The organism is Teredinibacter haidensis, from assembly GCF_014211975.1.
GTDB lineage: Bacteria > Pseudomonadota > Gammaproteobacteria > Pseudomonadales > Cellvibrionaceae > Teredinibacter > Teredinibacter haidensis.
In genome coordinates, this window is the sequence record NZ_CP060084.1 from 4,748,838 (window position 1) to 4,864,180 (window position 115,343).

General features: G+C 46.9%; 95 protein-coding genes, 1 tRNA gene and 1 riboswitch (2 of these 97 cut by a window edge). Of the genes, 67 read left to right on the plus strand and 29 right to left on the minus strand.

Translation table 11 applies throughout. From position 1 onward, the window contains the following. The 3 genes in view from cap2-3 to H5715_RS19305 are tightly spaced (at most 18 nt apart) and all read left to right on the plus strand, a layout consistent with a single transcriptional unit that may run on beyond the window. A protein-coding gene (gene cap2-3 / locus H5715_RS19295) for an anti-phage 6A-MBL system cap2_3 protein (protein WP_075186527.1) crosses the window boundary here: on the plus strand, positions 1-847 show its 3' end. The gene continues 1,349 nt to the left of window position 1, outside the view; the window shows 847 of its 2,196 coding nt (coding positions 1,350-2,196); the start codon falls outside the window, past its left edge; the stop codon is at positions 845-847. Between the two features lie 3 nt (positions 848-850). Then, positions 851-1,582, plus strand: coding sequence for a cellulose-binding protein (locus H5715_RS19300; protein ID WP_075186528.1), 732 nt, complete (start codon positions 851-853; stop codon positions 1,580-1,582). Between the two features lie 18 nt (positions 1,583-1,600). Then, positions 1,601-2,632, plus strand: a complete 1,032-nt coding sequence (locus H5715_RS19305) for a DUF4145 domain-containing protein (protein ID WP_075186529.1) — start codon at positions 1,601-1,603, stop codon at positions 2,630-2,632. Between the two features lie 286 nt (positions 2,633-2,918). Here the strand turns inward: H5715_RS19305 and H5715_RS19310 are convergent, their stop codons facing one another. Both H5715_RS19310 and H5715_RS19315 read right to left on the minus strand, forming a co-directional pair. Further along, on the minus strand, positions 2,919-3,443 hold the full coding sequence (locus H5715_RS19310) for a mobile mystery protein A (protein WP_083608102.1): 525 nt from the start codon (positions 3,441-3,443) through the stop codon (positions 2,919-2,921). A gap of 492 nt (positions 3,444-3,935) precedes the next feature. After that, on the minus strand, positions 3,936-4,835 hold the full coding sequence (locus H5715_RS19315; RefSeq protein ID WP_139309826.1) for a hypothetical protein: 900 nt from the start codon (positions 4,833-4,835) through the stop codon (positions 3,936-3,938). Between the two features lie 314 nt (positions 4,836-5,149). Between H5715_RS19315 and H5715_RS19320 the strand changes: the two genes are divergently transcribed. The 6 genes from H5715_RS19320 to H5715_RS19345 all read left to right on the plus strand — a co-directional run bounded on the left by H5715_RS19320 (position 5,150) and on the right by H5715_RS19345 (position 11,644). Then, positions 5,150-5,404, plus strand: coding sequence for a hypothetical protein (locus tag H5715_RS19320; protein ID WP_075186531.1), 255 nt, complete (start codon positions 5,150-5,152; stop codon positions 5,402-5,404). Between the two features lie 142 nt (positions 5,405-5,546). After that, a complete protein-coding gene (istA, locus tag H5715_RS19325; protein ID WP_083608103.1) occupies positions 5,547-7,262 on the plus strand; it encodes an IS21 family transposase in 1,716 nt (571 codons plus the stop codon). Then, positions 7,259-8,014, plus strand: coding sequence for an IS21-like element helper ATPase IstB (gene istB, locus H5715_RS19330; RefSeq protein ID WP_075186532.1), 756 nt, complete (start codon positions 7,259-7,261; stop codon positions 8,012-8,014). Before istA ends, istB begins: the two co-directional genes overlap by 4 nt. Next, positions 8,007-8,885, plus strand: coding sequence for a toprim domain-containing protein (locus tag H5715_RS19335; protein WP_075186533.1), 879 nt, complete (start codon positions 8,007-8,009; stop codon positions 8,883-8,885). The genes istB and H5715_RS19335 overlap by 8 nt, the downstream gene beginning before the upstream one ends. Positions 8,886-8,888: 3 nt before the next feature. Next, complete coding sequence (locus tag H5715_RS19340; protein WP_075186534.1) at positions 8,889-9,830, plus strand: tyrosine-type recombinase/integrase; 942 nt, start codon at positions 8,889-8,891, stop codon at positions 9,828-9,830. 62 nt (positions 9,831-9,892) lie between these two features. Then, positions 9,893-11,644 (plus strand): hypothetical protein, encoded by a 1,752-nt coding sequence (locus H5715_RS19345; RefSeq protein ID WP_075186535.1) that lies wholly within the window; start codon positions 9,893-9,895, stop codon positions 11,642-11,644. Between the two features lie 115 nt (positions 11,645-11,759). Here the strand turns inward: H5715_RS19345 and H5715_RS19350 are convergent, their stop codons facing one another. Next, positions 11,760-12,230: a hypothetical protein gene (locus H5715_RS19350; protein ID WP_075186536.1), complete on the minus strand. Its 471-nt coding sequence runs from the start codon at positions 12,228-12,230 to the stop codon at positions 11,760-11,762. A 194-nt stretch (positions 12,231-12,424) separates the two neighbouring features. Between H5715_RS19350 and H5715_RS19355 the strand changes: the two genes are divergently transcribed. The 6 genes from H5715_RS19355 (at position 12,425) to H5715_RS19380 (ending at position 16,335) form a co-directional block, all read left to right on the plus strand. Continuing rightward, a complete protein-coding gene (locus H5715_RS19355) occupies positions 12,425-12,838 on the plus strand; it encodes a DUF6088 family protein (RefSeq protein ID WP_075186537.1) in 414 nt (137 codons plus the stop codon). Beyond that, a complete protein-coding gene (locus tag H5715_RS19360) occupies positions 12,828-13,739 on the plus strand; it encodes a nucleotidyl transferase AbiEii/AbiGii toxin family protein (RefSeq protein WP_075186538.1) in 912 nt (303 codons plus the stop codon). The genes H5715_RS19355 and H5715_RS19360 overlap by 11 nt, the downstream gene beginning before the upstream one ends. A 97-nt stretch (positions 13,740-13,836) precedes the next feature. After that, positions 13,837-14,568, plus strand: coding sequence for an RHS repeat-associated core domain-containing protein (locus tag H5715_RS19365; protein WP_075186539.1), 732 nt, complete (start codon positions 13,837-13,839; stop codon positions 14,566-14,568). Next, positions 14,568-15,185, plus strand: a complete 618-nt coding sequence (locus H5715_RS19370; protein ID WP_075186540.1) for an SMI1/KNR4 family protein — start codon at positions 14,568-14,570, stop codon at positions 15,183-15,185. Before H5715_RS19365 ends, H5715_RS19370 begins: the two co-directional genes overlap by 1 nt. Before the next feature lie 21 nt (positions 15,186-15,206). Then, positions 15,207-15,881, plus strand: coding sequence for a hypothetical protein (locus H5715_RS19375; protein WP_075186541.1), 675 nt, complete (start codon positions 15,207-15,209; stop codon positions 15,879-15,881). A gap of 4 nt (positions 15,882-15,885) precedes the next feature. Further along, positions 15,886-16,335 carry a hypothetical protein gene (locus H5715_RS19380; RefSeq protein ID WP_075186542.1) on the plus strand — a complete coding sequence of 150 codons (450 nt, stop codon included), beginning with the start codon at positions 15,886-15,888 and terminating at the stop codon, positions 16,333-16,335. Between the two features lie 340 nt (positions 16,336-16,675). On the opposite strand, the gene H5715_RS20455 is transcribed toward H5715_RS19380, so the two are convergent. From H5715_RS20455 to H5715_RS19415, 8 genes are all read right to left on the minus strand, one after another. Continuing rightward, the gene (locus H5715_RS20455) at positions 16,676-16,801 is read right to left on the minus strand and encodes a hypothetical protein (protein ID WP_281388172.1); all 126 of its coding nucleotides are present in this window, start codon (positions 16,799-16,801) and stop codon (positions 16,676-16,678) included. Positions 16,802-17,139: 338 nt separating this feature from the next. Next, entirely contained in the window at positions 17,140-18,975 is a 1,836-nt protein-coding gene (gene atzF, locus H5715_RS19385; RefSeq protein ID WP_075186543.1) for an allophanate hydrolase, read from the minus strand. Then, positions 18,968-22,579 carry an urea carboxylase gene (gene uca / locus H5715_RS19390; RefSeq protein WP_075186544.1) on the minus strand — a complete coding sequence of 1,204 codons (3,612 nt, stop codon included), beginning with the start codon at positions 22,577-22,579 and terminating at the stop codon, positions 18,968-18,970. The genes atzF and uca overlap by 8 nt, the downstream gene beginning before the upstream one ends. Before the next feature lie 124 nt (positions 22,580-22,703). Then, positions 22,704-23,342, minus strand: a complete 639-nt coding sequence (locus H5715_RS19395) for an urea amidolyase associated protein UAAP2 (protein WP_075186545.1) — start codon at positions 23,340-23,342, stop codon at positions 22,704-22,706. Continuing rightward, the gene (locus H5715_RS19400; RefSeq protein WP_075186546.1) at positions 23,339-24,070 is read right to left on the minus strand and encodes an urea amidolyase associated protein UAAP1; all 732 of its coding nucleotides are present in this window, start codon (positions 24,068-24,070) and stop codon (positions 23,339-23,341) included. The genes H5715_RS19395 and H5715_RS19400 overlap by 4 nt, the downstream gene beginning before the upstream one ends. Further along, positions 24,071-24,874, minus strand: coding sequence for an ABC transporter ATP-binding protein (locus tag H5715_RS19405; protein ID WP_075186547.1), 804 nt, complete (start codon positions 24,872-24,874; stop codon positions 24,071-24,073). It lies immediately after the preceding gene. 5 nt (positions 24,875-24,879) lie between these two features. Beyond that, positions 24,880-25,710 carry an ABC transporter permease gene (locus tag H5715_RS19410; protein ID WP_075186548.1) on the minus strand — a complete coding sequence of 277 codons (831 nt, stop codon included), beginning with the start codon at positions 25,708-25,710 and terminating at the stop codon, positions 24,880-24,882. Between the two features lie 61 nt (positions 25,711-25,771). Then, positions 25,772-26,875, minus strand: a complete 1,104-nt coding sequence (locus tag H5715_RS19415; RefSeq protein ID WP_075186549.1) for a putative urea ABC transporter substrate-binding protein — start codon at positions 26,873-26,875, stop codon at positions 25,772-25,774. 58 nt (positions 26,876-26,933) lie between these two features. Further along, a riboswitch (guanidine-I (ykkC/yxkD leader) is annotated at positions 26,934-27,078 on the minus strand. A 426-nt stretch (positions 27,079-27,504) separates the two neighbouring features. Here H5715_RS19415 and H5715_RS19420 point away from each other — a divergent pair. From H5715_RS19420 to H5715_RS19430, 3 genes are all read left to right on the plus strand, one after another. Next, the gene (locus H5715_RS19420; RefSeq protein ID WP_083608104.1) at positions 27,505-28,437 is read left to right on the plus strand and encodes an SMP-30/gluconolactonase/LRE family protein; all 933 of its coding nucleotides are present in this window, start codon (positions 27,505-27,507) and stop codon (positions 28,435-28,437) included. A gap of 564 nt (positions 28,438-29,001) precedes the next feature. After that, entirely contained in the window at positions 29,002-32,163 is a 3,162-nt protein-coding gene (locus H5715_RS19425; protein WP_075186550.1) for a TonB-dependent receptor, read from the plus strand. Between the two features lie 67 nt (positions 32,164-32,230). Continuing rightward, positions 32,231-34,861 carry a cellulase family glycosylhydrolase gene (locus H5715_RS19430; protein ID WP_075186551.1) on the plus strand — a complete coding sequence of 877 codons (2,631 nt, stop codon included), beginning with the start codon at positions 32,231-32,233 and terminating at the stop codon, positions 34,859-34,861. A gap of 1,100 nt (positions 34,862-35,961) precedes the next feature. Here H5715_RS19430 and H5715_RS19435 read toward each other — a convergent pair. Then, positions 35,962-36,753: a hypothetical protein gene (locus tag H5715_RS19435; protein ID WP_139309827.1), complete on the minus strand. Its 792-nt coding sequence runs from the start codon at positions 36,751-36,753 to the stop codon at positions 35,962-35,964. 117 nt (positions 36,754-36,870) lie between these two features. Further along, a complete protein-coding gene (locus tag H5715_RS19440) occupies positions 36,871-37,188 on the minus strand; it encodes a DUF2939 domain-containing protein (RefSeq protein ID WP_075186555.1) in 318 nt (105 codons plus the stop codon). A 789-nt stretch (positions 37,189-37,977) separates the two neighbouring features. Here H5715_RS19440 and hflK point away from each other — a divergent pair. From hflK to H5715_RS19475, 8 genes are all read left to right on the plus strand, one after another. Further along, positions 37,978-39,042 (plus strand): FtsH protease activity modulator HflK, encoded by a 1,065-nt coding sequence (hflK, locus tag H5715_RS19445; protein WP_075186556.1) that lies wholly within the window; start codon positions 37,978-37,980, stop codon positions 39,040-39,042. After that, positions 39,039-40,019, plus strand: a complete 981-nt coding sequence (gene hflC / locus H5715_RS19450) for a protease modulator HflC (protein ID WP_075186557.1) — start codon at positions 39,039-39,041, stop codon at positions 40,017-40,019. The genes hflK and hflC overlap by 4 nt, the downstream gene beginning before the upstream one ends. Before the next feature lie 31 nt (positions 40,020-40,050). Then, positions 40,051-40,173 (plus strand): hypothetical protein, encoded by a 123-nt coding sequence (locus tag H5715_RS20460; RefSeq protein WP_281388174.1) that lies wholly within the window; start codon positions 40,051-40,053, stop codon positions 40,171-40,173. A gap of 209 nt (positions 40,174-40,382) precedes the next feature. Beyond that, entirely contained in the window at positions 40,383-41,567 is a 1,185-nt protein-coding gene (locus H5715_RS19455) for an N-acetyltransferase DgcN family protein (protein WP_139309828.1), read from the plus strand. Then, positions 41,567-42,694 carry an alanine/ornithine racemase family PLP-dependent enzyme gene (locus H5715_RS19460; RefSeq protein WP_075186558.1) on the plus strand — a complete coding sequence of 376 codons (1,128 nt, stop codon included), beginning with the start codon at positions 41,567-41,569 and terminating at the stop codon, positions 42,692-42,694. The genes H5715_RS19455 and H5715_RS19460 overlap by 1 nt, the downstream gene beginning before the upstream one ends. 34 nt (positions 42,695-42,728) lie before the next feature. Further along, positions 42,729-43,622, plus strand: coding sequence for a hypothetical protein (locus tag H5715_RS19465; protein ID WP_075186559.1), 894 nt, complete (start codon positions 42,729-42,731; stop codon positions 43,620-43,622). A gap of 15 nt (positions 43,623-43,637) precedes the next feature. After that, positions 43,638-44,501, plus strand: coding sequence for a transglutaminase family protein (locus tag H5715_RS19470; RefSeq protein WP_075186560.1), 864 nt, complete (start codon positions 43,638-43,640; stop codon positions 44,499-44,501). Positions 44,502-44,528: 27 nt separating this feature from the next. After that, positions 44,529-45,311 carry a transglutaminase-like domain-containing protein gene (locus H5715_RS19475; protein WP_075186561.1) on the plus strand — a complete coding sequence of 261 codons (783 nt, stop codon included), beginning with the start codon at positions 44,529-44,531 and terminating at the stop codon, positions 45,309-45,311. Between the two features lie 342 nt (positions 45,312-45,653). On the opposite strand, the gene H5715_RS19480 is transcribed toward H5715_RS19475, so the two are convergent. The 3 genes from H5715_RS19480 to H5715_RS19490 form a co-directional block, all read right to left on the minus strand. Beyond that, the gene (locus H5715_RS19480; protein WP_139309829.1) at positions 45,654-46,532 is read right to left on the minus strand and encodes a hypothetical protein; all 879 of its coding nucleotides are present in this window, start codon (positions 46,530-46,532) and stop codon (positions 45,654-45,656) included. 10 nt (positions 46,533-46,542) lie between these two features. Further along, positions 46,543-47,067: a porin family protein gene (locus H5715_RS19485; protein ID WP_075186563.1), complete on the minus strand. Its 525-nt coding sequence runs from the start codon at positions 47,065-47,067 to the stop codon at positions 46,543-46,545. A 374-nt stretch (positions 47,068-47,441) separates the two neighbouring features. Beyond that, a tRNA-Leu gene (locus H5715_RS19490) sits at positions 47,442-47,528 on the minus strand. A 162-nt stretch (positions 47,529-47,690) separates the two neighbouring features. Here H5715_RS19490 and rnr point away from each other — a divergent pair. The 14 genes from rnr to H5715_RS19560 all read left to right on the plus strand — a co-directional run bounded on the left by rnr (position 47,691) and on the right by H5715_RS19560 (position 61,560). Further along, positions 47,691-50,264, plus strand: a complete 2,574-nt coding sequence (gene rnr / locus H5715_RS19495) for a ribonuclease R (protein ID WP_075186626.1) — start codon at positions 47,691-47,693, stop codon at positions 50,262-50,264. Positions 50,265-50,279: 15 nt separating this feature from the next. Further along, complete coding sequence (rlmB, locus tag H5715_RS19500) at positions 50,280-51,017, plus strand: 23S rRNA (guanosine(2251)-2'-O)-methyltransferase RlmB (protein WP_075186564.1); 738 nt, start codon at positions 50,280-50,282, stop codon at positions 51,015-51,017. 240 nt (positions 51,018-51,257) lie between these two features. Then, positions 51,258-51,716 (plus strand): 30S ribosomal protein S6, encoded by a 459-nt coding sequence (gene rpsF / locus H5715_RS19505; protein WP_075186565.1) that lies wholly within the window; start codon positions 51,258-51,260, stop codon positions 51,714-51,716. Positions 51,717-51,718: 2 nt separating this feature from the next. After that, complete coding sequence (rpsR, locus tag H5715_RS19510; RefSeq protein ID WP_075186566.1) at positions 51,719-51,946, plus strand: 30S ribosomal protein S18; 228 nt, start codon at positions 51,719-51,721, stop codon at positions 51,944-51,946. A 25-nt stretch (positions 51,947-51,971) separates the two neighbouring features. Then, a complete protein-coding gene (locus H5715_RS19515; RefSeq protein ID WP_083608105.1) occupies positions 51,972-52,847 on the plus strand; it encodes a YybS family protein in 876 nt (291 codons plus the stop codon). A gap of 31 nt (positions 52,848-52,878) precedes the next feature. Next, entirely contained in the window at positions 52,879-53,328 is a 450-nt protein-coding gene (rplI, locus tag H5715_RS19520) for a 50S ribosomal protein L9 (protein WP_075186567.1), read from the plus strand. Positions 53,329-53,462: 134 nt separating this feature from the next. Beyond that, on the plus strand, positions 53,463-54,875 hold the full coding sequence (gene dnaB / locus H5715_RS19525) for a replicative DNA helicase (protein WP_075186568.1): 1,413 nt from the start codon (positions 53,463-53,465) through the stop codon (positions 54,873-54,875). A gap of 124 nt (positions 54,876-54,999) precedes the next feature. Further along, a complete protein-coding gene (panC, locus tag H5715_RS19530) occupies positions 55,000-55,842 on the plus strand; it encodes a pantoate--beta-alanine ligase (protein WP_075186628.1) in 843 nt (280 codons plus the stop codon). Between the two features lie 42 nt (positions 55,843-55,884). Further along, positions 55,885-56,265: an aspartate 1-decarboxylase gene (gene panD, locus H5715_RS19535; protein WP_075186569.1), complete on the plus strand. Its 381-nt coding sequence runs from the start codon at positions 55,885-55,887 to the stop codon at positions 56,263-56,265. A gap of 302 nt (positions 56,266-56,567) precedes the next feature. Continuing rightward, positions 56,568-58,508 carry an acetate--CoA ligase gene (gene acs / locus H5715_RS19540; RefSeq protein WP_075186570.1) on the plus strand — a complete coding sequence of 647 codons (1,941 nt, stop codon included), beginning with the start codon at positions 56,568-56,570 and terminating at the stop codon, positions 58,506-58,508. 182 nt (positions 58,509-58,690) lie between these two features. After that, positions 58,691-59,155: an FKBP-type peptidyl-prolyl cis-trans isomerase gene (locus tag H5715_RS19545; protein WP_075186571.1), complete on the plus strand. Its 465-nt coding sequence runs from the start codon at positions 58,691-58,693 to the stop codon at positions 59,153-59,155. Between the two features lie 17 nt (positions 59,156-59,172). Then, positions 59,173-60,552, plus strand: a complete 1,380-nt coding sequence (ppnN, locus tag H5715_RS19550; protein WP_281388175.1) for a nucleotide 5'-monophosphate nucleosidase PpnN — start codon at positions 59,173-59,175, stop codon at positions 60,550-60,552. Between the two features lie 12 nt (positions 60,553-60,564). After that, complete coding sequence (gene smrA, locus H5715_RS19555) at positions 60,565-61,137, plus strand: DNA endonuclease SmrA (protein ID WP_075186630.1); 573 nt, start codon at positions 60,565-60,567, stop codon at positions 61,135-61,137. An 18-nt stretch (positions 61,138-61,155) separates the two neighbouring features. Continuing rightward, positions 61,156-61,560: an MAPEG family protein gene (locus H5715_RS19560; protein WP_075186572.1), complete on the plus strand. Its 405-nt coding sequence runs from the start codon at positions 61,156-61,158 to the stop codon at positions 61,558-61,560. A gap of 36 nt (positions 61,561-61,596) precedes the next feature. Here the strand turns inward: H5715_RS19560 and olsF are convergent, their stop codons facing one another. Both olsF and H5715_RS19570 read right to left on the minus strand, forming a co-directional pair. Continuing rightward, positions 61,597-63,309, minus strand: coding sequence for a bifunctional ornithine lipid synthase OlsF (gene olsF / locus H5715_RS19565; protein WP_075186573.1), 1,713 nt, complete (start codon positions 63,307-63,309; stop codon positions 61,597-61,599). A 253-nt stretch (positions 63,310-63,562) separates the two neighbouring features. Beyond that, positions 63,563-64,642 carry a hypothetical protein gene (locus tag H5715_RS19570; RefSeq protein WP_246434624.1) on the minus strand — a complete coding sequence of 360 codons (1,080 nt, stop codon included), beginning with the start codon at positions 64,640-64,642 and terminating at the stop codon, positions 63,563-63,565. A gap of 152 nt (positions 64,643-64,794) precedes the next feature. On the opposite strand from H5715_RS19570, the gene serB reads away from it, so the two are divergent. Continuing rightward, the gene (serB, locus tag H5715_RS19575) at positions 64,795-66,006 is read left to right on the plus strand and encodes a phosphoserine phosphatase SerB (protein WP_075186575.1); all 1,212 of its coding nucleotides are present in this window, start codon (positions 64,795-64,797) and stop codon (positions 66,004-66,006) included. A gap of 41 nt (positions 66,007-66,047) precedes the next feature. Here serB and H5715_RS19580 read toward each other — a convergent pair whose 3' ends face one another. From H5715_RS19580 to epmB, 3 genes are all read right to left on the minus strand, one after another. Continuing rightward, positions 66,048-68,138, minus strand: coding sequence for an EAL domain-containing response regulator (locus H5715_RS19580; RefSeq protein ID WP_075186576.1), 2,091 nt, complete (start codon positions 68,136-68,138; stop codon positions 66,048-66,050). Between the two features lie 208 nt (positions 68,139-68,346). Beyond that, a complete protein-coding gene (locus H5715_RS19585) occupies positions 68,347-70,074 on the minus strand; it encodes a PilZ domain-containing protein (RefSeq protein WP_075186631.1) in 1,728 nt (575 codons plus the stop codon). Between the two features lie 113 nt (positions 70,075-70,187). Continuing rightward, positions 70,188-71,228, minus strand: a complete 1,041-nt coding sequence (gene epmB / locus H5715_RS19590; RefSeq protein ID WP_083608106.1) for an EF-P beta-lysylation protein EpmB — start codon at positions 71,226-71,228, stop codon at positions 70,188-70,190. Between the two features lie 325 nt (positions 71,229-71,553). Between epmB and H5715_RS19595 the strand changes: the two genes are divergently transcribed. From H5715_RS19595 to H5715_RS19610, 4 genes are all read left to right on the plus strand, one after another. Beyond that, complete coding sequence (locus H5715_RS19595; protein WP_075186577.1) at positions 71,554-72,366, plus strand: DUF2884 family protein; 813 nt, start codon at positions 71,554-71,556, stop codon at positions 72,364-72,366. A 337-nt stretch (positions 72,367-72,703) separates the two neighbouring features. Next, positions 72,704-73,273 (plus strand): elongation factor P, encoded by a 570-nt coding sequence (gene efp / locus H5715_RS19600; protein WP_075186578.1) that lies wholly within the window; start codon positions 72,704-72,706, stop codon positions 73,271-73,273. A gap of 65 nt (positions 73,274-73,338) precedes the next feature. Next, complete coding sequence (epmA, locus tag H5715_RS19605; RefSeq protein WP_075186579.1) at positions 73,339-74,277, plus strand: EF-P lysine aminoacylase EpmA; 939 nt, start codon at positions 73,339-73,341, stop codon at positions 74,275-74,277. 107 nt (positions 74,278-74,384) lie between these two features. After that, a complete protein-coding gene (locus H5715_RS19610) occupies positions 74,385-75,545 on the plus strand; it encodes a hypothetical protein (RefSeq protein WP_075186580.1) in 1,161 nt (386 codons plus the stop codon). A gap of 71 nt (positions 75,546-75,616) precedes the next feature. On the opposite strand, the gene cysE is transcribed toward H5715_RS19610, so the two are convergent. Next, positions 75,617-76,417 carry a serine O-acetyltransferase gene (gene cysE / locus H5715_RS19615; protein WP_075186581.1) on the minus strand — a complete coding sequence of 267 codons (801 nt, stop codon included), beginning with the start codon at positions 76,415-76,417 and terminating at the stop codon, positions 75,617-75,619. A gap of 938 nt (positions 76,418-77,355) precedes the next feature. Between cysE and H5715_RS19620 the strand changes: the two genes are divergently transcribed. After that, positions 77,356-80,163, plus strand: coding sequence for a TonB-dependent receptor (locus tag H5715_RS19620; RefSeq protein WP_083608108.1), 2,808 nt, complete (start codon positions 77,356-77,358; stop codon positions 80,161-80,163). A 220-nt stretch (positions 80,164-80,383) separates the two neighbouring features. After that, the gene (locus tag H5715_RS19625; RefSeq protein ID WP_075186583.1) at positions 80,384-82,045 is read left to right on the plus strand and encodes a GH35 family beta-galactosidase; all 1,662 of its coding nucleotides are present in this window, start codon (positions 80,384-80,386) and stop codon (positions 82,043-82,045) included. A 68-nt stretch (positions 82,046-82,113) separates the two neighbouring features. Here the strand turns inward: H5715_RS19625 and H5715_RS19630 are convergent, their stop codons facing one another. Then, positions 82,114-82,824, minus strand: a complete 711-nt coding sequence (locus tag H5715_RS19630; RefSeq protein ID WP_075186584.1) for a GntR family transcriptional regulator — start codon at positions 82,822-82,824, stop codon at positions 82,114-82,116. 212 nt (positions 82,825-83,036) lie between these two features. On the opposite strand from H5715_RS19630, the gene H5715_RS19635 reads away from it, so the two are divergent. Together H5715_RS19635 and H5715_RS19640 are read left to right on the plus strand one after the other, a co-directional pair. Beyond that, positions 83,037-85,223: a YgiQ family radical SAM protein gene (locus H5715_RS19635; protein ID WP_075186585.1), complete on the plus strand. Its 2,187-nt coding sequence runs from the start codon at positions 83,037-83,039 to the stop codon at positions 85,221-85,223. 225 nt (positions 85,224-85,448) lie between these two features. Continuing rightward, entirely contained in the window at positions 85,449-85,838 is a 390-nt protein-coding gene (locus H5715_RS19640) for a VOC family protein (RefSeq protein WP_075186586.1), read from the plus strand. 169 nt (positions 85,839-86,007) lie between these two features. On the opposite strand, the gene H5715_RS19645 is transcribed toward H5715_RS19640, so the two are convergent. Continuing rightward, entirely contained in the window at positions 86,008-87,936 is a 1,929-nt protein-coding gene (locus H5715_RS19645) for a sialate O-acetylesterase (RefSeq protein WP_083608109.1), read from the minus strand. Between the two features lie 33 nt (positions 87,937-87,969). Next, positions 87,970-89,235, minus strand: coding sequence for an endo-1,4-beta-xylanase (locus H5715_RS19650; protein WP_083608110.1), 1,266 nt, complete (start codon positions 89,233-89,235; stop codon positions 87,970-87,972). Positions 89,236-89,753: 518 nt separating this feature from the next. On the opposite strand from H5715_RS19650, the gene H5715_RS19655 reads away from it, so the two are divergent. From H5715_RS19655 to H5715_RS19680, 6 genes are all read left to right on the plus strand, one after another. Next, a complete protein-coding gene (locus tag H5715_RS19655) occupies positions 89,754-90,044 on the plus strand; it encodes a hypothetical protein (protein ID WP_175574289.1) in 291 nt (96 codons plus the stop codon). Positions 90,045-90,646: 602 nt separating this feature from the next. Beyond that, positions 90,647-91,315 carry a DUF4956 domain-containing protein gene (locus tag H5715_RS19660; RefSeq protein WP_075186590.1) on the plus strand — a complete coding sequence of 223 codons (669 nt, stop codon included), beginning with the start codon at positions 90,647-90,649 and terminating at the stop codon, positions 91,313-91,315. A gap of 13 nt (positions 91,316-91,328) precedes the next feature. After that, entirely contained in the window at positions 91,329-95,225 is a 3,897-nt protein-coding gene (locus H5715_RS19665; protein ID WP_075186591.1) for an interleukin-like EMT inducer domain-containing protein, read from the plus strand. Positions 95,226-95,245: 20 nt separating this feature from the next. Further along, positions 95,246-95,929 (plus strand): polyphosphate polymerase domain-containing protein, encoded by a 684-nt coding sequence (locus H5715_RS19670; protein ID WP_075186592.1) that lies wholly within the window; start codon positions 95,246-95,248, stop codon positions 95,927-95,929. Between the two features lie 82 nt (positions 95,930-96,011). Further along, the gene (locus H5715_RS19675; protein ID WP_075186593.1) at positions 96,012-96,833 is read left to right on the plus strand and encodes a metallophosphoesterase family protein; all 822 of its coding nucleotides are present in this window, start codon (positions 96,012-96,014) and stop codon (positions 96,831-96,833) included. Positions 96,834-96,842: 9 nt separating this feature from the next. Further along, positions 96,843-97,244 (plus strand): hypothetical protein, encoded by a 402-nt coding sequence (locus H5715_RS19680; RefSeq protein WP_075186594.1) that lies wholly within the window; start codon positions 96,843-96,845, stop codon positions 97,242-97,244. Positions 97,245-97,329: 85 nt separating this feature from the next. Here the strand turns inward: H5715_RS19680 and H5715_RS19685 are convergent, their stop codons facing one another. Together H5715_RS19685 and H5715_RS19690 are read right to left on the minus strand one after the other, a co-directional pair. Beyond that, the gene (locus tag H5715_RS19685; RefSeq protein ID WP_075186595.1) at positions 97,330-98,454 is read right to left on the minus strand and encodes an anhydro-N-acetylmuramic acid kinase; all 1,125 of its coding nucleotides are present in this window, start codon (positions 98,452-98,454) and stop codon (positions 97,330-97,332) included. 81 nt (positions 98,455-98,535) lie between these two features. Then, positions 98,536-99,927 (minus strand): OapA family protein, encoded by a 1,392-nt coding sequence (locus H5715_RS19690; protein WP_246434626.1) that lies wholly within the window; start codon positions 99,925-99,927, stop codon positions 98,536-98,538. Between the two features lie 263 nt (positions 99,928-100,190). Between H5715_RS19690 and tyrS the strand changes: the two genes are divergently transcribed. Next, on the plus strand, positions 100,191-101,495 hold the full coding sequence (gene tyrS, locus H5715_RS19695; RefSeq protein ID WP_075186596.1) for a tyrosine--tRNA ligase: 1,305 nt from the start codon (positions 100,191-100,193) through the stop codon (positions 101,493-101,495). 6 nt (positions 101,496-101,501) lie between these two features. On the opposite strand, the gene H5715_RS19700 is transcribed toward tyrS, so the two are convergent. Next, positions 101,502-102,875, minus strand: a complete 1,374-nt coding sequence (locus H5715_RS19700) for a GGDEF domain-containing protein (RefSeq protein WP_083608111.1) — start codon at positions 102,873-102,875, stop codon at positions 101,502-101,504. 141 nt (positions 102,876-103,016) lie between these two features. Further along, entirely contained in the window at positions 103,017-103,190 is a 174-nt protein-coding gene (locus H5715_RS19705) for a hypothetical protein (protein WP_175574290.1), read from the minus strand. Between the two features lie 77 nt (positions 103,191-103,267). Here H5715_RS19705 and H5715_RS19710 point away from each other — a divergent pair, with 77 nt between their 5' ends. From H5715_RS19710 to H5715_RS19760, 11 genes are all read left to right on the plus strand, one after another. Beyond that, positions 103,268-103,732, plus strand: a complete 465-nt coding sequence (locus tag H5715_RS19710) for a hypothetical protein (protein ID WP_075186597.1) — start codon at positions 103,268-103,270, stop codon at positions 103,730-103,732. Positions 103,733-103,801: 69 nt separating this feature from the next. Further along, positions 103,802-105,802, plus strand: coding sequence for a TonB-dependent receptor plug domain-containing protein (locus H5715_RS19715; RefSeq protein ID WP_083608112.1), 2,001 nt, complete (start codon positions 103,802-103,804; stop codon positions 105,800-105,802). Between the two features lie 9 nt (positions 105,803-105,811). After that, entirely contained in the window at positions 105,812-106,921 is a 1,110-nt protein-coding gene (locus tag H5715_RS19720) for an HmuY family protein (protein WP_075186598.1), read from the plus strand. 60 nt (positions 106,922-106,981) lie between these two features. After that, positions 106,982-107,581 (plus strand): MotA/TolQ/ExbB proton channel family protein, encoded by a 600-nt coding sequence (locus H5715_RS19725; RefSeq protein WP_221892321.1) that lies wholly within the window; start codon positions 106,982-106,984, stop codon positions 107,579-107,581. After that, on the plus strand, positions 107,568-107,891 hold the full coding sequence (locus tag H5715_RS19730; protein ID WP_083608113.1) for a DUF2149 domain-containing protein: 324 nt from the start codon (positions 107,568-107,570) through the stop codon (positions 107,889-107,891). Before H5715_RS19725 ends, H5715_RS19730 begins: the two co-directional genes overlap by 14 nt. A gap of 11 nt (positions 107,892-107,902) precedes the next feature. Next, a complete protein-coding gene (cobN, locus tag H5715_RS19735; protein ID WP_075186599.1) occupies positions 107,903-111,904 on the plus strand; it encodes a cobaltochelatase subunit CobN in 4,002 nt (1,333 codons plus the stop codon). Between the two features lie 267 nt (positions 111,905-112,171). After that, positions 112,172-112,819 carry a GspH/FimT family pseudopilin gene (locus H5715_RS19740; RefSeq protein WP_139309830.1) on the plus strand — a complete coding sequence of 216 codons (648 nt, stop codon included), beginning with the start codon at positions 112,172-112,174 and terminating at the stop codon, positions 112,817-112,819. Next, entirely contained in the window at positions 112,816-113,274 is a 459-nt protein-coding gene (gene pilV / locus H5715_RS19745; protein WP_075186601.1) for a type IV pilus modification protein PilV, read from the plus strand. Before H5715_RS19740 ends, pilV begins: the two co-directional genes overlap by 4 nt. 3 nt (positions 113,275-113,277) lie before the next feature. Then, the gene (locus tag H5715_RS19750) at positions 113,278-114,384 is read left to right on the plus strand and encodes a PilW family protein (RefSeq protein ID WP_075186602.1); all 1,107 of its coding nucleotides are present in this window, start codon (positions 113,278-113,280) and stop codon (positions 114,382-114,384) included. Between the two features lie 2 nt (positions 114,385-114,386). Beyond that, on the plus strand, positions 114,387-115,040 hold the full coding sequence (locus tag H5715_RS19755) for a pilus assembly PilX family protein (protein WP_075186603.1): 654 nt from the start codon (positions 114,387-114,389) through the stop codon (positions 115,038-115,040). A gap of 47 nt (positions 115,041-115,087) precedes the next feature. Beyond that, positions 115,088-115,343 carry the beginning of a pilus assembly protein gene (locus H5715_RS19760; RefSeq protein ID WP_175574292.1) on the plus strand. 4,787 nt of this gene lie beyond the right edge of the window, so only the first 256 of its 5,043 coding nucleotides appear in the window; its start codon is at positions 115,088-115,090; the stop codon falls past the right edge of the window.

Sequence of the window (115,343 nt, forward strand, 5' to 3'; positions counted from 1 at the left end):
TTATATTCTCGATACCAGTGCGTCTTTGCCGGTACGCTACTTCCTTGCTCACCACGCAAAGCTCTCTGCGTGTTTGATGCATAGCATTCTTTACGGAAAGGCAACTATGGGAGTGTTGGCTATCGAAGGTAAGGAAAGGTGCGTCCGAGTTGATGACTTGATGGCATATACCAATACACTTTGTGTAAAAGACGACCGTGTTCAAAAAGCAATGTATGGCGGAGCCGTTACACGAAAAAGTTTTGGTGACGGTTGCAGCTCGGCGACAACGATTATGGATGATATTGGGCTTTCCGTGCTATCAGCGGCCTTAGCAGGGAAAGTAAATCAGTATATTGGTAAGAACACAGGTCAAGATGAAGGTCGGATCAACATCGGTCACTTAGACAAGGATTATCAGTTTGACTGGAAACGCTACGCAATACCAGCCACCCACGTCATTCCAAGAGACACGTATTTTGGTTGGGAGATCCGAGTGCTGGGAAACATAAAAAACCAGATAGAGCGTGAGTCGAAAGGTTCATCAGTTGAACAAGGCGGTGTGCTAGCGGGCATGGTGTGCCACCTGTCAAAAACTATTCATGTAACTCTGGTTGTTCCGGCTCCTGATGGAACCATTCGTACACCTGTGCGACTTGATATTGCTACTGATGGTCTTGAAGAAATATTTGAAAATTTTCACTCCGCCACAAACGGACAAATCACCTTCTTGGGTACCTGGCATAGCCATCCCACTCCGTCACCTCCGAGCCCTAAAGACAGAGACACATATGCAAAACTAACAAATAATTATGATTTACCCGTGGTCATGCTTGTATATACCGGAGGGCGCATCGAGCGCGTTTAGTTAATGCTCAAAGAACTTTCAAGACACTTCGAACACTATGCCATACATGCCCGGTTTATGCCTGTATTCGTGGTTCTTTTCCCTCTAGTGCTAACTATTTTTGCTTGGTACCCACAGGCAAAAACGGTCTTGGGTGGGACAATGACTCTACTTATCAGCTTTGGGGTTATGTCGTTTTTATCGATCTATATTTCGAACCTCGGTAATGATCTACAGGATAAATATTTTATGAGGTGGGGTGGAGCGCCGTCCACATTGTTACTTTTACCCAATAATCAAGAGTTGGATAGATACACTAAGCAGCGATATTTTATATGGCTCAATAGAAAATGCGGTGGATTAGATTTGCCAGAAACGCTAGATGATCAGGTTGATAGCGAAGGGCTTTATGAAAAAATTAGGAGCGTGGGTAATTTCATGCGTGAGTACACAAGAGATAGAAAAAAATACATTCAAGTGTACAACGACAATGTGGCTTATGGTTTTGCTCGTAACATCGTAGCGATAAAAATAGCGGGCTTGGTAATTGCGTCGATCTCACTAATATCAAATGGATTGTTTTTGTATGTGCTCACAAATAATGAATCAGAGGTTGTTGTCAATGTATTAGGTGTTATTGCTCTGATAGCATCTACTGTTTGTTTGTCAATACATGGAATTGTCTTGAATGAAAAATTTGTTAAGCGTAGAGGGGTTCGATATGCACGAACATTATTTGAAGTATGTGAAAAATGAAACAGGGAAAGAGATCTAATGTTTATTCAGTATGTAGACGTAGTAAAGGAAGTTATCGGTTCTCAATCTATTGAAGTCCTGCGGGAAATGTTCGAACGTCGCAAAGGTGAGCCTCCATCGATTCCAGTTCAACGTTTTCGCGCTGATCATGCTGAATGGCTCAATACTTTAGACGAATTAGAGAACAAGTATTCACTAATTGAGCGCACGAGAGAATGTAATGAATATTTGATTCGTCCATATGCTTTGCCTCTGATCGATACCCAAGAATCTCGGGAATTACTGAGTTTAATGGATCAAATCTATAAGCTATTTCCCGAGCTATATCGAAAACATCTTACGCAACCGCTTAGTATTGATGTTCTCTCCAGTACTGTGTTGGGAAATAAACAACATCTGATTAATGAATCTCTTTATTATTTATCTGAATCCCATGGAGTCTACTCTGGGATGACGACCGGATTTCCATATACGTTGAATGGTACGCTTTGTATATCTGAGTCTGTACTTACTAAGCAAACAATTAGTGAAATTTTAAGTGAATATTACGCATGGCATTTCGTTAATCCTAAAAGCCAAGTGATGTCGTTAGAGAGTTTTGATCTCGATGTAGAGCAGAGCAACTCCCTTTTCTTTAAAAGTAATACATCTACGGGAAAGCCTGGTTGGTATGATCTTCTTGGTGACACGCAAAAAGCATTAATATTGGAAATTGATATAGCAATGACCAATAAGCTTGATGCACTGCCTACTATTGGTTTAAGGACGTTATTAGAAACCGTAATGGTTGAAAAGATTGGTGATGCAAGGAGTTTTGGTGAGAAAGTAAAGTGTTTTACCAAGGAAGGGTATGTGACCCCCAAAATGGCGGATGCACTAAGGCACGTATTAGATGCAGGAAATGCATCCGCGCATCGAGCCTATTTCCCTAGCAAGGAAGATCTCACTACATGTGTAGAGTTAGTTAAACATTTAATGCACGGCATCTACATTCTAAGTCCTAAAGTAGCAAAGGTCGCAGAAAATACACCTAAGCGGGATAGAACATAAGCTTTTTAGTCTGTAAAATCTGATTTGATTGCCTTTCGCCTCCAGAGGGTTAAGTCGCTTCATTAATATGTAGTATACTGAGGAAGCTTTAACAACACCCCTCACGCTTTCCGTCAGATCAGCGCACCCCGAGGGGTTACTCTATTTTGGTGACGCGTGAAAGCTTCCCCTGTCAAAATATCCCTCTGCAAGCCGCCAGTAGGTTTTTCTGATCAAGTTAAGATGGTTTACAATCCTGGACTTCTAACTGTGTTGTACATGGTCGTAACCTGTTATTTATCATTAACTAATCGTCCCAAAAGTCTCTTCGCCAAGTCCTCAAATAGACCTCAGCAATTTTTGCTGTAGTAGCCTCTCGAAAAGTCTTATCAGTTGCTTGACCTTCTAGCTCCATATGTCGTTCGACATGCTCATTGAGAATGTTCGCTTTTTTTGTGGCTTGGTGTTCACGAATTTTCTGCAAAGAACCGTCTTCAGGGACTAATGCGTATACCAGCCTACATCCCAAACCTTGTGCTGCTTTTTCTAAGGTTTTAATAGATATGGAGCCGTCTACCTCTCCTTTTTCTATCAATGCGACTCGTGGTTGACTAAGTCCTATACGCTCCCCAAGACTTCTTGCGCTCATACCTAGCGATGTGCGTATAGTGTTGATCCAGCCAGTGGACGGGCGCTGTGTCGCAGGCACACCCATAATGCCATTAAGAGTTGCGTCTAATTGCTGTAAATTCAGCTCTTTTCCCAATTCATAGTAAATACCAAATAGATAAATTGTATCGTTATGACAGATACAGAATGTATCTAAGCTCATAATTATTTGTTATTTGAAATAATTATGAGCGCTTTTCATTTCAATAAGCAAATAAAAACAAGATTAATTGGCCACTATAATTGGTTTGGGTAAATTGAAGGATCTACTTTAAGGTCGTTGTCACTAGCGAAGAGTGTTGGGTCTGGATAGTTGAATGGTGAATGCGTTCGTCAAATTAGGATTGAATGGCTCCATCACCGCCATTTGCGCTCTTTGAAAAATCACTTTGTGCCCTCCAACAATCACCATATCAATGATTTTGCACGCTAACAAGACAAGGGTTATTGTGCAGTTTTAATGTTAGAGATGCGCACTTGAAAGTATGGTGCGCTTGACATTATTTAGAGTTGGCGCAGTGATATCAGCCTTTTATGGATAGGTTCTTCAAATTAGCTTGTCCTTTTTACCTCTAAGGCGTCATTTTATACTGTTTTTGGTTTACCACTGTGCAGAAACGCCGTTTTGGTGTTTAGGTCAATCCGGCATGCCTGATCAGTCAATCCCGGCACGTCGCGCAAAAATGGCCAGCGCATCCAAGTGCATATTCCGCCCAAATTGATCGGCCTCGCTGATTCCTACTGCTCGATTGTTCCGGAAATCTCTGACCACTCTGCTGGCCTCACTGATCAGTTCCTTGGGAAATAGATCAGATTGAGGCTCTGAGGCGGTATCAATAATGAGGCTTTGCTTGGCGAACTGGTGCCCTTTGTATAGGTAATGGAGTTGCGCTTCCTCATCTTCGAAAGGTAAAAAACCTAGAATTAAGCTATGTAGGATGGATTGGCCGTTTAATTCGGCCTCTCGAAGAATATCTAGTTTGGGGAGGAGCTGATCGATAAACTTTTGTTGGTGAGGTGGTATTCCAGGAGGGGCTTTTCTAATAAAGCGTTCATCAATTAGGTCGTTCAAGTCGGCCGCTATTTCTCTAACAGGGGAAAACGTGGCCAATCTGCACAAAAGGTCCTGGGCTTCCCATTTCGAATCCACACAGGTGACGAAATCTTCATTGATCTCAGCTTCACGCATAAGAAGTAATAGTGCTGCAAGTGCATCAAGATTATTTTCTTTTGAGATATTGCTGATGTATTTCGAGCCTCTAATTGTTCGCCGGTCTCTTTTTCCTGATCGCTTACTGGATCTAAATATTCGTCGGTAAGCATTTGGTTCGAGTTCGGTCAGCCAGCAATCAATTTCTTGTTGGGTGGCATTCGGAGCGTCGAGGATTTTCCAAAGTGGGTGTTGAAATATAAGTTTTGTTTTTGGAAGTAGTTTGTTTATGAGATCAATATATTCATCTGAAGGTGTTTTTAGTTGTTTAAGATATTGCTTAAATCGCCGCGAGTAATCTTGCCAAAAGTCGTCTGGCCATGAGAGTTCTTCCGCATACTCCAAAACCCATTTCTCAATTGCACCCAGCCTAATGCCTCCAAGTCTTTTCTGGATGTTCCTGACCCAAATAACCGTTGCAAGATATCGAGTTTCTGGTCGGCGCATTCTGAATTAAACGGCTATAAAAATTTTCTTAATTTTGAATAATTAGATGGGTTGAGGTAGGTGACCAAAGGTTATCTCCTTGATTTGTATGGATTAATGGGGCTTTTGACCGCGCTACGTTAGTCCTATGTAGTACCCGCTGATTACGCTTAGTCCTTAGTGTAAGCTCGAAGTCGTTAATAGTCACATTTAGAGTGGGACGAGGGGCTGTCATGTCAGAACAAGCATTAAGTGGTGAAGAAAAATTAAAACGGGAACTTGAAGATGATCTTCTACGGCTTTACGGCCCTCTCATTTCAAATGAGGATTTGTGGAAAGTTTTAGGGTACCAATCAAAGGGCGCATTTCGTCAGGCTGTAACGAGAAAGCGTGTGCCCGTGCCGATATTTAATATTGAGTATCGACGCGGGAAGTTCGCTTTATCAAAAGATGTAGCTGCATTTCTGGCTGCAAAACGGTACGAGTAAACGAAAAGAATATATAGGAGGTGATGTTTATGCGATGAGGGGATTAAAACGGACAAGGTTTAAAGCTAAAGGAAGGAAATTGTAAAAATTACGAGGCTAGAAATGAAAACGCCCAGAGATTGCAGCTCCAGGCGAGTTCGAGATGTCTTTTGGTAATATTAGACAATCTCAGTATTCATTTCAAAACAGCGTATGTCAAGCGTTTATCGATTTTAATCGACTAATGCCGATAACGCTCGCCTCTTCAAATGACATTAACGCCGACTCCAAAATGTTTTTGGAGCTAGGTGAGTTTGGAGATATGCGAATGAGCATTCCACTAAATAAGTTACGAAGTATTAGGAGATTAACCGGAACTACCGGTTTTTCGAATCGTCGTATCGCAGAGATACTGTCTGTCGCACCGAATACTATCAGGTATTACCGAGATAGATTCGAACGTGAAAAGTTATCATGGGTTGATGTTCAAGAAATGGGAGATCTTGAACTCATTTCTAGGCTTTGCTTAAAAAGGAAAAGGGATATATCTAAGGTCATGCCAAATTGGTCTGATTATTATGAAAGGCTTTCTAAAAATAAGCACTTAACTCTCGAAGTGTTGCACGAAGAATATCGCGCAATACACAAAGAGCATGCTTATAGCTACACGCAGTTCACTCATTACTATCGAAAGTATATTAAGAAAATCGACCCAACTTTACGGATACCAAAATTTCCAGCGGAAATTATGCAGGTGGATTTTGCGGGAACATTGATTCCTTGGAAAGATGTCGATACTGGGGAGGAAAATCAGGCTCAGATTTTTGTTTCGCTATTGGGGTACAGTAGCTACACATTTGTATGTGCAGTAAATTCTCAGAAGGTCAGAGATTTTATTGATGCGCATACCCAAGCGTTTAAGTTTTATGGTGGTATCCCTGAATCGGTACTAATTGATAACCTAAAAGCAGGTGTAATAAAGCCCGGGGTTGACCCAGTCATAAATACAGATTTCGAAAAATACAGCGAATATATGGGATTCGTTGTATTGAGTACAAGACCAAGAAAACCGAAAGATAAGGCAGCGGTAGAAAATGCTGTACGTTTTATTTCTCGGTGGATCACAGCGAAATTGCTTGAGCGAACCTTTTTTAGTATCGAGGAAATTAACAAGGCAATTCAAGAGTTATTGCCAGAATTAAATAATCGAAAGATGCGAGGTATTGATAAGTCTAGATTTATGCTCTTCGAAGAGGCTGAAAAAGAAAAACTCAAGCCTGCTCCGAGTAGACCTTATCAGCATTTTGAGTATATGCCCTCGCAACAAGTACCTAAAGACTATCATATAAAAGTCTTCGGTCATTGGTATTCAGTTCCGTATCAACTGGTTTCTGAGCGTGTGGATGCTCGCGCATCTAAAGAATGTATCGAGATATCGCATATGAACAAGCTTAGGGCTGTTCATCCTCGTTGTGATGATATGGGCGGAATGACGACAGATAAAGCTCACATGGCTCCTAATCACCGAGCTTATCTAGATCAAGGGTTATCTTCTTTTTCACGTTGGGCTGAGGACATCGGACCTGCGGCATTGAGGGTCGTTCAAGCGCAGTATGAGGGGAAACGAGAGCATTCAGCAATTGCAAATAAAGCCTGCAGTGGTTTGAAAAGTCTTGCTAAAAGTTATGATAAGCGTGAGTTCGAAGCTGCGTGCGCGAGGGCGGTGTCAATTTCTTCTCCTACCTTGAAGTCAGTCAAATCAATATTGCGTACAGGTTTGTTTAAGTTTGAGTCGGGTGATTCCACAGTTCAAATTCCGTTGCCACTTCATGAAAATGTACGCGGTTCCAGCTATTACCAAGCGGGAGGTGCTCTATGAGCTTCCAACAAAATTGTGAAATGTTACGTGATCTAGGATATACCGGTTTTTTGCAAAGTTATATTAAGTCTTCCGATGATCCTGCATACCAAAAACAATCCATTGATGAGGCGCTTTCAAGTCATTTGTGCGCACAAAAATATTATAAGGAGCTACTAAAGTACAACCGCTTAATGCGTGCTGCCAAACTTAAATACCCCCAGGCTTGCCCAGAAGATATAGATTACATTGAAGGGCGAGGGCTTATTCCCTCAGTGATAGCATCAATAAACCAACTAAATTGGGTCGATAAACATCAGAATGTATTTTTAATTGGGGCTACGGGGACAGGAAAGACCTACTTGTCTAGCGCTATTGCACATCAGTGTATTCGACAAGGTATTTCAGTTCGACAATTTCGACTGCCTCAATTTCTTGAGCAGATTGAGCTATGTCGTGCTGATGGTTCGTTACCGAAGTTTCGTGTAGTCGTTAACAAGGCGCAAGTTCTATCACTTGATGATATTGGTGGTGTTCCCATTACCTCACAGGGCGCGCAAGATCTCCTCGAATTTATCGAAGCTAGGTCAACATCCGGTTCAGTCATCGTAACCTCTCAGCTTCCGGTGGAAAAATGGCATCAGTGGTTGGGTGAGCCGACAATTGCTGATGCGATTCTTGATCGATTAATTCATCGTGCACACATTGTGAAAATTCAGGGTGAGTCAATGCGTAAATTAAAAGAAAGTGTATCGGAGGTTTCTCATGTTTAATTCTGTTTACCCACAAAATATTACTCAATCTGGTTACGCCCCTCATTTTCCTATGAATGATGGTGAAGATTGGATTGATAGTCTTCCTCGCGATAGTCTTGATGTGTATGTTGATTACGCGTTTGCCCACTACAACGACGTAATTATTCATTCCCCGGAGGTGTGGCGGTGGTTTGGCGATAGGAAAATGCATCTAAGCCATGAGTTGATAGAACGTTTTAAGTTGGGTTTCGCCGATAGGACGTTATGCAAAGATCATCGCCGTGAAAAAGGAAGGTCGGCTGAAATTACGCGTGGTGCGTTGCAAATGTTGGGGTTGCTTAAAGATACCGGTCATCAGTACTTCCACGGATGCGCCGTTTTCCCTATTTTTGATATTGATGGTCGGATTGTAGGTGCTTATGGTCGCAGGATCACTCCGGAATGTCGGCCAGGCCATATTTACCATCTTCATTGGTATCACGGCAGCCCAACGTTTTTTAACATTCAAGCTTTAAGGGACTACAACAGCGTAACTTTATACAAAAGTCCGGTTGAGGCAATGGTTGCAATTGCGGCTGGGTTTCAAAACTCCATCGCTACTACGGGTTTATATTCTTTTGGACAACACCACTTAGAAACCCTGGACAAATTTAAGCCTAAAGAAGTGGTGCTAGCACTTGATGCAACAGACTCCGGAAATCTAGTTTCTGGAATGATTGCGCAGGCACTTGACGCACAGGGAATCAATACTCGTCGGATGGCTTTGCCAAGGAATATGGATGTGGTGGATTTTGTACAGTCCCGAGATAACCATGAAGTTGAACTAAAGCAGTTGGTCAACTCTTCTGAGCCTTACCAGCAAACCTATGAGAATATCTTAAGAGGGTAGTGTATGTGGTCGACACCGGTTTTCGAAACGCTTCCTGAAGCTATTTCGTTTTATTTGGATGATTGTTTGGCGAGAGGAATGTCCCCAAATACGATTACTATAAAACGGCAATCATTAACGCGTTTTGTTAATTGGTGTGCGACCAACGGAATTACAAAACCGCAAGATGTGAATTTGGAAGTGATGGAGGGTTTTAGGCAGTACCTTCATCACTACAAGAAAATTTTGGATGGGAAGCCACTCTCGATTAACAGCCAGCATAAATTCTTAACAGATCTGAAACTATTCTTACGCAGATTACACCGTCGGCGAATTATTCAAAATGCAGACTTTGAAGAATTTGAAATGCCACGATATAAAAGGCGATTACCAAAAGCGGTTCTTTCTCATGAAGAGGTGGAGCGCATATTTTTCATCGCATCACTACGCGGTGATCGAGTTGCAATACGCGATCGAGCCATCCTAGAGCTCTACTACGCGTCCGCGATTCGCCGCTCTGAATTGGTTAGGCTACGGTTGGGTGATATTGAACTCGACAAGCAAATCCTCACAGTGGAAGGTAAAGGCGAGAAAGATAGGCGTTTGCCTATTGCAACGAGAGCCTGCGAATGGGTCAAGGCTTACCTAGACTCCGTCAGGCCTCATTTCAAAGGCGTGGATTCTGGCGATGTACTGTTCCTTTCAACCAACGGAGAGCCAATGGACCCCGATCAGGCGGGACGTATGGTGGGTAAATACGTTCGTAGGGCTGGGATAGATAAACCAGGAGCGTGTCACCTTTTTCGTCATGCAGCGGCGACCGCGATGTTGGATGCTGGTGCTGATATCCGGCATGTCCAAGAGATGTTGGGCCATGCAGATATCTCAACTACTCAAATATACACATTCGTGGCTATCAAGCAGTTAGAGAAGGTTTATAATCGGACTCATCCCTCGGCGCAGTAACTGTATGTTTCTTCGCTTTTTTTAGGGAATGCTTAACGATGCATAAGACAAGGATTGGAGAAATGAACTACGAAAGATCGCAAGACGAAATGCTGGGGTTTGTTGAAAACCCTCGCAAACTGTCCGAGTACCTTTTAGATTTGTCCATAGCTCAAAGTTGGAAAGAAAGAGTTTTTTCCAGTATTAGGCTCTTGCAGGGTAACCTTTCTCCTGACGAATCAAAAAGGCTTTTTTATAAGGTGGTGGCAAATTATTTAATGCATAACTGTATCGATGACGCTCCTAGTCTTTCCAAAGCTGATCGAGTCACATCATTAGAAGAGCTGGATAAGGCAATTGAAAACTTCAGGAAACACTTTTCCATAGATACTGCTATTTCGACGAACGACAAAGATATTTCAAAATACTTGTTGGAAATGATTCGACTGCAAATGGCAACCAAGATGGAGTATCACCAAAATCGAGTATGTGAATCATTGGGCATACCGTTTAGTTCAGGTGAGTCAATTTTATCGATGCCTCATGTTTGGTTGTCATTTTACTATAGCGAATTGTGTTTGTTGGTGAACAGCGATGTTCTTCACGTCAAGTTTTATAAAAATAGAATCTATTTGATGCCTTCACATAGATTTGAAAAAGAGATGCTCCAGTATTGGTTTTCGGAAACAATTGAAGGGTTGAGTACACAATCGGACGATAAAAATATAAAAGCTATTTTGGCGAGTACTGCTCTGTATTCTAGGAAAATCCCATTCAGAAGAATGGAAGTAGTGGTGGATTTTATTCTAGATAAAGTTTTTTCCATTCATGTTAAATATCTAGACGAATACCTTAAAGAAAACGAAAGTTACCAGATGCTGAGAAAACTAATTGCTTTCGCTTCTATTGTTGAGCGAAATTTTATGAGTGGCATCTATGAAACACGCTCATCTGATATATCTGGCGCGGCGGGAATCGAATCTGAGTTCTTATCTGAGATAGATAAAGTTGTCTCTGGATCAAATTCGGAATGTAATGCTTATGTGACCAAAAGGGGTGATACGTATAGGCATGGTACGTTAGGCTTTAAATTTGGTCTAAAAAAACTTGCTGGGGATATGGTCAAGTTTCGAGAAGGAGAGCGAGCGCAGGGAACGTTTGGTGGTGTTTTGGGTAAAAAATTTGAAGTTGAATATTTAAAAAAATATATTGAAAGGTGTAGTTACAGAAAGTACAAGGTTCTTCCGGGATTTAAGTCCAAAAAAGTCAAGGATAACATCGACGGGTATGACGTGGATTTGATTTTGCGTGATGTTGAAAGGGACTTTTATTATTTCGTCCAAGTGAAATACAGTTTGCATAAGCTACCCAAGTATTTTTCTGAACAATATAAATTTTTTAACGATAAAGATTTTATGGGTAAAGGGTTCAAACAAATTAGAACTCTTAAGAATCATTGCTTTACAGATGATGTCATTCGTAAGAAGCTTATAAGCTCTGGAGCTAGGGGAGCTTCGGCTGAAAATTCTGCTTTCTTGGTTGTCCACAACATTCCTTACTTAAATTTCTACGAGTGTGACAATATAGTATTTTACGAGTGGAACACTTTTCGAGCCATATTAAATGGCGGTCTTCAGTTTATCGATATTGACGGAAAGCATGAAGAAGTTAGAGTGGGCTTTAAAGGGGAGTTTGAAGATCCAATTGGATTGATTGACGGCTACTTTAACGAACCTAAATTCGGGCCTCATTTTCAGCGAGGGTATCATGCGTTTTGCTCCTTTATGAGTCGCTCCTCGGTTGGCAATTACACTTTGCTTTGTAAGATGCTGTAGTCGATTGTCTGGGATTACGATGGAGGCAACTTCTCAAAAGTCTAAATAATTGAGAAGTTGAGGTTGGACCTGCTCAATTCTGGCGTTTATTGAGCAGGTTGTTACTGCATTTGAATCAGGTCTTCGACCAAGGGGATAGTTCGATATCATTCTTCTTTGCTGTTTTGTATGCACCAGCCCTGTAAAAGCCACCTCCAAAAAATAGTAAAAGCGCAAATCCGAGTCCCATCATAAGCTTGAGCCCGCTAGGCGGGTTTAGCAGTAGTAGAGCTGTTACGCATATCGCGTATATCAACATCCAAGCTGAGAGCAGGCTTTCGATCGTGATCAGAATCCAAGATGAGGCCAGTTTTGAGGTGTTGGAAGGGGAAGGAATGTCCTCAAAATGCTCTTCTAGTTCTCTTTGCAGTCTCGCGTACGTGCACCGAACCCCGTTAAAAGCATGATCAATCGCTTTTTTGAGCGGCGCATAAAGCCTGTTTTTTCTTAAATAGCTCTCTATCAGCATGAACAGCAGGATGTATGCTAAAGCCGGCTTGAGCTCATCGAATGAAATTAGGTGAACGATCAGTTCTTGTGTTGTCATATTTGGCCTCGGCTTCTAGGTTAAATCGTAGTGGTGTGTTCTTATATTTTTTTTCGAGGTATATAGTATTATAATCTGGATGGAATTTTAATAAATATTGTAAGTATCTGTTTTATATGGCTATATGTGATTTGTTGTATCGCTCTATGTGTCGTATAATTGTTATATCTGATGTCGTATATTTGTAGGCTGTTATGGCTCTTAAGACTTTGAAAAGTAAGATAAAATACCGAATCAACAGGAGTAAGGCTGCAGTCTTTACTCCTGGGGATTTTTTCGACCTATCGGATCGTGATCAGATAGGTCGAGTGCTACGTCAGCTGGTTACTGAAGGGGTTTTGGTGAAATTTGGTCGCGGTTTGTATGCCAAGGCGAAGCGTTCGAAATTGACCGGTAAGCTGATGCCTGTGAAGCCATTGCCTGACCTGGCCAAAGAAGCTTTGAGCGATAAGCTGAAAGTGGAAGTTATCGCATCAGTGGATGCCATAAGCTACAACCAAGGTGGTACCACTCAAGTCCCAACAGGGCGTGTCATTGCAGTGAAGGGGCGTGTATCCCGAAAAATGGCCTTCGATGGTAAGTCAATAAAGTATCAATATGTCTCTTGATCCAGACATCGTTCTTGAGATCGCGACAGAGCTTGGTGTGGATCCAGCCTTTGTCGAAAAAGATTGGTATTCCGTTCAGGCGCTTTCGTTGATCGCCGATTTTTCTCCCCAAAGTATTACCACTATCTTCTCCGGTGGTACAAGTCTCTCAAAAGGCTACGGTATTCTACAACGATTCTCAGAAGATTTAGATTTTCGTTGTCGATATGAAATTGAAACTTCGAGCAATCAGCTTCGAAAAATTAGATCTGAATACCGAACCGAGCTAATTAAAAAGATAAGTAGCTGTGACTTTGTTTCACTCGATGAATCAGATATTGCCAAAGCCAGTAACTACATAAAGTTTCCTTTATCGTATGAAGAGAAGCAGTTTGAACATGCTTCGCTTCGGGCAGGTTTACAGGTTGAATTTAGCTTTACGCAACCTCGGCTTGAACCGGAGATTCGAGAGATCCAATCATTTTTATCGCAATTTACAAATGGCCCGGCTGAAACAAAAATACTTTGCCTATCTCCAGTTGAGACCGCGTCCGATAAGTTGAGTGCATTAACATGGCGAGTATTAAAACGTGATCGAAGCGATAAAAATGATGATCCTGCGATGATACGGCACCTTCATGATTTGTGCGCATTGAAAACAACAGTAGATAAAAATAAAGGTCTTTTTATTGATACAGCAGAGTCTGCTTTTGAAACAGACCAAAAAACAGGAAAGCGTTATACCGAAGACGGTTTTGTCGAATCAATAAAATCAGCGATTGTGTTACTGGGTCAAGATGATGAATACCGGAGAGAATATGCTCATTTTGTTGAGGCAATGTCTTACGCGGATGACGAAGACAATATTGGTTTTGATGAAGCGAAAGCAAACGTTGAAGAGTTGGTAAGCTATTTCAGTTGAAAATTGAGAGGGGAATAGAAAAAGCGGTAAGCATCGACACGAGAATTGGCTGGACTGTATCTGATACTACCTAAGAGCGCGGTATTACGATCAGAATGTGGGTCGTTTTACGCAAATGGATACTTACGCGGGTAACTCTCAAGACCCAGTTACTCTCAATAAGTATGTTTATGGCAATTCTGATGGAGTTAACTGGAGTGATCCAAGTGGTCATTTTGGGCTGGCGAGTTTTAGCACTAGTTTTAGTATGCAGGGAATTCTGGCTGCATCAGCAATTACAGCTGTTGGCTTGAGTTCTGTTGATTTTTCTACGAGTTCTAATTCTACAGATTCAATAGTCAATACAACTTATGGAATTCTCTGGAATGTTATTGCAGTGAGTCATTTTAACTCTGAATTGGCTACTGGCGCTACATCGGCTAGTGGGGCCAAAACAAAGAGGAGGGAGAGAAGCCCTAATGATGGACACCATACCATCCCCATTTATCTTTGTGGTGCTAGAGCACAAAAATTATCATCAATAGACCGGAAGCAGCATGGTGCCCTGCATGCTGGTTTGGCGCTTATAGCGGTAGCTAAAGATTCTGCAGAAGCAGCTGCTGATAAAATGATCCCATTTACTCGAAGGCGTAGTGGTGCAGTTCTAGATTTGGCTGGGTCTAAAGTGGGGCGCCGTGTGATTTCAGGGGCTATTCAAGGTTTCTATCAATATGCAGGTTGGTGGAGTCAAGGAACTCCAACTATAGGTTCAGTTTTCCCTGAAGAAAGAACCAAATATATCAGTGGACATACATCTTTACCTGAGTGTACAAGAGCGAGGCCTCAATAATGTTTACGGAATTATCTGTATTGTTGGAAAGAAAAAATCAACGCTTTATCTGTTCATCTTTAAGTGAGGTGGCTGGGGGGGAGGATAAATTTATTGCGAATATAGAGCATGAAGTTTCTCCTCCAGTTGATGAGTGCCTACTAGAAAATGCTATTAACATTGTAGGAGGGCAATGTGAGTTTATTGATTTTTTTAAAAAATTTGGCAGTATCCGTTTATTTTGTGATTCTAAATCTGACTCTTCGGCCTTTTATATTGCACACCCTAATGAGTGGAGTGAGTTGAAGGGTGAGTTGATGAGTTGGTTTGATGGTTTAAGTGTCAGTGAATATGAAGGCTTGATTCCTGATTGGGCTAAAAACGCAATAGTATTTGGTGAAATCCCCAATTCCAGTAATTACTATTTATATCGAGTAGATAGCTTAGAGTGTGGAGCTATCTATGAGTTTGTACATGATGGATTTGAGTTTGTAAAAATAGAGAATACTTTTAATGAATTTATTGTGTACCTGTCAACTATTACAGAAGAGTTGATAAATAGCATTCAGACTTATACTAGGTGCTCTGATGGGGAAACTGATACTCAGTGGCTCCCCGTAGGCTATGAATATGGTTGAATTACGCAAATGGATACGTGGATGGGTAATAACTCTGATCCAGTTACGCTTCACAAGTATTTGTATGGGGGGGCAAACCCAGTGATTAATATTGACCCTAGCGGTAATTCTTTTTTAAGTATGGCTGGAGGCGGGTCTGTTCGAAGTATTCTAGGGAATCTCGCGCGACCAAATCTCAAGACGATAGTCGGAGGAGCTGCTGCGAATGATGCTATTTATGCTGCTGGTGCTACATTAAGCTCAAAGCAAATAGGTTTGTTTGCACTTGCGGCGATGGGGGCCTCCGGTTTGGCTCTTTTCGAAATGGCGGTTGAAACTGAAGGGGAGGACCCTGAAGATCCAGAGATTTTATATCATGGTACGAGTTCAAATATAGCCTCGAAAATTGTTATACATGGATTTAGGTCTGCTCCAGTATTTTTTGCGGAAGATTTCGTATCAGCTCGTGTATTTGGGGCTACTCGAGCGGGGTTGAATAGTTCAAGTAATGTGACGGTTATTGAGTTTACTATTCCTCAAGCAATTGCTGATGCGGCTATCACTTACCGAGGGTTGATTGGAAGTTATTGGGGTGTTCCTTTCGTGGATATTCCCGGAGGATCAGGGAATGAGAGAGTAATTCCTACTGATGGTCAGATGCAGATATTTAATGGTGCGCTGAAGGCCGGGGTGATTTCTCAGCGTAGATTAAGGTGAACCCATGAAAGATGAACTGTCACATTTAGTACATCAACTTAAAGGAAAGTCTCATCCGAGAGATTTAAATGTTGAGTTTATACGATATGGAGAGAAAGGTTTCTGTGCGCTGCTAGATCTATTCGAATCTTCATGTGAAAGCGAGAATCAAATGTCGAATGCGCTTATGGTGATGTTTGATATGGTATGTAAAGGTATGCCGGATAGAAGCTCTGATTTGTTTCGCTTGGCTGTTTCATTGCTCTGTGACAGTCGAGTCGGTGTTAGGACGGCCGCTGCAAAAGTCACAGTGGGAATGTTGAGCCTATTAGATGGTAATCCTAATTTTTTCGATTTGGGGGATGTAAGTAAAAATATTCTTGCTTTGAAACTAAAGCAAGCGTTAGATTTAAAAGTTAGTAAACAATCTGAACCTTATATAGCAGGCTATTTAAAAAAATTAGGACACGACTAAACAAGACATATATGGACCTCCCTGAACTGTCAAACAAAATAATCCCGTGACTTCAATTTAAGTTGAAGTCATAGAAATAATCGAGACACCCACCGTAAGCCCTAGCATCAGCGGGGGCTTAAATTAAAGGGGGTTTATTTATCGAGTCCCCACCAGAAGCCTAGTTTAATTGCTGGGCTGTCTTTAAGGCGCCGCTTGCTGGATAACGGTGTCGAGCATATCCATTACAAACTTCTGTTTAGATTTGGGTAACTGGCTAATCAGTTCCACCTGCTTTAGTAGCTTAGAAATAATCGAGATACCCACCGTAAGCCCTAGCTTCAGCTAGGGCTTTTTACATTTAGCCGCTTGTTCTTCTTCCGCTATCCCAGCGCCGTGATTGATACTTAATAATCAGGCTCTCCAGTACTTCCCGAATCACCATCTGTTCATCTTCTGGCATCTGGTTAACCGCTTCTAGCTTCAAGGCTAAATCGTTCTCTGGTACACGCTCATGTTCATCAAATAGCAAGAAGTCGGTGCCAAACCTATGAGTCTAGATTCAAACTGGGTGGTGAGTATCAGCCATTCATGGCTGGATACATTTAATCTCTCGAGAGCTGCCCGCAAACTCGGCGAGCTTTATGTCAGGGAATCGATACGTCGTGCTATCGAACGGTGGCCATCACCTGCACGGGTGGGTCATTTTACTACAGGAAGCCTCCATCCGGCTCCCCGCGCGCGGTGTCTCGGTCGCACCGGCACGTTGTAGGGTGTTACACGCGCCAGAAAGGTCGTGGTTGAGCTACCAGGGCAATGCTCATGCTACTTATTGGGCGTCCCATTTAGTAGATATGCCCGCCATGCGCTGTGTTGTGTAATCTCTTCCGCCCCGCTCAAACCCCAGTCATCGCAAATAAAGCCACTTAGCCATCGGCCATCTTCCATTTCCACTTTTCCAATACCCAATGGGCTGGGTATTTCGGCAATAAATGAGCCTAATTCGCTCGCGGGTATACGCCATATTTCGACGTCGATACACGCATTGCTGCGGCTGTCGCGTACCAGTGCGGGTCGAATAGGCGGGCCGCCAGACAGGGCGTAAAAGCGATAGTTTGCGGATGTTTTGGTGCGTTCTTTAAGTTGTGCGCCGCGTTCGGTAAGTTGCCAATTAAGCGCTAGGCCTTCCATATGTGCACCGCAGACGACGATATCGATTGCTCGGTAGGGTGTTTGTTTCTGTGAGTTTCCCTGGTCACGAAATTCGCCAGAAAAAGCACCGAGCGGTAATTTTAGGTGGTTTTGAAGGCTTGCAGCCATGGACAATAATACTTTGTCGGTGAACGCCTGATGAAAAAGTGTAACGCCGAAGCCAACACCATTTTGGTAAAAACCTGTGGGAATCGCAATTGCGGCGCAGTCCAGCAGGTTCATAAAATTGGTGTAAAAGCCAAGCTGCGAGTTGAGCGCAATGGGATCGTTTTCAACGGCTTCTATGGGAAAATAGTTGGGGTTGGTGGGGGTGATAATGGCATCAACTTTCTGTAACTCAACAAGCGCTTGCTGTCTAAATTTTTGTAATTCATAGCTGGCTTGAAACGCGTCACTGGCGGTGGGCTTTTGTCCTTCGCCAATAATTGTTTGGATAACGGGTAACAGGGCATCGGGCTTGCGATGAAAAAGTTCGTGGGTGGCAATATAGCGTTCGGCCACCCACGGGCCACCATAAAGCAGTTTAGCCGCTTGTAGAAATGGTGTGATATCGATATCGACAAGTTCAATGGTATCGGGAAGTTGCTTAGCAATAAATTCGTGAAATAACTGCTGGCCTTCGACATTGCCAAAAAATTCCAGGCTTTTTGTTGAGGGAATACCGAGCTTACGTTTAGCCTCTGTTTTTTGGTAGTAGCGGGAACCATTTGAATATATGTTTTCGCGACTGAAGGGATCGTTGCTGTCGAAACTCACCGCCGCATCAAATACGGTATTGGCATCGTCACCGTTCAGGGAAAAAATGCTCACGCAATCCAGTGAGCGACACGCCGGGACGACACCATGAGTACTTATCAGACCTCGGCTCGGCTTTAGTCCGACAAGGTTGTTGAGCGATGCGGGAACACGTCCCGAGCCAGCAGTATCGGTGCCCAGAGAAAAACTAACGAAGCCCTTGGCCAGGGCGATGGCTGAGCCAGAGCTGGAGCCCCCGGAAATTATCGTGGGGTCAAACGCGTTTTTACAGGGGCCCCAAGGTTTTGGTGATCGAACGCCAACGAGCCCAGTAGCGAATTGATCCATATTGGTTTTACCCACAGGAATAGCGCCAGCTTCAATAAGACGCGCTACCACCGTGGCCGATTCGCTGGGCGTATAGCTAAAATCTGGGCATGCGGCTGTGGTGGGAACCTGAGCCAAATCGATATTATCTTTAACGGCAAAGGGAATACCGTACAGGGGCAGTTCGTGTGCAGTGTACTGGTTTAAGCGATCAATATAGGGCTGTAACTCCGCGTTTGAAAGACGGTGAATCCAAATGGGATTATCGGTTTCATCATCGGCGGCTTTTCGCAATGCTTGCAGCAATTGTTCGGGCTTGAAATCACCTGCGCGGTAATGGTTTAAAAGGCCGCTGATGGTTAAATCAATTTTTTTCAGGCTAAGCATGTTGTATCACTCCCATAATCTGCCCTGCGGTGATTTGATCGCCTTGTTGTCGCATAATCGTTTTGACTATGCCCGCACTTGGAGCGACAACGTCGATTTCCATTTTCATTGATTCTAAAATACATAAGGTTTGACCTTCGCTGACCTTATCTCCTTCGGCTACCTGCCACTGCCAAATGCTTCCGGCAACGTGGGATTCGATAGCCGAGCAGTTTTCCTCGATCACATTGTTATCGTCATTGGCTTTGTCTGCCATTTTGTGTTCGAAAGTCATTAGGCCGCTGGCGTTCCAGTGGGCCAGTTCCTGTTCATATGCAGACTCTCGTTTGGTTACGAAAGAGCTGATTTCTTTATCGTGTTGTTGTAGCGATTCCTGGTATTCCTTAAGGTTGAATTCCGTCTGTTCAATATTAAGTGGGTACTGCCCTCGTGGAAATTTTTCACGAATTTCCAGTAATTCAGCCGCGCTTACCTCATAGAAACGAATTTGATCAAAAAAGCGCAGCAGCCACGGTTTTTCAAATTCGGTGGTTTGACGGATTTTGTTCCACATTTGCAGTGTGCGGCCAATAAACTGGTAACCGCCGGGCCCTTCCATCCCGTAAACACAAAGGTAAGCACCGCCAATGCCCACGGAGTTTTCGGCGGTCCAGGTACGGGCTGGATTGTATTTTGTGGTGACTAGGCGATGGCGGGGGTCCAGCGGTGTGGCCACCGGCGCGCCCAGGTAAACATCGCCCAAGCCCATAACAACGTACGTTGCGTCGAAGACAATTTTTTTAACGTCTTTAATACTGTCCAAGCCATTAATGCGGCGAATAAATTCGATATTGTCCGGGCACCAGGGGGCATCCTTGCGCACAGACTGCATATATTTAACGACCGCTTGTTTGCAGGCGTCGTCATCCCAGCTTAGCGGGATGTGAACAATGCGCGAAGGCACCGTTTGCTGCTCGAGGTTTTCGAATTTGCTTTCTTCTCTGACCAGCAGTGAAATCAGTGTAAGCGCCGACATGCGCAAACTGTCATAACGTATTTGCAGAGAGCGTATGCCGGGGGTGAGTTCGAGTATTTCGGGCTGAGCCAGTTTTTGTAGGTTTAGCATCAGTGCATGAACGCGAAAGCGCAGGGCGATATCGAGCTGTTGGGGGCCGTACTCGACCAGCAGGTATTTATCTCCGGCGGCCCGGTAACACACTTCAACACCGTTTTCCTCCTCGGAAATTCTATGCAACACGGGGCTGGACTGTTGAATATCTACGGGCTTTATCAACGGCAGAGATGCGTTAACGTCGAGTGTTTTAATAATGTTCTTTTGCGCGGATTCTAATTCGCCTGCCGATTCAAGCGAGACCGGGATAAAGCGAACTTTGTCACCGGCTTTTAATTGCCCTAGCTTCCAGAGGTCTGCCTGAATGACGGTGGCTGGGCAAACGAAGCCGCCCAGTGAGGGGCCGTCGGGGCCGAGAATAACAGGCATATCACCGGTAAAATCGACAGTGCCTACCGCATAGGCATTATCGTGAATATTGGATGGGTGCATCCCCGCTTCACCGCCGGATTTACGTGCCCATTGGGGTTTTGGTCCGATCAGGCGAATGCCGGTTCTACTGGAGTTGTAATGAATTTCCCAGTCGGTGGAAAAGAACATTTCCATATCGGCGGGGGTAAAAAAATCGGGTGCGCCGTGCGGGCCGTATATTACGTGCAGGGAAATAGTGCCGGAAAGTTGCGGCCGAAACGCTTGGATATTGGCTGTGATGGCGGCGATAGTTTTCGCTTCGGCGAGATGAAGTACGTCGCCCGTACGCAAGCTTCTTCCGCTGAAGCCACCAAAATTGCCGAGCGTAAAGGTCGATCGGGAACCGAGATAATGATTACCATCAATGCCACCCGCAATAAGAAGATAGCATCGGGCTCCAGCACTAAGGGGTTTGGTGATTTTCAGCGTTTGTCCGGCTTTGGCTTGGTAGCGGGTGTAAAATTCAATGGCTTGATTATCGAGGCTTGTCGAAAATTCGGCGCCGGTCAAAATAAAGTCGCAAGCTTTATTAAATACGAGGGTAGGGCCGTGGAGCGTAATTTCCAGGCCCGCTGCTTCGCCGGCATTGCCAAGCGCACGATTACCTAATTGGAACGCATAGGCGTCAAACGGCCCTGAAGGCGGAACGCCAACATCCCAATAACCCGTGCGGCCTGGGTAGTCTTGAATTGTTGTCATGGTGCCAGCAGAAAGCACATCAATGGTTGCCGGGCTGAAGGTAAAGCTGTCCAGGTAGCGAGTATAGATTTCACCTTTTTCAAAAACGTCGGTGTTTAACAGTGCCGATACATAGGTGAGGTTTGTTTCTATACCTTGCAGGGTGATGTGGGAAAGTGCTTGGGTTAAATCGGCTATCGTTTGCTCCCGAGAGCTAGCCGTGCAAATAACTTTGGCTAGCATGGGATCAAAGAACGGCGATACATCAATACCGGTTTCTATCCAGTGGTCAATACGTAGTTTATTGCTGGTTGCCGGAAACGCTACCTGCGATAGCAGGCCCGCGCAAGGCTGGAAATCTTTATGAGGGTTTTCGGCGTAAATACGTGCCTGAATGGCGTGACCTTTGGGTGTAAGTTGCGCGCGTAGGGTTTGAATATTGCCCAGTTCTCCGGCGGCTTGCTTTACCATCCACTCCACCAGATCAACGCCAAAAATTTCTTCGGTAACGCCGTGCTCAACTTGCAGGCGGGTATTGACTTCCAGAAAGTAGAATTGATCGTTGCTTTGGTCGTATATATATTCGACCGTACCGGCATTAACATAATTGACGGCGGCTAATAGCTGCGTTGCGGTGGCATGGAGCTGGTTTCGAATAGCATCGGGAATATTCGGGGCGGGAGTTTCTTCGATCACTTTCTGGTGGCGGCGTTGCGTAGAGCAATCTCTTTCACCGAAAGCAACGGCATTACCTTTACCGTCGCCAAAGACTTGAACTTCAATGTGTCGGGCGAATTCAATATATTTTTCGACGAAAACACCATCGTTGGAAAAGTTATTTGCACTCAGGCGCTTAACCGAATCGAAACTTTGGCTCAGTTCGATTTCGTTTCGGCAGACCTGCATTCCTATGCCACCGCCGCCGGCGGTACTTTTCAGTATTATAGGAAAACCAATGGTTGTTGCGGTCGCTACGGCTTGGTCTACCGATGCCAATAGCTGGCTCCCCGGTAGCAGTGGTACGTTGTTGGTTTCGGCGAGGTGACGGGCTTTGTGCTTAAGCCCAAAAGCGTTCATATGTTCTGGTGTAGGGCCAATAAAGGTAACACCCCTTTTCGCGCAATGGGCAACAAATTCCGGGTTTTCACTTAAAAAACCGTAACCGGGATGCACCGCGTCGACACCTGCCGATTGAATAATTTCGAAAATTTTGGCGGTGTTAAGGTAGGTGTCACTGGCAGCGCCGTGGCCAAGGCTAAAGGCTTGGTCGGCTTGGCTTACGTGAAGTGAGTGTGCATCCGCTTCGCTATAAACGGCCACGGATTGAATGCCCATCTTTTTTAAGCTGCGAATAATTCGGCTAGCAATTGCGCCTCTATTGGCGATAAGTACTTTGCTAAACATGATCCAGTTCACTCATGTTTATGCAGGTCGTCCTGCGTTTATAAAACGTTTTAATCCGGTCGTCCGGGTGACGCTGTTGGGTGTTTGGCTGGTGCTAAAGCGTTATAACAAAAGCTAAAAACATCTAATTCCAAATGCTCAGTTCTACTGGTGTTGGGTTATAGCCATTGCAGGGGTTATTTAGCTGTGGACAGTTGGATATCAAAATAAAGATATCCATACGCGCCTGCATCTCAACGTATTTTCCCGGTGCGGAAATACCATCTTCGAACGTTAGACCGCCGTCTGGAGTGATGGGAACGTTCATAAAAAAATTAATATTGTGGGTGATGTCGCGCTTGGATAAGCCCAGCTCGCTATTTTCTGCAATGGCCAGCATCCAGCTATCGCGACAGGCGTGCATACAGCGTTTGTCGAGATCGTAGCGCACGGTATTGCTTTCGGTTGCGCAGGCGCCGCCTAATGTGTCGTGGCGTCCACAGGTGTCGGCGGTAATTTCCAGCATGGGGTTGCCGAGATTGGATAGCAGGAGGGATCCCGCAGAAAGATACACATTGCCCTGCTCGCGAATGGTATCCATAGCGCTATAGCGCTCGGCGATATTATCAACGTTATAGAAAAGTGTATCGGCCGCTTGGTTCCCTTCGGTATCGGTAATGCGGAGGGTTTGGCCTTGGCTTATTTTTTTCAGCAGGTAGTCGCCAGCCGGAATAACGATGGAGTCTATAGCGTCGGCTGCGTTTAAGGGGCTCTCTTTGATCATTGTGATTCTCCCGCAAGACCCAAATGGTAAAGGCGATTGTTTTCGAAACCTCGGTCGTTTTCGGGCCTGAAATTTTTGCAGTAGTCGTCTGTGGTAACGGGAGAAGATTCAAAAAGCTCACATAATATTGGTTTTCGCGGGTACTCTTTTTGTGCGTTAAGTGGGTGAGGGCAAGAGTGCATAACGATTAGCGTATCCATTTCAAAGCGCAGCGAAACAGTTGCTCCAGGCGCGGATGAATTATTCGCTAGGCTAAGGGCGCCGTTGGAATCTGCTTCAACTTTACTAAAAAAATTCAGGTTCGCGCCCATGTCTCTTTCGTTTAGGCCGTATTTCGTAAGTTCGACCAGGAACGCGTCAAAACCATTTTGTTGCCAATCGTTATTGGCTTCTTGGTAATTTAGGCCGCCCCACTTTTTTTCCACATGTGTTCTACTGGAGTTTCCGCAAACCGATTCGTGCCAACCGTGGGAATCCTCCACGATTGAGCAGAAAATTCTGCCCATATCGGAATAGAGGCAGTTGCCTTTGGTAAGCTTGAAGGTGTGTTGGCATTTTAATGTGTCTGGTGCGTTATAGCGTTCCAGCAGGTTTTCCGGGTTGTAAAACATCATGCCTAGGTTTGCACCGCCGTCAATATCGGTAAGCTTAAGCGTAAGCCCCTTGCGTATTTTAAGGGACCAGTGACTCGCGGGGGGCAAGATGTAGGAATAGAGTGTGTCGGACATTTAGTGCTCCTTTGCTAGCGTTTGAGCAACGTTTTTGTTCGCGTGAACGAGCGTTTTGTCTATTTCGTTGTAGTGCTGAGGGTTTATCTCTCCAACGGGAAGATCGTAGGTGATTTGTGCACCGAAAGCGTTTGGTGCTTGCGGGTCGTAGCGGTCTTTATCGAAGACCAGTAAGCGCGTACCCAGAGAAAAGCCTTCTTTTATGTCGTGAGTGATCATGAAAATGGTGAGTTGATGTTCTCGCCATAGTGTTAATACCAGCTTGTGCATATCTGCGCGGATACCCGGGTCGAGAGCACCAAAGGGTTCGTCGAGCAGCAGAATACGCGGTTTTTTTATCAGCGATTGGGCCAGCGCAAGCCGTTGTTGCATACCGCCAGAAAGTTCATGGGGGTATTTGTCTGTGGCAGGTTCCAGCCCTACGGCAGCGATCATTTGCCGCGCTTCTGTCAGCGCTTTTCGTTTGGCGGAGCCGAATAATTTCGCCAGTATTGGGCTGCTTTCTAATTCTTTCGCCAGCAATACATTTTGTAGCACGGTTAAATGCGGGAATACCGAGTAACGCTGAAATACAATGCCGCGCTCTTCATTGGGTTCGGCAGGTATAGGGTGTTGATCCAATAAAATGCTGCCTCGGCTGGGTGTTTCCGTACCCAGTAGCATTTTTAGGAAGGTTGTTTTGCCACATCCAGAGGCGCCGACGATGGTAACAAACTCTCCTTTTTCAACGGTAAGGTTTAGCTGTTCAAGCACAATTTGGTCGTCGAATTCTTTCCACAGATTTTTAATATGTAAATAAGACATAGCGCTTAGGATTCCCCGTTACTTGTCTGGCGGTGAAACCAGGGGTATAGGTAGAAAGAAAGCGACTTCAATAGGTAATCGATAACAAAGGCGAGCAGGGTAATCCATACGACGTAGGGTAATATCACATCCATGGACAGGTAACGACGCACGAGAAAAATGCGGTAACCCAAGCCGTCGGTTGCGGCTACGGCTTCTGCCGCAATCAAAAATAGCCAAGCGGAACCCAGCGAAAGTCGCACTGCTGAAATTAAGCGTGGCATGACCTGTGGCAGAATAACGCGCAAGATAATCTGCCAGGTGTTGGCGCCGAGGGTTTGCGCTTTAATAACCTGCTCTGCCGGAATTTCCTGAACCCGCTGTAGCATATCTCGGGTCATAAAGGGCGTAATACCAATTACAATTAATACCACCTTAGACGTTTCACCCAGGCCAAAAATAATAAATAGAATGGGCAGCATCGCCATCGGCGGCACCAGAGAAATGGCCGTAACCAGCGGTGAAAGTTTTGCGCGAACAAAAGGAATGGCACCCATCAAAACACCCAGTAGTAGGGCGAAACCGGCACTAATCGCAACGCCGGTGGCAAGGCGGCGCAAGCTGCTCGCGGTGTCTTTCCAGAGTAAATAATCCCCTGATCGCTTGTTGGGTTGAAATGCCATGCGATCAATGGCTTCGGCAAAACTACTAAACGCAGGCAGTAACTTGTCGTTGGGGTTTTCAGCCAGGCGTGCGTTGGAAGCACTGAGGTAAACCAGTAGCAGTAACACGAATGGAAGAAGCCCCAGAAGACGGCGAACCGGGCGCGATGGATGTCGATTGATAAGTTTTTTCATGCCGTTGGGGGCCTTTATACTATTCGCAGAAACAGTGGCTTTTTTTGGGGTTGGTTATCGCTTAAAGCGTTCCGTCTTGTGCCATTTTCATGTAGGCAGGCGCGAAACGAAGCTTCACATTTTCTGGGTCGCCATAAATACCCGTGGGCGTTTCGATACCGATAAAGCTTGCGTCGGTGGCGCCTTCTCCGAGTAGTCCGTGGGCATGTGAAAATTCGGCAACGTACTTCATGGTGGTTTTTAATTGTTCGCTGTTAACAAAGGCAACGGCATCAGCGGGTTGATAAAACATGTTTGTGGATGCGAGCTGTGCGTCATATCCGGCGAGGTCTGTACCTGAGGCGGTGCCCATGAAGGTGCGAGCAGCAGCGCCGTCTTCGGTTTTCGCGCTCATAGTCGCCATGATTTCATACCAGGCTCCGACCAGCGCTTTACCAAGTGCGGGGTTTTCTGCCAGTGTTTTGGTGTTGACTACCATAAGGTCGATAATTTCGCCGGGAATGTTGGATGAGTCGTAAACTTTATTGGCGTTGGGGGAGGCAGTGATTTCGCTAAGCAGTGGGTTCCACGTGACTACCGAAGTAACATCGTCGGTGGAGTAGGCGGCAACCATATCGGCATCGGAAATATTGACTACGCTTACATCTTTTTCAGAAAGATCTACCGACTCTAAACCGCGTGCAAGTAAATAGTGAGATACGCTGAGTTCAACTAGGTTAACGGTTTGGCCTTTTATATCTTCGAGGCTGGTTTTGTTTTTAAGTACCACACCGTCATTGCCGTTGGAAAAGTCGCCGACAATTAATGCCGTTGTATCGACTCCGCCCGCCGCAGGTATGGTTAGCGCATCCATATTTGTCATGGTACAGCCGTCGTATTCACCCGCTGTGTACTGGTTAATGGATTCGATATAGTCGTTAATTTGGGTGACTTCAATTTTGATGCCGTACTTGTCGGCCCATTTTTTTACGATGCCTTCTTGGGCGCCAAAATCCCAGGGCATCCATCCTACATAAATAGACCAGCAGACTTTAAATTTTGCGGCTTCAGCCGTTGCCGTGAGTGTAGAAGACGTTGTTTCGGGGCTAGCGGGTTTTTCAGAACAGGAAAAAAGAAAGGCGAGAGAAAAGCTAAGAAAAATACGGGTTACTGTTTTGATAGACATGATTAACCTCCTAGGGTCACACGAAAAAAGAGGACGCAATGATTCCACATTGCTAATAACCTCCCGGGCTTTTATCCCGCCGTGTAACCTTCGAAAGTCAAACGCCCCGTTCTATCTGATACCGGGCGCCCTTGCAGGGAAGGTCGATAGCTCTCGGACCAGTCATCACCTTGCGGGTGATCGGAACCCTAGCTGTCTATTGTTAATCGGGAACCTCAACAACGTAGTGTCATTGAATCCTCGTGTGCCAGAGGTACAGCAATTCTAGTGCCAGACGGGTTTATACGGCGTCGCGGCGAGTTGAAGCAAAAAATAGGGTTATTGTTGCGCCATTACGGGGCGTTTGTTGTGGGTTTGCTTGCATATGGGGCGCGCAAAAGCGATAACAGGAGTAGGCGTCTTTCAATGACAAGCTGTTCGGTTTTGTCGGGGATAATTCCCGGTGCAGTCAGTTTTTGCGCTGGTATAAATTGACTAGCTCCAGCTGTTCTCGGTGGGAATTTATATATCACTGTACATCGCCCCGGTTGCGTTGCCTCTCTGGAGCGTGGGAACGAGTCGTGCGTGATATTCTATGTGCATACCATGGGGGTTCTTGCTTGTGCTTTTGATTGTAGGGGTGCTTTAATATGAAATTTTTTATTTTTGCCGTCACGCTGGCTTTCTTGACGGGTTGTGGAAGCAAAGCTCTCCATACTTTGGACGGCACCCTTTTGCTGCAGGGGGTAGAGCCTGCTCAGTTGAACGCTGAACCCTACCAGCTTACCGAGGGCCCGACCTGGGATGGCGGTAACTTTGTCTACTTTACTGAAATTTATAAAAGTCGAATTCATCGCTACAACATTGTCCATGGCACCTTTGAGTTGGTGCGTGAGAATACGCAAAATGCGAATGGTCTGCGGTTTTCTCCCGACGGTTTGCTTTGGGTTTGCGAGCAGAGTGCGGGCAGGATTGTTCGCTTGAATAACGAAACGGGTAAGGTCGTCACCGTTTCGGGCGAGTACGAAGGCAAGCCTTTTAACCATCCAAATGACTTGGTGTTAGATAAAAGCGGGGGCGTTTACTTCTCTGATCCTGTCTGGAACGAAACGCTACACCGAAAGCAGCCAGTCAACGGTGTTTACTACGTAAATGCAGATGGCGACGCTCGTCTTCTAATTAACGATATGGATAAGCCCAACGGTGTTCTACTTTCGCAAAATGGGCGTTTTCTTTACGTTGTCGATATGGGGACGGATGAGTTTCGGCGCTATCGCGTTGTAGGGCCTGGGCAGCTTGCAGACAAAAAGAGCTTTGCGCGCTTTAATCTTGACGATATAGATAGTGCTATGCCAGATGGTATGGCTGAGGATGTCGATGGCAATGTTTATGTTGCAACGAATAACGGTGTGCAGGTGTTTGATCGAGAGGGGCGTTACCTGGGCCGGTTTGCGCTAGATCAACGCCCAACAAATTTGGCGTTTTTTGGGAAAGCATTAAATCAACTATTTATCACCAGTATGAACAATGTGTATTCCGTCCGACTGAACACTGTCGGTGTTTCGCCATTTTCTTCGAGGTAAGAGGTTCGGCCTTGAGAGGGCACATTTTGGCCGTGACTTTCGCTAACAGGTGAGTTCTCGACCTTGCTTCCTCTGCACAATTCCAAATATTCGTCATTTCGAGTGTTTTTTTGGCGCGCTATCAGGGGCTTATGATCGATTTGAGATGTAAGCTCCTTGAAAGCTGCTAAGCTTTTCTTTGGCTACAGAAAAGGCGCCGAGCCCCTCCGAAGCTACTAAAATGTCACCCAGAAAGCGAAATTTGATTCAACGCATTCAGTGCCATTAAAGGCTAGTAAACGACCGGTGTAATCGGTTACAATCGTGGCAACCTGTAGCCTAAGGGTGGCCTGTTTATAACAATAAACAATGTGTTTGTAAGGGGCCAGATGTGGACTAACCTGCATTGTAATCGGACGTTATGCGATACGAGCACGGCACCGAGTGGCCTGCTATATCTTATATATAGCGGGTTGATGTATCTCACGGAGAAGGCTGGCTATCAGATGTTTATCTAATCGATTTCAGATCTCAAAAAGTTTGGATCAGGCGATTTACAAAATAACAACATGAGGAAGCTCAACTATGACCAAACCCAGTGGTGTCATTTTTAGAAAGAAGGCGATAGCGCTTGCTGTAAGTTGCGCACTTTCCAGTGCGCAACTCTACGCGCAAGAAGATGCAGCAGACGATGCTGATTTCTTCCTAGAGGAAGAAGTTATCGTTACTGGTGTTCGCGCATCCCAGGCGAAAGCCATCGATCTTAAACGAGACAATGTAAACGTTGTCGATTCGATCGTTGCGGAAGATATAGGTAAGTTGCCAGATACAACTATTACTGATTCGCTTCAACGTGTAACCGGTGTGCAAATCACTCGAGAGGCCGGTGAGGGTACTTCTCTGAATATTCGTGGTATGCCTCAGGTGCTGACGATGTTGAACGGAGAGCAGTTCCTCAGCCCAATGTCCATTACGGGTGTTGGTGCCAATTATTCCGATGTGCCTGCCAATATGATTAGCGGCGTGGATGTGTATAAGTCACAATCCGCCAGCACACTGGCCGGGGGAATCTCCGGTGTTGTAGATCTTAAAACCCTGAATCCATCTGACCTTGAAGCCGGCTTTACCGGCCGTTTGCGCGTTGAAGGTGGTATGGGCTCACGCTCAATGGACGTCGCTCAAAGCGATGGCTCTACTGACACGCGCGACCCTGATTACAGCGTAGCCGCTATTGCGGGTTACGACAACGATGATAACTTTGCTGTTGTTGCCAGCCTGTATACCTCGGATTCATACGCTGCTAACTACTCAATGTATGAGCAAACCAATCTCGCATTTATCGATGAAGACACCCGCGTGCCTGGTGATCCGCTGGATCTTGATGGCGATGGCGACTTGCTCAACGATTGGTACCTGGTTCCCAGCCAATATGGAGCGTCCAGTAGTTTTGTTGATCGTGCTCGAGTTGGTGGGTCGGTAAGTGCGAAGTATTACTTTAACGAGAACTGGAGCGTTCGTGGCGACGTTTTCTATACCGAAATGGACAAGTATGACCGTGGTGTGAGAGCGGGCTTCAATGCCGCAGAAACGCCTGATGCTCAATCGGTTAATGGTGAAAATGCTTTGACCGCTACCGAGTTGTACGACACCTTGCAAGCCGGTTCAATTGTTGGTCCAGGGGCGCCTATCACCTATGTCGACAGTAACGGCGACACTCAAACACGCGAACTCCACACTCTACTGGTTGCCGATGTTTGGGCCGCAGATTTCCAAACGACCTCGTACAACCAGGTAGAAAAAACCGCGGCTATTAACAGTAATATTGAGCTAAATTACACCAATAACGACAATATTGAAGCTAGCGTACGTGCCATTCACGGCGAAGCCGAAAGGCAATACCGGAATGCAACCTTCCAACAGGGAACGCCCGCGTGGCTATGGGTTGACGAAGATGACATTGACGGTAAAGACCCTGTAGCTGGCTACCATGTAACCGTTGACTACCGGGGTGAGTACCCTGAGTTTATCTACAGCGACGACCTTTCCGATGCCAACTTGCTCAAGCAGTATCAGGGATTCGCCGATGGCGAGAATACGGAAGCAACCCTAAGTGCCCTACGCGGCGATATTAAGTTTAGCTTTGAACACGATATTATCGATTCTGTTGAAGGTGGTGTTCGCTACGGCGTTCGTACCGCTGACCACAACAGGTTCTTCTATGTAGCCCCCACTGGCCGTTACACCGACTGGGAAGATCCACGAGTACCAGCCGATAAGCGCTACCAACTGCTGCCTGGCAACCTGGCTTGGCAGCAATATCCCAATTGGTTGAAGTTTAATTTTGAGGAAACCAACTCCAGCCTCATCGACGTGGGCGGCTTGGAAGATAACGGCTTTTCTGCCGCCGATACCATGCCCTTCACCGACTTTGGCCCGATTAAAGGTTTTGAGGCTGGCGTAGCATCACTGGACCCCGCCGCGTGGGATAACCCCTACGAGTTTATGAATCGCTTGTATCCTGGTGCCCGCACGGTAAATGACCCTGGCTACACCTACAGTGTTGAAGAGGCTTCCGTCAGTGTTTACGGCCAACTGAATTTCGGTAACGAATCAGACGGTCTGTTCGGTATTCCTTACAGTGGTAACGTGGGTCTACAAGTGGTGCAAACTGACCGTAAAGTGGACAAGAGTGTGGTACCAACTGTTCTCGATTCCTTCAACTCTATCGGTTACGACGACTGGCAGAAAATTGCTTACGTCTACACCACTGAGCGTCACGAAAACAGTTCTCAGGAAATTCTACCTTCGTTTAACTTGAATCTGTTCCCTACAGACGATTTGGTTCTACGTTTTGGCGCAAGTAAAGCCATGACTCGAAACGATCTGCAGAACGTTGGTTCCAGTATGTCGGTATGGCTGTCGCGCTGTCCTAAAACCGATGCCAATGGTGACGCTGTAATGGTCTTGAACCCTACCACGGGTCAGGAAGTGCAGGATGATGTTGGTTGTGTTGGTGGTGGTGATGACCGTGGTCAGCCAGACATCGAGCCTTGGACTGCAACGGTATTCAACTCCTCTGCTGAATGGTACTTTGCTGAAAACGCCATTTTAGGTCTTGGCCTGTTTATGATTCAGGTAGACACCGCTGTTGAGGATTATCAGGAGCCACGTCACTTTGCCGATATGGACGGTATTGACCGCAACAACCTCGCCAATATCTGGACAACCCGCAATGTGGGCGCTTCCGATCTAATGGGTATTGAATTCGGATATAAGCAGCCGTTTTCTTTTATCCCCGTTGAATTCTTGAACTCTACCGGTGTTGAATTTAACTACACCTACTCTAAGAGTGAGTCCGGTGTTGAAGATATTGAAGGTGACGAATTCCCGCTGGTATCCAACTCAGCGCACCAATCCAACCTTATTCTTTGGTATGACCGCGCGGGCTTAAACCTCCGTTTAGCCTACAACTGGCGTAGCGAAGAGTACCTGGGTCGTGTTGGCGTAAATTCAAACGAAACGGTAATGAACTTAGGCAATTGGCTGGAACCCGCCGGCTATCTCGATTTCTCGGCTAGTTACGATGTAGTTAGTGATGTCGGTATTCTGGATAACCTGAATGTGTTCTTTAACGCTACTAACCTCACGGAAGAAAGCCGTAAGAGTTATGCGCAGTTTGAAGACCAGTATCATTCCTTATGGGTGCAGGAAACACGTTATACCGCTGGTGTGAACATTTCCTTCTAACTAATGCCTGGTAGCCTCTAGAGCCCTACAACTCCAGAGGCAAAAAACCGAATTTGTGGAGTTTTCTATGAAAAATAAATTTAAAATTTTAGCCCTGCTTTCTAGTGCAGTTATTCTGCAAAGCTGTGGCGGTGGTAGTATGCTCGGCACGTCAGACAGTGATGACTATAAACTCACTCCAGAGGTTGTTACCGAGGATCCAACAGCCGCACGTCCCTCCGAAAATGCCCCGGTAATAACAACCGATGGCACCAACATTGTTTTGGCCAATGGTGCTCCTATCTTGCTACGTGGCGCTAACCTGCCGTTTGGCAATAACCTTCTCGACAATATTGATGGGGTCGCAGCCATTGCGGCAACCGGCTCCAATGTGGTTCGTTTGCAGTTGCAGGCCGATACAAACCCTGCCAACCTGGAAGCCGCTATTATCCAGATTGCTGAACACGGCATGGTAGCCGAGTTGACGCTTTGGGATGAAACTTTGGCCTGTGACGATAATGAACAAGCCTTCAACGATGCTATAACTGATGTCTGGTTGGGTGAATGGCGGGATATTCTGGCGCAAGATCGTTATCAGCCGTTCATTATGATTAACCTCGCCAGCGGTTGGGGCCCTAAAGAAATCTTTAACGGCTACAGCAGCGGCTATAGAAGTTATATTGACAGCTACAAAACAGCTATTCGCCAAATGCGTAATGCGGGTTTTAATGTGCCTATCGTTGTCAGTGCTCCTGGTTGTGGCGCAGACTACTTTGCTTTTGTAAGTGGTCGTGCTCTGGAACTGATGGCAGCGGATGAGAAAGATAACCTCATTCTGTCTGTTCATGGTTACGGCAGCCAATGGAAAACTGGCGCTAAAGCTGCTGAAGCGATGGCTCTAATGACAGAGCAGGATATTCCTGTCGTTATGAGTGAGTTTGGTGGTTCTGGCGTGGGTGAATCACCTGTTCGCCACAAAGAACTGATGGCTACGGCCGCGGGTGACTACGCTGCCGACCTGTCTATTGATTGGCTTAGTGATGCCGACAAAGTGGGCGTTGCCATTCCCTTTGAGCAAGCCATTAGCGTTGCCAACTCAGACATTTTCTTCGATATCAAAGTAGATGATGCTTATATCGACGATGGCAGCATGGGTTTTCAGGTCTATCTGCGCGATGTTAATGACAGCTACGCAAACCTCGTCTGGAAAGGTGCATGGGCTTTTGAAAAAGGTGTTTGGAATACTTACAAGCATTCCGTTAAAAATGCTTCCTCTTTCGGTTGGGCTGACGAAGGCTTCGATATAGCAGCGGTAACTAAGATCGGTGTTGAAATTGTTGCTAACGGTAAGCCTGTTGACGTTGGTGGTGCCATCCAGATTGATAACCTGAAAGTTGTCGAAGGTTCTGGCGCAATCGAGATGTTTAGCCAAGACTACGAAGCTGATGTAGGCGGTTGGGTAACTGGTGGGAGCGAGACCGTAGTTAGTCATCAGGACGGAGCGGTTGCGATAGCTCGTGCACCTGGAAGCGGTGACGTGAATCTACAGCTCAATGGCATTGGCGATTCTGTCGATTTCAGTACAGAGATTGAGATTAGCGCACGCGTATTGATGCCCACAGCGTATGAAGGCTCTTGGCTCTACTTCAAGTTCTTCAATAATGAAGGTGACTGGGTAGAATCATCAGGCCTTGGTGGAGCCAACTTTACCTATGGTGAGTGGACTGATGTTTCGGTTAGAGCCACGTTCCCCGCCGGTAGTGATATGGTTGGTCTTGTGATAGGTAGCTTAGGTATTGCTGATGGTGTATCCATCACTGACTCTACAGATGCAATCCTGTTAGACGATCTGACCTTCAGTACAATTGCAACCAATGACTTTGAGTTGGGTGTGCAGTTTGACGGTAGTTTTGATGTCGATGCACAGGGTTTTGCTGGCTTTAGTTGGGGCGATTCATCCACGGTTACCGCGAATAACGGCAACTTGGAAATGTCTGTGAATGATGCTGGCAGTGCCCGTATTAACGTCCAGAAGTCCAACTGGGATAAAGAAGAGAATCTCGACCTTGCGTCCGAGCCTTTAACCATTAAAACGCGGATACAGGTTCCCGCGAGCTTTGCCGGTGTCAATTACATTTTCCAGGTCTTCCTTCAAGATAAAGACTGGTCCAACCACTTTACCGCTATTGAATTATCGCAAGATGATTTCGTTCCTGGCGAGTGGAAAGATATCAGTGTTGATGTCGAGTTTCCTGCGGAATTTGCCCGCGACGGAACACCTCAACATTTTGGTTTTGATATCGCTGCGGAAGAAGGCTCTAGCTTGGGTACTACCGACCCAGTGTTAATGGAGTACTTCACTATTGAAGGTATGGTTCCGGTTGAAAAAGAAGAAGTGGTTATCGATCAAATCGACTTCCACTATCTCAGCCACTTCGAGAACCTCACGGTTGATATTGCTGAAGGCGGACAGGTTGCCGAAGATCTTCAATTAACTATTCTCGGCTTCGAAGAGCGCAGTGCTCCATTTGGTTGGATGGCGTGGTCTTGGTTTGGTAATATCCAGGAAGAAATGGCTTGGGATATGACCACCGACGTTGCTGATCCAGAAGCGTTAACTGCTCGCGGTGAAGAGATTGTAAACGGTAAAGGCGGTATTGTAGAAACGACTCCTGTTGCTCCTGAAGAAGAAGCTACAGAAGAAGCCGCTGCTGAGTAATACAAGCTAACAAAAACCTAGCAAAGCCCCGGCAATGGCCGGGGTTTTTTTTGCCTGAATTTTAGTGACACCACCTGTTCCTCTTTCTAAAAGCTTTATGCTATAGCGTGCAAACCAAGCTCCGGGCCCATTTTTTAAAGGGCTTTTGTTGTTCCAGCGTTGTTTTTAGCTCAATACCGAGAGGCCGGTATCCATTAGAGTAAAATTTACGAAGGGCGTTGCGTCTTGTTTGTGGTGTGGATATTTAGCAATAACTTTGAATCATGGGAGTGCTACTGGTCTCGAGTCGAGCAATCGGTATGTTTTTGGGCCGGAGATATTTCGGCATACCCTGCGATCCGGTATAAATAGTATTGACACCTTAAATCCAGAGAAAAAGCATATGCAGATGATTGTGTAAGAGCTCTGCTGGTGATAACGATATTTTCGTTATGGTTTTTGCTTGCATAGAGCGATATTTTTCCAGTTTTAGAGGCTAGCTCTCTATAATTATCAAGTCCTTTTCAGTTTTATTCGCGGGTATTTCAAGCTCAAGCCATCGTTCAACGTCCTTGACTTCAATGTAGACAGGTTCGCCCCAGAAAATAATTTTGTTTTCTTCACCGCAGAACGAGGGTACGTCTAGGTAACGAAGGGGGCTGCCGTTAGCGTTATAAGCGTTGAGGAGCGTGTGTCCCACACGAAGGCGTAGTTGGGGGTATCGCTGCCCTTCGGATAGGTGACGGCAAGCCTTACGTCGTTTAGTGTTTCTCCCTGTATTACTCTGAAGGTTACTATCTCTGCGGGGTACTTGATCAGAATAGACCCGTTTATGGCGTCAACTGTTAGATATTACTCAGAATTTTTTTCTGGGGAAAGAAAGCTGGTGCTGAATCCGTTGAATGGGCTGTGCCATCTGGATGGCTTGTAATTCACTTCCACCGATTTATGAAAGGCTTTTAATTTGTTGTAGTTTATATTGGCAAACGTCGTGTTTCCTATTGCCGGTAAGGTAATCTTGAGAGGCTGCTTCACTTTGTTTTGGTAATCCATTGTTTGTAAAAATTCCTGTTTTAATTGGCTATGTATTTCCTCTTCGTCCACTATCTCAAGCTGGCGCTCTACACGCGGCTCTTCAAACCGCTCCTTTTTATAGGCGTTTTTAGTTCTCCAAAGCTCACCTCTGGCTTGCGTTTCGCTATAAATTTACTTTCGATTTCGGTTGTGTGCACCGAAAAATAAACGTCGGCCGATGTAGACATGCCAGATACAGATATTTGACGGCTGACTTCCCGGTACTCGCCTGTTAGCCCATCAATGGCCATTGTCTTTTTTTGCGTCTGACTAGAACTTCCGGTTTTTTTTAGTTGCTGATTCTTGCAGTTATGAATAAGAATCGTTGGCTCGAATTCTGTCATCCTGAAGGGGTAATAGTAGCTAATGGTAAGAGCGCCATTTGCCATTTCGGTAACTTTTACGCTGCTCTCTTTTGAGATATGTAGTTTGTCTGTAGTCGATGAAGGGATAGAAAAGCTAACAATTTTACTGGGTACGGATAGTGTGCAGATACCGGAAACATTAGCAACGCCAGTATCAATCGTAAGGGGAACAGCGTCGCTCCATCTGCCGTAATAATACTGGTTTACTATGTTAAACTTTTCTCGTTCGGCTTTAGTTTTATCCGAAAATTCGCCCAGTACGGCGTTACCATCAATGTCGCTGGCCGCTAGCCAGCGTACACGGGGGCGAATACTCGCAGAGTTTGGGAAGTAGTAGAAGTCGCCGACAATACTGGCTTCTTTTCCGAATTCGCCCTCAATAAAAAACAGCTGTGAAATCTGCTGCTTCAATAAGGTGGTGTCTGCAATTGCTATCGGCCGCGGAACGGGTATCTCTTCTAGTTCTTCCTGCACTATTTGTTCCTTCTTGCTATGCGGGGTTGTACGTGCAGGGTTGTTACCCATTAGATTTTTTAATTCGATGGCGGTGAGTTGCCAGCGAGCAGATCTAAACTCCATAAATAGTGTGAGTTATTCAAGTGAAATTCTGAAACGTGCCGGTCTGTCTAAAAATCCGTACCAAGATTGAATTTTACCGCGATTTATATCTGGCTCAACGCCGGTGGATACTTTGGTTCTTGGTGTTATTTCTCCAGATTTAATCAGATGTGCCAGTGTTTCCGGCTTAACAAGGTTTTCGATCATTGAAACCATCATGCTCGCCATGGGGTCGTTAGACTGTTCTTTGAGGGAGGCGTCGACCTGCCTTTTTAGTGAGGATTGCACGCTGGAAAAGTCGATATAGTTTCCCATGCCCTGTTCCGAGTCGTTTTTAATCGCGTTGAACATTCGCTACGTGACGTAGTAGGGGGAGGCGATATAGGTGGCAAGGAGAAAACCGGCAATGGCGATGATTATTTTACGGTTGAACAAGAGAGTGATCCGTATGGGCGGGGCGGTGGGCCATTGATCATACCGTTCACATATTGTTAGTACAATCGTCCGGCGCCGAGGGAAGGGGGGAGACTGTTCTTGCTTGCGAGTGTCGTCATCAAAAGGCTCTGGACGACACTTTGGTTAGCTGCAATGAGTAGGCAGGCTTTCTTTGTAGTCGGCGAATTAAACCCTACCGGTTTGAAGGTAGATAATATTTATACCTGCCCTCTATCGGTTGCGAGGGGTGGGATATAAAAGGAGAAAACCCGGATTTTTCAAAACAGACTCCTCATCTGTATGCCGCTAAAAATGAACTTCCGGATATTGATTTCTGTGCTGTTTTTTCCAATTTTTTTATTGTATCAAGCTCAGTGGCGAATTTGGATTGTTAACCATATTCACATTTTTCCTAGAAAAATTAGGGGGTATGTTAAACGGAGATTTTTCGAGATAGGCGCGTGGAACTACATATATATATGGACTAAATTTCATTAGTTAATAACTTGTGATGCTTACTCATTGTAACTAGTAGTTCAATAGAGTCTAATTAACCGTAGGATTATTATTGCGAGTAGGTCTTACGGATATGCCTCGGTGGTTCTACGGAAGGTCAATCTGTCCCTCTTGCCTTGTAAATTGGCAATCCAACCCAATATCGGATGGAACAGTCAATTTTGTCTGTTCCTACCAAAAGGCGATCAAATGCCGTCCCAAAATGATGATCCTGGCAGTCAATGGGGGTCAAGACCTCCCTCCCCCCCCGATATTGAGCAGGCCATTGACAGGCTGAAAAGTTTATTTCTTGGCGGCGGTTCGGGAAAAGATTCTGGCCGCAGCTTGGGTGGGCTGCTTACCGCTGCAATATTATTGCTCATAGTGGTAAGTGTATGGTCTGCTTATTACACGGTGCCCAGTGATTCAGTCGCAGTGGTGCAGCGGTTTGGTATGTATCTCAAAGAGGTGCCTCCGGGGCTGCATTTTAGACTACCTTTGGGTATTGATAATACGACTATCGTTCCCGTTAAGCGGCAATTAAAGCAAGAATTTGGTTTTGTTACGCCGGGTGCCCGCGACCCTGGCCAGGGCACGCGAGAAGGCGGGCGAGAAACCCAGATGGTGACTGGTGACCTTAACGCAGCATTAGTGGAATGGGTGGTTCAGTACCGTATATCCGACCCCGTTAAATTTTTGTTTGAAGTTCGTGAACCGGCTGAAACCCTGCGCTATGTATCGGAATCGGTAATGCGTGAAGTGGTTGGAGATAGAACCGTTGACGAAGTGATTACCATTGGTCGACAGGAGATCGAAATTGAAGCTCTGGTGAAAATGCAAGAATTATCCACCAAGTACGTAATGGGCATTAGCATCGATCAGGTGCAGTTAAAAAACATTAACCCACCTAGGCCTGTGCAGGAATCATTTAATGAAGTTAATCAGGCGCAACAATCGAAAGAAAAGCTTATTAATGAGGCCCGGCGGGAATATAACAAAGTAATCCCTTTAGCCGAGGGCGAAAAAGATCAGCGTATCCGTGAAGCGGATGGCTATCGCCTCAAACGTATCAATGAAGCTGAAGGCGATGCCCTGCGTTTTAATGCGCTGTTTACTGAATACCAAAAAGCACCGGAAGTGACTCGCCGTCGTATCTATATTGAAACCATGCAAGATGTGATGCCGAATATAGACTCTAAAGTTCTGATGGATAATGCCGGGGCTGGCCTGTTGCCCTTGCTTAGCCTTGATGGCAAAAAGGAGCGTCAACAATGAAAAATATAACATTGTTTGTAGTATTGTCTGTTGCCATTGCCGGAGTGTTTGTCTTAGGAAGTTCAATTTATACCGTTGATGAAGTTGAGCAAGTCATCATTACCCAATTTGGTAAGCCGGTAGGTGAGCCTGTCACTTCGGCAGGTCTGAAATTCAAAATTCCTTTTGTGCAAGAAGTTAATCCCATCGATAAGCGCGTGCTGGAATGGGATGGTGCTCCTTCGGACATGCCTACCAAAGATAAGCTTTATATTTCTGTCGATTTATTTGCCCGTTGGAGAATTGTTGACCCGCTACAATATTTTCTACGCCTGCGTGATGAGCGTAGTGCGCAATCAAGGCTGGATGATATCTTGGGCAGTGAGACTCGAAATGCCGTGGCCAAACACGAATTAATTGAAATTATTCGCACCACTAAAGATCGTGTACCTTTGCTTGACACTGCTCTTGGTGATGTTGTTTTGCCATCGACGGAGCAGGGCATTAATGTTGGTGAGCTAGTGCCCATTGAAAAAGGCCGCAAGTTGGTTGAACAGGAAATATTTTCGGCGGCGGCTGAGAAAGTGGGTGTGTTCGGCATTGAACTGTTGGATATTCGCTTTAAACGCATCAACTACAACGAAAGTGTACGGCCAAAAATTTATGACAGAATGATCAGCGAGCGCAGACAGATCGCCGAACGGTTTTTGTCTGAAGGTAATGGCGAAGCGGCGAGAATACGGGGTAATCGGGTACGTGACCTCAATAAAATCCAATCCGAAGCCTATCGCCAGGTAGAAGAAATACGTGGTCTGGCAGATGCCAAGGCAACAGAAATTTATGCCAGTGCTTACAATCAAAGCCCCCAGGCAGTTGAGTTCTACGAATTTACACGCACTATGGCTTCTTATCCCGCCATCATCGGCGAAAACACCACCATTGTTCTGTCCACAGACAGCGATCTTTTCAAGTTCCTTAAAGGTATGAATAAAAATTAGGGGATCCTACAGTCAGTAAGTGGAGAAAATTATGAGCAAAGAAAGAAAAAGCACTAAGGAAGCAAAAAAGAAACCATTGATGAATCAGAAGGAAAAGAAGGCTGCAAAAAAAGCAAAAAGTAATGACAGAATCAATTTAAAGGGATCACTTTAAATGTAGGTTTTAGCAGGCATCAAAAGCGGCAAGAAACTCTAAGTCATATCAGTTAGCTGATGAGTGTGTTAGTGTGCTACATCACTTCCAGCCAGCGGGATATCTTTCCTGCGGTATTTCTACTTAGCGGGACTCCTCGTTGACCTTCGGCTAATTCTGGTCGGCACGATCTTGTCGCCTCCTCTGAGTCTTTCACTCAAGGAACAATTATGCCTGCAAAACCTTGCAGTTTACCTGTCGTCAAACGACCGATTATTCTTAAAAATGACATGGCGGCGGGTTTGCCGTTGAAACCATTACACGTCAATCAGCGAACCGCCACCGCCATTGTATATTGTGAAGGAAATTTCGCTGCGATTGACGGCAAAACCGCCAACGGGCTTGTTCGTCATTCGGAGAGGTATAAAATCCTTTCTGTTATCGATAGCGAAAAATCCGGCCTTGATGCTGGTATGGTTCTTGATAATAAAACCAATGATATTCCTATTTGTCGTGATCTCGCTGATGCAGTAGCACTGGCGGGCGTTGTACCGGATTACTTTATTTTTGGCATGGCCCCGTCCAGCGGTATGTTATCTATTCACGAGCGCAGCTTGATACTTGAGGCGATGAGTCATGGTATGAATGTCGTGAACGGCTTACATGAATTTCTTAACGATGATCCGGTGTTTATAGCTGCGTGTGCAGAAAATAAGGTAAAAATACTAGATATACGAAAGCCACGCGCCAAAAAGAATTTGCGCATGTTTAGTGGTCGTATAGCCGAGGTGAGTTGCCCTCGTATTGCAGTGCTTGGCACTGACTGTGCCATTGGGAAACGCACAACAGCGACAGTCTTGACTCAAGCACTTAATGATCATGGTATAAAAGCCGTAATGATTGGAACAGGGCAGACAGGGTTAATTCAGGGTGCGCGCTATGGTGTTGCGCTAGATGCGATCCCATCTCAATTCTGTGCGGGTGAGTTAGAGGCAACCATTGTTGAAGCCTTTGAAAATGAAAAACCCGAAGTGATTATTATTGAAGGGCAAGGCGCTTTAAGCCATCCAGCCTTTTCTTCCTCGGCTTTTATTCTTCGTGGTAGCTGCGCGAATGGCGTGGTCTTGCAGCACGCGCCGGCGCGGGATCATCGTTGCGACTTTGCGCATATGTCAATACCTTCGCCTGCATCAGAAATTAATTTGATTGAAACTTTCGCCGACACCCAGGTTATTGGTTTGACCATTAACCACGAAAACATGGCAGATACCGATGTGAGCGCCGCTATTGTTCAGTACGAGCAGGAGCTGGGTATTCCGGTTACTGATGCCTTAACGCGCTCACCCAAATATCTAGTAGACATGGTTGTTGCTGCCTTCCCGAATCTTCAGGTGAATCTGCCGACGTCAGCCTAATGGCTGCGCCCAGGCTGGAAATAGATCTTGATAAAATTTACCACAACGCACGTGAATTGGTTATGCGATTCGCTGAACACGGTATTTCAGTCGCGGGGGTAACCAAGGCGGCTCTCGGCTCAGTCGAGATGGCGAATACGCTGTTGCGGGCGGGGGTGATTGCACTGGGTGATTCGCGTATTGAAAATATAAAAGCCATGCGTCTTGGTGGGAATGACGCATTGATAAAACAGGCGACGATAATACTGATTCGTTCGCCGATGCTCAGCCAGGTAGCGCAAGTTGTTATGTATGCAGATATGAGCTGCAATACTGAAATCGACGTGATAAAAAAACTTTCTGTTGAAGCCCGTAAGCAAGGGCTTACCCACCAAATATTATTAATGGTTGAGTTAGGCGACCTGCGCGAAGGCATTATGCCCGATGATTTAATAGACACAGTGCGTGAGGTGCTTAGCCTGCCGAATATTTTGCTCAAAGGTATCGGGACTAATCTCGCTTGCCGTAGCGGCATTTCTCCTGACGCTGGCAATATGGCTATGCTATCTGAGCTTGCAGAGCTTATTGAGACGACGTTTGATTTGACCTTGGACGTGGTGTCGGGTGGCAATTCGGCCAATATTCAATGGGCATTGAATGACACTGAGTCAGTCACAGGGCGAATTAATAATCTGCGTTTAGGTGAGGCAATATTACTGGGTTGCGAGCCACTTCAACGCCAACGGATTGATGGCTTGTACTCCAATGCTATTACGCTTGTTGCAGAAGTTATTGAATCAAAGCTCAAGCCATCACAGCCTACAGGAGATACTGCGCAGTCTGCCTTTGGCGAGACTAAAGCGGTTGCTGACCGTGGTATCGTGAGGCAAGCCATCTTGGCCATTGGCGTACAGGATATTGATCCCTCTGGACTGCAAGCCCCTGCGGGGATTGAGATTCTGGGTGCCAGTAGTGACCACCTTGTTGTTGAACCTGTTATCGGTGATCTGCTTGTTGGTGAAGAAGTGACATTCCAGCTCAATTACAGCGCACTGATTCGTGCAATGACCTCTCCCTTTGTCTCGAAGATTTTTACAAGCCGGCAAGAAGTCCCGTTAGATCCTAGCTATGTTCAGGTAAACACATAGATGGATGTTTTTTACAACAAGAAAGGGCTCAGGAATGACATTATCTTTAAAAAAATATTTGATCTCAATTGCAACGATAGCGACACTTTTTATATTAATCTCAGGCAACCTATGGGCACAAGGTGATGCTTATAAAGAACTACCCCAAAATGCCTATAAACAAACGTATGGAAGTGGCTGGGATTGCGAGAGAGGATTTAGAAAAATCAACAGTGGCTGTTCTGTCATAAAAGTACCGGAAAATGCGTATTTGGATTCATTTGGGTCAGATTGGAAATGCAGCCGAGGTTTTTTGAAGAGTAATGATGTCTGCAAAGCTGTGCGTGTGCCACTCAATGCTTATTTGCTTGACGCTAAATATGGTTTGGGTTGGAAGTGCGAGAGAGGTTATAAGCCAAACCAAAACAAATTTAGAGAAACTCAAATCCAATGCATTAAGGTAGATGTGCCTGAACATGCTGTTTTAAATGAGTCAAGCTACGGTTTAGGCTGGGATTGCGAGAAAGGCTATAAAAATGTCGGTAGCAGCTGCAAGGAAGTCGTCATTCCAGTCAATGCTTATGCAACGGGGGCGCCGGATGATAAGGGTTGGGAATGCTTGAGAGGCTATCAGGAAAATAATGGTGACTGTATTGCTCTGAATATCCCAGAGAATGCTTTCCTTGATCGCCGTGGGGAAAACTGGCAATGTGATCGTGGTTATCGAGAAACTAAAGATAGGTGTATCAAGATTGTCCTGCCGGAAAACGCATATATAAATGACGAAGGCAATGATTGGCGCTGTGTGAGGGGTTTTGAAAAGAAGGTTACGTTCTGTTCAGCCATTATTATTCCGGCCAATGCCCATATTGATTCGATGGGGGATGGTTGGTCTTGTAATGAACCTTATCGTGAACGCCGAGGATTATGTGAAACAGTCGGCGGTTAAGTTGGCGAATTTTAAATGAAACGCTACAAGATCCTACATGAGACCCATTATAACTTTTATGGGCCGGTGCAGTTGCAGCCGCATACTTTGCGATTACGACCAAGAGAAGGTCACGAGTTACGCATAGAAAGTTCGGCGTTAGATATTTCTCCGTTGGCAACACTGCGTTGGCATCGAGATGTGGAAGGGAGTTCGGTTGCTACAGCCACCTTTAATGGCAGCGCACAACACTTGATCATCAAAAGTGAAATCATTATCCAGCAAAGCGATCAGGCGCCGCACGACTTTCTCGTTGCTGATTACGCTGTCGATTATCCTTTCAGCTACAACAATGAAGAGAAGGTGCTGTTGTCACCGTACATGAACCCAGCTAATAGTCCAGAAACAAATGTGTTAACCGCTTGGGTTGATAGCATCTGGCAGGCTGGTGATAAAATTCAAACCTTTGCTTTGTTGCTTCGATTAAACCAACGCATTTACCAGTTTTTGACATACCGAAGACGTGAAGAAGAAGGTGTGCAAAGTGCAGAGCAAACCTTGTCTCTTGGCTCGGGTTCTTGCCGGGATGCCGCTTGTCTCTTTATGGCTGCTGCCCGGAGCTTGGGATTTGCGGCGCGATTTGTCAGTGGCTACAGTTATTGCGATGCCGCGACTATGCAATCTGGTCAGTCTGGTGCTACCCATGCCTGGGCAGAGGTGTTTATTCCCGGTGCGGGCTGGAAGGGCTTTGACCCAACCATTGGCAATATTGTCGGGGGCGAACATATTGCGGTAGCCGTAGCTAGATTACCTGAATCTGTACCACCTATTGCTGGGTCTTTTCATGGGCCGCCAGGAGCGGATATGGTTGTTAATGTTTGGGTGACGGCTTTAAATTAGGCCTTAGTTGAGCGGGGTTGCACCAGTATGTGGTTGCAGACAAGTTGTGACTTAAAGTTTTTTATCGATTCTCCTACGCCATTTATTTTAATGCTTCGGCCAAGGAGTGGTGCACAGCAATGGATTGCCAGTGAGGAGTATATGCTTTACCCCAGTGTGCCAGCTTTTGAATTTACCGATGACTATGGCAATCTTTGTCAGCGATTGGTTGCCCCGCAGGGTGATTTCTCCTTATCTACCTCTGCCCGAATTATGACCGCCGACAGTATCGATCAGAAACCCGGTGGCTCCTTTGTTGACATTCAGAGCTTGCCAGACCATGTGCTGAAATATTTGCTGCCCAGCCGTTATTGTGAGTCTGATCGTTTTGGGGACATTGCCTCAGACATAGCTGCAAATCAACAACCCGGTTATGATCAGGTAGCAGAAATTGAACGCTGGCTGCATACAACGATTCGTTATCAGCCAGGAAGTAGCTTTTCATCCTTGTCCGCTATTGAGGTCAATCAGCAGAAAGAAGGCGTGTGCAGAGACTTATCTCATTTGGGTATTGCTCTGTGCCGAAGCCTAAGTATCCCTGCCCGTATGGTGGTAGGTTATCTATATGGGCTTGAGCCGATGGAATTACATGCATGGTTCGAAGCCTATGTTGCCGATCGTTGGTATACGTTTGATGCTACCCAGGAATCAAAAAAAGGCGGTTATGTGGCTATTGGTTATGGTCGTGATGCTGCCGATGTGGCGGTTTACAATCAATTCGGGCCCGCCAGCTTTCCTATACAGCAAAACGTTTGTGTGCGGCTTGTTTAACCTTTGGGTCTAAATAATTGCGGCTATTCGTTTGGTTCGTTTTGTATGTTCCTTGGCTTTGGTTGGCCGGTTAATTGCTGGCTTGCTTTTTAGCCGGTGTTCAAGATGTCGTTTCGTTTGTAGTTGGTTTACTGGGCACATGATGTCTGAATTAGCTATCTACCTTGGTGCCTAGGGTTATATCAATCCTATTTAGTTTGGTGGTTTGTTTTAAGCCTCTGAGTATCACCCCAAAGGCTCGGGTTAACGGGTGTGTTTCCGCTTGGAGTGGTTGTCAGAGCGGCTGCGCGGGCCCTATTCATTTGACGGTGGCGAATGCCAATATCTGACTTCTTCTAGCCGTCAATCGGTTGTGAGAAAGGATACTGTTCGGACCTGGTTCGCGGATATAAAGCCACCGGTGAAATTTGAATCCAACCGGCCGACTATACGTTTTGCTAAGGTCAGTGATGTATTGCAGGTTCCGGTCAACTGCGCTTCCTGCAGCATTCCCGCCGGGATTTCAATTACGCCATCGTCACTGCCAATGTCGGTTGCATAATTACCGGTTTTGCCCCCTGCGCAACTGGTGTCAATGGAGGCCTCAATGGTGACGCCGGGTTCTGAAGGTTGCCACACAACCTGAATATTGTCGTCGGCTCGACTAAAGGTATCGATCGGCAGTGGTGCGCTAATTATAAAGCTCGAAGGCATTTGTACGTGCGAGTTTTTTGCATCGATAAAATCGCCTCTAAAAAGTGAAACAGTGTAAGTGGAGCCTTCCGCGGTATTGCTTAGGTCGCCGTTGTAGTGAATTTGCGTGGCGTGCAAAAAACTCCAAAAAAAGAAAAAGGGGTATATCGTAAAGCCGCGCTCTTCCCCCTCAAATAATTCCTGGGCTTTACTTAAGTTAACGAGGTCGGAAAATAAATCACCATCGAGTTCAATATCGTCGATGATATCTCCTGTTGTTATCCAAAGTTGGTTTCCATTATCCAGGCGTACATACTCGTCGCCACTACGGCCTTCTGCTGGAGGGCTCTCTTTTGTTAGTTGGACGCTAGCATAAGCTCTATCGCTGCCGTCGCTATATATGTCGATGGTGGCGTAAATTTCGCTGGTAGGAATATTGGTCGAAGACACGATTATATCGCCGTCATCGCCACTACAGGCGGATAACATTACGCCTAACGCTAGGGTCAAAGCGCTTTTGTTTTTAATGTTCTGCAGAAACTGTTTCATTTTAAGTCCTTTAATTAAAGCTAAAACGTAGGCCAACATCTATGGCGGCGACGTCACTCCCACTTATATCGTTGAAATAGGTCATGCTGCTTTGAAGGGCAATTCCATCGGTTAATTCTTTAACGACTCTGAGCTTTAAAAATGGGGCGGTGTCTTCGTTTTCGCCTACCTGAAAGCCACTTAAATTAGCTTTGGATTTTATCTGTGCTAGCCCAATAGTCGGCTCTAGATGAAATGTTTCGAACTTAAATATTTTGGCTATCTCTAAAAATGGGCCGCGAGATTCGATGCTCGCGTTCGGGTCGTCATTTTTTAGGTCAAATTCGCCGAGGTACATGTAACCGATCTGAAGTTGAATTGCATTCGTTTGGTAGCCTGCAGAAAGGCTTCCAAAGGATCCGTTTTCATAGTTTGAGTTTTGTGGTTGGCTAACACCAACTGATGCGCCAATTGAAAAGTCGGCGGAGAAAGAATTGCTTATCGCAAGCGAAGCGGTAAAAGCCAGAGCTTTGTACAGCTCTTTGTATCGTAACATTGTGTATTTCCTTATTTTTAGTTAGTTGTCGGTTACTTTGCCGATGGTAAATGGTTGTTAATGCTGGATCGAGTGTTGAAATGTAAAAATTTATTACGAATGTAACTGATTGTTTAAGGGAGCGGTTTGGGTCGGACGTTGTGGAGATAATTTGACAGCAGAGTTTGGGGGGTTACAGTAACAGACTACGAATTGGTTGAGAGGGGAAGAGTGAAAATGAAGAGAGCCGGTTTTTTCGCTGTATGGCCCCCAGGGCGATGCGCAGGATGTACAAGTATCGCGAGAGATCTGGGTGCTGGGAGCGATTAAGAGGTGGTTTTCTTATCAGCGGGAAATAAAAAAGCCAGCCTCATAAGAGGCTGGCTTTTTAAATATGGTGCCCAGGAGAAGACTTGAACTTCCACGGCCCAAAGGCCACTAGCACCTGAAGCTAGCGTGTCTACCAATTTCACCACCTGGGCATCGCTGCCCAGCGGTAACCGCCAAGCAGGGCGCGCACTATAAAGTCGTTGGCGAAAGTTGTCAATCTGTCTGGGGCAATTTTACCTTTCGTGGCTTATGTAGCACCCAAGGATTTGCTATATTGCAACTTATAACCCTTCCTTCCCTTCATGGATTCTCCCTTGACCCAAAAAAAACGCTCTCCTCACCAAGACCCTCACGCTAAGCGTGAAGCGGCAAAATATGACAACCCCATTCCCAGTCGTGAATTTATCCTGGATCTACTGGACAAAGCGCCGGGGCCGATGAGGCACCGTGCCTTGTGCAAGGCTATGGCAATGGACAGTGATGACCAAATTGAGGCTCTGCGTCGCCGTTTAATTGCGATGGAGCGAGATGGGCAGGTGATGTCGAATCGCAAAGGCGCCTATGGTCGCGTAGATAAGATGGCGCTGGTGCGTGGTCGGGTGCAGGGGCATCGGGATGGCTTCGGTTTCGTGATCCCTGCCGATGGCTCGCAGGATATCTATCTCAGCAACCGCGAGATGCGCAAGGTATTTGATGGTGACGAGGTACTGGCTCGGCCCGGTCCCGAGGGCTACAAAGGTCGTGTGGAAGGCGCCATCGTTGAAGTGCTGGCACGAAACACCCAGCAGATTGTTGGCCGCTTTGCGGCTAACGAGCATGGCATTAGCTATGTGAGGCCAGACAACCCTCGTATTGGGCGAGACGTTCTGGTGCCGCCGGATAAAACTGCGGGTGCCCTGCCGGGGCAAATTGTCACGGTCAATATTGTTGCGCAGCCGGACCGTCACCAGATGGCTACAGGCCATATCGCTGAGGTATTGGGGGACCATCTGGCCCCAGGAATGGAAATTGATGTTGCCATTCGCTCCCACGGTATTCCCCATGTGTGGCCTGCAGACGTTGAGCAGCAGGTGCAGGATTACACGGCAGAGGTGGCCGAGGCCGATAAAGTTAACCGTATTGATTTGCGTAAGCTGCCCTTTGTCACTATAGATGGTGAGGATGCCCGAGACTTTGATGACGCGGTTTACTGCGAAACCAAACGTTCCGGCGGCTGGCGGCTATATGTGGCAATTGCCGATGTTTCTCACTATGTGCAGCCTGGTTCGGCTCTGGATCGAGAGGCACAGCAGCGTGGTAATTCGGTCTATTTCCCCGATTTTGTCGTTCCTATGTTGCCGGAGGTACTTTCAAATGGGTTGTGTTCGCTAAACCCAAAAATTGACCGCTTGTGCATGGTCTGTGAGATGACGATCAGCGCCAGTGGGCGCATCAGCGGCTATCAGTTTTACGAAGCGGTTATGCACTCCCATGCGCGACTGACCTATACGCAGGTGGGGCAGGTGTTGGAAGATCAGGGCAGTCCGAAAAGTGGTGCTCGTAAGCAGTATCACGAGCTTTTACCTCAGCTAGATGAGCTCTACGCGCTTTACAATGTGCTGCGTAAAGCCCGCGAAGAACGGGGCGCTATCGATTTCGAAACCACAGAGACTCGTATTCTGTTTGACAGTGAGCGAAAGATTCAGCGTATCGTACCCACTGAGCGCAATGATGCACACAAAGTGATCGAAGAGTGCATGCTCGCCGCCAACGTGTGTACCGCTCGATTTTTAGAAGCGCTGGAGGTTCCAAGCCTCTATCGTGTACATGAATCCCCCAAGGCAGAAAAAATCGAGCGTGTATACGCTTATCTGGCAGAGCTGGGGTTGAGTATGCCCTGGTCGGAAAAGGTGACACCACAGGATTATCAAACGGTAATGGAGGTCATAGAGGGACGGCCAGATCAGCACGTTATCCAAACCGTATTGTTGCGCAGCATGAATCAAGCGGTGTACCAGCCACAAAATAACGGCCATTTTGGTTTGGCTTACGCGGCTTATACGCATTTTACTTCGCCCATTCGTCGGTATCCTGATCTGTTGATTCACCGCGCAATTCGCAAGGTTATTCGTTCGCAGCAGGAAACCTCCCGGGTTAAACGGCACCCTGGAGCCCAAGCTCTAAGTGCAAAGGATATTTACCCCTACACCATCGCCGATATGGCAGTGTTTGGTGAACAATGCTCCCTAACAGAGCGCCGCGCTGACGATGCGACGCGCGACGTAGTGAGTTGGTTAAAGTGCGAATTTTTAAAGGACCGGGTAGGCGAAATATTCGAAGGCGTGGTGAGTGCAGTTACGGCCTTTGGTTTGTTTGTCGAGCTAAAGGACATCTTTATTGAAGGGTTGGTGCATATTACTGGTCTGCCTCAGGATTACTACCAGTTCGATGCAACCCATCATCGGCTCGTCGGTGAACGCACGCGCAAGGCCTTCCGGTTGGGGGATGAGTTAAAAGTGCAGGTGGTGCGCGTGGATCTGGATGAGCGCAAAATCGATTTCGAATTAAACGAAGCCAAGCCGCGAGTAAAGAAAAAGACCAAAGTCTCGTCTGAAGCCAAAAATCTTGCTGGTGAATACGAGCAGGAGCTGATGCGTAAAGCCGGTGGGAGAGTGCCACGAAAACGGTCTAAAGTTAATGTGGATGCGGGTAAAGCCAAGGCAGGTGAAGTCAAAACAAGCAAAGCTAAAGTAGATGGGGCCGTCAAAGCGGCGCCGGGCACAACCGAACCAAAAGCCAAAAAAAGGAAGAAAAGCTCTGGGAAAAAGCACGCAAAGCGAGTGGACTCCTCATCGAAAAAAGCTCCCAAGGGAGCACAGGTAAAACACAAAAAAACCACGAAAAAATAAGACAGATACCACTCTATGAAAACCGAAACCATATTCGGCATACACGCCGTACAATCGTTGTTGACGAGCGCACCTCAGCGCATTTGTGAGCTGTTGGTCGTAAAGGATCGCCAAGATCAGCGCGTTAAAAAGTTGCTGGCTGCCGCACAAAATTACCAGATCAAACCCCGCTTTGTGGATAAGCGTGAGCTGGATGACTTGTGTAATGGCAGTCACCAGGGGGTAGTCGCGTTGGCGCAGCCGGGTAAGCAATACGATGAAAAAGATCTGCTGGATTTGATCGACAATACCGAAACGGATCCTTTAATACTGGTATTAGACGGCGTAACCGACCCTCACAATCTCGGTGCCTGTATGCGCTCGGCCGATGCGGCGGGTGTGCATGCGGTGGTTGTTCCCAAGGATAATTCTGCCAGTCTGAATGAGGCGGCTAGAAAAGTGGCTAGTGGTGCGGCCGAAACCGTGCCGTTGGTAGTTGTCACTAACCTTGCTCGCGCCTTGAAAAACATGCAGGAGAAGGGGCTCTGGGTGGCGGGTGCGGCAGGTGAAGCCAAAGCCGATATCTACCACACTAACCTTACAGGTCCGCGTGTGATTGTGATGGGGGCCGAAGGCGAGGGTATGCGCCGGTTGACGAAAGAAATCTGTGATGATCTTGTAAAAATACCGATGGCAGGTAGTGTCTCAAGTTTAAATGTATCTGTGGCGACAGGGGTAGTTTTGTTTGAGGTCGTGAGACAAAGAAGCGCGTAGTGCTTCTTTGGGAGTGCTGCGCTGGCGGAAACTCGGTGGAGTGGTGCTTCTCAGTAGGTCGCAAAGCGAGTACTCCGGCACCCGTTCCCCCTGCGCCCCGCCAATTCGCTTGCAAATTGGCCTTGCCCCTCGTACAATCCGCCGCCCTAAACCCGCTTCGCGGCCGCTTTTGAAGCGCTGCAGGCGATACTCCTTGTTTCACTGCTCGCGCAGGAAGCTACTAACCCGTAAGGAGCGATAATGCGTCATTACGAAATTGTGTTCCTGGTCCACCCTGACCAGAGCGAACAGGTGCCCGGTATGATCGAGCGCTACACTGCAACCGTTAAAGATAGCGGTGGCAGCGTACATCGTCTCGAAGACTGGGGTCGCCGTCAGCTGGCCTACTCCATCAACAAAATTCACAAAGCGCACTACGTTTTGATGAACGTTGAATGCACCGATGAGGCCCTTGAAGAGCTTACTACCAACTTCCGTTACAACGACGCTGTTTTGCGCAATATGGTTATTCGTTGCGACGAAGCTGTGACTGAAGAGTCTCCTATCCAGAAAATTGAGAAAGAAAACCGCGAGCGCAAAAACCGCGCTGAGCGTCGTGCTGCTGAAGCCGCTGCTACTGTAGAAGCTGAAGCCGAAACAACTGAAGAAGCTCCTGCAGAAGACGATTCTTCCAAAGAAGCTACTGGTGAGGAGGAATAATCATGGCTCGTTTTTTCCGTCGTCGTAAATTTTGTCGTTTCACTGCCGAAGGCGTGAAGCAGATCGACTATAAAGACCTGGATACGTTAAAAGCTTACGTTTCCGAAACTGGCAAGATAGTACCTAGCCGGATTACCGGAACCAAGGCCAAGTATCAGCGTCAGCTGGCTACCGCTGTTAAGCGTGCCCGCTTCCTGGCCTTGTTGCCATACACTGATTCACACGAGTAATTGAACAAACAATAGGGTTTCAGCCATGATGCGCACGCTTGCTGAGTTTGTTATACGCGGGCGCTTCCAGGCGATAGTAGTAGCCCTGGTGGGGAGCATTATTCCCCTATTAGCACTCTTAACGCCATCAGCCATTGGCTTGGTAACGTTGAGAAAAGGTTGGCAGGAAGGCACCTTTGTGACCGTTTGGGTCATTATCGCTATTGCAGTTGTATTTGCGATAGAAGGCGTTGGTTCCTTTGCGGTATATCTTAGCGTTGGCGCTATTTTTGTTGCCTGCTGCGTAGCCAATGTGCTGCGTTATACCGTGTCTTGGTCCGCCGCTTTGGCTGCCATTGTGGCGCTGAGTATGCTGGTTTCACTGTTGGCTTCGGCCACCGTTGATAGCCCTTCAGAAGGGTTAATCTCCGCATATCAGACCTTGTTGGATGCTCAGCCACAGGAAACACGCGAACAGTTGAAAGCGATTGTAAGCGAGTTATCCGCGCAGATCGTGATTGGTGCAATGGCATTTTCAATTGCCGTGTATGCACTGATGGGCATTTTACTTGCCCGCTGGTGGCAGGCCATGCTTTATAACCCTGGTGGGTTGAAGCAGGAAATGCATCAGCTACGATTGACTGTTGCACTGGCGGTAGCCTGTTTGTTGGGCTTTGCCTACTGCGAATGGAAGGGGGAAGATTACTTCTATTGGCAGATGCTGGTGATTATGCCGTTACTGGTCGCCGGGTTGTGCTTATGTCATTGGCTGGTAGCCAAGTTGAAGTGGGGAGCGGGGCCGTTGGTCGCACTCTATATCGCCTTGGTGTTGTTTCCGCCGTTTGTGCTTCTGGTGGTTGTGTTTGGCTTCACCGATGTTTGGATCGATTACAGAAAGAGAATTAATTTAATGCAGCGATAGTGTTGCTGCATAAACATTAGAGGAAAGCGAGATGGAAGTTATTCTGCTCGAAAAAGTAGGTAAGTTAGGTACCGTTGGCGACAAGGTTAGTGTGAAAGCCGGTTACGGCCGTAACTTCTTGGTGCCGCAAGGCAAGGCTATTACCGCCACCGGGAAAAACATAGCTGAATTCGAAGCGCGACGCGCAGAGTTGGAAGCTGCAGCTGCAGACCGCAAAACATCTGCTGAAGGCCGCGCTAAGCTACTGACTGAAAAAGGTGAGTTCAGCATCGTTGCGAAAGCGGGTGATGAAGGTAAGCTGTTCGGTTCCATTGGCGTGCGCGATATCGCTGATACAATCACGGCAAGTGGCGTTGCGGTTTCCAAGGCCGAAGTGAAGCTGCCTCAGGGTACTCTGCGCGAAGTGGGTGAGTACGACGTTGATATTCAGCTGTATGTTGACGTTACTCATACCGTTAAGTTAGTTGTCACTGCCGAGTAATAGCGCACTCGGGCTCTCGTTCTGGAGTCCTGATCGGTAACAAGATAAAGTAATAGGCGTAGTTCGAGGCTGGAAGCATCCGGTGCTTGGCTACGCCTTTTTGCGTTTACGTCATTTTACGGTTTTTGTTGTCAATGTCTGAACTTGAATCTCAATTGCTCTCTGAGCCAGAGGGCTCTGCCGCGACTCTCTCCGCTAACCTGCAGGAGGGCGCTCAGCTGCCCCATTCCCTAGAAGCAGAGCAATCGGTGCTGGGTGGCTTGATGCAGGACGCCACCAACTTTGACGGCGTGGGTGAGAGCCTGCAGGAAACGGATTTTTACAAGTCGAGCCACCGCAAGATTTATCATGCGATGGTACAGCTGACGGAAAAAGATCAGCCCATCGATGTGATTACCCTATCTGAATTTTTGACTCAAAACGATGAGTTGGAAATGTGCGGTGGTTTTGAGTATCTCACCGACCTGGCAACCAATGTTCCCAGTAGTGCTAACGTGGTGGCCTACGCGCGTATTGTGCGAGAGCGGTCCACTCTGCGGCAGCTGATTTCTGCAGCAACTGAAATCAGTCGTGCCAGTTATAACCCGGCCGGTTTGGAATCCGATGATCTGCTGCAGCTGGCCGAGCGCAAGGTGATGCAGATCGCCGAAGAGCGCCCGAAAGAGGGTGGCTTTGAAGATGTTAATGCGCTGCTGAAAAAAACAGCGATTAAAATCGATGAATTGTTTAATTCTGATTCTGATATCACTGGACTATCCACGGGTTTGGACGAGTTGAACGAGCGCACCTCCGGCTGGCAAAATGGCGAACTGATTATTCTTGCGGCTCGCCCTTCCATGGGGAAAACGGCGCTGGCCCTCAATTTTGTGGAAGCGGCCATGTTTACCCAGGAAAAACCGGTGCTGGTGTTCAGCTTGGAAATGCCCGCCGACGCCTTGATTATGCGGATGCTCTCCTCAGTGGGGCGTATCGATCAGGGTGCTTTGCGCAACGGTAAGCTCAGTGATGAAGATCTCCCCAAGCTGGAGGCAGCTTTTCGCAAGTTAAAAGACAAAAAGCTGTTTATCGATGATACCTCTGGCCTGTCGCCGGCGGAAGTGCGTGCGCGTACTCGCCGCGTCGTCCGAGAGCATGGTGATCCCGGTCTGATTATGATCGACTACCTGCAGTTGATGCAGATCGGAGGTTTCACTGAAGGGCGGACCCAGGAAATCTCGGAGATTTCACGCTCCATGAAGGCGCTGGCGAAGGAATACAGCTGCCCTGTTATCGCTCTTTCGCAGCTAAATCGAGGTGTAGAGCAGCGGCCCAACAAGCGCCCCATGAACTCGGATTTGCGTGAATCCGGAGCCATCGAGCAGGACGCCGACGTTATTCTGTTTATCTACCGCGATGAGTATTACAACGAGGAAAGTAACGATAAGGGGGTGGCCGAGCTGATCGTGGGTAAGCAGCGTAATGGTGAGGTCGGCACCAGTCGGGCAGCCTTTGTCGGCAAATATACGCGCTTCGACAACCTTGCTGCGGGGTATTATTCGCAGCAATAACAATTTCAGGTGGGGTTTTGCTTCGCGCGACTGGGCCTGCGACTATTTAAAGGCCGTCAAGCTTGTCGCTGTGACGCCGCAGCGGTATTATCGCGGCCCGTTGATCATCACCAGACTTTTGATTATGGAAATCTTTCACCACATCGATAGCGTACGCAAAGCTTTAGATGCTGCTCGCGAACAGGGTAAAACCGTGGGCTTTGTGCCAACCATGGGTAATTTACATGATGCTCATCTGGCGCTGGTTAAGCAGGCGCAGGGTTTGTGTGATGTAGTAGTGGTGAGTATTTTCGTCAATCGGCTGCAGTTTGGGCTCAATGAAGATTGGGATAAATACCCCCGTACTCTTGAGCGTGACAGCCACAAGTTGCGGGATATCGGTTGCAGATACCTATTCTGCCCGGAAGAGAACGAAATTTATCCCAACGGCATGGACGAGCAGACGCGGGTGATTGTGCCCTCTATGGCTGGTGTACTCTGCGGCGCCAGTCGCCCCGGCCATTTTGAAGGCGTCACTACGGTGGTGAGCAAATTGTTTAATATTGTTCAGCCTGATATCGCGATATTTGGTGTTAAGGACTACCAGCAGTTGGCTATAATACGCCGCATGGTCGAGGATCTGTGTATTCCTGTCAGGGTTGTTGCCGGTGAGATCGTTCGCGAGGCCGACGGCTTGGCGATGAGTTCGCGCAACAGCTTTATTACCGATCAGGAAAGGCCTAGAGCGAGCCAGCTGAACCGTTCACTTAACTGGGCAAAACAGCAGATTCTGGAAGGCGAGCGGGATTTTTTACGGTTGGAAGACGAGGCAAGAGAGCAAATCAGAGCAGCGGGCTTTAAGCCTGATTACGTTTCTATTTGCAATAGTAAAACACTTGAACCTGCCGCCAACGATGATTTAGAAATTACTGTGCTGGGTGCGATGTTTACCCAGGGCGCAAGATTAATTGATAACGTATCCCTTTAGCTGGGGGAGCGCTTGAATGATTGAGAAAGTAGAGGTAAAACTATGCAAGTTACGCTGTTAAAAGGTAAATTGCACATGGCCTGCGTTACTCAGGCTGAACTCTGGTACGACGGTTCCTGTGCAATCGATGCTGACCTAGTCAAGTTGGCTGGGTTGCGCGAATTTGAACGTATTGAAATTTACAACGTGGATAACGGTGAGCGTTTTTCCACCTATGTGATTTTGGCAGCTGCTGGTGGCAAAACGATTTCCATGAACGGCGCTGCGGCCCGTCGCGTACAGGTGGGAGATCGCATTATTATCGCAGCCTACGGGCAGATGGACGAGGCTGAGGCGGAGAGTTTTAAACCCAAGTTGGTGTACCTAAACCAAGATAATACCGTAGACCGTACCTCAAACACGATACCTGTTCAGGTAGCCTGATACTTTTCCCGGTAGTAGTGCCGGGAAGCCCTTCCTTGTTATGCGGTTTGCAGTGTGATTAACCCCTTATTTTGCCGGGTTTATGGCGGCTAAAATCGCCACCTCTGCGATTTTTTGTCCCACCTCAACCAAAGTCGTATTCCTCTAGTGGCTCACTGTTTGGTAATCTGCAAAAACGTTATGCTGAATTCGCGTGATGCTCTAAGCATTATGTTTGTCTGGAGCATTCTCACCAAGAGTCATCCATCAGTATTTCTATTATAAATCTGCTTTTAAGCAACTTTTACCAATGGAGTCGAGCGATGTCAGATAATAATAATGTGTATCCCGTTCCCAAGGCCATAGCAGCTTCTGCTCATATCACTAAAGAAAAGTATCAAAAGATGTATGCGCAGTCTATTAGCGATCCGTCCGTTTTCTGGGGGCAGCAGGCGGAAGAGTTTTTGTCGTGGGAGAAAAAGTGGACCAGTGTGCGCGAATTTGATTTCCGTAAAGGGGAAACCAGCTGGTTTAAAGACGGGAAGCTGAACGTTTCCACCAACTGTATTGATCGCCACCTGGAAAAGCGCGGCGATCAGGTTGCCATTATTTGGGAAGGCGACGATCCCAACGAAGATTTAAAAATCACCTATAACATGATGCACGAGAAAGTTGGCAAGTTGGCCAATATTCTGAAAAATCGCGGCGTCAAAAAGGGTGATCGCGTCTGTATTTACCTGCCGATGATCCCGGAAGCCGCATATGCAATGCTGGCTTGCGCACGTATTGGTGCGGTTCACTCTATTGTCTTTGGTGGTTTCTCGCCAGAAGCGCTAAAGGACCGTATTCAGGATTCTGACTGTAAGGTTGTGATCACTTCCGATGAAAGCCTACGTGGAGGTCGCAGGGTTCCATTGAAGGCAAATGCTGATAAAGCGGTTGCACAGTGCCCCAATGTGGAAACGGTGCTGGTGGTTAAACGCACCGGTGGTGATGTTGCGTGGAATCCAGACGTGGACGTTTGGTATCACGAAATGGAGAAGGAAGTGAGCGCCGACTGTCCCTCAGAGCCAATGGATGCGGAAGATCCGCTGTTTATTCTTTACACGTCGGGCTCAACGGGTAAGCCAAAAGGTGTTCTTCACACCACCGGGGGCTACCTGTTACAAGCTGCAATGACACACAAGTATGTATTTGATTATCAGGAAGGTGAAGTTTATTGGTGTACTGCCGATGTGGGCTGGGTAACGGGTCATTCCTATATCATATATGGTCCGCTGGCTAATGGTGCCACAAGTCTGATGTTTGAAGGAGTTCCCACTTATCCCTCTGCTGCACGTTGCTGGGAGGTTGTCGACAAGCACAATGTTGCCATATTTTACACTGCGCCAACGGCGATTCGGGCTTTGATGGGCCAGGGTGATGAGTTTGTAACCAATACCTCACGTAAATCTTTACGTATTCTTGGGACTGTGGGTGAGCCTATCAACCCCGAGGCCTGGGAGTGGTATCACAATGTTGTGGGTGAAGGCCGCTGCCCGATTATGGATACCTGGTGGCAGACAGAAACGGGTGCGCATATGCTGACTCCGCTTCCGGGAGCCATTGACCTTAAGCCTGGTTCAGCAACGTTACCCTTCTTCGGCGTTGAGCCGGCTATCCTTGATGCCGAAGGGCAGGAGTTGGATGGCGAAGCTGAAGGTAGTTTGGTGATTAAATCCTCCTGGCCCAGTCAGATCCGTACGGTATACGGTGATCACGATCGCCTGATCCAAACTTACTTCTCTACCTACCCAGGCTACTACTTTACCGGTGATGGAGCGCGTCGCGATGCGGACGGTTACTACTGGATTACTGGTCGTGTGGATGACGTGATCAATGTATCTGGCCATCGTATGGGCACCGCCGAAGTTGAAAGTGCTTTGGTGCTACATGATAAAGTTGCAGAAGCGGCCGTTGTGGGGTACCCGCACGACATCAAGGGGCAGGGAATCTATGCCTACGTTACCCTGATGAGCGGTGAAGAGCCCAGCGATGAGCTGAAGAAAGAGCTGGTGAAAATGTGTGTGACAGAAATTGGTCCCATAGCCAAGCCAGACGTGATTCAGTGGGCTCCAGGTCTGCCAAAAACGCGTTCTGGTAAAATCATGCGTCGAATTCTTCGTAAGATTGCCGCCAATGAAGTTGACGCCCTGGGCGATACTTCCACTCTGGCTGATCCGACCGTTGTTGACGACTTGATCGACAATCGCCTTACCAAGTAGGAAGTATAGTGCTACCCGTCGGGCTTGAGAAGCTCCCTACTCCATACAGCTGACGGGCTCCCGAAGCCGAAGCCCCGATAATAGTCGGGGCTTTTTAATGGCTGCCGTACTAATTTAAATCTGCCTGCGTTACACTTCGCGCCTACATACATCTACGCCTGGAGGCGTTTTAGGAGATTCTTTTGAAAATTGAAAACAACTGCGTGGTATCTATCCATTATACCCTCACCGATGAAGATGGTGCTGTTATCGATTCTTCCGCTGATCGCGAGCCGCTGATCTACTTGGCTGGTGCTGGCAATATCATTCCCGGCCTGGAAAGTGAGCTTGAAGGCTGTGTAGTGGGCGATAAAAAACAGGTTACTGTACAACCGGCAGATGGCTACGGTGAATACGAAGCTGAACTCGTGCAGACTCTCCCCCACGAAGCCTTCGGCGGCATCGATAACATTGAAGTGGGTATGGAGTTTCAAGCACAGAGCGAAAGTGGTGGCGAGCAATATGTTGTTGTTAAAGATGTGAGTGACGATGGTATTACCATTGATGGCAATCACGAGTTAGCTGGCAAAGTACTGAATTTTGATGTGGCTGTTGAAGACGTACGGGTCGCTACCGCAGAAGAAATCGATCACGGTCACGTACATTAATTGGAGAAAGCCCTAAGGTGAGCAGTTTAATTCCCGGGGAAAAAATATCAGCTCTGGTGTCACCAGATAATACGCTTAATGTTTTGTCGCAGCAGGAGGTCGCCAGATTAATTGATCGCCGCAATGTTGATGTTTATGAAACGTTTCGCCGTTGCGCATTGGCGGCGCTTAACACTGGAGCGGAGACTGATAATACACAGGAAGTACTGGATGCATTTCACGATTTTTCTGTAGATGTTGTTCAGCAGGAGCGCGGTATCAAACTGCGCATCGAAAATGCCCCGGCCAATGCTTTTGTTGATGGTGAAATGATTCAGGGCATAAAAGAGCATTTATTCTCTGCCCTGCGCGATATTATTTACATCAATAATGAGCTGTTGGAAAACGGTGATACGGATTTGTCCTCGTCCGAAGGGATTACCAACGGTGTTTTTCATATTCTTCGAAATTCAAAACTGTTACACCTCAACACGCCCCCCAACATTATTGTTTGTTGGGGGGGGCACTCTATTGGTGAATCAGAATATGAATACGCCAAAGAGGTGGGTTATCAGCTTGGGTTGCGAGGTATGGACATCTGTACCGGTTGTGGCCCGGGGGCTATGAAAGGCCCAATGAAGGGGGCCACTTTTGGTCATGCCAAGCAGCGCTTAACCGGGCGTTATATTGGAATTACCGAGCCGGGGATTATTGCTGCAGAATCGCCCAATCCTATTGTGAATGAACTGGTGATAATGCCCGATATTGAAAAGCGCCTAGAAGCGTTTGTCCGTACCGGTCACGGTATAGTCGTTTTCCCTGGAGGAGTGGGGACAGCGGAAGAAATTCTCTATATCTTGGGAATATTATTGCACCCGGAAAACAAGCGTTTACCCTTTCCTCTTATTTTTTCCGGCCCCGCAAGCGCTGGAGAGTACTTTCAGCAAATTGATGAGTTTATTGGTTTGACTCTCGGAGAGGAAGCTCAGCAGCGTTATCAAATTATTCTGGATAACCCTGTGGAAGTTGCTCGTAAAATGCGTGTAGGCATGAATGAAGTCACCGCTTACCGTCAGCTAACTCACGATGCTTACTATTACAATTGGGTGGTTAAAATTGATCAGGATTTTCAAATTCCTTTCAATCCAACTCATCAGAATATGTCTGAATTAAAGCTTCACAAAAACCAACCCGCTAACGAGTTGGCGTCTAATTTACGCAAAGCCTTTTCAGGTATTGTGGATGGTAACGTGAAGGAACACGGGATTCTTGCGGTAGCTAAAAATGGCCCTTATAAAATCCATGGGGATAGCGACATTATTCAACCGCTGGAGAAACTGCTGCGTTCGTTTATTCGCCAGAAACGTATGAAGATTCCAACGGATGAATATACCCCCTGTTACGAAATTGTATTGTAGTATTGGACCATGATTGACGACGATAATTTTAGTAGTCTACTAGGTGACGATGTAGAACCCATCAAGCTAGACAAGCGTGTTAAGCTGATTTCTGCTAAAGATGTCGGCGTGGATAAAGAGCAGCGTCGACTATCGGCACAGGAACTCAAGGAGTCAAAAGAAGACCCTCTATCAGCGCCGGTAGATTTGGTAGAGCCGCTGGCTGTGCTTACCTATCAGCGCCCGGGTGTTCAGCACGGAGTATTTAAAAACCTGCGCACGGGAAAATATATTATCGATGCGCGTCTGGATTTGCATCGATTAACTGTGGAGCAGGCGAGAAAAAATATTTTCCAGTTTGTTCAGGATTGTATGGAAACCGATGTTCGCTGCGCGTTAATTACCCACGGAAAAGGGGAGGGTAGAAAAACCCCCGCATTACTTAAAAGTTGCGTAGCTCACTGGTTGCCGCAGTTCGATGAAGTTCTGGCTTTTCACTCGGCGCAAAAACAGCATGGAAGCTATGGTGCTACCTATGTTCTTCTGAAAAAAAGTGATAAGAAAAAGCTGGAAGCCAAAGAAAGGTTTGCCCGTCACAAGCCATAAAAAATAAAGGATTACTGTATGCTTTACCCGATGTTCGCTCTGGTTGTCTTCATCTTTTTGTTTGTCTGTTACCATTTTTATTTGCGAGTCGTGTCTGTTCGGAATAAACAGGTGCGTATTAGTTATTTTCGTCTGTTCGAGGCGGACGGGGCTGATATCCCCAAACATATCTTGGCGGGCTCTCGGCATATAGCGAATGTTTTTGAAACCCCGGTTCTTTTTTTTGTTGTCTCTTTGTTGGCGATTGTGTTGCAACAAGAAAGCCCGTTAATGGTTTCGATGGGCTGGGCGTATGTTGTTGTTCGTATTGTTCATGCGCTAATACATACGACCTATAACAACATTTTACATCGCTTATTGGTATTCTGGATGGGTATGCTGTTGTTGATGGCCATGTGGGGATTATTGGTCTGCTCGGTATAGTCGAATCAAGGGGCGTTGCTCCGCCCCTGATGCAACTTAGTTACCGATATAGCGTTTGCGCTTGTTCGGTTTTAGTTTTGTGATGTCTGCCATGCAAAGGCCATCTAAACAGTCACCAAAATCTGGATCTAAGCTAAATACGATGGATTTGAAGCCGCCGGTTTCAAAAAGGGCTGTGTACTGTTTAAAGAGTACCGGTAATTTGTGGCCATTTTCGTTAAATCGTCGCTGCATCAGTTCAAATGCGGCCTCTGAATCATTATCGCCAAAATACTCATCCAAGTGGGCCATGGTTTCGGTGGTAAGTAGGTAAGGATGGTTGGCTTTGGCTAGCTCTTCCGGGCACGCATAGTAGCGGCGATAGAAGTAAACAAGGGTATCCATCAGTTCTCGCGGGTAATCGGCACTCATGCTAACAGGGCCAATTAAGTAGCGAATATCCGGGTTGTGTGCCAAGTATGCACCCAGGCCTTGCCATAAATAGTCCAAGCAGGCTTTGCCCCAGTATTGAGGCGCGACAAAGCTGCGTCCGAGTTCAATGCCCTGTGTGAAGTAGCTCTCCATCGTCGGCGTGTAGCGGTAAAGGCTGCTAGTGTATAAACCTTTTACGCCCTTCTTTTTTACAATCGTATGGCCTTCACCAATGCGGTATGAACCTGCAATTTCCTGATTTTCGGCATTCCAGAGCACTAGGTGGCGGTAGTCCTGGTCGTACTCGTCTAAGTCGCGCTTCTGGCCGGTGCCTTCGCCTACTTGGCGAAAGGTGAGTTCCCGCAATCGACCAATTTCTTTCAATACCGAGGAGTTGCGTCGGTAGTCGAGCAAATATATTTCATTGTTGTCACGCGTAGCACCGATTTTTTGTGCTTGCGATAGTTCTTTTAATAATTTATTAACTGCTTCTGGGGGAGCAATTTTTTTTTGCGTTGAAAACTGCTTGAATTCGATTTCACCGATTTTATAGAGATGTTTTTTTAATCGTTTAACTAGGGTTCTGTCGAGGAGCTGGTCTGTACTCAGTGATTCGACGGGGATTAGTTCGCCAACGCTAAAGCGAATATCTGATGATTGCTTGTTAAACATTTCATGAGCGAGCAAGGCTGTACCCAGGGGTTTAAACAATGCAGAGGCCCCGTAAAAAAGAAGAGAGTTTTTCGCGTGTATATGAATGGGGAGAATCGGCGCGCTGGATTTTCGGGAAAAGTGCAAGAAACCTGGTCGCCAATTGGTATCTTTTACGCCACTTGGTCGCGCGCGGGAAACTTCTCCTGCGGGAAATACGATGATAGCCTGCTCTTCTTTCAATGCTTGAATAACACGCTTATAGCTGCGTCGGGCACTGCCTCCAGCCATATTGTCGAGCGGGATCAGCAATTCGTGTAGGCCTTCAAAGTTCATCAGCATATCGTTGGCAACTATTTTTACATCGCTGCGAACTTCACTGACAAGTCGGAGAATGGCTAAGCCGTCCAGCGAACCGATTGGGTGGTTTGCGATAATGACAACGCGCCCGCTTTTAGGGATGCGGCTTTTATCGCGGCTAGCTATCTTGTAGCTAAAATTGAAAAAGTCGAAGACTCGGTCGATAAATTCAACGCCTTTGCTGCTGCCGTGATCACGGAGAAAGCCGTTGATTTCGTCTTCGTAGATTAGTTTTTTTAGCAGCGTAAGTGTTGGTTTGCGGATAAGTGCTGGCTTGTCGGCAAATGTGGGGAATTTGTTTGTTATCGCTTGTTCAACATTAATCATTATTTAACCCGTTAGCTGTTCCCATTTACCGAGTGTTTCCCTGGCGAAGGTCTACTCATCTCAGGAGTCAGAAGTTATCCGTCATGACGTGGAGGCTAATCGTCTGAAATGACCCTATTGTTACAATTTGGCGAAGTTTTCGGGAAACTATGATTCTTCAGTGTATTGGTTGTACTTTCTGCTGAACAGCGTATATCAGGCAGGGGGGCGCAGGTGCTTCGACCGCAGTTTCCTGCGGATGTTCTATTCGCGACTACAGCTGGTTAAGCTGTAGTCGCTGTTTTTCCAGTAGTGACTGGAAGGGTTGCTCAAACCCTGCAACGACCTTTCGGCCATCGAGTGCGCCCACCTCTACAAAACGCAGACGGCGGCGTATAAGGTCATCGTTGGCTGCATGGGATTCAAGCACTAGGCCAGCGATAGGCAGGTTGGCGGGAGCCAGGTCTAGGTTATTGGCTGATACAAAGGCGGCTAAATCCAGTGGTATCTTATGGGTGATACTGGCGAGCTCGACAATCAGCCAGGCGCTGCAGGCAGCCCGGAAGAGCGCTTCGTTGGTGGCGTCGTTGGCAATAAATGTGAGCCGGAACAGATCGCCTTCCAGTTGGTAGCTGGAGCCGTTATAGAGTGCCAGAACATCGCTGATGGTTTGTTCTAGGCCGCCGAGAGTTTTACGGAAATTTTCGCCGTTTAATTGTTGTTTAAGTACAGTCAGGTTTTTAATGTGGATGATCGCATAGACCTTGGGCAGAGTTTCGATATCGTCCAGGGTTTCTATTATATCGTCTTCTTCCTCCTGCTCTTGTTCAGGATCGGCATGTGGGGGTGAGTGGTTCTGAATGGTAAAGCTTCTTTGCCGATAGAGTTCCAATAATAGTATCAGTAGAAGGGCCGCCGTTAGGGTTGCCAAGAGCCAGGTTGCGCCGCCGCCGACAGCGTGGGTCTGCTTTAGGCTTACCGAGAGATAACCGGCAATGCTGTCATGAAGAATAATGGGAGCTGTATAAGTTTGCGCTGTATTGTCCAGAGTGCGAGCATCCCCGGCCTGAACCAACAGGTTGTTTTCGACGTCGTGAATGGTGGCCAGCAGCGTTCCGGGGTTGTCCATTACATCTCTTAGAATCACCTGCAGGCGAACAAGATCGTGGTTAAAGGAGGCATCAATTGCCTGGTTGGCCGCCATGGTGGCCAACGCATTGCCATAGTGTTGGCTGTGGGTGTTGTTGATCTGGTGCAGGCGCGGTACGGCTAGCATGACGACGAGCGCTATTCCGCTCAGTAATCCAAACAGACAGGCTGCCAGTGGGGATAGGCCGTTAAACTGAACTCTCAATGCTTGCTCCTTTGTACTCAACCACATCTGCTAGAGGTTCTCTACGATAGTGGCTAATGTTGCGAATGGCAATTGCTGTGTCAGCAATATTTTTTGTCTTTGTTGCTTTATAATGCGGCCGGATTAAACCGGAAAATTTAGGGCTGTAACTGGTGCGCGAACTTATTCTTATTAATATCTCCGGCCATGACAAGCCTGGAGTTACCTCGGAAGTAACCTCCATATTGGCGGCGAATAATGCCAATGTGCTGGACGTTGGTCAGGCTGTTATCCACGATCACTTGTCGCTGGGGATGTTGGTGGAGATTCCTACTGGTAGTGATTCGTCGCCAGTAGTGAAAGATATTCTTTATCGTATGCACGATATTGGCATGCAGGTCCGTTTTCAGCCGATTACAGAAGATAGTTACGGTGAGTGGATTGGTCATCAGGGAAAAGATCGGCATATAGTCACCTTGCTTGCCCGCCAGATTACAGCCATTCAGATAGCGGCCCTTACCCGTATTGTTTCGAAGCACCAACTGAATATCGATAACATCAGCCGCCTTTCCGGGCGCGTTCCATTGGATTCGAGCAAGGAGGACACCATCGCTTGTGTGGAGTTTTCGGCACGGGGCAAGGCAGAGAATATTACCCGTTTGCGGGCAGATTTTGCGGATTTGGCATCGGAACTTGATGTAGATATTGCCTTCCAGGAAGATAATATGTTCCGGCGCACCCGTCGATTAGTGTGCTTTGATATGGATTCCACCTTAATCGAAGCTGAGGTGATTGATGAGCTGGCAAAGGCGGCGGGCGTTGGCGATAAGGTTTCGACCATTACAGAAGCTGCTATGCGTGGAGAAATCGATTTCAACGAGAGCTTTAAGCAGCGTATGGCGCTGTTGAAGGGCTTGGACGAATCAGTACTGGAGGGTATCGCGGAAAATTTGCCGGTGACGGAAGGTGCAGAGAGATTGATTTCCACCTTGAATCGCTTGGGCTATAAGACAGCGATTCTTTCCGGTGGCTTCAACTATTTCGGGCGCTATTTACAGAAAAAGCTGGGCATTGATTATATGTACGCCAACGATTTGGAAATTGTTGGCGGCAAGGTTACTGGCCGGGTAATTGGAGAAGTTGTGAATGGTCTTCGCAAGGCAGAGCTACTGCGGGAACTGGCCGAACAGGAGGGGATTTCCCTCAAGCAGGTGGTTGCCGTTGGTGATGGAGCGAACGATCTTCCGATGTTAAGCATTGCCGGTTTGGGGATTGCGTTTCGTGCCAAGCCTTTGGTTCGCGCAGAAGCCAAGCAGTCCATATCGACCTTGGGGCTGGATGCCATTCTGTATTTAATGGGGTTTCGCGACCGCGAAATAGGTTAAGACTGGAGCGCTCGCATAGTGAGCGCGACCGCTATTATTTTTTAACTTTCTGTATCGAAATCGTAGTTCATTGCGTCGGTTGGGCCTTGCAGGTAGTAGCCCTGAATATAATGCACGCCCGATTGCCACAGCTTTGACAGCACGCTGGCATTCTCTACAAATGGCACGATCGTGATCTTGTCTTCTTGGTGTAGCTGGCTCACCAGTTCATTCAAGCTTTCCGTATTATCACCGCCGCTGCTTTGCAGATCGTGGGTGAAAGAGCCATCCACCTTGATATGTGAACATTTAACATGTTTTAAGGCGTTCATTGGGTTCAGTGCGCAGCCAAAACGAGTAATACCACAGCTACTGCCGATTTTCTCAATTTGCTTCGTAAAGGTTGAGGCAACGTTCAAGTGGTCGTTAATATCAATTTCAGTTAGCTGAAATACGATGGTGTCGGGGGGTAGGTCTGCAGCTTTGAAAGCAACGCCGAGCCAAGGAGGCAGGGTGGGGTCGAGCATGGATTCCCTGCTCAGGTTGATCATCATGTGGGTGTGGTTGCCTTTCTTTCTATGCCCTGAAAGAATTTTGATGGATTCCAGAATAACCCAGCGGTCAATTTTGGTGGTTGCCCCAATTTGGGCTGCAGTACTTAAAAATTCTCCCGGCGAAATTTCCTGGCCGTCATCATCGATCATTCGCAACAGCACTTCATAGTGCTCTTTGTCTGAACCGCGCAAGCTGAGTATGGGTTGGTACAGCAGCTTAAATCGACCGGTATCGATAGCCCGTTGTACCATGTTAGCAATATCGGCTTTCCCGTCCGCCTTGGTTTCAGGCTCATAAATACGAACGGGCAATTCGCTAGCCTCGTTGCTTTGTACCATGTCCAGAGCTTTAAGCGCTTGCTCAATGGGAATTTCGGCATTGGCAGTGGTTTCATTGATCAATGAAATGCCAATGCTGTAATTGAATTGCAGTGTGGAGCCGTCGATATCAACAATATTCTCAACCAGCTTTTGACACAGCGTTTCCGCACGCTTTTGGGCTGTCGCTGGGTCGATTTTTGCGACTAGCAGCATGAACGAATCTTCGCCATAGCGGCAGAGAGTATCGTTCTTTTTAACTAGCGATTGAGTGTATGAGGCAATCGTACCCAGTACAATATCGGCGGAGGCTATGCCTAGCTTGCTGTTTACGGTGGCGGTGAAATCCTGGATGCCGATGTTTAACAGTGCGCTGTTGTAGTTTCCCTCTGCCGCTTCATCAACGGCATCGTGTAATGCGTTGAGTAAATAGCTGCGGTTGTACAAACCTGTAGCCAGATCCTGGCTTTTGATTTGTTCTAGCTGCGCCTCTAGCTCTTCGTTGTCGGCGTTAAACGTGCGAACTAAAAACTGAATACAGGCTTCTTCTTCAAAGTTGGATTTGCTGACGTCGATTTTTAGTGGTCGCTCGGCCTCGTCGGCTGTTATAGCCGAAATTTCCAGGATATTCGTCTCTATATCGCTGCCTTTAAGGGTAAATTCTTTCAGGAAGCGTTTAACCGTATCCTGGTCGGCCTCCCTGATAACATCAATAACGGGCATGCACTCTAGGTCGTCCCGGCTTTCGTGTCCCAGAAGCTCAGAGAAGGATTCGTTAACATAGAGAAACATGCCATCCTGTACAAAGGCAATGGCGTCTCGTGAGCTGTCTAGTAACTGCTGGTTTCTGCGTTCTATCTCCTTGTGTCGGCGTTCGGCAAAGCGCCTGAGATCCCGCTCTTCGCGGTTGAGATATTCACGCTGGATAACTAATAGTAGGTGTTGATCTTCATCGACTTTAACTACATCGATGGCGCCGAGTTTTAAGCCCTCTACCACGGGCTGGGAACCTTCATCGTTGGTTTGCAGAAGGAAGGGGACATCTTTGTTTAGCCTGCGAATCAGGCGGATAGCATCGATGGGCTTCAAGCAGGTGCTGCTGTCGAGGCCAATCATCATGTCCCACACTTTTTCCTGTAATAGCTTGTTAAGAGCTTCTTCGTTATCTACGTGTTGCGCTCGAACCGGTCGACCCGCATTGTGCAGCATACTGATCAAGCGTTCGGCTTCCGAACGTGAGTCGTTCAGTATCAGCAGGCGAATGGTTTTCGTTTGAGACATAAGTTAGCTAAAGCTTTGTCGGTTGTGTTTGTGTGGGTCGGCAAATAGGATATAACCGCGGATGTGGCAAAGTAATCAACTTAATGTTACCTGATCTTTATATATAACCAAGCCTTATAAATTTTGTGACACAAGTTTACAAGATATATAAGTATAGCCCCTGTGATGTGCCCAGCAAAACTCAAATGCAATGACTTGTATCAGTTCGTTAATCCCAATCGTTGTCGAACTGTTTGCTTACCTTCTTCCTGGTTTCCTGTTTATCTGTCGATTCCAGAGGATGATACGCAAATTGACGTATGCTTCCGGTAGAGAATAGGACTTTTGTCAGCTTGGCTGTAATGGTGGTTACGCCATCGAAAATTTTAACCTTGTCGTATTCCTTAAATGGTGCAAATGCAGTAAGGATGGACGCAGGCCCTTGCCCTGATTTGAGCGCTGGTATGTAGAGTGCGCGCATATAATCAGAATAGCCACCCATATCGTATAGCTGACTTGCACCGTAAGGCTTGGGCTGGGTGGTGAGCGTTTGTACTCCGAGTTGGGTGCTGTCCTTAAATTGCCGAATCCAGCGAACAACGCCAATACTCCAGCCGTGGCGCCCGGCCTCTTTGTAGCCTATCAATTCTCCCGACTGTAACTTGGAGGGGGGGCTACCTTTCCACACCAAGCAGCAACCGCCAGCGCTTACATTTTGAATGCTGATTTTATGCGTTGGGGGGGAGCTTTGTGTTTCACCGCTTTCTGGCAAGTCGAATAAGCCGGATGCCCCAGACGTGATTGTATTGAACGCGCCCTGTTTTAAGTCTCCCTCGAGACTCGTTTGACTGGCGAACGTATCGAAATCCTGTCCGCCATTGACGTAATAGTGCGCGTTGACCAAGCCGATGCACACCTCTGCGGTTGTGTGCACATTTTGTCGTTCCTGTTGGCGTTGGCTGACGGTGCTCCAGCACCCGAGCATATGTTCTATTAATGAGTCGGGAAAGCCAATGGGTATATTTAACGATCCCGATTGCTCTTCATCGTCGCCTACCTTCGATGGCGAGTGCTTACTTAGAAGGCTAACCAGAACTTTCAGGTTAAGTTGCACGACTCTATCGTTCGCATTGCCTTCAAAGCGCGATTTGTACACTGGGGAACGGTCTGCGGAAAGATTTAACAAGTAGAAGAGTTCTTTGTCTTGAAAATTACTCGTATGTAACCGAACGTATTGGGCCCAGATCTCGAAAGCATCGAATAGGAGAGAGATGTTCTGTTGGCTAACCTGATTCAATTTGGCCGTCGCCATTAACAGCACGCGGGTATAGGCTGACTGTATGTTGGTGGCACGGGTCGTTTGGAGCTGGTCGTCGAGCACGGGCTTGGCCAGCAAGTCGAAAGAATCTGCTATCTGGAAAAGCGCATGCAAACGAAGCCAGAACCCTGATGGCAAGTGAGAATAGAGTTGGTAGTTGCGTAGAAAGACCAAGCCGACTCCTGTGATGGCGCGGTGCAGAGCTATGGTCAGCGTCGATGTTTGTTGCGGACGAATTTTCTTAACCTGACAAATATCGGTTACACACCGGGTGTAACCATCGATCATCGCTTTTTGGATAGATTGCGCCACGATAAACGTTTTTTGGGCTTCTGGTGATGTGTTCACTGACTGGTTAAACAGGTCTCGCGTTAAGCCCTTGATAGTGTTTTGGGCTACTGGCCGGACAGCTTCAAACATTTCCAGACGAGTTACGGGATCTATCTTTAAACGGCTAATCTCTGGCAGCGCCGTATAGAAGATCGCGGCGGTTTCAGATGTTTTTGTTGTGTGCAGGCCGTTTAGCCAGGCTTGAATTTTTGAGGGCTTCTTTCCAGCACAAAATGATAGCTTTGACCGATCGGCCTCTGGTAGCTGCAGCGTATCAATGTACGATTGTAATTTGGCTTGCGGGCTCATTGTTGCTTGGCTGGGCTCCATCCTTTTTCGGGTAGTCCTTACAGTATAGCGCTAAAGTTGGCGCAAAAATCATTAACGGCGTTCGATTTAATCTCAAGTTGAGTTTTATCCGCTTATAAAACAGGTGTTTTACTCTTTGCTCCGGCTGCTTCTCTAACTAATTTGGGGACAAGATATCCGGGTAACGTGGCAAGTAGTTCGTTATAAATCCTCTTGGCAGCACCTTCTTCCACATTGAAATGAGCTGCGCCGGATACTTTGTCCAGTAAGTGTAAGTAGTAAGGCATTACCCCGCAGCTAAACAACCGTTTACTTAATGTAGCCTGTATTGGGGCATTGTCATTGATCGATTTTAACAATACCGCTTGGTTGAGTATGGTGACAGTTACCCCTTTTAACTGCTTAAACATTTGTTGAACGTGCACATCAATTTCTTGGGGGTGGTTGCAGTGAGTCACCATCACCGTGGGCAATGGTGATTGTCTCAGGATATTAAGTAGTTCCGTTGTAATACGAGATGGTACAACAATAGGAAGACGTGTGTGGATACGAATGCGGGTGATGTGAGGGATTTGGCTGATTTTTTTATACAGCCAGCCGAGTTGGCGGTCACTGAGCGCGAGGGGGTCGCCACCACTTAAAATGACTTCTTCAATAGATGGGTCATCCATAATGTATTGAAAGGCTTCCTGCCACTTCTCGCGGGAGGGAGTGTTGGCGTTGTAATCGAAATGGCGACGGAAGCAGTAGCGGCAGTGAATTGCGCACTGGGGAGCGGCAATAAGCAGCACGCGCCCACGGTATTTATGTACGAGACCGGGGGCAGGGTTGCTTTGTTTTTCGCCGAGGGGGTCGATGGTATAACCCTCTGTTGCCAATGTTTCCATTCCCAGGGGGAGCACCTGCCTAAGCAGAGGATCATTGAGGTCTCCCTTCTTTATTCTGGCGAGGTACGACCTCGGTACACGCAGAGGGAAAAGTTCTGCGGCCTTCTTCATCTCTGGCAGACTCGCAGCATCGAGCTGTAAGGCATCGAGTAATTGTTCGGGTTCGCAAACCAGATTGGCCAGTTCGTCCTGCCAACTTTGTGGGGCATTGATTGGCGTTAATTCTATATTTGTCTGTGGTATTGGGCGTTTGGAATCGTGCGGCATCGTAGTTCTGGCGTAAACAGGTTGGTCATCGACCGATTAAGTCACCGCAGTATATACAGTCTGGGGGTACTCGTCAGAAGCTTTTGTTTTTGCGTTAGCGATGGAAAGAGGGGTTGTTGCGGTGGCTTTTGGGGTGTGGCATCTGTTTAAACCAATTTTTGGTGGTTTAACAATATTGACTAACAAGTGGTTGTTTTCGCTATTGCTGAGAGTGTTGTTTTAACGGCCGTATTCTCTAACCTTTTGTTTTTTATATGTATTTCTATTTGGCATTATTGCTGCTATGACACCGCTGCACACAACTAAATTAAACAAGGACATTCGAATGAAAGTTATTTTCGCTATCGGTGTTACGGCGATGCTAGCGATGGCGCAGCCGGTTTTTTCTCACAACAGCGGATCCCCTTCTCTTCGTTGTAATAACAACCAGTCACTTGAATTGAATTACGGATTGGAAATTGCTGAGGATGAGATTCGGTTTGTTAAAAACTCGGCTATTGAGGTTGTTCTTTCTCACAATGGAGATATGGTTTTGGGGGGTGAAAAACCGGTGCTGGATAGCTCTTCCAGAGCGGCCATAGTTACTTACCAGAAAAGCATTAGGGCTACCGTGCCGCAAGTTCGTGATATTGCCCTTGAGGCGCTGGCGATGGCGCAACAAATTACCTCGCAGGTTTTGACGGAACTGTTGGGCCTTCGCGACGATGAAGTCGCCGGGTTACAGCAGATGCTGCAAACAGCAAGAGATGATATTACAGAACATTTCGACTCTGAAATAGTTCGCTATGGCTCGCCTAAAAGCAACAGCTGGGAGGGGTTTTCACCGCTTAACGATCATTTTGATCAGAATTTTGATGCGGTGATCGAAGAGGTTGTCGACAAGGCCAAATTTCGTATTTTAGGCAGCTTAATGCGAGAAGTATTCTCTAGGGACGGCGACTTGGAATCCTTTGGTAAGCGTATGGACGCGATGGGAGAGCAGATAGAAGCATCTACAGACACTCTGGCGAAAAATATTGAAGGCAAGGCGGAGCAGCTGTGTGAGAGTTTTGGGATAATAACTCAGCAGGAACGTACCGTTATCGATCTCGTGCCGGGTTTTGAAAATTATCGCCTGCTATCGGAAAGAGAGCTTTGAGCTTATTGTCGTCTCAATCGGGTGAGAGGATTCAGTCGAGGCGTATTGGTACTTTTGATCTCAGTGTTGGAGGGAAACTAGGACAGATATAAATAAGTCATGGCGGTCTTATGCGAGGCTTGCGAATAGGTGTTGATCATATTTTGCTCGGGTTACCGCTCTAGTGGGCGCTCCTGTATAATGCGCGTCACTTTGTATTGGGGTGGCCGCGAAGAGTACCAGCTTATGTAAAGCCGACTGCAACCTGGTTGGCTTTCTATTGAGCTTATACCGCAAATACCTTGTAAAATTAACAACCTATGGCACTGTGCCAGCGTAAGAACAGGCGAGAAGAGTAATGGCTAGCTATTCAACCAACGAATTCAAAAGCGGATTAAAAGTAATGCTCGATGGAGACCCTTGCTCCATCGTCGAAAACGAATTCGTAAAGCCTGGCAAGGGGCAGGCGTTTAATCGTGTCCGCATGAAAAACCTGAAAACGGGTCGAGTATGGGAGCGCACCTTTAAATCTGGTGAATCGCTGGAGGGCGCTGATGTAATGGATATCGATTTGCAGTACCTCTATAACGATGGAGAGTTCTGGCACTTTATGGATCCGCAATCGTTCGAACAGTACCAGGGAGATGTTGGGGTGGTTGGTGATTCGGCTAAGTGGTTGAACGAACAGGATACGGTTGTGGTGACCCTCTATAACGGCTCGCCGCTGGCGGTTACGCCGCCGAACCATGTGGAGCTGGAAATTGTTGAAACCGACCCGGGGTTAAAAGGTGATACCGCCCAGGGCGGAACCAAGCCCGCTACGCTTTCTACTGGTGCCGTTGTGAAGGTACCGCTTTTTCTTTCCCAGGGAGAAACCGTTCGCGTCGATACCCGCACAGGCGAGTATCTGGGGCGCGCCAACAAGTAAGCGATTTTTAGCACTCTAAAGGCCGGCAACTTGTCGGCCTTTTCCATTTATAGGATGGACAAAAGATGAGTTGGGAGCCTACGGCCACAATTAAGTCACTGCAAAAGCGCGCGCAAGTGTTAGCAGTTATCCGTCGCTTTTTTAGTGCGCACGGGGTTATGGAAGTTGAAACGCCACTGTTGGCCAGTACCACGGTTACCGACCCAAACCTGGAAAGCCTCTGTGTCGAAAGCGAGAACCGCTATCTGCAAACTTCGCCGGAATACTTTATGAAGCGCCTGCTGGCTAGTGGAAGCGGCGCAATCTATTCGCTGGCAAAAGCTTTTCGTAAAGACGAAGCGGGGAATAATCATAACCCGGAATTTACGATGCTGGAATGGTATCAGCCTGGCTTTGATGATCGGCAGATGGCTGGCGAAGTGATTGCGTTGATTCAGCAGTTAAAGCCTGGAGTGACCATTGTAGAAAGCACCTATGCTGAGCTTTTTGAACAGGCTTGTGGAGCAAATCCCCACACGGCAACAACGCAATCTCTGCGAGAGCTAGCGCATCAAAAACTCAATATTGACTGGCCAGATGAGCGTCGAAGCTTGTGGTTGGATCTTTTATTTACCCATATGGTTGAGCCGAACCTTCCCGATGGGGTGCAAATTGTTTTTGATTACCCTCAATGTCAAAGCGCGTTGGCCAGAACGCTCGCAAATGAAAAGGGTGAAACGGTTGCTCGCCGTTTTGAAGTCTACTGGCACCGTATCGAGCTGGCGAATGGCTATTGGGAGTTAATTGATGCTGCTGAGCAGAACGCTCGTTTTGCTGACGATTGTGCCGTAAGGCTACAATTACAGCGTCCGGCGATTAAACCGGATGCTCGCTTAATTGCTGCGCTGGAGGCGGGAATGCCTGAGTGTGCCGGTGTAGCCCTTGGGGTAGATCGGTTGTTGATGTGTCTAACGGGAGCAAAGCATATAGATCAGGTGATCAGCTTTTCCAGCCATTGCAGTTAACTCTCCTGTAAGCTGGGTTGCGGCTTCGTGAGCGTTTTTGATGGTGGCTTTATGGTAAATAAGCTTTGTCCTTACCTAGTATTCCCTTGTTGCTTAGGCAGAAAAAAATGATAAAAATAATTGGCGACCGAGGCTTAGCATTTTATACGGTAACAGAAAGTGCTCTCTTACGGTTGAACCCCTATCTGCTATTGGCAATACTCGCCCTGTTAAGTTGCGCCATTTTTTACCTGCCTTTTTGGTTGAACGGGAATATTGATACTGTCTTTCGATATTGGGACGGCCCCAATTACGCTTATTTAGCCAAGGCGCTCTACAGCGTACCTGTGGATCACCCTTTAAGCCCATATACCAAGCCCGAATACTTTGCCGCACACTTGCCTTTGTATCCCGTGAGTATTTGGTTGCTAACGTTTTTGGGGCCGGGCTATAACGTGGCCATGTTGTTATCTACGATGTTGTTTACGGTGGCGGCAACGCTGGTTTTTTTTCGGCTATTGGTAGAAACCCGTTTGGTGAGGTCGCCGCTCTGGTCCGCATTTCTGTCGCTTTTTATTCCCGCTCGATACCTGATATACCATAGTGTTGGTGCGACAGAGGCGCCGTTTATTTTTTTAACGCTCTCATCTCTTTTATGCTACATACGGGGGCAGTACCTATGGGCGTTTTTACTTGGTGGATTGAGTGGCATTACCCGAATTACGGGTGTGCTCATCGGTGCTGCTTATTTTATTGACTCGCTGATAGAAAAAAAATGGGATCGATTCTGGTTGCTGTCACTCGTAGGCTTACCGTTATTTTTGGTCTTTGCTTTTTACTTTTTTCATTACAATGATTTTTTTGCTTATTTTGGTGTAAACCTATCGGTGAAAAATTCGCTGATTCATTCTACCCCGTTTAAATTGTTTTCCATTTATAGCGATAGGGGAGAGGTTCAGTCTGCTGAATTATACCTTGCGATGTATGCCCTCTACGGCGCGGGTATTTGTATGCTATGGAATCGCAGCCGTATTTTGTTTCTTTACGGCATTGTCAGTTACGGTTTCAGTATTTTTATTTTCCATCAGGATTTGTCGCGTTACCTCATTCCGTTGGCTCCTGTGGCTCTCGTTATTGGTTACGATTCGATTCTGTCAAACCGAGTCGTAAAACTGGCGGCCATCCCCTTTATTTGTCTGTGTTATATCTATGCTTGGGGTTCGGTGCAGCACAATTTGATTGTGGACTGGGTATACAAAGATTTGATTGAGGAGCTAGAGTCAAAATAGCTCGTACAGGGAAGCGCTATTTCAGGTAGGATAAGATAAAAATCCCCCGCGCATGCGAGGGCGTTGATGATTTAGTCGCAGTTAATCTGGTGGTTCATGTCCAGCGCTGGCGAATCGGTGGCAGGTGTGCCCACCGGCTCAGCGGGAACACCGACAACGGTTGTGTGGGGAGGAACGGGCTTTAGTACCACGCTGCCCGCACCAATTTTGGCCCCTCTACCAATTTCGATATTCCCCAGAATTTTTGCGCCGGCGCTTATCAGTACGCCGTGGCGAATTTTGGGGTGCCGGTCGCCTGCTTCCTTACCTGTACCGCCCAGAGTGACGGCCTGCATAATGGATACTTCATCTTCCACGACAGTGGTTTCACCAATCACAATGCCGGTCGCATGGTCGAGCATAATTCCTTTGCCGATCTTAGCAGCCGGATGGATGTCGACGCCAAAGGTAAGTGCAATATGGCTTTGTAGAAAATACGCCAGTGATTTCCGCCCCCTTTTCCATAGGCAGTGGGCTACGCGGTAGGACTGCAAGGCATGAAACCCCTTGAAGTAGAGAAAGGGCAGAAAGTAGGAGTCACAGGCAGAGTCGCGCTCGTGAACGGCTTTAATATCTGCGCGTACGGATTCTCCTATGCACTGATCTTGTTGGAGGGAGTCTTCAATAATTTCTCGAATCTGCAGTGCGGAAATAGCCGGGCTGGCCAGCTTGTTGGCTAGGTGAAAGCTTAATGCACCTTCCAGTACTTCGTGATTAAGAATAGTGGCGTGCAGAAAACTGGCTAGTGCTGGCTCGTTTTCAGCTTCTCGCTGAGTCTCTTCGCGAATGGTTTGCCAAACGCTATCCTCAGCTACAGGTTTGCTTGCCTGCATATTCGTGCTCCGATCCGGTAGGGGATGAAATAGAGGCCGTATTATTAGGCCTGGCTAAAAATATTTCCACCTACTCTGGTAGAGCGGGGGTGAGGTTAAGGCATTTGCATTGATATTGAGCCTTCTGGACATAGGGCTACATTTCCTTTCTCAGTGTTTAAGGAGCTGTATTGTTCATGAGTTTTTTTGGAAATATGCCTGCGCCAGTAAGCACAGCCCCATAACGGCGCTACTCGCGAGTGTCCTGCGAGGCTCTACACATCGAACTAAAAAATAGCGGCCACTATCATAGGCAACATTACCGCGCTTCTATATAGCCACTGTCGTTGAAACAATACCCCCAGAACGGCACTGGTCGCGCCCCTAAAAAGCCGATCCATGGGGTACGTATCGTTTTTCCCGATGGATCACTCTTGGTCTATATCGCTCTATTCTTGCCGCAGACGAGGTATTTCTATGCCGCAAGAGATGCGACGCGTAAATGTACTATAATGCGACTATAGCCTTTCGCTATGACAGTTCAGTCAAGTGGCAGGTGGTTACTGACATGAGCACAGGAAGCCCGCTGGCGAGCTGTGAGCCTCGTTTATTAGGGCTTTTAGCTAGGATTAAAACCATTTCAGAGGCGGTGAAGGTGGCAACTAGCAGTATCTATGCGTAAATTTCATGAAAAACTTCTTTTAGGCGTAGCTTTTTCAGCAAGCTTTGTTTCGCAACAAATTTTATGACTACAACGCGCTGATAACACTTCTTGTGTTGACCAAATCCATTGAAATGGCTAGGATTCGCATAGACCGGAATTGATGTATACATGTATGCAATAATAAGTGCCAGTAATCTTCCTTCTAGTTATAAAGAGTGAATGAGATTCAAACGCTTTTGGGTAGGTTTCGGTTACGTAGTACGAAGCTAATAAAATAATTTAAGAGGGTGAAACCGTGAATTCTAAAATTTTTACACTAAGCAAGGCGGGCCTGTTAAGTCTGTGTGTTTCAGCTAGCCTCGCACAGGCTCAAGACGAAGACGCTGTACTCGAAGAAGTCTATATTACCGGCTATCGCGGAGCGCTGTTGAACGCCACAGAGGCCAAACGTGATTCTGTTGGTTTTTCCGATGAAGTTTTTTCCGATGATATGGGTAAGATGCCATCCCAAAACCTGGCAGAGTCGCTCTCCCGGATTCCGGGCGTAAAAATTAATCGTGAAGTTACTGGTGAGGGACAGCAAATTTCTGTACGGGGCTTGGGTGCAGAATTCACCAAAGTGGTACTGAATGGCAACTCAATGGCTGTGGCATCGACTGGTGACATGAATGCCAATAACAATGGGCGTCAGGTTGATCTGAACATGTTCCCCACGGAGCTGTTCAAGAGCTTGAGTGTTAATAAAACGGCAACTGCGGGGCAAATCGAAGGTGGAGTCTCCGGCTACGTGGACATGCGCACCGCTCGTGCTTCCGACTTCGGTGATGGCCACAGTGTTCGCTTTTCACTGGAAAGTAAATACAAAGACACCACCGAAGAGTTCAGCCCTAAGGCTGTTCTTTCTTACAGTTTCTCGGATGAAAAATTTGGCGTTCTGGCTACGGTAGTGGCCCAGAATAATGCGCATGGTATTGATGGTTACGAGACAACGGGCAACGTGGCCCAGCAGACCTGTTTAATTGCAGAAGATGGAAACGGTTGTCGCGACGAATCTGGTGCGGGTATCCGACATGGTGATGTAGCTACGGCGGATTATGTAGCAGCTAATCCCGGAGTGGCCATTGGCAGTGTTATTGATGTCAACCAGGTTTCCGGGCTCTCTGATCAAGAAATTGCAGGTATGGGGCTTCCCTATATTGGCCGTTTGGCCACCACATCCGGTGAAAAGGATAGTGTTTCAGCGTTGCTGTCATTCGAATACCTGCCCAACGAAGATATGTCATTTGCGTTGGATATCATTAGTGCCGATGCTAAAAATGATTATGTTCGCGATGAGCTAATGCATATCTATCGTCGCAATTATATTCATGCCCCGGTTCTTTCCAATATCCAGTTGGATGACAAAAATCGCATAGAAAGTGGTACTTTCTATGGTAGTGCTCCCTGGGTTGGTTCACGCGACTATAACGAAGATCTTTCATTTGTGAGTGTGATGCCTAGCTTTGAATGGCATATCAATGACATTTTAAAAATGGATGCTTCTTTGAGTAAAACGGATTCGGAATTGGTTCGCGATAACCCCTACGGGCTCGTCTTTACCGCACCGGGAACTTTGACCATTAATGATGATGATGTAGTGCCCACTGTGAATCACAGCGCCCTGGATGACTACAGTGCCTACAGCGTTAACGATGACGAAGACAAATTCCGCTACGGGCACACCGAGCGAGAAACCGATACCATGGGGATTCATGTTGACTTTGAGTTGGGTGAAGATGCCGAGGCTAACGGGTTCAGGTTTGGCTTCTCTTCAGAAGAGATAAACGCCAATCGAGAAACATTTGAGCCGTCTTTTGATATTGCGTTGGATACAGATGGCGATGACAGTGTAAGCATGAATGAATACCTGGCTGCGAATGGCCTGCCTGACATGGTTGCCAATATGGGCGATTACATAAGAACCGTTGATTTTGGTTCGAACATCGACGGTTGGAACGGTCTTACTAGTTTTGGAGCCACCGATTGGAGTGCTGTTAAGGGCGCTATTAATTACAATTCCATTGAAACGGAATTGCTAACGCGCACAGTTATTGAGGAAAAAGTAACGGCTTACTATCTCGAGGCAAACACAACAACAGAAGTTGCAGGTCGAGAGCTCAAAACTAACAGTGGCATACGAATGGTTAATACAGACCAGTATGTAGCCACCATGTCGGGTGAGACAAAAGAAGATTACAAGCGGATACTGCCTTCTTTTAGTGCGGTGTATGACGTGGTAAACAATGTCAAGGTTCGTGCAAGTGCTTCTCGTAGTTTGACCCGTGCTAACCCTGCAGATATGTTCCCTAACTCTGAGTGGGATGGTTCTGGTATCGATAAAATCAAAGCCGGTAACCCGACCTTATCGCCATTTGAATCAACAAACTTCGATATCGGTGGTGAATGGTATTTCAGTGATATGGGATACGTTGGCCTGACCTATTACACAAAAGATATCACTGGCTTTACGATTGCAGATACGCTTCAGGATAATTTGAACAACCTGGGGAATTGGGGAATTGAGCTTGATAATCTTCTCCCAACACAGGTGGCTCAGGCCGCGATTTGCAATCCCAACTGTATGGTAAGTGTTGAAACAAAAGTGAATACGCGCGGCGTAAGTACCTTGACCGGTTATGAATTGGTTTGGGTTCAGCCGCTTGATTTTGTTCTGGAAGGCTTGGGCTTTAATGCCAGCGCCAACAGCATTACGGATGAATCTCCTGAAGGCGCCGAAATTACGGGCATCTCTGATTCGTATAACGTTACAGCCTACTACGAGAACGAGGGTTTTCAGACTCGCTTAACGTACTATAACCAGGAAGGCGCATACGCCTTTAACTCCTGGGGACAGGACGTGACTGGACGGGATCGTGCGCAGGTAGACTTCTCGGCAAGTTATGATCTGCCTGTTCTGGAAGACTACGGACTAACGTTGACCTTTGATGCCTACAACATTACCAATGAGGCGATTTCCTCAACGATTGATAATGATGAGCGTCAAACATTCAATGCTTACTTCCCCGGTGCAACTTACACCTTTGGTATTCGCGGAAGTTTCTAGTGTTACTTGGGTAGTAGCTAATCCCTCCATATAGTGGTGGAGGGTTTGCGTCGAACTGGCCCCCATTGAAAGATGGGGGATTTTTATAATTGAGAAAAAATAATTATCTGCTACACGTTCAAACTGTGGGTTTTTACTATCGTCCAATATCATACTCCTGTCTCCCGTAAGTCTTCCTATTCGATTGATCCGTTGCATTTAATAAATTCGGTGAAGAACCATGAAAAAAATCATACACCATATTTTGTTTTTCCATGCTTGCGTCGCTATATTTTTAAGTTTGTCTTCGTACGCAAACGACATTCCTCATTTGGTAAAGCAGGGTACGGCAACTCAGCTAGTTGTTGAGGGCAAGCCATTTCTGATTCGCGGTGGAGAGCTAAGTAACTCCACGGCTTCAAATTTGGAGCACCTCGAACCATTCTGGAGTAAATTCCAGCAATTAAATATGAATACAGTGGTGGCTCCGGTTTATTGGGATTTAATGGAACCGGTCGAGGGTAAGTTTGACTTTACCTTGGTCGATGGGTTAATCGCCGATGCTCGGAAAAACAATATGAAGCTGGTTATTCTTTGGTTCGCCAGCTGGAAAAATAGTATGTCGTCTTACTGCCCAGAATGGGTGAAAGTCGATTATGACCGATTCCCACGCTCGAGAGATCGCAGTGGGCAGGCGTTTGAAATTCTGTCGCCGTTTCATAAAGAAAACTATGAAACCGATGCTCGTGCGTTCGGGGCCCTGATGCGACATATTAAAAGAAACGACAAAGACCAGACCGTGATTATGGTCCAGCCAGAAAATGAAATTGGCATGGTTGAGCATGCTCGCGATTACAGTCCGATGGCCAGCCAACAGTTTGGCTCTCTCGTTCCTGCCGAATTAATGCAGTATTTAAGTGCGAATAAACAGACACTAACGCAGGCATTAAATCAAGCGTGGGCAAAGTCTAGCTATAAAATGACCGGTACGTGGGTAGACGTTTTTGGCGATTCGCCCCAAACCGAAGAGTTTTTTATGGCATGGTATTTTGCCGTCTATACCGAGCAGGTGACCAAAGCGGGCAAAGCGGAATATCCACTTCCCATGTTCGTAAATGCAGCTCTCGTTCGCCCAGGTTATCAGCCAGGCCAACATATCAGTGCCGGCCCTCTGCCACACCTGATCGATATTTGGCGGGCGGCAGCACCCTCCATTGATTTTCTTGCTCCAGACATATACTTTCCCAACTTTACCGAATGGACGGAAAAGTACACTCGCAACGGCAACCCGTTGTTTATCCCGGAAGCGCTGCGCAGTAATGAGGCTGCCGTTAATGCGCTTTACGCGCTTTCCGAGCACGATGCCATGGGTTTTAGCCCTTTTGGCATAGAATCAATTTCCGGCACAGCTAAGAATCTGCTTGGTCAAAGTTATGCTCTCGTGGAGCAGCTGGAACCGTTGATTCTCAAATACCAGGGCCGTAAGGCCATGCGCGGCTTTCTGCAAATAAGTGATCAGCAAAAAGCGCCGCAGCAAATACGTATGGGGGGCTATGAGATGCATGTGAAATTTGAATATGCGACTCCGCCTCCACTGGCCGATGGTGTGATCAACGAGAGCGGAGATGTCTCAAGAGGTGCCCGTGTTCCCGCTGGTGGGTTGGTTATTCAGCTGTCTGACGACGAGTATCTGTTTGCAGGTATTGGCTTGACCATTACTTTCGATTCATTGTTGCCTAATGAGCAGGCCGGTATTGTCTACGCAGAGAGTGGAGAATATTTAAAAGGAAAATGGCAGAATCGTTTATGGAATAACGGTGACCAGACCCATCAAGGAAGACACGTCAGGCTGGTCGCAGGGGAATTTGGTATCCAGAGAGTTAAGCTCTACCGTTACCAATAAGTTGTCGGATAATAGTCCCTCTCCATGCTTTTGTATGGGGTGGGAACGAGCGCTAGTCGATAATGGCTTTAAATAAAAAATTCCGGATGCTTTTCCGGTGCTATTTTTAAAATATTAAAGACATCTTTCATGTGTGCTTCCATTGCTTTTTTTGCGTTATCGGCTGAGCCGGTTTTAATCGCTTTCAAAATAGCTTTGTGCTGCTGAATAACGTGGTCGTACTGACCGGTTAGTTCAACCAAGCTTAAATTGCGTACGCGATCCATATGAGCTTTTTCTGCCTCCATTTTCTGGCTGACACGTGTAAAGCCTGTCGCATTTGATAGGGTGATATGAAATTGATCGTCCAGATGTTGAAAGGCCAGGGCATCTTCGTTTTTTGCCGCCGCAATTTGTTTTTCAATAATGTTTTCACATTCTTCAATAAGCTCGGTATTGGGGTGTTCAGCTAAAAAGCTCGCTACGGCGACTTCGATGGCCTCCCTTAAAAAACGTGCTTCCAAAATACTCTGCATGCTCAGCTTGGTAACAAAGGTCCCTCGCTGTGGGCGAACTTCGACAAAACCAAGCGAAGCAAGCTTTGCCAGCGCTGCGCGCACTGGAGTACGGCTGACGCCAAATTTTTGAGCCAACTGATTTTCGGGGATTTTTTCGCCGGGGACTAAAACCATACCCACAATTTCATCGCGGATATACTCAAAGAGTTGATTCGGCGTCGATAAATTATACGAAATAGGTTGTGGGTTGTTTGGTGCTTTTTGGTCGGTATTGGTTGTCATGTTTTCTCCCCCTGGGCAGAGCTTAAAGTCATTCCACTCTTTTTTTGAAATATAATTGTACAGTATTTGTAAGGTTATATCGGCAGCTTATTGTATTTATTCATTTGGTGCTAATGCGCTATATCGTTAAACTACGGGATCTTTGTTCAAGCCTTCGACAGCATGGACGTGTTTAGAGGTTCCTTGAATCCCCATCTCTCAAAAATGAAATTATGCCCCAGATTGCAGCTCCAAAATTACAACAGTATCCGCGCTATTGGGCCGAATGTTTCGGCTTGTCCCCCTTTTTACCGGTTTCCGTTGAGGAAATGGAGAAGCTGGGCTGGGATAGCTGTGACATTATATTAGTTACCGGGGATGCGTATGTAGATCATCCCAGCTTCGGTATGGCAGTGATGGGGAGGCTGCTGGAGGCGCAGGGCTTTCGCGTGGGCATTATAGCCCAACCGGATTGGCGCAGTGCCGAGCCGTTTAAGGCGCTGGGTAAACCCAATCTGTATTTTGGGGTAACCGCTGGCAATATGGATTCTATGATTAATCGCTACACCGCCGATCTGCGTATTCGTCATGACGACGCCTACACGCCTGGAGGCGAAGGGGGAAGCCGGCCTAATCGTGCCGTCACGGTATATAGCCAACGTTGTAAGGAGGCTTGGAAAGATGTGCCGGTGGTTATTGGTGGTATCGAAGCGAGCTTGCGTCGGATAGCCCAGTACGATTATTGGAGTGATGAAGTTCGTCGCTCGGTATTGGTCGATTCCACGGCGGATATTCTGCTGTACGGTAATGCGGAACGAGCAATTGTAGAAGTTAGCCATCGTCTGGCTAACGGGGAGTCGATAAAAGAGATCACCGATCTGCGCGGTACAACAGTCATCCGCCCCCATGTTCCTGCCGGTTTTACTGAACTGGATTCTTCTCGTATCGATTGGCCGGGTAGCTTGGATGCCATGCCCAACCCGTATGAATATATTGCTGGCAATGACTGTGAAAAGACATCTCAGGAAGCGGCGGAGGATGAGGGGGTGCAAACGATTCGTGTTGTGCCTATGCCCCTGCGGCGGCAAGAGCAAAATCTGCAGCGAGATTTCACTTGTGTGCGCTTACCCTCGTTTGAGAAGGTTAGCAACGACCCGGTGCTCTATGCTCATGCTTCACGTGTATTGCATCAGGAGGCCAACCCTCATAATGCTCGTGCATTGGTACAAAAACACGGTAAACGGGAAATTTGGGTAAATCCACCGCCCATTCCGTTGACTACTGCAGAAATGGATTATGTTTTTGGTCTGCCCTATGCGCGTGTGCCGCACCCTAGTTACGGCAAACTGAAAATTCCCGCTTACGACATGATTAAAACGTCCGTCAATATTATGCGTGGCTGTTTTGGCGGTTGCACCTTTTGCTCAATAACAGAACACGAAGGCCGGATTATTCAAAGCCGCTCGGAAAAATCTATTTTGCAGGAGATTGAGGATATTCGCGATAAAGTGCCGGGCTTTACCGGTACCATCTCAGATTTGGGGGGGCCAACCTCCAATATGTATACCCTCAACTGTAACGACCCAAATATTCAGGCTTCCTGCCGAAAGCTAAGCTGTGTTTATCCTGGTATTTGTAAAAACCTGAATACAGACCACAGCCCCACAACGCAGCTTTATCGCAAAGCACGAAAAATCAAAGGCATTCATACTGTCGCTATTGCCTCGGGTTTGCGCTACGACCTGGCAGTGGAAGACCCCGAATATGTGAAGGAGCTGGTCACACATCATGTCGGTGGTTACTTGAAAATTGCACCAGAGCACAGCGAACAAGGCACGCTGGGAAAAATGATGAAGCCGGGAATGGGAGCCTACGAGCGTTTCGAGAAGATGTTTAATCAATTTTCGCAGGAAGCAGGAAAAAAACAGTATTTAATCCCTTACTTTATCGCCGCGCACCCGGGCTGCGAAGATGAAGATATGATGAATCTCGCCCTGTGGTTGAAAAAGCACAATTTCGAAGTCGATCAAGTGCAAACCTTTTATCCATCACCCATGTCTCTGGCAACGGCGATGTACCATTCTGATCGTAACCCGCTAAAACATTTAACCTATAAGTCAAAAAAACTCTTTACTCCAAAAGATAAGCAGCAGCGAAAAGTTCAAAAGGCTTTTTTACGCTACCACGATTCGGAAAATTGGCCTGAGTTGCGCAAAGCGTTGCGCAGCATGGGGCGCAACGATCTGATCGGCGACTCGCCTCAGCACCTTGTGCCTAGCGAGGAGCGGGAACTGCGATTACGCAGTAGTGAGAAACGAACGGGCGCGGGCCCGGCCCGCGCGGCGCGAGGGGATAAACGGCAACAACAATTACCAGTTAAAGGCCGGAATAGCCGGAGCCCCAAGCGTAGGAATCGCTAGTGCGTCATTCTGTGTCATAACAGGGGGTATTTTCTATCCAGTGGTTGTGGTGCAAGAGAAACGTATAAACCATAAAGGTCGCGTTCACCTACGACGTCGTTTTTTTGTTAAGGGCTATTAATGGTACCGTTTGCCAAGCAGTCAAACGTTGTAGGTTACGTAAAGGCCACTTGAGTTTACTTACATGCTCCTAGGGGTATCCGTACGATTTTTGAGTTTGGAATTATGAAAATTGAACATATCGCCATATGGGCAACAAACATCGAAGAGCTAAAAGCGTTCTACGAAAAATATTTCGATGCCAAAGCCAATAATAAATATGTTAATTCGCGAAAGGGTTTTCAATCGTATTTTTTAAGCTTTTCTGAGGGGTCAAGGTTAGAGTTAATGCAGATGGATTCAATACCTGGGAATGCTAACGATATACTGCAGCAATATAAGGGGATTATTCATTTTGCGGTATCGGTCGGTTCCAGGGGGAAGGTAGACGAATTGACGAGGCGCCTGAAATTGGATGGCTATGCCGTGTTGGATGGGCCCAGAGAGACTGGCGATGGCTATTACGAAAGTTTAGTTCTCGATGCCGAAAAAAACCGGGTAGAAATAACGGTATAAGCGGCGTTTTTGGGGAGCCATGCGTAAGATGTGATTCCGGCATGCCCTTCCATTAGGGGCCTTAGCCGAAGGAGCGAAAGCAAAGGTCTTGCGGGCTTAATATGCTTAGATAAGAAATACCACCGGACGCTGTGTTCGGTGGTGTTTCTAGTTCTAGCGTGCTAGAGGATTAAATGCCTGCCTCAAATGGCGAAGCTGGTAAACCTTCCTTGTTGTATAGGTTGGCATTTTCTGGCGTGTCCGCCCAGGCATAGCGTACGTGAACAGGCTTTTTAATATCTTTGTGCCACACTACAACGGTGTTGTTTTTGATTTTTGCATGGGCCCAAATATATTTACCGTCTTCACCGGCAATAGCAAAGCCGCCAAGCTTTTTGCCTTTTGCGACCAAGCCTTTCCCTATATGGTCGAAATGGACAATCAATTTATTCTTTTTCGCGCTGATGTTTTTGAGCAGTGGACCGGAATAAACCAGGTTGGCTTTTCCATACGCTAGAGCCTGAGCTGATAGCGCTAACCGTTCGCCCACAGATTTCTTGTCTAGGGGGTGGAGGTCATTCCATTCCCCTACATCGATAGCAACGGTCATCGCAGTGTTGGGTTCTTTTAAGGCTTTAAACTGTGCAAAGCGGGTTTCCGCCCACTGGCTTTCCGTTGGTTGAGGGTGCGCTTTCATATAGTTGGCCAGCTGGACAAACAGGAAGGGGAAATCTCCCTGGTTCCATTGCTCGCGCCAGTGTCGAATTAAGTGGGGGAATAGTTGCTCGTATTCTTGAGCGTTGCCGGTGTTGGATTCGCCCTGATACCAGATAACTCCTTTGATGCCCATATTAAACAGGGGTGCGAGCATGGCGTTGTAACAGCCGAGCGGTTCGTTCCAGGGAACAAACCGGCGAGGTTTGGGGGCGTCGGCCATGACGGTGCCAATCTTGTATTTCCAATTGCCAGTCAGGTCAACCTGATGGTCGCCAACTTTGAGGTAGTAGGGTTTTTCGACAACAAACTCTCCACGTTTATTTTCGACCTGTACGCGAAGGGTAATGGTATTTTTCCCTGCTTTTAAAATGCCCTCTTTTACGGGGTAGCGGCGAGGAGGGTATTGATAGTAGGTTTTTCCTACTTCTACGCCATTGATATAGGCCGTGTCAGCGTCGACGATGGTACCCAAGCGAAGAAAGCCAGGTTTAGCCTCTGCCTCGGCGGGAAGCTCGATCGTGCGGCGGAGCCAAACAATACCAGCCATGGCGTCCAAACCCTGATCTTGCCAGAGGCCGGGAATGCTGAGTTGTTGCCAGCCACTGTCGTCAATAGATTTTTCATAGCTGTTCTGCAGGCCGAGATCTGTGCTGTTTAGTTGGTGAAACCAGGCATCGATATCCGCTTGGTCAGCATCTTGTAATGATTGAAGATAAGCAGTGTCTTGAAGGCTTTTTCCCCTTTCGTATTGGGGTTTATAGGGTTTGAGGGCCTCTTCACTCATCCAGCATTCTGCGGGGGAGCCGCCGAAGTTTGCACTGAGAATACCAACGGGCACATTTTCTTCTTGCATAATTTTACGGCCAAAGAAAAATGCCGTAGCGGAGTGATTACGTATTAGTTCGGGAGTTGATTTTTCCCACTGGCCACCCTCGTAATCTTTTGCAGGGCCATCAAAGGTCATTACGCGGGGAACCGTGAACTGACGTAGCAATGGGTAGTCTGCGGCGGCGATCTCGTCGGCAAACATTTCTTCTACACGATACATGGGGGTTTGCATATTGGACTGGCCCGAGGCTACCCATACATCGCCGAAGTAAATATCCTTCAGAGTGATGCTGTTGTTACCTTTTAGGGTAAGGGTGTGCGGGCCACCAGCGGTGAGTCCATCGATGCTCAAAGACCACTCGCCATTGCGTGCCGTTGTAGCGCCCACTTTCTTCTTGTTTAGATACATGGTTACTGGTTCACCGTCACTTGCCCAGCCCCAGAGGGTACTTGGCATCTCGCGCTGTAGAACCAGTCCATCGCTCAATAATTTGGGTAAGGATATATCGGCATGTGCCATGGGGCAAAGTGCTAGCCCCATCAGCATCAGTCGCTTTAAATTGAGTTTATTCATTGGACACTCTCAAAATTATCGTTTAAATGTTTGTTATTGTGATAGGGCTTCCTCAACCCCGTAGAAAGCTGGCTTGGCTTCGTAAGGGCCATTGGCTGGGCCGCTAAACAGTAGTGGCCAGTCGTCGGTACCCGCGCGATCCCCCAGGGTTAGTAGCCAACTGTCGCCGTCCCACAACCCCCAAACTGTAACGCCGCCACGCAGATGCGCGGGTACAGCGTCTAAGTAGGTGCTAACAATATCTTTGTAGCGTTGTTTCTGCAGTTGAGCGGCTTCGTCGGAGTAAGTGGAATACTGCGGAAAAGCGCTACTGGCGTAGGGGTTGTTGACCGGAATATCTAGCTCGGTAATTTTTACTTTTAGGCCGCGGTCGACAATGGCCCGGAAGGCGGCGCCAATATCGTTCGCGCTGGGCCAGTCGATCTGAATATGCATCTGGAAGCCAACGCCGTCGATAGGCACCCCATCGGCGATCAGGTCATCTACCAGTTGCAGCAGGCAGTTAAATTTGGTGCTGCTCGCGCTACCATTCTCGGTACTGTAATCATTGTAGTAAAGATCAACGTCGGGATCTGCCGCATCGGCCGCACGGAAGGCGTTAGCAATATAGTCCGCCCCCAGTTTCTGATAGAAAAGCGAGTTGCGGTAACAGTTGGGCTGACTCTCATCGATCGCTTCGTTCACTACATCCCAGCTTTCGAGTTTGCCGGCGAAGTGCGTCGCGATCTGTGTGACGTGGTTGTCGAGCATGGTTTCAAAGTCGCCGCTGTAGCTTTTCATCCAGGAGGGAACCTGGTAATCCGAATGCCAGATAAAGGTGTGGCCGTGGACAGTGAGGCCATTGGTTTCTGCCCAGTTCACTAGTGTATCGGCGTTGCCATACGAGAACGTGGATTCACTCGGATGCAGATAGCTCATCTTCATAATGTTACCAGCGGTTAACTGGTTGAAGTGTTGTTGAATAGTGCTCTGCTTTGCGGGAATATCCAGAAAGCTTCTGCTCTCGTTACCCGCCGACACAGCCATACCCACTGGGAAGTTTACGAGAGTATAAAGGCTGGGAGCAGTGGGTTCCGAGCTACTACTGGAAGACAGACTGCTGGAACTTTCGCTAGACGAGCTGCTTGATGTGGAGCTTTCGCTGGACGGGCTGCTTTCGCTAGAAGAACTGCTTGTATTGGCAGAGCTGGAAGAGCTTGATTGCTTGGACGTTGCGCTTCCACCTCCACCGCAGGCGACTATCACCAGTGATAGGGACGCTGATAGAAGAAGTTTGTTTACTCTACGGACTGATATCATAGTAGCTCTCTTGAGGATGGCGGCACTCGCGTTACTTAATGTAGCTTATAGTCATGATTACTATATTCTACCCCACTCTGTGTAAATGGGCATTAAAGGACGGGCTATGTGCAGTCGATTTACTAATCATCTAAGCGATATGTCCCGCTGGGTAGCCCCGTTGCGGGACTGACCAGGCAGGTGCATGACGGGTCTAACGTGGCCCCAACCCCGCTGTGCCTGTTGTCTCAGTGGAGGGGGGTGTACCAAGTTAGTCGAAAGAAGTGCGCCCGCGTGACTTTTAATGCGCGCCTGGAAACGGTTGCTGAAAAGCCCACTTTTCGCCGTCCTTGGTAATATCAGCAGACTTGTCTAGTACCTATTCTGGGATATTGCGAGTAGCTGTCCATTGAACGGAGCAAACAGCCGTATTTTGTGTGTAGTGATGAATGTGGGCATCTGCTGGTAATGGCTGGCCTGAGAGAATAGCTGCAGGAGTCATTTTCTTTTAGGGTATAACGGAGCGCTACTCGGGCTTTATGATGAATCTAAACTACCGCATACCGCATACCGCATACCGCATACCGCATACCGGTAACGGTTCGTGCCTGGTTTGGCTGTCACTCATTCTGTCGCCGTTCATTAATCGAAAAATTGCGGGCTGGTTTGCAGCATTACCCTATGGGGCGAATGGCAACAATGTGACAAACGAAAGAGCGCAGCTTTTTCTCCGGCAAGAAAAAATTAGCGCTTTCCAAGCAAACACCAATCAGACTTTTTTGTTGTCGAAAGCCCTTAATCTCCATTTATTCACTCCCCATGCCTATTAGGTTATAGAAATATCCCTATCTGTTACTACGGAAACAAAGTGTTTGTATCTGTTTTATCCGTAATGCATCAAGACGTGATAAAAAATAAATTGCATCACCCCATTGATTTAGGCTAATGGCTGAATGGTTGTTAGTGTACCGATTTCTTAGACAGGAAGGCTGTCGGTTATTTTTTTCACTCCTCACCCTATTTAAAAACTGATGCAAAAGAATGGGGCGGGAATGTAATTGTTAGCGAAAAACTACGAAAAATATAGAGCGCCTGTCTGCGCGCGTTTCTTGCGGCAATTGCATGAGTCCTTCAGTGAAGGAGCGTTGAAAGCCCCGGGGAAATTATATTCGTCTACAAAATGCTTTAAGGGAAGCATATAACGATAAATCGAATTACATAATTATGTCATTTATGTTAACGTAATATTACAGGGGAATTTTAGGAACAATAAAAATAACCAATTTCTACTGTGAATCCCTAAAAAGCACTCTTTTCCAGTCTATTGGCTAGAAAGGTCTATCCTTTTATTTCGCCCTACGTATGGTGGAGCCTGGTTTTAATTGTTGGAGTACCGGAGTGCTGTTCAGATTTATCAATTCCGGGAATAAGTATGCAATCATTAATTAACCAGCTGATCGAATATTCTGATTACCTATACGCTATGGTTTTGTCAGGAGTTTTGCCCTCTATTGTCGCTATGGTGTACAAAACATACGGCAATTCCGTTTCCAATCGTACTGTATTTGCTCGTAACTTCCTTATCATCACTATGTCTACAACGCTGATTATTATCGTGGTGAAGTCTTCTATTGCGCTGTCCCTTGGTTTGGTGGGTGCGTTGTCCATTGTTCGTTTTCGTGCGGCAATCAAAGAGCCTGAAGAAATTGCCTACCTGTTTTTTATTATTGCAATTGGTATCGGTCTGGGTGCTTTCCAGTTTGCGATTATCCTAGTGGCAACGCCGTTTATTGTTAGTCTAATAATTTTACGCGCACATTTCAGTGCTAAAACCCAGAAGACTGCGCCGCTAGGAAACTACAATATCAACGTGATCAGCCGTTCAGCTAAAACGGCCGGTGTTGCCCCTATATCGAAAATTGTAGAAGAAAACACTGATAAAGCCGTACTTAAGCATTTTTCAGAGGATGATCAATCTACATCCCTATTGTTTTTTGCTGATATCGCGAGTTTGGAAAAGCTAGATATATTTCGTCGAATGTTGGTCGAGTATGAATCTGGTATTGCGATTGATGTTGTAGCCAACCGCGAACTTAATTAAGAGGAGGTGTTTTATGGGCACCTCTCGTTCCTTGCTTTTTCAGAGGAAAGCGAAAGGCTTTTCGTTGATCCATGCTCTAGTTTTTACTGTTGTTGTACTGGCATTCAGTTTGATTGCAATTGCTTACAATCGTTTCGCTCCATCATCTGATACAGGAGTTATTTTTACAGCTGAGGGTGGTGTTTTTGAAAGCCATTCTTATCTGGATCATACTCTCAAGTTTTCCCGTAAGGTATTTAATGGATCTCAGGTAAAAGTAAAAATAGGTCGGGTCATCTTTAATCAGCATGTCCGGCTTAATCTAACGGGTGCTAAAGAGTACAGTCTCTCCTTTTTCAATAATAAGGATTTCATAGCTTCAACTAAATTTTCTGTTGATAAACGCGGTTTTCGTGTAACTGAATTCGGTTACTTGATTGAGGTTCCGGCTAGGGCTTCTGAGGAAGGCTTCGACGAGGTGGTGGTGACGCCCCATTTTGAATTTGAAATGAAAGTATCTTTTGATGATACGTCTAGAGTGAATGTTGATCGTGGGACTAAAAGCGTAACTATTCCTGAGTTTCTGAAAAGTTTACCGAGCACCCATTACGTAATCCTAGCAATTAAAGATGAAGGTACCCGAAAGCTGAGCGAAAGCTCAAAAAACGCATTGGCGAAAATGGGGTCGAATATTAAGAGTATTCGCTATCGAGGTTCGTGGGCAGCTGTTTGGAAAAATGGAAAACCGCTAGCGGAGATGATCGAGGCTCACGACAATGTGGCCGAAATTCGTGGCCAAGATGTTCTGCCTTTGGCTGCGCAGCTAAGTGAACAGGGGCTTGATCTGGTTGTGCGCTCGGCCGGTTATGAAGCCGGTAATTTTGCGCAAATTAGTGTGGGAGGAAAAGACCATTCGCGCAACCGGCGCGGTGTGAATATTGTTGTCTTGGATGAGCGCTTCAACCTTGTTAATTCACTTACGGCAGATACATTTTCCAGGGATCGAATGGATGCTCATCAGTCCCTATCCTTGTATGCCAATCGTTATCCGGAACTTACTCTTGGATCAGTGTTGGCGGAAATTCCAGATGATTTTATCGTTCTCTTGACCTCCAAGGGGAATTACCTTAAAGGACTGGCTCCGAAGAGTCTGGAATATTTTGATTCCGTTAACTCTAAATTTAGTCAAAGAGTTAACGGTCAATCCTATATCGGAATACTGCGTAATAGACACGTGCTTAACGAAAAATTGGGTGATGGGGCGCAGGCGATGTCTCTGTTTGAGTCTGCAGCTTTAAAGGATTTGGTCATTAAGTCGGGTGCGCAGGTGTCGCTCGTTAGTAGCGCGGATAATAAGGGCATGTCGGGAATCTATATCGACGGTGAAAATATATCGGAAAATTCGCCTGGCATTAATCTGGTGGTGTTGAGCCCGAAATTCGAAGTTATTTCTCGATATGGGTTCGATGCCGTTGACGGGGACTTGCACCGCAATATAACCGTTTTACAGAAACAGCCGATGCGAACATTAGAGTATGTGTCAGCAGAAGATGAGAGTGATACGCTTGAAAAACTAAGGTTTAGCGTAAAGCCAGAACATTACCAAACGCTGGTGTCGCTACGAGACGAGGCGCTAAACCGTGAAAGCATAAAGAATGCCAGTAAGCAGGAGGTGCCCGCAAAGATCGATTTTCAGGGAAAAACGTACAAAGCGGGAATCAGGTTTAAAGGCGACTGGATGGACCATATCAGCAAAGAGCGTTGGTCATTTAGGGTTAACCTAAAGGGCGATAATACCATAATGGGGATGAAACGCTTTTCTATTCAGTCCCCAGAGACGCGCGCCTATATGTATGAATGGGTTGTGCATGAAGTCTTTCGACATGAAGGAGGGATTACTCCACGCTATTCTTTTTTGCCTGTAGACATTAACAATAAAAGATTTGGTGTTTACGCATTAGAAGAGCACTTTGGAAAGCGCATGGTTGAGTACCATGGGCGTAAAGAAGGTCCAATACTCAAGTTTGATGAGTCGCGAATATTTGAATCGGTTGATGCAATAGAAGCCGTTTTACCGGAAGGGATTACCTTTGAGAATAAAATGTCCACTCTCCAGAAAGCGAATATTCAAGTATTTCAAAGAGAGAAAACTCTGTCCGCTGAAAATCTACGAGAGAATTATCGAAGGGGTTATGCCTTGCTCGACGGGTTTCGCAATAAGCTGCTGGTTGCCAGCGATGTTTTTGATGTGGAGTCCTATGCGAAACTTGTTGCTATTTCGGATCTCTTTCAGACATGGCATTCGGTGCGTTGGCATAATATGCGTTATTACTACAATCCCATTATCGATCGTCTGGAACCAATTCTGTTTGATGCCGATGCACCAGATAAAAGTTACGAGTCGTTGCATTACTTTAACCGGCATCGGGATGAGGTAAATGAGTATCTGTTTAGCGATGCAGAATTTGCAGAAGCCTATTTTGGTTTTATGGAGAAATTTTCAAAACGTGATTATCTTTCTGATTTCCGTCGAACCTTTAAGGATGAAATTAAAGAAAAAGAAAAAATATTATCTACGAACGGCGGCAACTACAAAATGGAGTGGAGTTTGTTTGAGCGGCGTCAGGAGTTGATACGCAATACGCTGTTTGGGGGGGATCCATTAGCGGGAGTGGTCAATTATGTTGGTGGAAATGGGCTGCTCGTAAAGTTACAAAATGATTTCGATGTTCCGTATGAGATCGGAGCTCTACATATTGGGAGCAATCGGTATGCGACGTCAGGGCTAGGGAATATCGTTGAGGCTAAACAAAAGGATGCAGCTTATCATTTTTCAGTAAGCCTGCCCGAGTCTGAGATTCGTGCCAGTGCGCTAATGCTTGACTATCGCGTTCCAGGTACTACGACCTGGCGGCAGGTGCAGATCTTTCCGTTTGGTGATCCGTTTCTAGAGGTTGGAAAAAATGGATTCATACGTGACCGAAGCAATATAGACGATTTTCCTTTTGTTCGTGAGTCTGGTGATAATGTTATCGAAGTGATTGCTGGTGAATGGCGGGTTGGGAGGGATTTGTTGATCCCTGCAGGAAAAAGAGTTCTTGTTCCGGCGGGTACCACTTTGGATTTTGTTAATAGTGCAAAAGTAATCAGTTTTTCTCCTATGTCTGTTATGGGCAGCGATAAGCACCCCGTTACGTTTCAGTCCAGTGACAATTCATCTCAGGGGATTATTGTTATACAAGCTAACAAGCCAAGTAATAGAAATAATCGATCAATATTGGATCATGTAATTTTTTCTGGGTTGTCGAATCCGAACGATGATGGCTGGATGGTGCCGGGCGCAGTTACATTTTATCAGTCTGATGTGGTTATTACGAATAGTGTATTTAGCAATAACAATTCTGAGGATGCGCTTAATATTGTGTCTTCAGATTACATTCTTTCCGGTGTGACGTTTGAAGGCGCTTTTTCCGATGCTTTTGATTCGGATTTTTCAACTGGAGAAGTGAACAGTTGTCGCTTTATTAACTCAGGAAATGATGCCATCGACTTTTCAGGTAGTGTAGTCAGTATTAGCAATGTGAAGATTACTACCGCTGGCGATAAGGGCGTAAGCGCTGGTGAGGCAAGTAGTTTGACGTTAACGGATATTGTTATCGATGGCGCAGAGATCGGTATCGCCAGTAAAGACGGTTCAAAGGTTTTTGGTAGCGATGTTAATGTGATGAGTGCTGTAATTGGTCTAGCTGCTTATCAGAAAAAACCTGAATATACTAAGGCGTATATAAACTTAAGTGATTCCTCTCTGGGCTCTAAAATAAGCCTGCCTTTCGTTTACGATGATGGTTCGGACATATATTTTAACAAAACGCTATTACGTATGAAAGAGAAGAAAAAAAACTTACTGATAAAAAAGATAGCCGGCGTATAGGTCTGGAGTAGGGGTGAATAATGTTAGAAATAAAGCACAATTATAGGTACGAGCGTAAATTTGTGGTTGATCAAACTGGGGTTAATACACTGTTTACATGTTTAAAACGCAATGCCCATGGCTTTAGAAAGGCTTATCCTGATCGGGTGATCAATAGCATCTATTTTGATGATATCTTTCTTTCTCACTGCGCGGAGAATGTTGACGGTATTGGTGACCGCACCAAGGTTCGCGTACGCTGGTATGGTGACGATCCCGGTGTTGTACATAACCCAAAGTTAGAACTGAAAATCAAAAGAGCTTTGGTGGGGAGAAAGGAAATATATCCGGTTAACGGCTTTGATCGTAACGCAAAAACATCAACGATTGTGCAGCAATTGCTCGGCTCCGACATTCCTGCCAGCGTTAAATGTATGTTAAGACGGCTCTCACCCGTCGTACAGGTAAGTTACAGACGAAAATACTATGTGTCGCGGGATGATCGTTACCGCCTTACATTCGATGACGGTATTAGGTATTACAATGCTGGGAATGGATATATTAGAGGTTTCGGGAAGTTAGATGATCGTAATATCGTAGAATTGAAATACGATGTTGAGAATGATCGGGAGGTAGATAGAATTACTAATCAACTTCCTTTTAGGTTAAATAAAAATTCAAAATATGTAAATGCTATTCAGTCTGTCTATAACTTGAGAGTATAGCAGCGCAGGTTTATATTCGCGAAATACTACTTTTGTCGAAGTAACTGTTACCTATCGCAGACTTGAATCTGGGCTATCATTTATGAAAAAGTTGGCAAAACTCGGGCTTGTTGCTATTACGCTGGTTACCATGGGGTGTAATTTCGGTAATCGAAATGAAGGGCCGCTTCAGGTGGCTTTTGTTTCCCATACCTATCACTTGCATAAGCACAAAGATATTCAGGATATGCTAGTTCAGTCTATCAATCAGGAAAAGCCAAAATATATTTTTTCCTTGGGTGATGTTGTTCTGGTTAACGATGATTTTCGATGGAAGAAAGCAGAGGAATTTTTCGGGAAATTAGACGGGCCCGTTTATTTCTCGCCTGGGAATCACGATTTACATAGTTTTTATGAGGTGGAAAGCCAGGAAACCGACAGGCACTATCCAGAGCGCCGTCAGCAATATATTGATCGAATTGGCTATGTGAATAAAATGGTTCAGGATGATAATGCAGATTTCATTATGATTAATTCCAACGATCCATTTATAAAAACGCAGCCCTTTCTGGATGAGTCCATCGCCAAAGCAAACCCCAATACGCCAAATTTTTTGCTAACGCATCATCCGATCTGGATTGATCGCTATAGGAAAAATTGGATACAGTGGTATTGGCGTAGTATCAAGCGGGATGAGATAGCGCCTTACCTTGCGGATTTTCAGCGGATCATTGTCGGCGATATATCTGGCAGTATCCAGCATCATAAATTTAATGAAACTCCGGCTACGATGATCGGTATTGGCAATGATGGCGATCCCGTATTCTGGGTATTGGCAACACTGCAAGATAATGGTGAATTCAGTTTCGAGGCAAAAACCATTGAATTGCCGGAACATCACCCTTACAAAAAGAAACAACGATAGAGGTGTCCGATGAATAAACGTGGTTTATACAGAGTGATACTGGTGGCATTTCTTTTTGTTGGCGGTATGATCAATCCAGTCTATGCCGATGTAAAGCATCAGCTTGTGAGCCAGTTGTGGAAAAAAGAGCGTGCTAGTACTTTTGAGGGGCGGCTAACCACTTTGTGGATGTTTTTCGAGGATGGTACGGGCGTTGCATATCAGCGTTTTAATAAACACGGAAAAATTAAAGCTCTCAATCACGCATTCACTTATACAGTTGATAAAAACAGGGTAACCATTCAGGAGGAAATCGATAAAGAGTGGGAGGGTTTTTTTGGTGTAACGTACTGGACTTTGCACCAGAATAAGTTAATCGGAGATATTAAGCTTGGTAGCCAGCAGTTGGTTTTTACACCCTTTATGCTGTAACGATAAGAGTAGGCTAAATTATTGATCTGATCATTATTTAATTTTTCCGCGTTAATGATCGATTTGGAAACTCTGGTTGCCTGTCTCAGGCGTAATATACACCACCTAAAATCAATTCTTGAGAGGCTCCTGTAACCGCGGGTATGTTCCCGGGTTTACGTTCCAGAGTACGCATGGCCAGCCAGGCGAATGCTACGGCTTCTACCCAGTCTGGTTGAAGGTTAAGCGCATCGGTGGTATCCAATTTAAATCTTGGCATTAGCGCTTTTAACCGTTCAAATAGGTGCGTGTTGTGTGCGCCGCCGCCGCAGACAAATACATGGGTGTTGTCTTCACAGATCGCGGCTAGCGCGTTGGCAATACTGATTGCTGTGAGCTCAGTTAGCGTTGCCTGGACATCCTGTGGTGAAAAGGGGGTCATGGTCTGCTCTATGTTGGAGCTTACCCAGCTTATATCGAAATCTTCCCGGCCGGTACTTTTGGGCGCAGTCATACGAAAGAACGAATGGCTTAACAGTTTTTGGAGTAGTTCTTGATTAACGGTTCCCTGTTTTGCCCAGGCACCATCTTCGTCATAATTGTGCGAACCAAAAGAACTGATCCAAGCATCCATTAAAACGTTGCCGGGGCCTGTGTCAAAGCCAATGACGGGGCCAGCTTTGGGGATGTAGGTTACGTTGGACATGCCGCCAATATTCAAAATACAGCGCGACTCCTCCTTCGAGGTAAACATTTCATTGTGGAAGGTCGGAGCTAATGGAGCGCCCTGGCCGCCGGCCGCCATGTCTCTTCGGCGAAAATCAGCAACCGTCGTTATTCCTGTAAGCTGAGCAATAGTGTTTGGGTCGCCGATTTGTAGGGTGAATTGGTCCGGTGTGCCTGCGCTTCGGGGACGGTGGCGAATAGTTTGGCCGTGACTGCCAATGCCGCAAATGTCAGCCGCACCGTAGCCGGTTTTGACAAGTAATTGGTTAACTGCGTGCGCAAATAGTAAGCCTAACTGTTTATCGAGTGCGCCCATTCGATCTATTTCATTCTCACCGGGGCGAGTTAAATCGAATATTTTTTTGCGAGTTCGCTCTTCGTAGGGCAGATCCAGAGTGCCGATAAGGTTCAGGGCATTATCCGAAAATTCGACCAGCGCGGCATCTATAGAATCGACGCTAGTTCCAGACATCAGGCCTATATACAGGCGGTTAGCCTCAGACATAAAAAGCCTCGTAGTACTTGTTGCGTGAAGGAGGCTTTTCGCCCCCAGAGTTAAGTGCGGGAGTAATGCATCTACACAATATTATAATTTTTTTGTGTCGCTATTTGTATGACGGACAGCAACTTTTGTGCTGGGAGCTTCTGGGGTCAATTCGGCCAGTAGCGGCTGGGTATGTTGGTAAAAACGCTGTAATTCCGCTTCGGGAACGGCCTTGGCTTTTGGTAATTTCACTGTGAGTGGATTACGTACGGCACCGTTAACGTGAAATTCATAATGAAGATGTGGGCCGGTTGCTAAGCCTGTCGAGCCGACATAAGCGATAACTTGCCCTTGCTTAACTCGTGAACCTTTGTGAATGCCTTTGCGGAATTTACTAATGTGTGCATAAAAGGTTTTATAGGTTTGCCCGTGCTGAATAATAACAACGTTACCGTAGCCACCCTTTCGCCCGGCAAAGGTAACCTTACCGTCACCGGCCGCTTTAATGGGTGTGCCGCGGGCGGCTGCGTAATCTGTTCCCTTGTGGGCACGAATTTTATTCAATACCGGGTGCTTGCGGCTAAGGTTAAAGTGGGAGGATATGCGAGCGAAATCGATAGGCGTGCGCAGAAACTCTTTGCGCATCGTGTCTCCGGTTGGAGTGTAATATTGGGTGTTGCCGTTGATGTCTTCGTAGCGTACAGCGCGAAAAGACTTACCACGATTGGTGAATTCTGCGGCGAGGATATTGCCATTGCCAATTTTGTCGCCATCTAAAAATGATTCTTCAAATAACACCTTAAACGAATCGTTTTCGCGAATATCGAGCGCAAAATCGATATCCCAGCCGAAAATACCGGCCAACTCCATCACCAGTTTATCGTCCAGCTGGGCTTTTTTCCCGGCGAGAAACAGCGATTCAGTAATGGTTGCCGAGCGAGTAGACAGGATGATGTCGGGTTTGCGTTGTATTTCGGAGTAGTGGTAACCGCCAGCTGTGCGGGTGTACGCAAAGCTGTTGAGACGGTCTTGAATATAACTGAGTTTTTGTAGGGCGCCGTTGACACCTACCAAAAATTCCAGGTGGTGACCGGGGTAGAGAGAGGCCAGTTTTTTCCCGTTTTCAGCCTGTAATAGTGCCATCATATCCCTGTCTGTGAAACCTGCACGCTTGAATATCAGCGACAGGTTATCACCGGGTTTCACCTTCTGGTTTATCAGCCGGTTATCAGGCTCTTCGATGGGGGCAAAATCTTCCAGTTCGGGTGTTGCCTGAAAAGGCTCTTGGATACTTTGGAGCGAAGGTATGGGGATAGCCTGACTGTGGCGCTTGGCCTCAGTTTCTTTGCTGGGTAGCATCAGGAAGGTACCCAAACAAAAGGAAAGTGCGGCAACAGCAGCAAGGTGCATTCGAGGCAGTTGCTTAAGTACAGCTTTTACGGACTTGCGTTTTACCTCAAAGCGCTTTTTTCTTTTCATATCAACAGGTTGCATGCGGGTCTTCAAATCGGGCCGATGTATGGGACGTAACACCCAAATTTATAACAGAAAAACGGCTAAATATCACCCACAGATTTGTAACAGAGGTTGTTATATAGCAAAGCGCTCTTAATGTCGTGCGTATCGTTACGGTTGGTAAGCGTTCACTAGCTCGCTGTTTATGATCTTGGTTATAAAAACAGCGAAAAACGGGTTTGTTTTAGCACTCATTTTCGGTATCGTTTGCGCCTTCTTTGTAACGCCATTGGGATAGACACATGACAGCGGTAGACTCTAACCTCCTAAACGACCTTCAGGCACGCGGCTTGATCGCGCAAATGACCGGTGACGACCAGCTTTATAGCTGGTTGCAGGAGCCCCGCACGCTCTATAGTGGTTTCGACCCCACGGCAGATAGTTTGCACATTGGCAGCCTGGTTCCCCTTCTTACACTGCGCAGATTTCAACAGGCGGGGCACAAGCCTTTGGCGTTGGTCGGTGGGGCGACGGGGTTGATTGGCGACCCTAGCTTTAAGGCCCAGGAGCGTAAGTTGAATACTCCGGATATTGTTGCCGCTTGGGTCGACAAACTTAAGGCTCAGGTATCCCGATTTATCGATTTTGACAGCGGTAGTAATGCCGCCGAGGTAGTGAATAACCTGGATTGGATTGGTGATGTTAACGTGCTCGATTTCCTGCGCGACGTGGGCAAACACTTTTCCATTAACAATATGATTCAGAAGGAATCAGTAAAGCAGCGCATCGACCGCGAAGGTGCGGGCATTTCCTTTACTGAGTTTACCTATATGATTTTGCAGTCTTACGACTTTGCAGAACTCTACAAACAGTACACCTGCACGCTACAAATTGGCGGTTCCGACCAGTGGGGTAATATCACAGGGGGGATCGATCTCGCTCGTCGCATGTACGGTGGCAATGTTTTTGGGCTGACATTGCCATTGGTAACGAAATCCGATGGTTCGAAGTTTGGGAAAACAGAATCGGGCACCATTTGGTTGGATTCGGCTAAGACCTCGCCCTATGCTTTTTACCAATTCTGGCTGAACAGTGCAGATGAAGACGCTTATAAATTTCTACGTTACTTCACCTTCCTCTCGGTTGACGATATTAACCGCATTGAAGAAGACGATAAAGCGGCGCAGGGTCGGCCACAGGCTCAAAGCATACTGGCAAAAGAAGTGACTCGACTGATTCACGGCGACGAAGGTTTGCGGGCGGCCGAGAGAATTACCGAGGCCATGTTTAACGGTGACTTGGCTGATTTAACGGAAGCGGAGCTGGAGCAGTTAGCACTGGATGGTTTGCCTTCCAGTAAATTAGGCGCTGATGAGCTTGTAGAAAAACCACTTACCTCCTTGTTGACGGATTGTGGCATGGTGAAAGCGGGTCGCGAAGTAAAAGATGCCTTAGGTCGTAACGCTGTATGGATTAACGGCGTTGCCAAAGGCGCGGAAGACAATATGAATGTGATGGAGAGCTTCGCTGCAGACAAGGCACTTTATGGCCGCTTCTTTTTGATTAAGCTAGGCAAGAAGAAAAACCATTTGTTTGAGCTGGTTTAAAGCCTTTTAAAGGGCCGCGCACAGAACTTTGTTGCGGCCCATCTCCTTGGCCTGGTATAGCGCTCTATCCACACGCTTAAAGCAGTCTTCAAAACTCTCGCTGTCTTTTGTTGTACCGACGCCAAAGCTGGCGGTAATTTTTAAGTTTAATTCGCTAGCAAAAGTTGTTTGCTCCACTCTCTGGCGAATTTTTTCTGCCAGGACGCTGGCACTATGTGGTTGGGTAGAAGGATACAGTAGAATAAATTCTTCTCCTCCCCAGCGGCCGACACAATCTTGTGTGCGTGCAAACTCGTTTAAGATGTGGCCGAAAGTTTCCAGTATCCTGTCTCCCACGTCGTGGCCATAATTGTCGTTAACCGGTTTGAAGTGGTCAATGTCTACCAGCAACATCGCCGTTCCCTCCCACAGATTATTCTCTTCCAGCAGAGCGATTTCTCGTTGAATACCGCGACGGTTAAGCGTGCAAGTCAGTTGGTCTACAAGAGAAAGTTCGCGGTAGCGATTAGATTCTTGTTCCAGCTGGCTGGCTTTGGTTCGGGCGTTGTCCAGTTCACGAGTATTGGCTGAGAGCAGTTTGCGATAGAGGTAGAGTTGTTGCAGGTTTTTCAATACCAATAGTAAAAACCAGAAAGCAAAAATACTGAGATACCAAGTTTCCTTGCTGAGCAATGGGCCTTCCAAGTAGATGTATTCGACCTGTATTTCATGACTCCCAACCGTTACAGGGTAGGGGTAATCAATGCCCAAATTGACAATATTGTTTAGTTTGGGGAATGTTTTTTCGGCTGGAACACTTAAGGATCGTATCCACCATTCGGCAACAGTAAATTGATTGAGAGGAACCGTAATACCGTTCATTAAATCGCGTGCAGGAAAGTGCATGCGAAGGTACTGAGAGGTGTTACGGCTATCGTTAGTGTCGGAATAGCCATCGATAAAGTCGCGCAAATAGAAGCGGATAAGCTCGGAGTTTCCCGCGTAATTTATTTTAAAATTTAAATTTTTGTAAGCGCTAAAATCCACACCTTTGATATCTCCATCGCCCTGGGGAATATTAAAACCGCAGAACTTATAGGGCGCGTAAACGGGGGTAAAAGTGCAGCGAAAATGGTGCTTGGACTGATTCACCCAAACCCCTTCACTGGAACCTGATCCGCGAGAATCCATATAAATACTGGTGCTGGTGTTTTCATCCAGCAGTGGCAGTTTGCGCGTTGGTAGCCAGTCGTATGCCAGCATCGCAAACAAAGTGAGCACAAATGCCAGGTAGAGCCACTGGGATTGCAAGTGGATGGATGTTAAACCTTTTCCCATGGGCGGGCGACGGCCTTTTATTGTTGGGTCTGAAGAATAGAAGGTATTGGTGAGTAGCGTCACTACCACCCAAGAGATAAGAGCGCTAACCTAACTAATTGTTACAACAACCACCTAGAATCATTATGAAAAAGTATAGCCCAAACCATAGATAGTGGTACTTCCACCCTTGGATTAATTGTGGTTTTTACTATAGAGCAGCACTTATCGGGGTGGTTTGCGTAACTTATGTGCCGTAATTACTAGCAGCACTCTACGTACCCACTGCTTGGTATCCCTTCCAATGCAGTGAAACTCGTTAATCGTCAACTGTTGCTGAGTCAACAATCTTTCCAAGCTTGCTTTATTGATGGTGACAGACACTTGCTTGTTTTGCATGGCTTTTCTCCAGGACTTGCACGACGAACAAAATATAATGATAATGATTCGTATTAGCAATAATAGGAAGGTGTGTCATGCGTTATTTGTGTTCCCGTCATCAAAAAGTACTTGTTTCTGATCGTGCGCAGTCTGCGGCCCTTTGGCAAGGTGCTATGAGCAATGGCTGTACTGCCAGGCGTGATCTTAACTTGCGGTTGGCCAGATCATTTTTTGGGTCGGCCTTCGAAATCGCCCTGTTGCACGTGCATCAAACGGGTGAGGGCGACGCCTATTTTAATCGTAATAACTTAATTCTGGCAGGGGCCAATCTTTGTGAAGTGTTGATGGACCTAGGCTTGAGCGAGGAGGCTCAGGGCTGTCAGCAACTGCTGCAGGAATACCTGTTTATCGCCGCGGGAGATACAACACTTCCTCAGGAGGAGCGTGAGCAGGCGATGGCAACGTTTAGGCAATTGGCGAGTGAATTTGTTTTTTTGCAGTCGAGAGAGAGGAATAGGGCGTCAATTTGCTCAGGATCAAATGAGGATAGTTTACATTAGATTACAATTGCGGATCTAAATGATAAGTATTATCATTCGTATAAATTGTCTGCCTTTAAGTGTTTTCGTATGTCGAGTATTTCTGTCTATTCTAAATTTGTCCAGCCTAAACAAAAGGGCTTATGGTTTTTTACTTTGTTGCTATCTCTTTGCTCGTATCGACTTGAGGCGCAGGCTCTTCAGGAGGAGATGGTTGTAACCGGCAGCCGGATGCCCAAAAGCCTAGTGGATTCTTCGGTAAGCGTCGTGGTTATGGAGGGAGAGCAGCTGCGTAAAGTGTCTTCGACCACTGTAGCTCAGGCACTGAATTTTATGCCTGGCGTTGTGGTGAAGCGCAGCGTGAAAGACGGCTACAACATCTACATGCAAGGTTTCGATGGTGATCGGGTGTTGGTTCTTGCTGATGGTCAACCGCTTATCAGTCCTTCGGGAGCCGCAGTGGATCTGGACCAGATTAGCGTTGCCGATATTAAGCGAATTGAAGTTGTGCGTGGGGCGGGATCTGTACTTTACGGATCGTCGGCCATGGGTGGGGTCGTTAATATTATCACCACACGTGGCGAGCGTTCGCAATTGAGCCTGCGGTCCGAGCTGGCCAGTTATGACGATCGGTCGGCTGGCGACGATTTTGCTCAACAGTACAGTTTGCAGGGGCAGTTGAGACATAAGCAGCTATTCGGCTCTGCACAGTTACAGGGAATTACTGACCCCGGATTGGATTACGATTCAGAAACCATTGCTGAGGATTCGGCAAAGCTGGAAAAACAGTTTGCCCGGCTCGCGATAGGGCGGGAGTTTCAATCGGCTACGGTAGAATATCGCGCGCAGTATTTCAGCGAAGAAAAAACCAAAAACCAATTTCGCATTCCCGGCCAGGATGGGCTGGTGTACTACCTATCTGATGTGGAACAGTGGCAGCACGATATTCGCTTAAGTAGTGAAACAACCCAAAAAAACCCATGGCAAATGAATGCGCGCCGAATCGACCACGATGAAACCAGTGGGAGTTCCAACGGTTTACGTGCAGCGGAAATCAGCTTTTCGGAGTTGGACAGCCAAAAAACATGGCAGGGGAAAAATCATGAGCTGGTTGCCGGTATGGTGTTGCACCGGGATTCTCTGGATCAGCTCAAGTTAACTGAGATACCTGCCCAGAACACAGCCGAATTAGATAATGCCCAGCGTTCCAGCGTTGAAAAGTTTGCGCAACTCAGTTGGTTTAGCCCGGCAAACGAGGTCCAAGTGGGGGCTCGCGTTCAGCGGGACAGTGATTTTGGCTGGCACCATGCGTTTCGATCAAGCGGCTTAAAAACCTTTAAATTAAGTGACCGGCAGCAATTGCAGTGGCGTGCGGGCATTGGTGAAAGTTACCGCGTTCCTACTCTTAAAGAGCGTTTCTATTTTTTTGACCACAGTAATCTGGGCTATATGGTTTTAGGTAATGAAAAGCTAAAGCCAGAAGCGGCCCTTTCCTTCAATTCAACGCTAACCTGGGATGCGAGTTTTAAAGAGTATTCTCAGAGTTTTCGCGCTGAAATCAATGGCCACTATTCAGATGCCCGCGACTTTATCGATACCCGATACGATTCGGATTCGTCTGGTCTTTCCGATATTGAAATTTACCGCTACCACAATATTGGACAGGCCGAGCTACAGGGGCTGGATGTATCGGCGCGCTACCAAATTTCGGATTGGCAGATTCAGTTTAACTACAGTTACCTGGATGCGCGAGACGGTGACGGTCAGCGGTTGGAAGATCGTCCCTATCATCAAATAAAGGCTAATGTCGCTTATCAATTTCCCCGTTGGAATCTAAATGGCTTGCTATACGTGGTGCATGAGCGCGACGAACAGGTTTCCGACGGGTATCTCGGTGTTGAGCAAAACCAGTGGAGCAGCTGGAATGTCAACCTTCATCAGCAAATCGGTCGTCGTTTTTCATGGCGTACCGGCATCGACAATTTTTTCAATCAACACAAAAATCCTCTGGCTGAAGGTGAACGTCTTTTTGATATTCGCCCGGTCGCTAGCCGAAAAATATTTGTAAGTATTCGTTTTGAATTTATGTAAGGGGAAAAAATGAAATTTTTAAAAATAGGTGTATTCATGGCCATAAGCGCCGCTCTATTTGCTTGTGGAGGATCCGGTAGTGATAGTTCAACTGAGCCGACGCCAACACCGGAGCCAACACCAGAGCCCGGAGTGATAAATGGGCCATTTTCAACCGGTACGACGTCGGATCCAAATTTTGTCTACTTCGACATGGATGCCGGTGAAGTGCTACTGCTGACGGAAGAAGAAGCAGCCGCCAGTGACGATTGGGATATTGCCTTTAAGCGCACAAAAATTTATTTAAACGCCGCAGCAAGTACACCGGTAGCGGCTTACTTTACGGGTAACAACGCCGAATTTTACGATGCCGATGGCGGCGTGGTGGACAGCGAGTTTATGGCTGCGACGGCCGAGTCGGAGTTGTCGGATTTTACTGGAGTAAGCGCTGCGGATATTCCCGCTGCGGATGCGTTTTCCGTGGATTCTGAAGAGCTGATTATCGGCGGAGGTTTTTATAGTTACGACAGCACAAGCCATATCGTCAGCGCTGCAGAAAATGAATACTTTATAGTGCAGTCGGATGGTGATTTCAGCAAAATTCGCGCAAAGGAAATAACCACTGCCGGGCGAACGATGGCCAGTATTGTGTTGGGTGTTGCTCACCAGAACGTTGCGGCGGGTGATGAATCATTTATGGCAGAAGTGGATATTACTCTGGATGCTGTAGCCTGTACGTCGGATCTGTGGATTGATTTAGATACGCAGCAGGCCGTGGGTGAAAGTGATGAGTGGGATGTGCGATTCCCCTGTATCACCGTTGAAGCCAACACTGGAGCTGCCTTCGAATTGCATATCGCCGAAGATGCTTCCGGCGTGCACGACTCGGCTGAAGGTTATAGCGGTATTACAGCCTCTGCAGCGGCTTATTATGGTTTCGAACCGAATGTTAAGCAGGTTCGCTTCTTCGATGACAACGCTTGGTACCAGTACAACCTTAATGGCCTTCATCAGCTGTGGTCTCAGTTCGGCGTTTACCTTATTAAAACGGAAGCGGCCACCTATAAAGTGCAAATTACCAGTTACTACAATGCCGACGGTGACTCAGGTAATTATAGCTTCCGCTTTGAATCGCTTTAATTTTTATACTTGATTCCAATTTGAGATTCGCTATCTCTGTTTGGCTGCTCGGCGATATTTATGGGCAGTCATTTTTTTGCAGGCTTTTTTATGATTCGCTTTCTTGAAGATATGATGTATCAGATGTCCGATTTTTTTCTTGCACCGGTTCTGATTTTACTGGCGCTGCTGTTTGTTTACAGTCTATTTGCTTTAGGTGGTTTTGGCGCTATGGCGTGGCAGCGACTACAGGCAAAAGTGCAATTCGACGCTATCGGGGGAGGGCCGCGTGTTAGCCCGCGTAGCGTTTCAGGTTACCCACTTGCACAGCTCTGGTTAAATAATCCTTCAATCTCACAGGACGAGCTAGACGTAAGTGCCTTAAAACAGCTGGAATCCGTGCGTCTGGTGAGCCGTATTGCTCCCATGCTTGGGCTTATTGCGACCATGGTTCCTATGGGGCCGGCACTTAAAAGTCTGTCCAATGGCAACGTGCAAGGCATTAGCGACAATTTAATTGTTGCGTTTTCCGCTGTTATATTTGGGCTGGTCATTGCGACCATAACTTTCTGGATTGCCACCATCAAAAAACGCTGGCTTGCAGTAGAGTTGGTTCAGCTGGCAGAGCTAAAACAGCGAAGTGAGCCGGTACCTGGAGACGCGATCCGTGAAGCTGCTTGATGAAGATGAATCATCCAACCCCGCCTTATCCGTTATCAATCTCGTTGATGTTTTCTTAGTGTTGGTGGCCGCACTACTTATTGCCATTGCACAGAACCCGTTGAATCCATTTCTGGATGAAAAAGTCACGGTTATTAAAAACGCGGGCCAGCCGGATATGGAGGTGTTGATTAAGGACGGGAAAAAAATAGAGCGTTATAAGAGTAGCGGAAAAATAGGTGCAGGAGAGGGGGTGAAGGCTGGGACGGCTTATAAGATGGACGATGGCTCTATCGTTTATATCCCCGAATCAGTCGATAGTCCTCAATAAGGGTGCTGTAAATGAAATTATTAAAAATGATGGCAATGCTCGTTGTTGCAGGATTCAGTTTTATGTTGGCGACGGATAGTGTTGCTGTTGGTGAAAAAGTATTGTTCGTTAGCGGTTCGCATAGCAACAAAGCCAAGGTTACCCTGCTAAAAGATATGGCCGAAAAACGGCAGTTTTTAATAGAGCAAATCAGTGAAAAAGCGCTCGCAGATAAGGCTGAATCCAGAGCGTTCCTAGAGGGGTATAACCTCGTTATTCTGGATGCCGTATCCGAAAGGACCAGTAAATCCACCTACCTAAAATATGCGCCACAGCTACAAAACCTTAAAGCGAAAGTTCTCGCTATTCGTGCCCCTGCGTTGACAGCACTGCGAGCCAATATAAGTGATACTCATGCGAGGCGATTATTTGACTACTATGATAACGGTGGTGTCGACAACTTCGAGCGCATGGTGGCGTATATTCGCCTTCGTATTTTCGATAGTTCTCAGGCGCGAGTTGAAGCGCCCATTATCTTTCCCTCCATGGGTATTTATCATCCCAACAGCCCGTCACTTATTTTTAATTCTCTCGTGGCCTACGAGGAATGGCAGGCCGCTCGTACGGTTAAGCGATCGTCAACTTCCCTGCGTGTCGGGGTAATGCTGCAGCGCTCGCTAATAGAGAGCGCGCAAACCGATGTTGTCGATGCAGCGATTGCTGCGCTGGAAGCAAAGGGCGCAATAGTTGTTCCGTTTTATTTTCAGCTGAGTCCGGTAGCGAAGGATTATCGCGATTTATTACAGGAAGATGGCAAAACCGTTGTGGATACCATTATCAACTTTCGTTCCATTCACTGGGCCAATAAGCGGAAAACGGAATTTGAAAATCTGGGCGTGCCTGTGGTGCAGGCGTTAACCTATTACGATGGTGATCAGAAAGCGTGGGAGAGCAGTCTCTCGGGTATTTCAGCGGGCATGATGGCGTTCACCCTTGTACTGCCCGAAACGGCGGGAGTTATTGATCCAACCATTATCGCGGCGATAGATCCATCTACACACAAAGCTCAGGTTATCGATTACCAGCTCGAACACTTGGTAAATCGTGTATTAAATTATGCTCGGTTGGCGCATCTGCCGAATAGTGAAAAAAAACTGACGGTTATGTTTTGGGGGGATCGCGATATGGGCGCTTCGTTCCTGAATGTGCCCGAAAGTCTCGGCGCTATTGGTAAAGAATTGAATCAGCACGGTTATAGGGTCTCTGCGGAGCCCAGTGAGTTTTATATTGAGCGGGTTAATCAAGTGCTCGATCCGTTTTACCGAGAATACCAGTTAGATAAATTACTGGAGCAGGATTTGGCCGATCTGTTCCCGGTAGCGATTTATAAAGAATGGTTGGCGACCCTACCCGGCGAAAGAGTTCAGTCGATTAATGATTTTTGGGGAGCGCCGGAAGATAACTTTATGGTTGTTGAGCGAAAGGGAGAGCGTTTTTTTGTTATTCCCCGTATTCGTAACGGCAATATGCTTATTATGCGTCAGCCACCGCGAAGTGATGATGCCGAGCAAGAGCTGGGCATGTACCACAAAACCACGATCCCAATGAATCATTACTATCTTGCTGCGTATTTTTATGCTCGTGAGGTGTGGAGCAGCGACGCTTTTATACACTTGGGAACTCATGGCTCGCAGGAATACCTACCCGGCAAGGAGCGCGGTTTGTCCCGTTACGACGGAGGTAATCTAGCCGTTGGTGATGTGCCGGTTATGTATCCGTTTATTGTTGACGATGTGGGCGAGGCGATGCAGACAAAACGGCGCGGAAATGCCGTCGTAATCAGCCATATGACCCCACCCTATGCTGCGGCGGGCTTGCAGGGCGTGACAGCAGATATTCACGAATTGATGCATGAATACAAAGCGTTGGATGAGGGCGGAGTAAAACAAAAAACCGCACAGCAAATTCAGCAGCTGTGTATCGAAAAAGATTTGTGTAAAGACTTCGGCTGGACAAGCGAGGATATTAGCGGTGATTTTAATGGCTTTCTAGAAACCTTACACAATTACCTAGCGGAACTGGCTGCGGAGAACCAGCCTCTGGGCTTGCACCGTTTTGGTCTGCTCGCAGAGCACCGTCTACAAGCATCGACTGTGGTGCAGATGCTGGGCCGCGAATTTCTTGAACTGGCCAACGAGTATGAAACTGAGTTAAGCGAAGATAGGGCCGGGCATGCGCACAGCGATACCTTAACCGATGAAAACCACGATGCAGTGTTTCAGTTATCGGATACACCTGTCGAAAATCTTCCTGGCTATTTTGTGGTCAGTGAATATGTGATGAACGGTGCCGCACTGGATGAGTTGCCCGAAGCGTTACAGCCACATATTGAGCGTGGCCGCGAATACTTTAGCAATATGCAGTCCATTCAGGAGTTGCCAAATTTGTTGCGGGGATTGTCGGGCAAGTATGTGCGGGTTAAAACCGGTGGAGACCCTGTTCGTCACCCGGAATCACTGCCAACGGGGTTTAATCTCTATGGTTTTGATCCGTCTCGGCTACCCACCAAAGCCGCCTTCGCTCAGGGTAAAGAATTGGTCGAGCAGGCGATTAACGACTATCGGCAAAAGCATGGGCGCTATCCAGATAAGTTAGCCTTTTCGCTGTGGTCCATTGAGGCTATGCGTCACTACGGCGTGCTGGAAAGCCAGGCACTCTATGCTATGGGGGTTGAGCCAGTATGGAGTGACGATGGGCGTGTGATCGATACGCAAATAATTGCTGCGGGCAAACTTAAGCGCCCCCGCGTAGATGTGGTGCTCTCTGCAACAGGGTTGTATCGCGATGCTTTCCCAAATGTTATGCAGCGATTGGCGAAAGCCATTCAACAAGTTGCGGAGTTAAAAGAAGAAGGGAATTCCCTTTGGGACAACAGCCAAAAAATTAAGTCGCAGTTATTAACCGAGGGTATCGACGAAGCGGAAGCTCAATATCTTTCGACCGTCCGTATTTTTTCCAACGCCTCGGGCGATTATGGCAGTGGCGTGGATGGTCCGATTTTTAACAGTGAGACCTGGGAGACCGATGCGAAAATCGCAGACACTTATCTGGGACGTATGGGGTATTACTTTGGTGCGGATAGCGGCCGCTGGGGCCAGCAGGCAGAAGGTCTGTACGGCAAGCAGTTGTCGGGTACCGATATTGCGCTATTTTCTCGGTCTTCCAATCTGTACGGCATGATTACCTCCGATGATCCCTTTGAATATTTTGGTTCTTTGGCGCTGGCCGTTCGCAACTTGGATGGGCAAAGCCCGGAAATGTTGATCAGTAATTTGCGCGACGTGAACAACAGCAAGCTGGAATCGGCCTCGACCTTTATGGCTAAGGAGCTGCGCAGCCGTAACTTTAACAGTCGCTGGATTTCTCAGATGCAAAAGGAAGGTTATAGCGGTGCTGTAGCAATGGCCTCCCATTTGGCAAACTTTTGGGGCTGGCAGGTGGTCGACCCCAATATTGTACGCGATGACCAGTGGCAGGATTTCTTTGAGATCTATGTTGAGGATCGCCTAGATCTAAATATGGATGAATTTTTTGAGCAGGCAAACCCCGGTGCTCAGGCCCAAATGATCGAAACCATGCTGGAATCTATTCGCAAGGACTATTGGGCTGCGAGCGAGAGTACCCAGCAGGCGCTGATCGAACGCTATCAACAGTTGGTGAATCAGTATGATTTGGTGGTGGATAACGAAAAGTTACGAGAATTTATTGGTCAGCAGGCAGCGGGTTTTGGTCTTAATTTGTCCCTGCCCGCGCCCGAAGCACCGGCATCTGTTGTGGCGGCAACCCAAAAAGTGCAGGGCCAGCAACTGCAGCAGGTGGAGGCGAGCCAGACCAACAATGTTGATCTGGTCCTCTTGTGGCAGCTATTGGCGGCGCTCTCTGTCATTGTGTTGGGTGCGGCTTATCAGCTGTACAAGGAGGCTCTGAGATACAAAGTTTTTACTGTTAAGCCGTCGGCAACCACTAGGGAGTAAGTGGGTGAAACGGGCTTTATATATACCCAAAATGAATATTAAATACATCAGAGCTTTTGATGATTGGTACAGCCCCGTTTAAACTCCACGCTTTACTATGAGCTTGTGGCGCCTAAAGCTTTCCATACGTCATTAAAAAGTGCCGGTCATCTGCTGTTCGTCGATTTTTTTATACCTGTTATCTATATTGACTCGTGTATAAGTGGCCTCCTTTTGAGCTGGGGCCACAGTCACAATGGCTTAATTTTTACAGGGTTAGACGCGCTTATGAAGCCAGGTTTTTCAACTCATTTAGGTGGGTTCACAATGCTGGATTTGGTGGTCTCCATGGCTATTATGGCTATTCTGGTTTCCGTCGCAGCACCTTCCTTCGATGGCTATATCCGTAAAAACGCGGTGTTTTCTGACCGCAAACTGATGAATAGCGCGCTGATGAGTGCTCGTTATGAAGCGGTTGCGCGCAATAAAACGATTACCCTCTGCTCCACCAGTACAGGAACGGATTGTAGTGGAACTTGGGACGATGGCTGGTTGATCTTCCTGGATGATGGTACCGACGGCGGTACTGCCAGAGATGGTGATCACAATGGCGATGAGCCCATTATTCAGGCCTCTCTGTACGAAGGGAAAAACCACTTTTCGGTGACTGATGTGAGCGATAACTCTGCTCTATCCTATCTCAGCTTTAATGAATATGGTCGCCCGGCCGTTGACGGTAATCAGGTTAATCGCCCCATTCTTATTCAAGTGTGCGATAGAAAAAACGAAGATATCTATGCGCGCGGCTTGATGCTAATTGGTACCGGCAGAGTATTGCAAACGAGCGATGGCGATGGCGATGGCATTCACGAGAGTCGCTTTGCCGACAGCCGCAACGCTATTTCGTTCTCATCGGCACTGAGTTGTAGCCCATGAATAGTCAACGTAATAACGGTTCATCGCTGATTGAAACGCTCGTGGCGCTCATTGTACTGGGGGCGGGTTTGTTGGTTGTGCTATCCATGCAGGTGAAGTCGGTATCTTATTTAAAAGATGCTTCTTTACACTCTCAGGCGTCTTTTTTGGCAAGTGATATTTATGAAGGCATGCTGACAACGCCCAGTGCTATTAATGCCTATTTTATTAAGTACGCGGATCCTGCCCCCGCTAAACCCGACTGTATTCAAGTCAGTTCCGATTGTAAGCCGATAGATATGGCGAGCTGGAATGTGCATAACTGGCGCAGCAATGTCGCAAGCCTATTGCCGGGTGGCCGTGGCGAAATATCCTCGGAGAGCGGCCAGATTGTTATACGTATTGAATTTGAAACCGGCAGTAATGTTGATGGTTCTCGTCAAACACAAGAATACACATTGATAACGGATGTTTAGGCGATGCTACAAGTAATCGAACAAAAAATGGCATTGAAAAAGCAAAACGGTTTTTCGCTTATCGAATTGCTAATTTCATTAGCGATTGCCGGGGTTATTCTCACCGGTGTAGTGAAAATAGCTTTTAATGCCAAGCGCTCATCCTTCGATGGTGAACAGCTATCGTTTGTACAGGACAATGCACGATTTGTATTGGACCAAATTAAACGCGAAGTACGTATGTCGGGATACACTGGTTGTGCCAGTGTTGGCTCAGCCAATGTGTCTAACACCATCATAAATAATATGAGTGGCTTTATTAACCTTACCGAAAGTGTGCAGGGTTTCGATGGTAGCGTGTCAAATCATCCTGCCATTTACGCAGCTGATGTTATAGCCAATACCGATTCTTTTATCGTACGTTTTGCTGACGCTTCCGAAGAATATATTGTGCGATCTCACAATACTTTCTCAGCAACTTTTACTTTGTGGAGTAGTGAGGAAGCGCCGACAGGTTCCACTATGTTAGTTACTGACTCCAGTTGTCGTGAAGTCGGGCTTTTTCAGGTGACCGGGCCAGGCAGTGATTCCACGTTACTATCCCATACTGCGGATGGTACGCTTAATTGCACGCGTGTTTTGCGCGCAACCTCAACTAACAGTGTTAGCTGTGATATGGGTTGTGCTGTCGATAGTTGCAATGGTAATACTGAAGCGGATTTTAATTCGGGCTCCATCATAATGCCATTTCGAGTCTACGCCTATTACATTGGTGAATCGGCCATCATTGATGATATGCCAGCCTTAAAACGGCAGGTATTAACTGCGAGCGGCGGCAGCGCTGTAACCGAAACAGAAGAGGTCGCAACGGGTGTAGAAGATATGCAGTTGCTCTATGGCGTTGACACCGATGCAGATGGTGAGGCCAACCAATATCTTACTGCAAACCTGATTGTCGATTGGGCAGCTGTTGTTGCATTGCGCTTGACACTAGTGTTTCGCTCCGATCGCGATGTATATACATCAGACCAAAATGTGACCATAAAATTGGATGGCAGTGATTATCAACTGTCAGACGATAGGCTTATGCGTCAGGTTGTGACCAGCACCATTAAAATTAGAAATAATTAATTATGAAAATCCACAAACAAAATAGGCATGAGTTACCCAAAGCTCAATCTGGCGCGGTACTAATTGTCGCATTGGTTATCTTAGTTGTTATCAGTTTGTTGGGTGTGGCAAATATGCAGTCTTCTACTGCGGAACTAAAGATGGCGACCAGTCATCGAGATCGTGATACGGCTTTTGCTGCTGCGGAAGCTGCACTAGCAGCTGCCGAAGAGTGGCTAGAACAAAATAGCCCCTCGCTAGCGCAGCGATATACAAGCTGCGGTGACGGTAGTACTTGCTTTGATACGACGTGCAGTGGCGGCCTCTGTTTTGATGGTTCTTTTGACGATTCAAATCCGGCGAAGCAAAAGTGGCTGTGTGAAGTGGCATCCGATGCGGGCACAGAAGAGCGCGTCGCATTCTGGAAGGATAGCAGCCTGGATGTTTGGAACGATGCAGCTAAGCATCGCACAGTGTCTGTAGAGGGCGTGAAAAAGGAGGTGAAATTTATCGTCGAGTTTTTATGCTTTGTCCCGCCGGATGATGAAACAGTGTTTGAAGAGCTTAACTCCAAAGATGGCGAGCCTCTATATCGCATTACCGCATTAGCGGATGGTAATGGCGACAGGGCAAAAGTAATGCTCCAATCTACCTATCTGCTTGTGGAACAAAAGTAATGGCCATATTTCAACGATGTAATAAAACCAAAAAGAAAGCAGATCGCATGTTTAAAACGTATGTTTTGTCCTTACTTGTACTGGCCATATCACCTTTGCTGCGAGCAGAGATGGCCGACTTTGTCTCTGTGCCTCCATTGCTTTCGAGTACGGAAGATGCGTTGGTTATGTTGGTCATGTCCAACGATAACCAGCTGTGGCATAAAGCGTATGCGGATTACTCCGATTTGGATAATGACGGTGATATCGATACTACCTATAACGATCAGTTTGTCTATCTAGGGTATTTTGATTCGGAATTTT

Coding starts and splice junctions, on each gene's coding strand:
- H5715_RS19320 (WP_075186531.1), top strand. CDS start 5,150: ATGTCAGAACAAGCATTAAGTGGTGAAGAAAAATTAAAACGGGAACTT.
- rplI (WP_075186567.1), top strand. CDS start 52,879: ATGGAAGTTATTCTGCTCGAAAAAGTAGGTAAGTTAGGTACCGTTGGC.
- H5715_RS19305 (WP_075186529.1), top strand. CDS start 1,601: ATGTTTATTCAGTATGTAGACGTAGTAAAGGAAGTTATCGGTTCTCAA.
- H5715_RS19475 (WP_075186561.1), top strand. CDS start 44,529: ATGTGGTTGCAGACAAGTTGTGACTTAAAGTTTTTTATCGATTCTCCT.
- H5715_RS19480 (WP_139309829.1), bottom strand. CDS start 46,532: ATGAAACAGTTTCTGCAGAACATTAAAAACAAAAGCGCTTTGACCCTA.
- istB (WP_075186532.1), top strand. CDS start 7,259: ATGAGCTTCCAACAAAATTGTGAAATGTTACGTGATCTAGGATATACC.
- H5715_RS19405 (WP_075186547.1), bottom strand. CDS start 24,874: ATGTCTTATTTACATATTAAAAATCTGTGGAAAGAATTCGACGACCAA.
- H5715_RS19720 (WP_075186598.1), top strand. CDS start 105,812: ATGAAATTTTTAAAAATAGGTGTATTCATGGCCATAAGCGCCGCTCTA.
- H5715_RS19460 (WP_075186558.1), top strand. CDS start 41,567: ATGGCTGCGCCCAGGCTGGAAATAGATCTTGATAAAATTTACCACAAC.
- H5715_RS19715 (WP_083608112.1), top strand. CDS start 103,802: ATGTCGAGTATTTCTGTCTATTCTAAATTTGTCCAGCCTAAACAAAAG.
- H5715_RS19595 (WP_075186577.1), top strand. CDS start 71,554: ATGAAAGTTATTTTCGCTATCGGTGTTACGGCGATGCTAGCGATGGCG.
- H5715_RS19515 (WP_083608105.1), top strand. CDS start 51,972: ATGATGCGCACGCTTGCTGAGTTTGTTATACGCGGGCGCTTCCAGGCG.
- H5715_RS19350 (WP_075186536.1), bottom strand. CDS start 12,230: ATGACAACACAAGAACTGATCGTTCACCTAATTTCATTCGATGAGCTC.
- H5715_RS20460 (WP_281388174.1), top strand. CDS start 40,051: ATGAGCAAAGAAAGAAAAAGCACTAAGGAAGCAAAAAAGAAACCATTG.
- H5715_RS19370 (WP_075186540.1), top strand. CDS start 14,568: ATGTTTACGGAATTATCTGTATTGTTGGAAAGAAAAAATCAACGCTTT.
- H5715_RS19375 (WP_075186541.1), top strand. CDS start 15,207: ATGGGTAATAACTCTGATCCAGTTACGCTTCACAAGTATTTGTATGGG.
- H5715_RS19395 (WP_075186545.1), bottom strand. CDS start 23,342: ATGATCAAAGAGAGCCCCTTAAACGCAGCCGACGCTATAGACTCCATC.
- hflC (WP_075186557.1), top strand. CDS start 39,039: ATGAAAAATATAACATTGTTTGTAGTATTGTCTGTTGCCATTGCCGGA.
- H5715_RS19455 (WP_139309828.1), top strand. CDS start 40,383: ATGCCTGCAAAACCTTGCAGTTTACCTGTCGTCAAACGACCGATTATT.
- H5715_RS19755 (WP_075186603.1), top strand. CDS start 114,387: ATGAAAATCCACAAACAAAATAGGCATGAGTTACCCAAAGCTCAATCT.
- H5715_RS19660 (WP_075186590.1), top strand. CDS start 90,647: ATGCAATCATTAATTAACCAGCTGATCGAATATTCTGATTACCTATAC.
- H5715_RS19710 (WP_075186597.1), top strand. CDS start 103,268: ATGCGTTATTTGTGTTCCCGTCATCAAAAAGTACTTGTTTCTGATCGT.
- H5715_RS19345 (WP_075186535.1), top strand. CDS start 9,893: ATGAACTACGAAAGATCGCAAGACGAAATGCTGGGGTTTGTTGAAAAC.
- H5715_RS19585 (WP_075186631.1), bottom strand. CDS start 70,074: ATGAGCCCGCAAGCCAAATTACAATCGTACATTGATACGCTGCAGCTA.
- panC (WP_075186628.1), top strand. CDS start 55,000: ATGGAAATCTTTCACCACATCGATAGCGTACGCAAAGCTTTAGATGCT.
- panD (WP_075186569.1), top strand. CDS start 55,885: ATGCAAGTTACGCTGTTAAAAGGTAAATTGCACATGGCCTGCGTTACT.
- H5715_RS19650 (WP_083608110.1), bottom strand. CDS start 89,235: ATGATATCAGTCCGTAGAGTAAACAAACTTCTTCTATCAGCGTCCCTA.
- H5715_RS19415 (WP_075186549.1), bottom strand. CDS start 26,875: ATGTCTATCAAAACAGTAACCCGTATTTTTCTTAGCTTTTCTCTCGCC.
- rlmB (WP_075186564.1), top strand. CDS start 50,280: ATGAAAACCGAAACCATATTCGGCATACACGCCGTACAATCGTTGTTG.
- H5715_RS19310 (WP_083608102.1), bottom strand. CDS start 3,443: ATGAGCTTAGATACATTCTGTATCTGTCATAACGATACAATTTATCTA.
- H5715_RS19645 (WP_083608109.1), bottom strand. CDS start 87,936: ATGAATAAACTCAATTTAAAGCGACTGATGCTGATGGGGCTAGCACTT.
- H5715_RS19690 (WP_246434626.1), bottom strand. CDS start 99,927: ATGCAACCTGTTGATATGAAAAGAAAAAAGCGCTTTGAGGTAAAACGC.
- H5715_RS19470 (WP_075186560.1), top strand. CDS start 43,638: ATGAAACGCTACAAGATCCTACATGAGACCCATTATAACTTTTATGGG.
- H5715_RS19485 (WP_075186563.1), bottom strand. CDS start 47,067: ATGTTACGATACAAAGAGCTGTACAAAGCTCTGGCTTTTACCGCTTCG.
- cobN (WP_075186599.1), top strand. CDS start 107,903: ATGAAATTATTAAAAATGATGGCAATGCTCGTTGTTGCAGGATTCAGT.
- H5715_RS19380 (WP_075186542.1), top strand. CDS start 15,886: ATGAAAGATGAACTGTCACATTTAGTACATCAACTTAAAGGAAAGTCT.
- H5715_RS19335 (WP_075186533.1), top strand. CDS start 8,007: ATGTTTAATTCTGTTTACCCACAAAATATTACTCAATCTGGTTACGCC.
- acs (WP_075186570.1), top strand. CDS start 56,568: ATGTCAGATAATAATAATGTGTATCCCGTTCCCAAGGCCATAGCAGCT.
- H5715_RS19680 (WP_075186594.1), top strand. CDS start 96,843: ATGAATAAACGTGGTTTATACAGAGTGATACTGGTGGCATTTCTTTTT.
- H5715_RS19625 (WP_075186583.1), top strand. CDS start 80,384: ATGAAAAAAATCATACACCATATTTTGTTTTTCCATGCTTGCGTCGCT.
- atzF (WP_075186543.1), bottom strand. CDS start 18,975: ATGCTTAGCCTGAAAAAAATTGATTTAACCATCAGCGGCCTTTTAAAC.
- epmA (WP_075186579.1), top strand. CDS start 73,339: ATGAGTTGGGAGCCTACGGCCACAATTAAGTCACTGCAAAAGCGCGCG.
- tyrS (WP_075186596.1), top strand. CDS start 100,191: ATGACAGCGGTAGACTCTAACCTCCTAAACGACCTTCAGGCACGCGGC.
- dnaB (WP_075186568.1), top strand. CDS start 53,463: ATGTCTGAACTTGAATCTCAATTGCTCTCTGAGCCAGAGGGCTCTGCC.
- H5715_RS19665 (WP_075186591.1), top strand. CDS start 91,329: ATGGGCACCTCTCGTTCCTTGCTTTTTCAGAGGAAAGCGAAAGGCTTT.
- H5715_RS19560 (WP_075186572.1), top strand. CDS start 61,156: ATGCTTTACCCGATGTTCGCTCTGGTTGTCTTCATCTTTTTGTTTGTC.
- H5715_RS19430 (WP_075186551.1), top strand. CDS start 32,231: ATGAAAAATAAATTTAAAATTTTAGCCCTGCTTTCTAGTGCAGTTATT.
- rpsR (WP_075186566.1), top strand. CDS start 51,719: ATGGCTCGTTTTTTCCGTCGTCGTAAATTTTGTCGTTTCACTGCCGAA.
- H5715_RS19655 (WP_175574289.1), top strand. CDS start 89,754: ATGATGAATCTAAACTACCGCATACCGCATACCGCATACCGCATACCG.
- H5715_RS19355 (WP_075186537.1), top strand. CDS start 12,425: ATGGCTCTTAAGACTTTGAAAAGTAAGATAAAATACCGAATCAACAGG.
- H5715_RS19635 (WP_075186585.1), top strand. CDS start 83,037: ATGCCCCAGATTGCAGCTCCAAAATTACAACAGTATCCGCGCTATTGG.
- olsF (WP_075186573.1), bottom strand. CDS start 63,309: ATGATTAATGTTGAACAAGCGATAACAAACAAATTCCCCACATTTGCC.
- H5715_RS19440 (WP_075186555.1), bottom strand. CDS start 37,188: ATGTTCAACGCGATTAAAAACGACTCGGAACAGGGCATGGGAAACTAT.
- H5715_RS19670 (WP_075186592.1), top strand. CDS start 95,246: ATGTTAGAAATAAAGCACAATTATAGGTACGAGCGTAAATTTGTGGTT.
- istA (WP_083608103.1), top strand. CDS start 5,547: ATGTCTTTTGGTAATATTAGACAATCTCAGTATTCATTTCAAAACAGC.
- H5715_RS19640 (WP_075186586.1), top strand. CDS start 85,449: ATGAAAATTGAACATATCGCCATATGGGCAACAAACATCGAAGAGCTA.
- H5715_RS19610 (WP_075186580.1), top strand. CDS start 74,385: ATGATAAAAATAATTGGCGACCGAGGCTTAGCATTTTATACGGTAACA.
- H5715_RS19580 (WP_075186576.1), bottom strand. CDS start 68,138: ATGTCTCAAACGAAAACCATTCGCCTGCTGATACTGAACGACTCACGT.
- pilV (WP_075186601.1), top strand. CDS start 112,816: ATGAATAGTCAACGTAATAACGGTTCATCGCTGATTGAAACGCTCGTG.
- H5715_RS19630 (WP_075186584.1), bottom strand. CDS start 82,824: ATGACAACCAATACCGACCAAAAAGCACCAAACAACCCACAACCTATT.
- epmB (WP_083608106.1), bottom strand. CDS start 71,228: ATGCCGCACGATTCCAAACGCCCAATACCACAGACAAATATAGAATTA.
- H5715_RS19420 (WP_083608104.1), top strand. CDS start 27,505: ATGAAATTTTTTATTTTTGCCGTCACGCTGGCTTTCTTGACGGGTTGT.
- H5715_RS19675 (WP_075186593.1), top strand. CDS start 96,012: ATGAAAAAGTTGGCAAAACTCGGGCTTGTTGCTATTACGCTGGTTACC.
- H5715_RS19340 (WP_075186534.1), top strand. CDS start 8,889: ATGTGGTCGACACCGGTTTTCGAAACGCTTCCTGAAGCTATTTCGTTT.
- uca (WP_075186544.1), bottom strand. CDS start 22,579: ATGTTTAGCAAAGTACTTATCGCCAATAGAGGCGCAATTGCTAGCCGA.
- efp (WP_075186578.1), top strand. CDS start 72,704: ATGGCTAGCTATTCAACCAACGAATTCAAAAGCGGATTAAAAGTAATG.
- H5715_RS19400 (WP_075186546.1), bottom strand. CDS start 24,070: ATGTCCGACACACTCTATTCCTACATCTTGCCCCCCGCGAGTCACTGG.
- cysE (WP_075186581.1), bottom strand. CDS start 76,417: ATGCAGGCAAGCAAACCTGTAGCTGAGGATAGCGTTTGGCAAACCATT.
- H5715_RS19750 (WP_075186602.1), top strand. CDS start 113,278: ATGCTACAAGTAATCGAACAAAAAATGGCATTGAAAAAGCAAAACGGT.
- H5715_RS19705 (WP_175574290.1), bottom strand. CDS start 103,190: ATGCAAAACAAGCAAGTGTCTGTCACCATCAATAAAGCAAGCTTGGAA.
- hflK (WP_075186556.1), top strand. CDS start 37,978: ATGCCGTCCCAAAATGATGATCCTGGCAGTCAATGGGGGTCAAGACCT.
- rpsF (WP_075186565.1), top strand. CDS start 51,258: ATGCGTCATTACGAAATTGTGTTCCTGGTCCACCCTGACCAGAGCGAA.
- H5715_RS19725 (WP_221892321.1), top strand. CDS start 106,982: ATGGGCAGTCATTTTTTTGCAGGCTTTTTTATGATTCGCTTTCTTGAA.
- H5715_RS19360 (WP_075186538.1), top strand. CDS start 12,828: ATGTCTCTTGATCCAGACATCGTTCTTGAGATCGCGACAGAGCTTGGT.
- H5715_RS19300 (WP_075186528.1), top strand. CDS start 851: ATGCTCAAAGAACTTTCAAGACACTTCGAACACTATGCCATACATGCC.
- H5715_RS19685 (WP_075186595.1), bottom strand. CDS start 98,454: ATGTCTGAGGCTAACCGCCTGTATATAGGCCTGATGTCTGGAACTAGC.
- H5715_RS19740 (WP_139309830.1), top strand. CDS start 112,172: ATGAAGCCAGGTTTTTCAACTCATTTAGGTGGGTTCACAATGCTGGAT.
- H5715_RS19410 (WP_075186548.1), bottom strand. CDS start 25,710: ATGAAAAAACTTATCAATCGACATCCATCGCGCCCGGTTCGCCGTCTT.
- H5715_RS19425 (WP_075186550.1), top strand. CDS start 29,002: ATGACCAAACCCAGTGGTGTCATTTTTAGAAAGAAGGCGATAGCGCTT.
- H5715_RS19465 (WP_075186559.1), top strand. CDS start 42,729: ATGACATTATCTTTAAAAAAATATTTGATCTCAATTGCAACGATAGCG.